This is a genomic window from Flavobacterium piscis, from assembly GCF_001686925.1.
Lineage (GTDB): Bacteria > Bacteroidota > Bacteroidia > Flavobacteriales > Flavobacteriaceae > Flavobacterium > Flavobacterium piscis.
In genome coordinates, this window is the sequence record NZ_LVEN01000001.1 from 115344 (window position 1) to 230686 (window position 115343).

Genomic DNA, 115343 nt, shown 5'->3' on the forward strand with positions numbered 1-115343 from the left:
TCATCAGAGATGTCGCCAGAAATTAGTACTGCCTTTCGGCCTGCTTTTTCAATATAATCTGCGGTGTCTTTGGCGTCATCATGTTCATCAGCATACGATATTGCCACATCGGCACCTTCTCGCGCAAAGGCTATGGCAACGGCTTTTCCTATGCCGGAGTCTCCGCCGGTTATAAGGGCTTTTCTTCCCTTTAATTTTCCTGATCCTTTGTAAGATTCTTCTCCATGATCGGGTTTCAGTTGCATATCTGCTTCATATCCCGGAGTTTCCTGTCTTCCTTCTTCATAAGGAGGTTGGATGTATTTGGTTATAGGGTTTTGTAAAACAGTATTTTCCATGATTTTATTTTTAGGGTATTAATAAATTATGTACAGAAAGATGAATGCTAATAATGCTTCAGATTCACATTTGATTAAATTCGAAATGATAAACGTTGCCAGTACCTGGCTAATATTTGATCTGTCTACTCATAGCTATTTTATATCACCTGCAAGTGTGGCCTAACCTGAATGGTCACGATATCGCAACGTTTCGGTTGTGAAAGACAAAATAAAACGCTCATGGCGATATCTGCTGCTTTAAGCATTTCCATTTTTTCAATTTGTTCTCTCTGCTGCTCTTTTGGCGCGGGTTGCATGTCGCTGGTGACGGCGCCTGGCTCAATAAGGGATACTTTTATACCAAGTTCGTTTACTTCTTTTCGAAGTGCAGTAGTAAATCCTCTTATTGCCGACTTTGTTGCAACATAAACAGTTCCGGTTTCTTCATGCGTTTCGGCGCTCATTGAACCTATGTTGACAATATGGCCTTTCTTATGGGTTTTCATTCTTGATACCGCTTCTTTAGTGAAAGATATGTATCCCAGGATGTTGGTTTCAAGAATATACTTTATGTTTTCATATTCTTCTTCTTCAATTCCATTAGCAGGTAAAGCGGCATTGTTAATAAGGATATCAATACCTCCAAGCTTATCGTCTATTTCCTGCCAGATCAGTTCAATATCTTCTTTTCTGGTAATATCTGCTGTAATGCCATAGACTTCTCCTTCTGCCTGTGCTTTAATAGCATCAATAGCCTTATCGAAATCGTCCTTATCTCGTCCAAAAATAAAAATATGACCGCCCAGTGAAGCCAGGAGTGCTGCTGTTGCTTTTCCAATTCCGGTTGTACCGCCCGTAATCACAATACGTTTGCGGTCAATATTCTGTCCAAAATAGTTTGATAAATTTTCCATATTATTTAGTGTTTGCAATCAGGTAGATTATTTGTTCTTACTGTTCTATTTTAAGGGTTGACGTTTGCGTATTTTAAAATTTGTACTTTGATGGCATGCTGGTTTTATACTTGTTATTATAGCAGCGCCAATTATAGTCAAGCCCAATATTAAATGTGGCAGGAATACCTTATCCGAAAATCCCAGGAGCCATGGCGATGTTGCCAGAAAAATTCCCGTAACGGTATCCAGCATAAAGTGGATATTTATTGGAATTATTTTTATAATTCCTAATTCATAGTTTGTCAATAAGCTGTACAGCAATGACCAGGTGCCTACAGCATACAGAACTGTATTAGGCATTTTTTCTGATTGAAAATTTAAAAGGTAAGCTGCAGCAATTAAAATGATTCCCACGCTGTAGTCTGTATAAGCATGGTTTTTTGTTTCCATTATTTGCATAAATTCCAAGTTTAATATATCTTATTTACTTTGTGTTTGCTTTTTATCAGAAGAAAACAGCAGCATTAAAATTGCCCCGGTAATCAAAATTCCGGCGGCTGTTTTTACTAAAAATTCTTCTCTGTTGTATTTCCACTCTGATTTTAATCCGATTTCTTTAGGGATGTTTGGAACATGACCTTTAGAAAAATCACTTAATACACCTTCTACCATATCTACTCGGTCAGCAAGTATAAGCGGCAGCCATCGGCCATAGCTGGATTCGCTGTATTTATAAGCGAGTCTTCGAATTACACCGCTTAATCCTGATGGCGGTTTTGATGTTCCGTATACGGCAGTAAGGTTAGGTCTTTCGACTGATTGGAGTATTTCTACCGTTTCATCCTGCTGTGCGGGACGCTCCCAGGTGTAGCCTTTGTGCTCGTCGTTATTTCTTATTTTAATAGGATACGTGGGATCGTTTTTTTCATTAGCGTCAATTCCCCATCCTTTTATTTGGCTGTATTTGCCCAGTCTTTCATTTGTAAAATCTTCCGGGCTTGTTTGATCTGTTATCATACTATTAAATTTTAAAATTAATTATCTCGCTGATGGCGGAACTAAAACCGTTTTAATACAATTATCCAGTTTTGATGAAAATACATGATAGGCTTCAGACACCTCTTCAAGTGGAAACCGATGTGTTATGAGTCCTTTAGGATCCAAAATGCCGGATTGCACATGATCGATGAGCCTAGGAAGCAGTCTTTTTACAGAAGCCTGATTGGCACGAATTGTAATTCCCTTATTCACTACATTTCCTATTGGAATCAGGCTGTCAATAGGACCGTAAACTCCCACAATCGAAACAATTCCACCTTTCTTCACGCCATTAATTGCCCAATGTAATGCCGTTGTAGAACCACCCTGAAGCAGCAATCTTCGGCCGGTAATGGTATTCATAACATTACCTGCAGCTTCGCATCCTACGGCATCAATGCATACATCCGCTCCAAGGGAATCGGTAATGCTTTTCAGGAATACAACCGGATCTCCGATGGAATTAAAATTAAAGGCTTCGCATTGCGCGTACTTTTCTGCAAATTCCAGACGATAATCAATATGGTCTATAATGATGACACGCCCGGCGCCAAAAAGCCACGAACATTTGGCAGCCATAATTCCAATGGGTCCCGCACCAAAAACAACAACTGTATCACCCGGCTGAATACCGCCCATCTCGGCAGCCTGATATCCGGTAGGCACTACATCGGTTAACAGAACAGCGTCATCGGGATCCATCCATTGCGGTATTACAACAGGCCCAACATCGGCATAGGGAACGCGAACATATTCGGCCTGACCGCCATCATATCCACCAGCGGTATGTGAATAACCAAAAATACCGCCAACAGCAGTAGCTTCTGGATTTGATTCATGGCAGTTGCCATAAAGTTCCTGACGGCAAAAAGCACATTTACCACAGGAGATATTGAATGGTACAATGACCCGATCGCCAATCTTCACGTTTTGTACTGCGGATCCCGTTTCGACAATCTCGCCAATAAATTCATGTCCAAAGGTCGATCCGACACGGGTATCGGGAACCAAACCGTGATAAAGATGAAGATCCGAACCGCAAATGCACGAACGCAGGACTCTTACTATAGCATCTTGAGGATGCAGGATTTCCGGAATGGGCTTATCGTAATCTGCGCGGATTCTGTGTGGCCCGCGATAATTCATTGCTAGCATATTTTCTAAATTTTAAATGAAACAAAAGTTTTATTGTGTTTTATGAAATGTTGAGCGCTACAAACAAGGCATTGGAATTTTCTTTGTCCCTGGCCGTTGTAAAAGCGTCATTTATTTTTTCGATTGGAAAACGATGCGTGATCATTTTTTTGGCGTTAAGCTTTCCTTTCGAAAGCAGGTCAAGGCAAATTTGCATTTCGGGATAAATATCCCAATAGGAATAACTGGCACTCGGAATCAATTTTATTTCTCCCATTTGAATGCGATTCCAATCCATCTCTGTAGTTGTTTTTCCTTTGTCAAAGCCGCCAACAATGACCACTTTTCCGCCAATTCTTGTATACGTTGCAGCCTGCGGAAGTGTCATCTCCATTGCGGTACCACCGGCGCATTCAAATGTAATGTCGGCACCAAGCTGATTGGTAAATTCCATTAGTTTTTGGTAGCCGTCTTCTTTTTTTGTGTTTACCGTGACATCAGCACCAAGTTCTTTGGCAAGCTGAAGGGAAGAATCTACGATATCAAAAATAATGACGTCGGCACCGGCTATTTTGGCTAGCTGCAATTGCCCAAGTCCAATAGAACCCGAACCGATAATGGCAACCTTATCGTTGATTTTTAGCCCGCTTAGCTGAACGGCATGCAACCCGACAGAAAAAGTATCCAGTAAAGCAGCTTCTTCATAACTAACATGGTCGGGCAGTTTATAAAATTTTTTGGCAGGTCCGCTGACATATTGGGCAAATGCCTGCGAAACGCTTTCCATTCGAACCTTATAAAGATCCGGGCATAAATTGTATTGTTGAATATTGCACCACGTGCAGCTGTCGTCACCCAATACGGTTTCGATAACAACCCTGTCACCAGGTTTTACATGAGTAACTTCAGGTCCCACACTCACCACTTCACCGGCAAGTTCGTGCCCCATTATTTTACATGCCAGATGGGGATCTTCGACTTTCCAGTGGCGAAGGTCTGTTCCACAAATACCGGCAACCTGTACCTTGGCCAAAACCCAGTCAGGTTTCTGTAATTGAGGGATCTGTACTTCAGCGATGGAAAAGTCTCCTTTTTCAGTCTTTAATGCGGCGGTCATTTTATCATCCATAATTAAAAATATTATTTGTTAGAAATTAATATTGTTAAACAGCTACTAGTTATAATAGGGGTTGAAAATTTAATTCCATAAGAAAACTTACAAAGGCTGTTGATTTTACACATTACAGTCTAAACTTCAAAATTTGACAAGATTTAGCATTACTGATATTTAATTTTAACCATAAGTCAAATTTGCATTTTTAGAAGATCAGCATTTTATATAATATTCTAAAAAACTTACAAAAATATAACATGTTATATTTCAGTGCTATAGGTGTAAATTATATAAATACACTATATAATGATATAAACACAAATTCTAAAAAGAACACACTTTTATATTTCTTAATTACAATATAAACAGCGTATTATGGATAAGGATGATATTAAGATTGATGACTGGTACCGAATTTTATTTGGAGAAGCGCCACCAGAAATTATTGTTGAGGTAGCCATTAGAAGTATTGTTTTATATATGGCATTAATAATTGTCGTCCGACTATTGGGAAAACGGACCAATTCCATATTAACAATAACGGAAAGGGCTGTATTTATTACACTGGGTGCTATTGTTGCAATGCCAATGCACGGACCAACTCACGGAATCGTGATTGGAGTAGTAGTATTGCTGACAATTTTGGTATTGCAACGAAGTCTTACCAGAAGCTTTTTTATAAGCAGAAGTTGGGAGAAGTTAATGCAGGGTCGGCTGGCGATTCTTATAAAAGATTCAGTTATTGACATCGGACAATTAGAAAAGCATTTTATTTCGAGACAGCAGTTATTTGAGCTTTTACGCGAAAAAGAGATAAGACATCTAGGGCAGGTTAAAAGAGCTTATATCGAGGCCTGTGGTACAGTCAGTATCTATAAACATAAAGAGGTAAAGCCTGGTTTATCAATACTTCCTGTAAAAGATATAGATATCATTATAACAAAGGACGAGAACCATAACGCCTGCACGTGGTGTGGAACTGTTGTCGAAAAAGATTATAAAACAGAATGTCCCAAATGCGGACATAATAATTGGGTAAAACCTTCAAAAGAATTTATAAAAGATGGATAAGGACGATATCAAATTAACAGATTGGGGTCGCATTTTTTTAGGAGAAGTGCCACCGGAATTTATTCTTGAAGTCATCATAAGAATATTGTTTATTTATATAATACTCGTTGTATCACTACGACTATTAGGAAGACGTATGGAAGCGATGCTCAGCCGTGGGGAGATGGTCACATTGGTGACCCTGGGCGCATCTGTGGGTGTGGCCATTCATACCCCGGAAAGAGGGCTTTTGCCGTCGGTAACGGTAATCCTTATTATTATTTCACTACAGGCGTTACAGGCTTATATTACTTCCCGAAATTCAAAGGCAGAACGGATTGTCCTGGACCAAATCTCAACATTGGTAGAAAATGGACGTTTGATGATTAGTGAAATGAAAAAAAGCCGCATTACCCACGAGCGTCTTTATGCCGCTTTAAGACTAAAAGGAATCATTAATTTGGGTCTGATTCAGCGTTTATATTTTGAATCTAAAGGGGTTTTCTCCATAGTTACCTATAGCGATGAAAAAGAAAGACCAGGATTATGTCTGTTGCCGGAAACGGATCAGGATTTTAGAAGCGAGATAGCGTATGATGAGAATTTTATTGCTTGTCGAAACTGTGGCAATACGGTTTCCAAACAAAATAATATTTATAAAAAATGTCCTGTTTGTGATGTAAATCAATGGGAAACAGCGGTTAAAAATAATTTATAATTCTTTTTAAAGCTTGTTATAAACTTAAGAACTAAGTTAAAACAAAAAAAAAGAAATCATGAGAATAGACTAATACATCAAATAAAACTGCTTTTTACACTTTGTCTTTTAATAACAATTTAAAAGGTTTTATCTATGAGTAAAGTAGCGGTACAACAGTTTATTAAACAGCGCGAAGGTATATTGATCAATATGGGATCTGTAGACAGCGAGACACCGCTTGCTTATCAAACGAGTTACGCGGCATCCAAAGCGGGCGTGCGAAGCCTGAGTCTTGCATTGAGCCAGGAACTGCGGCTTAATGGTTATAAGAATATTAAGGTTGTTACTATTGAGGCCATGGGCTGTTGATACACCGTGGTGGAGACACGCTGCAAACTACAGCGGTGTAGAACCGAAAATGGCACTCATGGACGGGTCCGATAAAGTAGTAAACGCCGTAGTTCGAAAATCGCTAAGACCTAAAAAAATAGTTCCGGTAGGATAGAAGGCCAAAGGTTCTTCTTTTATGGCAAATGTGTCTCCACGCTTTAACGAATGGTTTACAGCTAATGTTTCCCAAAAGTACCAAATGGAAATGGGGCCGAAGGTTCCTGATACGCAAGGTTCCATTTATCAGCCCATGTCAGAAGGGCGTGGAGTGGATGATAAAGTAGATGAAAGAATGAAAGAGAATAAAGTAAAGAATAAAAAGTAAAGAATAACGATAAAAAGTATTAATTTAAACAAAATATTATGGTACTGGAAAAACAAAACCCAGATCAAGAAGAAGACTTTAAAAAGGAGATTTATTTAGAATCATCATTGACCGAACTGCCTTCGGATCTCTAACCGAATTAGAAAAATACTATCACGAGAACATACAATTGAATTATCCTAATAAACAAGGATTAGCATTAACCCGCAAACAAAAACAGAGCTGAAAGTTCGCGGCTCTGTTTTTTTAGATATTAGTTGATATGTTTATCATGAATAAGTTCTTTCATTGTATTTCGGTAAAAACCAAATTAACAGGAGCACATAATTCAATGATCTTTCCGGTGCTGGTGAGTTTTCCGCTTATTCTATCGCGCTTAAAAACCACTATATTGTTTGTCTCCTCGTGCCCAACCAAAAGAAAATTACCCAAAGGATCAATCGCAAAGTCGCGGGGCTCTTTTCCGCCAGTGTTAATTCGATCTACCAAATCAAGTTGGCCATTTTCACCCCCTTTATAAATTGAAATAGAATTAAGATCACCACGGTGAGAGACATATAGAAAATTTCCGTCAGGAGATATTTTGATGGCTGCAGAACTAGCGCTTCCCTTAAAATTTGCAGGAGTGCTATTTGTTTCGTTCAGGATCTCTAAGCTTCCATTTTTATTATATCGAAGGGTAGTCAAAGTTCCGTCTAATTCATGTAGTACAAATATGAAATTTCCTTTTTCTGAAAAAGCTGCATGTCGTGGACCACTTCCTGATTTAAGGTCGATACTCTCTTTTAATGTCAGGATCTGGTTATTAGCGTGAGGCGAATAATTATAAATAAATACCTTATCCAGTCCTAAATCATTAGCCAAAACAAATTTCTTATCGGGTGAGAAATAAACCATATGCACATGTGCCTTTTCCTGGCGTTCTTTATCAATTCCTTTTCCCTCGTGCTGAATAAGCTGGCGTATTTCAGAAATAGTATTGCCCGTCATTTTCTTAAAAACCGCGATACTGCCTCCACCGTAATTGGCAGCTATAACATTTTGTGCATCATCAATTATATGGCAGGGATCGGCACCTAAGGTTTTATTTTTATTGAGAAATTTAAGTGTATGCTCTTTTGAATTGTAGGCAAAAGCACTGACGGTACTTTGTTTGCCGTCCTCATTTATGGCATACACATATTTATTGTCTTCTGAAACTGTTAAATAACTGGGGTTTATAGTTTTTTCTGTACTGCTGCCGATCAGCTTTAGTTCTCCCGATATGGCATCAAACTCGAAAATATATATTCCGTCACTATCGCAATTTTTGGTATACGTTCCTACCAATAGGTTAAATTTAGTGTGATTTCTAATTAAATTGGTATCCATGGCGTAAATAATTAAATTTCAATAAGAAAGTAAAAATGATGACTCAATTAATACTCCAGTCTGTTTAAAATAAAACCTTCAAGTTCCTTGTCGATAACATTATCCCGATGGGAAGAAGTAAGGATCTTGCTGTAAAACAAGATAGTATTCTCAATAATAAATTCATCCAGATCGTTCAGACATAATACAAACGTAGGCTGCGTGGTCTGCCACATTAGCTTATTTTCCGACGAAATATCTCTAAGCACAACTTCGCAGCTGTCTTTTGATTCCGATTGATCGACACTTGTTATTGTATTAATCGTGAGTTCAAAATCATTATCTACATCATTATAGGAGCCGGTTAAGAAATACGTTATGTTCATACTATTTTTATTGTGTTAAAATGATACTGAAATAGGGGCAACCTCAACAGAATAGTTTTGTATAGGGTCAATCCCTTCTTGAATCGTTATCAGTTGTTCAGCTTTTTAGCGGCACTTTCTGTACTTCCGTCACCTCCTGATTTTTCATTAGAGCCTTTCTCAAATTTATTAGGTTCATAACGCTTTGGGTCAGTTCCTGTTTCATCCGGTTTACAGGGTTTTTCGGTGTTATCTTCAGAATTCATGTAATTTTCGTTATTCTGCTGCTGGCTGTGAAAGGGACATCTTTGAAGTTCTTCTTTAGGGTAATTGTGTAAATTTTCCATTGTTACTGATTTAAATTATAAGATGCTTAAAATTAAGCTTATAGAGTTAACTGTTTTTATATGAAAATGACGAATTCTTATCAAATTTACATTTGACTAATCAAAACAATTAACTTTAGACTTTTTTTTTCATGTATTTTTCAATTACTATTTCCCTTTTTAGTGCTGGAATCTCAATGTTATGTTCTTTAAAAGACTTTTTAATGTTTTCATAAAAATCAGAAACTACAAATCCAAAATCGGCATTTGCTGTCCAGGCAAAGACAGACAAAAGAATCGCTTCTGAAGTCAAATCTTTAATTAATATCAAAGGTTCGGGCTGATCCAGAATTCTTTTGTCTGCTTTTATAAGTTCATGAATTATAGTTTTTACCTGATGCAATTCGCTGTTATGGTTGACACTTAGTGTTATATCAGTTCGGCGTGTCATTTCTTTGGAAAAGTTTCTAACGATACCATTTGATAATGCACCATTTGGAATATAGACAGAATGGTTGTTTGGCGTAATGATTTTAGTACTGAAAATGAATATGGCTGCAACGGTTCCTGATTCGCCCTGCGCTTCGATGTAATCGCCAACACGCAGCGGTTTAAAAAGAATAATGAGCAGCCCGCCGGCGAAGTTTGCCAAAGAGCCCTGGAGCGAAAGTCCAATAGCCAGACCTGCTGCACCAATTGCTGCAACAAATACGGAAGTTTCAACTCCAAGTTTGGTGATGACGCTCACAAAAAGCAATGCCCGAAATGTCCAGATCAGTACATCCATGACAAATTTTAAAAGTGTGTCATCAAACCTTTTCCTGCTGATCAACCGCGTCATTATCACTCTGAAAATTTTAATGATGATTATACCAATAACAAGGGTTAATATGGCGGATAGCAGATTGGGCCAGAATGCCATGGCCGCTGCTTCCGTCCTTTTCCAGTATTCGTTTACTTTTTCCATAAGTAATCAGTCTATTTCCGAAAAATATTCTTATTCTAAAAGAACAGTTATTGCCTTTATTTTATTTCTATTCTTGATTTTGGGGTTGTCAAAAGCGCAGCACCTATCTCAATAATACCAAGAACCAAATGGGGCATGTATACTATTTGGGCAAAACCCAATAACCATGGCGATGCTGCCAGAAAAATGCCTGAAAAGATATCCAGCGCTAAATGCCCTTTCATTGGAATTATTTTTAGAAATCCTAATTCATAATTAGTCAATAAGCTATAGATAATTGCTGTAACACCTACGATATAAAAAACGGTACTTTCCATAGTGTTGACGTTTAAACTGAATAAAGATGGTGAAGCAAGCAGAAAGATTCCCATGATATAATCCATATATCCATGAGTTTTTGTATCAATAATTTTCATTTTTTTTGAATTTTAATTAATAATAGTTTTATAAGTTATTTTACCATGATGTTCTAACCATACTGACGCCTGGGAAGTCCAATTGCCCTCAAAGGCTTAGCAGTTATTTCGCGGAATACCAATTTTTTTTTTTGACTTCAACTTCGATTTTAGACTGCCAATTCTGATAGGTAGGATTCGGCTTCGGAAGCAGAGAATACATTCCAGCCAAATTATTCAGGAACTGTGTTGTGAGCTCATAGGGCATGTCAGCTTTTTCCGCCAGTCAGTTTTTGGCATTGTAAATTTATGAGACATTATGTGTGATGATTGATTAGGTGCTGTAAACGCCTTACTGAAATTAGTTTATATTGGTCCGTTTTTAAAAACGCGGAACGAGTTTCGCATTGAAATCCATCCGAAAAGGAGCAGTAGAATTCCAAAAAGAAGAAATCCGTAATTCCAAAGCTCTTTGTTAGCTGTGATTTCTTTAACATTATGTATTTCGAGAATCTGATGATTAATAATTCCCTCTGCTAAATTAAAAATTCCCCAGCCTGCCAGTATACCTCCTGTCAGGAGATTTCCAGAAGTATTAATATTGATTTTTCGCATCAGTTTCCAAAGCAAATAAATTCCGATGATTGTAGAAAGTAAAGTGAAAAGATGAAAAATACCGTCCCAAAACATATTCACGCTTTTTTGCAGTACGGTCATAGGCGGGAATTTATTGGAGAACATTTCGTGCCATTGCAAAATCTGGTGCAGGATAATTCCGTCCGTAAATCCACCAATACCTATTCCTAAAACTATAGATGCAGAACCAAGTGGTATACAGGCAATTTTAGGATCAGTTATATCTGAACCTGAATTCAGTTTATAATTTCTGAGAGAAAGATATATTAGAATTATTATAATAAGAGCCAAAACTATGAAGGCCGAAAATAGTACGAAAATGTTAGTATAAACGCTCTCCCTTATAGCTTGCTGCAATTCTTTACTGCAGCTAGTACAGCAATAAGCATTAGAACTGCAAAAGAACAATACAATGACCAGTATTTTATTCAGACACAGTGCAATTTTATAATTTCTTATACTATTAAAAAGATTTATGATGGAGAGAAATGGCCCTGACAAAATTAAAAATGATTTCTTTTCTTTCATAAGATTCTATTTTTATGTGCGATAGATTAATGTTTTTTAATATGTTGCATTTTTTTTAAAGATTTGAATTTACTTTTGAACTGGTCATCAAGCATGCCGCAATTTCAAATAGACCTAATATCAGATCAGAAAGATAAATAGGATCTGAAAGCCTAAAATCCATGGAGAAGCAACAAGAAAAAGACCAGATAATACATACAGAAATAAATCGATTTTAATTGGGCTCTTAAACCTATTTCAAATTGTTTTATTATGTCCTCCGTTTTTAATATTTTTATTTACTCATTTTTTTTTTGAAATTTTTGATTTTAAAAATTGCACACTAAATCCCTGTTCATTTCTAATTTACAAAGCCAAATATGATTCTATCTCATCATTAGATCAAACAGATCCAAGCTTGATACCGTGTACCCTCTGATAGTGATACAGCATTCGTCATTTGTGGAATTTAAAACTACTAACCCTCTTTTTTCTAAAAAAAGCAATACATCTAAAACTTCTGGTTGGTTTTTGATGTTTTCATGTAATTCTTTGTCAGAAAAACCAATTTTGTTGTAAAAAGCAGGAAGAGCAATTTCAGTTAATTCTTCCAATGTGAAATCCCGTGTATAATCTTCAGCAAGAATTTGAAGTATGGCCTTTTTTAAATCAAAATTTATATTATGCATAGTTATAATTATTATTACAAGGAGTGAATATGTAAATTAAAATCAAATTTGCATATTTGAAGAATTCAAATTTTATATAATCTTCGAAAAAAATTACAAAATACAAATCAAGATTATAATTATCTGATGACAAAATGGGTATCATCACTTGAAATGTCGTTGGGAATTATTCTAAGCTCAGTAATTCTGATGAGATGAGGATTACCGCAAAAAATTATCGCTCAGGACAAGGTAGTTATGATTGTTGGGGATGACATACAATTTGCCAAAACGCTGCTGGATGTCACCCGTAAAACGGGTGCCTGTCGGTAATCTGCGTGAGGGGCATATAATGTCTTCACATAAAGTGAAGTAAAGAAACACTTAAAAACGCTATCCATCCTAAACAAACCGTTTGCTTTTGAAAGCTGACGGAAATTTTAAGCGACTGCAGTATGGTTTTCCCTTTGGAGCAATTTTTCTGTTTTGGAATCCAGTAGTTGCTTCAGAAATTTAGACTGTCCATTCAAATTTATTTTACAAAATTTTAATCTGTATTTACAAAATTTCTTTCCCAGGAAGTCCTTGTCTGATTAATATAAGGCTAAGGCCTTTTCTCTTTTTTATCTACAAATGGGCTATAAGGTTTTAATTAATCGGGTATTCAAAATTGCTACCACTACCTGATTCGGATGATATTTTCAGTTTTACTATTATTTTTTAGCAGCTTTTCCCGCTATACGTTTCAATCTTTGCAGCGAACCACGCTGTAAAGCATTTCCAATGCACACGAGCGAAGCGAACTGGTGAAGCAATTGGGGCTAGGCTGTCGCGCCCCGTTTGATATTTGTAGCATTACATATTTAATTCCAATTGTTGTGTATTTTCAAGAAGCGGATTTGGTATAGTTATTTTTCAGATCTGATTCTCCTTTTAAGCCTTTTTGAGATTTTGCCCTAATAGTAGTATCTTAGCCATGTAGTAAGAAATTCCCACTAATGGAGCCCCAGCAGTATATCAGACTCTCAGCACTTAATGACATGATCCATGACACGATTAGTGCGCGTTTTGAAGCACAACTTTTTTGGGTATTGGCCGATATCACCAATCATTCCTATAAAGCAGATAAAAAGATCCATTATTTTGAGCTGGTGGAGAAAGCGCAGAATGGCAATGCAATCACAGCCAAAATGATGGGCAAATCATGGGGAGGTGGGGCTATTCGTATTGAGGAGTTTGAAAAAAATACGGGACAGGCTTTTACCAACAACCTGCATGTATTGGTACAGGTAAGCGTTGATTATCATCCCTTGTACGGCTTGTCAGCGAGCGTTTTGGATATTGACAGCAATTTTATGCTGGGAATACTCGAGCAGCAACGAAATGCTACCCTTGATCGTCTGGTGAGAGAAAATGATTATATCCAAAAAGTAGGCGATGAGTACTCCACTTATAACAGCAGGCTGCAGCTTGGGGCGGTAATTCAGAAAGTGGCTGTAATTTCTTCGAGCAGCTCGGCTGGGAATGAGGATTTCCGCCATACGATGCAGCATAATAATTTTGGGTATGTTTTCCGGATTGATGATTATTATACGGTGGTACAGGGAGATAACAATGCCAAACTATTCTTGAATAAACTCATCGAAATCTATACTACCGGAATTGCGTACGATGCTGTTGTCATTAACAGGGGCGGAGGCTCACAGTCTGACTTTTTGATCTTTGACAATTATAATATCGCAAGGGCAGTGGCCAAGTTTCCCATTCCGATTATCACCGGGATCGGGCACCAGAAAAATGTCAGTATAGCGGACCTGATGGCCCATACCCATACCAAAACACCCACCAAGGCGGCTGAGTTTATCATTGCCCATAACCGAAGTTTTGAACTTGGGATACTCGCGCTCCAGCAAAATATCGTGATCAAATCACAGCAGCTTTTTCATGTCCATTACAAAGAATTAAGCGAGCTCAAAAACGCCATTTCCCGTAGCGCAATGGAACTTATACAGCTGCACGGTGAGGAGCTGACGCGAACCAATCATCGAATTACAAGCTGTTCAAGGGAAGTTTTGTACGGGCACCAAAAGAAACTAATCCTTACCGCACATCAACTGGCGCAAAGTCCGAGAATGCTGTTTCAGCAGCAAAAAAATGATTTAGGGAATATAAAAAACAGTATACAGAATGCAGCAGGTGACTATCTTCGCCATGAGAAGCTTGCTTTGGAATACCAAAAGAAAAGTATCGGGATGATGTCCCCGCAAAATATACTACGCAAAGGGTACGCAATTGTGAAGGCTGGTGAAAAAATTATCAGCAGCGCCGATCATATAGAGGCTGGTGACGAGATAGAAGTGATACTGAAGGACGTAAAACTAAAAAGCATTGTTAAAGAAAAAATACAATATGATGGAAGAGAAACTGACCTATGAGGCGGCAAAGTCCGAGCTGACAGCCATTTCAAAACAAATAGAAAGCGAAGAAATATCAGTGGACCAGCTGGCTGCAAAAGTCAAAAGGGCATCAGAGCTTATTGAGTTCTGCCAGGCCAGGCTTAAAAGCACAGAAGCGGAAGTGAATAAAATCATCAGCAGGATGGAGCATCCCGAAAACTAATCAATGACGGTATCAATTTATTTTATGGAATCTTCAGTTGGAATCCGGTAAATAATTTTATTTTTGATACCAGACGGTATCAATGTTATTTAAATTAATCGCAATGGAAAAGGGGCTGAAACTGAAGGTTCGAAAGCAGCTTGACGGCAAACAGCAGTCAAATATTATTAAATTAAAAGGAAGCCTGATCTCAAAGGGCTACACCCAGATCATACACATTTCGGACCAGGACGAGGAGTTTCATATCAATTCTTTTGATATTGAGAGCGGAACGGCCGGCGAGGTGCAGGAATTTATTGCTGCCTTTATAGCCAGGGAGCAGCTTGAGGACAGTATATCTGTTTTTAAGTAAGGGCGGGAACTGAATTTAATTAGCCTGTAAAAAGCATTACAAAAAAAGCAATGACCAAGCACTGCATATCCTCCGAAATTGGTAGTATAGCAGTATTGAATTTTGGCGGCAGTGAGGATAAGGGTAATATCTGATCCTCTCTGAAATTTAAATATTTTCTGCTGCCTGTCTCAAAGGCAGGGTGACTATAAATTCTGCCCCGTTATTCTTCTCTCCCATGGCCGATATGGTGCCATTGTGCCTGTTGGCTATTTTTCTGCAAAGTGCAAGTCCAAGGCCGTTTCCTTCATACTGGTCTTTGGAATTTAACCTTTCAAAGGCCGTAAAAATTCTCTCGGCAAATGCAGGATCTAGTCCTATTCCATTATCCTTAATGGTGATCTGTACGGCTTCTGCGCCGTTTAGGCTGGTTCGAACACAGGTAATGACAACACGGGGAGGCTCCTCTGTTTTGGAGAATTTAAGCGCGTTTTGTATCAGGTTGTAAAAAAGCTGGGTGATGAGAATGGGAGCCCCTTCTATTTCAGGTAGCTTGCAGGCATTCAGTATGGCGCCTTTCTCTTTTATGATCAGTTCCAGATCTGTTTTTATATCCTCAATGACTTCCCCGAGATCTACACGCTCTATGGGCTGACGGGTCTTGTCTATAGTGGAATAACTCAGGATGCCCTCTATAATGTTATCCATCCTTACCGCCGACTGGTCTATTTTAGTGAGGTGTTTTTTGAAGTTCTCATTAGACTCGCTCTCTTTTTCATTTCTCAATAGTGTGTTGAAAATTTTAATCTTTCTCACAGGTTCGCGCAGGTCATGGCTCACCACGCCCGCAAAATGCAGCAGATCATCATTGGACCTTTTGAGTTCCTCCGTATTTTGGTCAACCTGCCTTTTGAGCTCCTGCTCAAACTCCCGCTGTTCGGTTATGTCCTGAATAATTCCGATAATCGCCGTTGGCGTGCCGTTTTCGTCCTTGATGATCCTGCCGTTAATTTTAGTCCAGCGGATTGATTGGTCCTCTTTTATAATCCTGCTCTCATAGCATATTTTTCCTGTAACTAGGGCTTGCTCATGTGCTTTTTCTCGAAAGGGCAGATCCTCGGGATGCAGTTTTGCAAGCAGATCTTCATTTGATATTTCCCCGTCAATGCCCAGAATAGAGTTGAAGTTCCTACAGGTTTTCACCTTTTTTGTGGCAAGGTCTATTTCATAGGTGCCCAGGCCTGAGGAGTCAATGGCAATGCGGAGCCTTTCCTGGGCACTTTGCACCTGGAGTTTGGCCATATGGATTTCAGTTACATCGGCCCCTGTATTCATGATCGCATAAATATTCCCCTGCTCATCAAGCAGGGGAATAAAGCTATAGTTGAAATAATGTGTCTGTAAAACCCCGTTGATAAGAAGATCGACCCTTTTGTTTTTGGCATGGAACGGTATACCGGTTTTTAGGGCGCCTAGCGCCTGGTCAAAAATCTGCTGGTTTTGAATTTCGGGAAGCACCTCGAGGTAGTTTTTTCCCACTACCTGATCCCCTTTGCCCCAGGTACTGATCATGGCGGTATTGGCCAGTTCTATTTTAAGTTTGTCACCTGTGTATACAGCAATGGGTAGCGGGGTGTTGTCCACTATGTCTTTTAAGAGCCTCATATTTCGGTACATGGCAATGTGTTTTTGGTTTGCTTTTGCTAAGCTATTGTTTTTTAGTAAATATAATTATAGTACTTCAGACCAGTATTATAGAATTGAGATGTCTAAAAATATTTGCTTTTCTTTATTATCCGGCCCACTTAGGTCTTTTCTGATCGGATGTAGAATTGCTGGTAAAAATAAATTGGCTTTTTTCATGTTCACCTCATTTAATAATGATTCAAATTTTTAAAAGGCTATTTTTGGCTGGATGCCCCTTCATGCTAATTTATGAAAACTAAAATAATTTGTTTATCTTTTTGACGGAAAAATTAAACAATATTTAAATTTTAACAATATGGAGCCTTTATCATTGTATTAGTTGTAAATAAACAATAAAATAATTTAATTTTAATAATTAAAATCATACTTATTGGTTTGTGGCAAACATATGATCTGATACATCGATAACAGCCGGGATCCTGTTAGCATTTTACATGCCAAGGTACTTAGACTTCCGTGTACTCAATTTTAGCTTTGGCACAATAGCTGTTTCTAAATACTCTGCGCAGCTTGTTTAAGGGGAAGGGAAACTATAAATTCGGCGCCGTTTCCTTTTTTTCCTTTAGCTGTTATAATTCCATTGTGCCTGTCAACTATCTTTTGGCAGAGTGCCAGGCCGATGCCGTTTCCCTCGTATTCATTCTTGGAATGAAGCCTTTCAAAAGCACCAAATATTTTCTGTGCATAAATCGGATCAAGTCCTATACCATTATCCTTAAAGGAAATTTCAACAGAATCAACCGAATCGATATTCTTTAGAACCGCAGTAATTATAACCCGTGGAGGCTGGTCTGCTTTTGTGAATTTCAGAGCATTTTGGATAAGATTATAAAACAGCTGCTGAATCAGGATAGGGGCACCCTCGAGCTCGGGAAGATCGTTTATAATCAGGATGGCCCCTTTTTCTTTTATGATAAGCTCCAGATCTGTTTTGATGTTCTCCAACAGGTCGTTTAGAAAAATATTTTCAACGGGCTGTGTGCTTTTGTCTATAGTAGAGTAGGCAAGGAGCCCTTCAATGATGCACTGCATCCGATTGGCAGAATGGGCAATTTTGTTTAAGTGCATAACAGAGCGGTCTGGCAACTGGCCTGCAGTGTCATTTTTTAGGAAGTCATTGAAGATTTTGATTTTCCTGACCGGCTCCTGAAGGTCATGGCTCACTACATTGGCAAAATGCAGCAGGTCATCGTTTGATCTTCGAAGTTCGGTGGTGCTTTCCTGGATCTTTCTTTTCAGTGCCGCCTCAGATTCTTTTTGGTCCTGTATATCCTGAACAACCCCTAAGATTGTTAATGGGGTACCTTTTTCATCTTTTATGATTTTTCCAAAAACCTTAACCCATTTCCAGGAGCTGTTTTTTTGCAAAATTCTGGCTTCGTAGCAGACCACTCCGTTTTCAAGGGCATCTTTGCGGGCTTTTTCCAGAAGGCTGCGATCGTCCGGATGCAGTTTTGCTATAAGGGCATCGATGGTAATTTCAGAGTCGGCGGCCCAGAGCTTTTTAAAATTATCAGAGGTTGTGATCTTGTTTTTTACAAGGTCGATTTCATAGGTACCCATACCGCAGGCTTCGATGGCCATGCCCAGCATTTCGCCGGAATTTATTATCTGGCTATTTGCCTCATGCAGTTTGGTTGCTTCCGTGCAGGTATGTACCACGCCGTAAGCTACTCCTTTTTCATTGCGAAGGGCAGTAAAGCTATAATTAAAAAAAAGCGGTGTTGATACTCCCTTTATAAGAATATTAATTTTTTGGTCATAGGCCTTAAAAGGTATTCCTGTTTTCATTACCCGCAGGATTTCCTGGCTGATCGAATCCTGCCCGGGCTCAGGGGCAATATCAGCGAATTTTTCGACGATCACCTGACCGTCCTTATTCCATAAATTCCTCATGGCTGCATTAGCAAAGGAAACAACTAAATCCTCAGTAGTGTAAACTGCGGTGGGCACCGGCGTTTGCAGTGATATTTCCTGTAGAAAATTTAAGTTATGCTGCACAATTGTTAGTCTTTATGGTTTACGCTAAGGTAGGGTGCCTGCTAAAGAGTGGTGTTATACAATTTAATGTCGTTGGTTGTAGAACTCCAACCTAGTCAACATTATGAGCGCTATATTCTGCGCATGTAAATAAAAAAACACATACTTTTAATATTACTGCTTTTTTGAAATTTTTATTATGCATTTATATAGTACTTTTGGCAATTGTAAACACCGCCTACTATGACAAGCCCTAAAAATTCTGCCGTAACTTCTGCTGGCCTGGAAGAAAAAGAGCCACTGAAAATTATACTGGCCGAGGATGATAAGGATGACCAGGAATTATTTATGGAAGCCCTTGATGCCACCAATGTCCCTTCTGAGGTAACAACTGTAGAAAACGGGCAGGAATTGTTAAACGCCCTGAAAGATCCCGACGAGCCAAATCCTGATATTGTTTTCATTGATATCAATATGCCAGTTAAAGGAGGCAAGGAGGCGCTGGCTGAAATAAAGAGTGATAACGAACTTAAGGATATCCCGGCCGTTATGCTCTCCACGTCGAACCATCCCCGTGATATTGAAGAGACTTTTAACAAAGGGGCAAACCTCTATGTACAGAAACCAAGTTCTTTTAACGGCTTTATTCTGGTTCTGAAAAAAGTATTCGTACTGCACTGGACAAAAGCTCTGCTGGATCCGGTAAAAAATATCTTTTTTGTTTCTGAAAAGAATATATCCCATAAGGATTAAATAAAATTCAATCAGGGTGCCTTTGAGATGCCCGATTATAGTATTGTAAAATAAAAATCTCAATTTCAGTGCCTTTTCCTTTTAAAGGCTATCTTTGAGCAATTAAATACATTAAAATGCAAGAAGGTACAGTAAAATTTTTCAATGAAGAAAAAGGATTCGGATTCATAACTCCAAGTAATGGAGGAAACGAAGTTTTTGTTCATGTTTCAGGTCTATCGGAAAACATTCGTGAAAACGATGAAGTACGATATGACATTGAAGAAGGCCGCAGAGGTCCAAACGCAGTAAACGTAGTGATAGCATAATATACTATAACGGTTAACTTATAAAAGGCATCTGCTCAGCAGATGCCTTTTTTGTTTTATGTAATGTAAGTTTGCTTTTACCATAAAAATAGTAAATTCTTTTCAAGATCTTGGATATCATTGTAGTCTTTAACTGTTAAATATCCGAGAGTTTCGAAGGGTCGGTGGCCTCGGTGATGCTTTTTCCCTCAGAATTGTTTTTTTTGTCCAAAGCATCATCCAGGTAATCCTTCTGGTAGTCATTCAGGCGGCCGGCTTCTCCGGTACCTTCTCCGGGCTGCATGCTTCCCGAACTGCTGTAGGCACTGTTGGCATTTTCATTAGTGGTTTGCTGATCTTCTTCGGATGTGTTTTTATTCGTTTCCATGATTTTCAGTTTTATCGGTTTTCTCTTTATGATTTTCCAGCAGCTCACGGGCCTGTTTGAGTCCGGTAGCTATGGCAATTCCTTCTTCTGCACCGTCCTGAAGCAGGGCATTGGCGATCTCGACAGCCTTTTCGCGGAGTTCTGCGGGCTGGTTTTTATAGGATGGGGATAATCCCCATGAGACCCAGGCATGATATTAATTATTTTCTGCTAGCTAATCCCTGACATCATCCACTCTGGTACCTGCGGCCCTCACGGCTGTTTTTAATGTTTCCTGTGGCACATTAAACTTTTCAGACCAATACTGCACCTCATAAGATTCGTTTATATTGATCTGCGAATCATCTGCTTTTCCGGTTTTCGTTTTATCATCCATGATTTTTAAATTTAATAGTTTACCCAAAGTTACTTTATGAGCTCCCCAATCCTGTTATATTATAAATTAGGATTTTTACACGATTGCTATCACTTCCAGTAGTTTAAGGAGCTCACATCCTTTTGAAAAAAAGTTATTGATGTTACTTTTCTTTTACCTGTCGAAAGGTAAGGTTGATCCTTGGCAGCACTTCCCTGGCTGTTTTTGGTACCTGATGTTCCCAATAGGTATTGGTGTGTCCTGCCATAAGCAGGAATGTACCGTGATGCAGGGGTATTTCAATCTGTGGGATGTGCTTTAGAAATTTATGGCGAAGACGGAACAGTCTTGTTTCTCCAAAGGTTACCGAGGCGATGTTCATGTCCTTGTTGGTACTGGTGGTTTTATCGCTGTGCCATCCAACCCCGTCACTGCCGTCCCTGTAGAGGTTGAGCAGCACGGCATTGAACTGGATATTGGTATGCTGCTGCACACGCTCCCTAATCCGGAGCAGTTCTGAGGGCCAGTGCGGATTTGCCTTACGCTCGGGCCTTCTTGACTCCCCGTACCATGTGATCATTCTTGGAGCCGTAACCACTTTGTCGTACATGGGCATTTCATATTCCCTCCACTGGGAATTATGGTATAAAAAATTATAGTAGTAATCGGACTCTTCCTTGCTGAAAAAATTATCAATCAGCATCAGATCCGCATCAGGGACGTCAAAGGTTCTTTTTCCGCCATTGCCTGATGAAAAAATTTCAGTGTCATCAAATAGCATCATCTTTTCCGGAATTTAATTTATACTCATTTTATTATCTTTATTGTCACCTTTCATCCTTTAGTCTGCAGGCAGAGCTTCATGGTCATATGTATGGGCATGGCCGGGCGAAACCCGAAACGCGGGCTTCATAAAAGCACGATGCTACAGTACCCCTTTCCGCCTCCAATGATCAGCGGTATCTCGTTGAGTTCCGAATTGGTCAGTCTTTCGCAGGACACGAAAAACGTATTCATATCGATGTGCACAACCGCCCTTTCCATAGTCATCTCTTTTATACAAAAACAAAATTATTACAGATTGTAACAAAAATTAAAAGGCAGTATGTTCTAATTTGTAACAAATTTACAGGATCAGATTTTTCGTATAGTCAAACAGCCTGTAAACAGGCGAAATTTTGCTCAAAAGGGTTACATCAAAAAATGTTAAAAGTTATTTTTTTAATGTGTTTTTTCTTAATTTGAATTATCTTTACACCCCAAAATCGAATTTGAATATCATTTTGAAGTTTTAATAATTGCACAGGCATTAGCTTTTGAAACCGTCTATCCGAATCAGTTTTTATTTATCCTTTTATGTAAATTTTAGTAAAATGGCGTTTGAAACACACAATTCTAAGAGATTTATTTATCTGGCCGATGATGACAGCGATGACAGGGAGTTTTTTGCTGATGCGGTTCTTGAGATTGATCCCGATGCTGTTTTAAAACAAGCCCCTGACGGCATGCATTTAATGGATGACCTTCTTTCCCTTTCAGGTGCTGAGCTTCCCCAGTTTATTTTTCTTGATATCAATATGCCCGGCAAATCAGGACTGGAATGCCTGGCGGAGATTAGAAGCAATAAGGGGGTGCCGAAAGACGTGAACATTGTGATGCTTTCCACCAGCAGTGATCCGGAGAATATCCGCAGGGCATCAGAGCTTGGCGCTACATTCTATGCGGTAAAGCCCAGCTGTTTTGATAGGCTCAAATCTTTGCTGGAAGAAGTTTTGAGCATGGATCTTGTTGGGGCGGCAGGTGAAGGAAATAAAAAGTTTCTTTTGGTTTAGTTTTGGGCTGTATTAGAGACTTTTATAAACTTGCCCTTATTGAAAAAAACATTTAAATTAGCGGGGATGCGGGCAGGATCATTATGTTTCTGCATATCGAAATTCAGCCAATAACTGTTTTTGATCATCTGAATCTTTCTATTGCTTCGAGAAATTTGGTACTATCTTTTAGGAGCTTTTTCTCGTTATCCGTTCTAATCTTTTGTGCCGAACCCCGGCACAAAAGGATTTCCACTGCACACGAGCGAAGCGAACTGGCGAAGCAATCGGGCTGGGGCTGCCTAGTTACAATTTGTTTTTATGATGACTGCTCAGGTAAAAATATTTTTCAGAGGCCGTGGGAGGTCAGGCTATTTTACTTTTATGATATTTGAGGAGCCACTCTTCCATTCTGAGCAATAGGGCAACTTCTTTGTAATTTCCCGTTGGATCTTCCAAGCCGTTTATACTCCTTGTGATATGGAATTTTTTGGTTTTAAATTCACAGGTAAATTTTGGAAATTCGTTATGGGAAACGATCCAGTTGCCTGTGGAGTGTTCATTTATCTTAAATTTTTTCATTGCGGTGAAGGGTGAATTATTTACAGTCTTAAAACTTACCGCTGACCCCAAAAGATGATCAGCAGGATTATCGCTATTAGAATCGCAATCGGTATAACGGAGACAATAATTAAGCCGCAGTTCAAGGACAATTTTGTTTGGATGCCAAAAGGAACTGATCCGGGCTGTAAATCGTCCGGCGCAGCACCCAAAGTGCTTCAGTATAAAAAAATGATTTAGGGAGTATAAAAAAAGCAGAATAAAAAAATGGTGCAAGTGAATATCTTCGTCACCAGAAACTTACTTGGAATACCACGATAAAAATGTCCGGCTGATGTTACCACATACCATAGTGGAGTAGGTTCGATTGCGAGAGCTGGCTAAGGAAATTACCGGACTAACGGCGATTGCTACAACATCTCGTTCGGAAACGATCGACTGGTGCGAACAACAAGGCGCTGATTTTGTTGTAGATGAGAAAGATTTAGTGACCTCAATCCGTGAAGCAGGATTGGAATTGTTCATTTTATAGTAGATTTTGTGGCTACCAATGTCTATTGGGATACGAAGTATCAGAAAACTGGCATACTTACTGATTAGGGATTGACTGTATTTTCAAGACTAGGCTATTACTATAGCAAGATTTCTGAAGCCTACTATCAGAAAAGATATTGTTTTATGTTCAAACAGATTGTGATTTGTAGCGATTAAGTATTTTCAAATTAAATGAAAAACCCGTCAGATACCCTAAGTAATTGACGGGCCCATCTTAGCATGTACGCTTATAATTATTTTGTAAAAACTATCTTGCAGTTAAATTTAGAGAAATTGTTTGCATATTTCCACTCCCATCATAGCGCTCTGCCCAAATCTCAATATACTCATCTTTTTTTAATTGTACAGTTCCGACAATTGGTAGTGCTAAAATACCGGCTGTTGTTAAAAAACCAGTAGTACCTTTACCGTATACTTTTGTTTCAGTGAGTACAGTACCGTTTCTTGCGATGTAAAGAATCACAGTCAAATCGGTATTACCTTGATACGAAACCGAAGCTGTTACCTGAAAATATCTTGTTTTGTTACCTCTGTAAGTAATTTTATTGTCTCCATCTTTTGTGAAACGAAACAGACTATTGGAAGTAGTGGTACCCATTATTTTTCTTCTCGTTCCAGACCCCGTACCAGTAGAAAAAGTAGTTGTCACTCCAGTACCAACCGCCGCATCGAGATTAATATCACCCGTGGCTTCACTATCAGCTTCACGAGAAAGACCTGGCGCATCAACTGTCCAAGCATTATTAAAAAGGTATCCCGGATAAGTTGATGACGCTGCGTAACCTTTAACATATCCTGAAGTCGCAGTTGTTGTTCCCGAAAAAACAGTGCCAAATAAAATACCGGTTCCTACAGCAAGATTACTATCGCTCACATCTAATGCAACATCGGCTCCGTTAACAGTGCTAAAACCACTGTTCTTTTGTATTAACCCGAAGCTGGAGGAAAATGTTTCAAAAGTTCCATTATTAGTATTTAACCAGGCTTGGTTGCTTAGAAGCAAATTACCAATATTAGAATAGGTTATTCCGTTGGAATTATTTAAGAACTGAATAATATTACCAAAGTATAAACCCAAACCTGAAATACTCCCCACATTTGTAGTCATTCCATCAATAATTGTATTTTGAACCAAAAGAGAAGTATTTGTTGCTATTCCCGGACCAGTAATATCAAAAGCTTTCGTTCCTTTTAAAGTAACATTTCTAATGCCACCTCCTGTATTGCCCTGAAAAACAACGCCGCTGGAAGAAAGGATATCTTCATTTACATCTTCCCCGGAAACATAAGCATTATTTAAATTAATTGGGAACGCTAATGCAATAGTGCCATTTATTTCATAGTACGTATTTGTAGTTAATAAATAACTAGATCCTCCTCCGGCAGTTAACTCTGGTGCTAAATCTGTTACTGATTTTATCAGTTTATAATTACTTCTCACTACAGCACTCTCACTTGCAAGCTTTATCCAGGCTGTAGTTGCAACATTATAGAAGTAAAAGGATTTTTCGGTTGTGTCAAAAACCAATAGACTTTCGGCAGGACTTGCTATTGCAATTCGCTGCACACTTGTCATACGCGGTGCAAGCATCCCTTGAGTTGTAGAAGAAATATCTAAAACAGAACTTGCATTTGGCGATACAGTCCCAATACCAACTTGAGCATTTCCAATAATTGTTATAAAAAAGAAAAATACCAATAGTATGATTCTATTATTTTGTTGAGTAGATGTTATTGTCATAGTTCGTATTGATTGAAGATTTTTAAATAATATGTAAGAGTTTGATAAAATTCTTAATTGCCAGAATTTGAAATAATGATTTTTTGAGTGATTTTTGCATTCTCAGCCGTTAAGAATGTTGCGATGTACACTCCGGCACTCAAACCTGAAGTTGAAAAACTAAAGTCCTGTTCAGCGCCTAGATTATTCTTTGATATTACGGCTCTTCCAAGAAGATCATAAAGCACAAATGATTTCATAATTTCATTATTTGGATTTGTTACTTTTAAAACCTGGTTTTTATTGTCATGGCTAATAAAAAATATAGTTTTTATAACATCATTTGTTCCAAGTGTTCCATTAGTAAAGCTTATTTTAAATCGTTCTGCATATTTTCCAGGGTCAACTGACACTTCATATGCATTATTTTTTATGTTATGATATGACTGATCAACAGAATCATAAATATAAATAGGCTGCGAATCATCAAAATCTACAATTTCAGGTAGATAAAATTTAAAGGTTGTACTTGTAGCTGCTTTTACCGACAGGGGAACTTTTTTTGATAAATCATAATTAATACCCTGAATAACATAATCTGCATTTTCAATCAAGAAAGAAATATCATTTGGCAAGTCTTCATCCATATTTTTAGCATCAATACCTCTGTCTATACCATCGGTCGCTGTGGGAACAAATGCGAAAGCAAGCTGTCTTGTAAACTCATTATTTATTATAATGTTCAGCTTAAAATATGGAATAAAAGGAGGAGGAGGAGGTGGGCCCTCGTATATATTTGTTGCTGTTTTGGCACTTAAATTTTTTGCGGGTTTTTCAAATTGTGATAAAATATTTTGCTCTTTGAAAAACACACGATGGGCATTTTTAAATGTCACAGTCCCATTTGAAGCCCCATTTATCAGGAACCCCTGACCAATTGGAAGGTATTTTCGCAGCAGAACTGCACTTGTTCCTGTTGGAGGATTATTGTTGACAGTTCCATCGCTGTTGTAGGATTTAAATGTGGCAGGGGTGTAAAGACCATCTGAGGCTAAGTCCAGTGGTGCATAGGCAGCATAACCTCCTCTATAAGCAGAGAGGTAATGAGAGTTTACATTTTTATCCTGTTGCCAAAAATAAGCAATACCAGTTGCCGCATTATTTGCCGGGTCTAGTAGAAAAGCATTTAAGTGTATTGCTGACGGGTAGGGATTTCCTGTAAGGGTTGCTGCATTATTAGAACCAACCGTTACAGTAATATTTCCGTCATTGGGTTTTCCTCTAAAATCATATCTTTGAGCTCCCGTGCCAGGATTATTTACAATTCCGGTTCCTTCCGGATCTGCAGCGTCAGAACCGCTCGTTCCTTTCATTGTAAACCCTTCACCTGGAGCGATCACTGTAGAGGCTCCAACTTGTAGCCACTGCGAATAATTATTGGCATTGGTTAGTTTATAAATCCAATGGGATGCTATACTTAATGGATTGGCAATGCCATTATAACTCCCGATGGGAAGTATAGTTGCACCTGTGGAAGCGATTGCACTGGTGGGCTGATATAAAAATGTGATTCCAAAATTGTTGTTACTGGCAGATGATGCAGTACTGCCAACAGGAGAACACCAATAGTTATAATCGAAATTGTCTGAGGTTCCTTCTTGATAAACAGATAGGGTTCCAGTTCCAGTATTTGCAGAAATGCCGGTTGTTCCCTGAACCAACTGAGAATTGTTTCTTAAATAAAGATTGGAATTAGTAGCCAAATTTATATTCTTACCTACATAGAGTACCTGGTTCTTCACATATACCGGTGTATTGGCACCTACATGTATTTGAGAAAACATTTGAAAAGAAAACAGAATAGAAAGGAATAGTAAAGTTTTTTTCATATTTCTTTTAGTTGAATTATTTAAGTGCAGATTGTTTTATATTTAAAATGTAGACCTACTTCTTTTTGAATATTGTATAACTCCCAAATGCGACAGCAGCTATAAATAGTATAAAAATCATGGAATCAATAGGCACTGCCACTGGATCGTCAGGTAACCCGGGGGGAGGAGGATTTCCTGATCGTGCCACCATTGAGATAAGATAAATGAAACCAAAAAATAGTTTTTTCATTATTGTAGATATGTTTTGGTAAAAGCGATAAAGCGATTTGAGGGCTTGTGTAAGGCATTGTTTTCAGTAGCTTGCGAGGCAAATTAAGAGAAATACCTTTCAAGATAAAAAGCAGAAGTAATAACTGATACTTATTGGGTATAACCGTCTATCAAAAAAAAGGCTCCTTATCGTTAATGTTGAGATGCAATGCATGGCTATAATACAGTTTAGCCTAAAAAGAATCGAGGTTTAAAAGAGCGTGTAAGTCGGCCGATAATTAAAAAAATAATATAAAGAGGGATCTAGGACATTTTAAATCAAAATCGCGCTTAATTTTAATGACGAATTCTAAGATGGAGTTGTTGAGCGAAAAAAAGTTAGCGGAGAAAGAACGTAACTTTTTTTAGTTATCAGTTGCCGCAGATCACTGAATCGATGCGACCAGCCACATGAAAAAATAGGATAGTTAGGAGTTCAACATCGTAAAAGAGAGATTTATAACTGCTTTAAAAAATGAAATAAAATCATTTTTACTCTTTTTCAGAACTAAAAAATATTTCAAATAAAGATAAGAGTCACTACAAATGACTATCAGGATATATAAATTTGGATAATTTAATTATTGAAATAATAATAATAATAAATACCACCTACACGATTCGGTCAAGGAATTCTTTGGTAATTGGTTTAACATGAAAGGAAACGACATTTTTATTGCTGGTTGATCGGGCTATATCTTCATTATCAATTGTCGATGAAATAATATAAGCTTTACAATATTTTTTTAATGTATCTGAAAGCATATCATACGATTCCAGAAATTCAAATCCGGACATTAAGGGCATGTAGATATCCACAAATATTATCTGAGGCAATTGTGAAATATTGTCCTGATTCGCCTGTAAATATTTTATAGCGTCTGTTGGATCAGTATAGTGTAGCACATTTTTCCCAAAATTATTTTTAGTAATCATACGTGATATAATGTATAAATCTACCGGGTTATCATCAATGATCATAACTGTTTCAAATTTTGGGTATGGATCTTTTAACATGGTTTCAAATTTTTTAATATGATATTAAATGTAGTTCCGCTGCCTTTTTCTGATTGTACTTTAATAGAGCCCTGCAATATTTCTATGGCATCTTTTACAATATATAATCCAATACCTGAACCATCATAGCCAGAAAGACGGAAAAACATCTCAAATATTTTTTGATGATATTCCGGATCAATCCCAATGCCGTTATCCGTTATGCTCAAATGAAGATTTTCATAATCAGTATATCCCAATATTTTTACAAATCTATTAGATTCTTCTTTTTTATGGTATTTTATTGCATTTGAAAGAAGATTTTTTAAAATAGTATTAAAGCGCAATTTGTCTGTATAAAACGGTTGTTGTTCCTTAACATCCATTTCAAAATGAATTCCTCTGGCCTTTGTCATGCTTTGAAGCGAATCAACTACATCAAGCACAATTTCTTTTGGCGAAATCTGTTCAACCTCTAGTCCTGTACGGTTGTTACGCGAATAGCTTAAAATATTTTTAATAAATTCATCCAGACGATTGATATTGTTTCGTATCAATTCAACATGTTTAAGAGTATCAGTTTCCTGACTTTCTGATTCGATAAAAGAAAGAAGACCCAGAATAGAAGTTAATGGAGATCGTAAATCGTGAGATACACTGTATACAAATAGATCCAGTTCTGAGTTGGTTTTAATAAGCTCTCTGTTTCTTTTTTCCAGATTAATTTCAGCTTTTGTACGATCTGTTATGTCATTAGAGAGAATTAATCTCGCAGGATTTCCTTCATAAGTAATGTCATGCGCAATTATTTCGACTGTTATAATGCTTCCATCTTTTTTTAAATGCTTCCATTTTCCCCTATTGTAATTTGATTGGTTAATCTGTGAACGGTCGCTTGATTTAATGAAATGAATTTTTTCATCGTTTGATCGTATGTCCAGAGCAGTCATTGCAAGAAATTCTTCACGGCTATATCCATATTGCAAAACGGCCATTTTATTTACATCGAGAAATATAAAACTATCTAAATCGATAACCCACATTGGCATCGGATTGTTGTCAAAAAGATATCTGTATTTTTTTTCGCTTTTCTTCAGTTTTTTTTGTGCTAATCTCATTTCTGTAATATCAGCAAGTACAATAACTGCTCCGGTTATTTCGCCCTCATTATTGTGAAACGGAACAGGGTATGGCAAGACAGTACGTTTATCTCCATTGGGGCGTTCAATAATTATTTCCTTATCAAGGATTGGATCACCTTCTTTTAGTGCTGTAGCCATCGAACATAAATTAAGAGGCACCTGTTTTTTATCATTATTATAAATATTCCATGAATTATACCATAGATCTTTTCCTAGTTCAGGCTCTCTTCCCCATAACTCAGCGGCAGCTTTATTATAGAGTGCTATTCGTCCTTCACCATCACAGGAGTAGGTGGCAACCGGTAATTTCTGGATTAGGTCCCTGTACATTTTTTCACTTCCTTCGATTTTTTTTCGAGATAAAACCTGCTCTGTTACATCGTTTCCAAAAAAAAGGATACCGTCAATATTATTATTCGCATCCTTGTGTGCCTGATAAATGAAATTCAAATAAACTTCTTTTTGTTTCCCGTTGCCATCACGATCAAATTGTATTAACATTTCATTTGCTGAAAAGGTTTCTCCTGTATTATAGACATGATCTAAAATTTCAAAAATTCCTTGTGGTTCAAGTTCTGGTAAAACCTCTTTTACGGTCTTGCCTATGATATCTCTTTTATCGATTAATTTTAAATAAAGTTCGTTTGCTAACTCGTATACGTGGCCAGGACCCTTTAAAATCCCCATACATGAAGGTGCTTGCGAATATAAATTGTAAAATCGCAGTCTCTCAATTTCAAATGCTTTTTCTATGTGTTTTTTCTCCGTAATATTCCTGCCTATACAATAACATAATTTTTTAGCATCATCCCATACCGCTGACCATTGTAAATAAACAATATCTCCATTTTTGTGAATAAACTTTTTTTCAAATATTGGTACGTTGGATCCGTTTCTAAAATCAAATTCTTCATTTATCGAATTGCCAGCACCCTCATTACATATGAAATCACTGTATTTTCGGCCTAATAACTCTTCGAGTTGATATCCTAAGATACGTTCGGAAGCCTTATTTACCCAGACAAACTTTCCTTCTATATCACAAGAGCAAATCAGATCCATAGAAAAATCTAAGATTTTACCAAGGTCGATTAAAGGCTCCTGAAAATGATTAGTGATACTTTCATGAGTAGTAATATCATTGCTATCTTCTATCTTTTTAATTTCCATTATGGTGACTGTTCATTGAGATATGGTTACTTCACTTAAACAATAGCTTGTTTTTTAGCCTTTAAGTTTTATAAATTTGTTAAAATCATCCTGACGCCTCTTGGCAACTGGTAAAATTACTCCATTGGAAAGCTCACAGAAATAGCCATCCTTTTTTGAAATTTTAACGATGTGGCGCAGATTGATAATATAAGAATGGTGGATTCGGAAAAAATAATTGTTGTCCACAATATTACTATATTCTCCTAGATTTCTGCTTGACATTATTCTATTTCCGTTCGAAAGTATAAAAACAGTATATTTTCCATCTGCCTTGCAAAAAATAATTTCAGCCATGGGTATTAATTCTATTTTTTCTAAAGATGCTATGGCCACATAATCATTTGTTTGGTTTACGGTGTTTATAATATTAATATTATTAATTTTTTGATTCTGATAAGAGCGTTCCATCTCCCTTGTTTTGATTACCTTATAAACCGCTATAATTATGGCATTGAAATCGATTGGTTTCAATAGAAAATCAATTGCATTATGTTTAAAAGCTTTTATAGCGTAATCCTTTTGTGAGGATATAAATACTAGTTTTGGAATGCTAAAGTCCAATTGTTCGAGCATTTCAAAAAAAAGATTATTTTCAAGTTTAATATCCAAAAAAATAACGTCAGGTTTTTTTGATTTTAGTATCAAAGCTCCATCCTTTATACCATTAGCATTGCCGATTATTTTCATAATCATAGAGTTATCTTCTTCAAATTTTTTTAAAATTAAAAGAGTCTCTTTTTCTTCGGAGATGATTATAGCATTAATAGCAGTCATGGATGTTATTTATTCAAAAGATAATTTAATTCAAAAAAAAATAAACTAATTTGTTGATTTGTATGGCTTTACCGTATGAATTTCCTCAGATATTTGAAAATGTAATTTACAGATATACTAACTTAAACTCTGAAAATTTAGTATAGTCTTTAATGAAAAGTAATAAATGCGCTTATAGTCAGAACAACTGGACAATATAACGGTGTGCGCGTAAGTGCATGTACTTAATGATTAATAATATATTAAACATTTCTGAAATTAGATAGGGGTCTGCTGAGTAAGTATACTTAGACTAATTCTTTTACTAAAATTATTGGGTAATAATCCATCGACTATTTACATAAAAATTAACGTAAGCTAACTATTTGATTACGTGATGTGTTTTAATCTCAAATGTGTTTCAATATAAATTTATGATATTGAAGATTATCTGTTTTATATCATTTACAGTAATTTTTACAGATTTTCTATATCCAATACTTTATAAAATACATTCTAAGAACAGAAGACATTGAGACATCTTCAAACCTACAGAGTAGGAGTTAAAACTGTAATTGATATTGGAAAAGAAAAAATTGAATAACCGATTTTCGTCAGTATTTGATTTTTATATCTTGAATCTTTTAAGATTTATTTGATCGTTTATAACAATACTTTTTTTTGTTAGTTCCTTATATGGAAACGTTTATTATTAAAGTATCCTGTTAAGAGCACTGATGATCTTTCTTCTCTGCTAACTTATTCTTCTCATCAGGATGAAGTGAAATATAATAGATTTTGTTTCAAAAATCCTAAATCTGTTTAAATTAGACTGATTGTAAATAGATAAATTCTCAAATGTATTGATTAGTGGTTTTTTAAATAAAAAATGATGGCAATTGTCTTCAATTGGCGCCATTTGGCTTGTTTGTGACCCATAAAGGACAAATTACGCACCATTTTATGGAGGATTTGAAGAGATTGGCTTACTGGAAGTAGAGGTTGTCTTTCTATGTCTTTAGTATTTTGGTTTGGATGTACCGTTGGGGATCGATGTTTATTTTTGTCTAATTATTGATAATCATATTTCCATTTGTAGAGAAAGGCAAAAGTAAATTGTTATTAAAATATAATTGGCGAACAAGGCAAAACTGTAAACTATAAAGTAGGGGTATTAAAAAAAGATTTGTTTTTGTTGTGGCAGCTTATTTTTCTCGACAGTGCTTATGAATTGGAATAGCACTTAAAAATTGCTTGGTGAAAACAGGTACTTTGATCGCATTGTAATCCTCTGACAAAGCCTTAATTATATCTTCATAGATCATTTCGCTAGGAAAATAAAAAAAGGGTATTATAAATTCTTCTAAATATACAATTTATAAATTATTTACTTAATTATGGTTGCAAATTATAATTTGCAACCATTTTAGTTATTTAATGTTAATGGTCTGAACAGCAATAGTTTTAATTTCGAGTAAAATTAGTATTACTTAAGAACTTAAATTATAAGCCATGAAACAGCCCTTATCCCATAGAAGAGTAAAACAGACTTTACTTCTGTTTTTTATCCTTTTAAATTTTAACGTTTTTGCACAGGAAGAACCTGAAAAATCAGGATCTAGTGCCCAGGAACTGGCAGATAAACTGGCCAATCCAGTAGCCAGTTTAATTAGTGTTCCGCTGCAGAATAATTTAACATACGGAATTGGTCCTTATAACGGTTCAAAATACCAAATCAATATCCAGCCTGTTATTCCTTTTAAATTAAGCGATAATTTAAACCTGATTACACGTTATATCCTGCCGGTTGTAGACCAGCAGGATGTTACCGGCGAAAACAAACATGAATTTGGTTTAAGTGATGCTACGGTAACCGCTTTTTTTGCTCCTAAAACAAAAGGAATTATTCTAGGATTTGGTCCGGCTTTTTTAATTCCGACTGCCACCGATAAATTTTTAGGAACAGAAAAATTTGGTATTGGGCCCAGTGTCCTTGTGATGCATCAAGGAAAAGGACTGTCCGTAGGATTCCTGGCCAATCAGATATGGTCTGTGGCCGGAAATGAAGATCGTGCGGATTTTAATCAATTTTATACGCAGATCTTTTTAACGCACAGTTATAAAAGCGGGGCAAGCTTGGGAATCACATCAGAGATAACGCAAAACTGGGAGGGCAATACAACTCTTATTACCGTTAGCCCAAATGTAGGGGCGATCACAAAACTAGGTGGACAGACCATGCAATTTGCCGTTATGCCTTTAATACCAGTTGTTGGTCATTCAAACATAAGACCAGATTGGGGACTTAGGGCTGTTGTCTCTTTTATATTTCCTCAATAATTTCTTCATTACATAAAAAACTAAAAGATTAAAGTCCTTAAAAGGATTTTTGATGAATGAATAGTAAAATTTGATACCTATTTAAATTTAAGCAAAATGAAAAAAATATTTATTACAATTTTTGTGGTTTTTATAGCAGCTGGATGCAAGAAAGAAAACACTACATCAACTGCTGCTGCTGCTTCTGAAAATACTGAAACTCCATCTGATCAGGATATCATTGACGCATATACTTATCTGTACGGAAGATATCTGGTCATCCAACAGGAAAACCATGATATTAATGTAGAGAAGGTAGGGTATAATAAAATCAAATACAACCCGCTTGGCTCTGCGCAATTTGTAAATCCAAATCTGGATGTTGCTTATCTGGAGGCCTGGATCGCTGTTGATAAGGATCATGCTGTTATTTTGAATGTTCCTAAAATTGAAGGACGTTACTATACTGCGCAATTACTCGATGGCTGGGGTGAAGTTATAACCAATATTAATGAAAGAAATTTTCCGAAAACTCCTTCGGGAAAATTTGCTTTGGTTTTAAAAGGTTCAAATCCCACAATTCCTTCAGATGCAGTAAAAGTAGAACTGCCATCGGAAAAAGCAAAAATGCTGGCCAGGGTAGAGTTAAAAGGAACTTCATCCACCGCCAAAAAACTTCAGGAGCAATTTACTTTTACGGTTCCCGATGGAATCAAAATTGCGCCTCCGGTTACTATTCCTAATTTTACTCCAAAAGCGCCCATTGGCGGGGAAATTTTTAATAAGATAGAGGAGGTTCTCAATTCTTCTCCCGATCCGATGCCAAAAGCCAAAGAATACCAGGCAAAAGTGATTGCGGTTGGCCAGTATGCAAAAACCGATGATAAAGCAAAAGCACATATTGACCAGATTGTTAAAACAAAAGCCATTCCTGCATTTTTAGAAGGGGCAAAAGGCTTTGGTACACAAAAAGGAGGATGGTCCGTTTCCTATGCCGCTGGTAATTTTGGCGATGATATCATGGCCAGGGATATTATCAATTATGGCGGATTATGGGCCAACCGAGTTGAAGAGGCCATTTATTTTGTTGGGCTTACAGATTCTAAAAAAGAATTATTAAGCGGAGACAAAGTATATGAGATTAAATTTCCCAAAGAAGATATTCCGGATTTAATGGTCAATGCTTTTTGGTCTGTAACCTTATACAGCGTGCCGGATTACAAGGTGGTTGACAATAAGCTGAAACGATATAATTTAAATAATGTTTCGGGATTAAAGAAAAATGCCGATAGCTCTTTGAGTATCTGGCTGGGTTCTTCTCTGCCTAAAGGCGCCATACAAAGCAATTGGCTGCCGACTCCGGCCGGAAAAGGTTTTGCACTGACCATGCGTATGTATGTTTCTAAAAAACCGGTGCTGGACGGCAAATGGTTTCCGGCTCCAATTGAAGAAATTAAATAATTCAAAATTAATTTAATTGATCGGTAAGAGACAGGATAAGATTTTGAATTATAGATGTTAAGCTTATTAATAAACTAAGATTTCCTAAAAAAGGAAATATATTAAATTAAAAAAAGATGAAAAATAATATCAGATTATTTGTATTATCTGCCTTTGTTACGACCTGTTGTTTTTCCCAGGATCTGCCAAAACCTACACCTGAATTCAAGGGAAAAATAGAAACCACATATAAAACATCAACACCTGATTTTCCTCAGCCGGTAACCCGCCACAGGGAGCACCAAATGTACTTCTCATACTTATTGATGATCTTGGCTTTGGAGGAACAGAACCTTTTGGAGGTCTTATCCCAACCCCTAATATAGACCGTCTGGCTAAGAAAGGATTGTTATATAATCGTTTTCATACCACAGCCTTGTGCTCACCAACCAGAGCGGCATTATTAACGGGAAGAAATCACCATCAAAGCGGGAATGCAGGAATAACAGAGGGCTCTACAGGATATCCCGGATATGACAGCTTCTGGGGCCAGGAAAATGCCGCAATTCCTGAAGTTCTGAAAGGCAATGGATATAATACTGCCGCTTTTGGAAAATGGCACAATACCCCGGACTGGGAAACAAGTCCACTGGGGCCTTTTGACAGATGGCCGACGGGAAAAGGCTTTGAGCGATTTTATGGGTTTATCGGTGGGGAAACCAATCAATACTATCCTCAATTGTATCAAAATATTCAGCCGATTGAAAAGGGAATCACCCAGGATCCCAGCTATCTGCTGACCCCTGATATTACCAATGAGGCAATTGCATGGCTGGGCAACCAGAATTCGCTTTCTCCTGATAAGCCATGGTTCCTTTATTTTGCGCCTGGCGCCATGCACTCCCCGCATCATGCTCCCAAAGAATACATTGACCGTTTTAAGGGGAAATTTGACATGGGATGGGATAAATTCAGGGATGAAGTATATGCCAATCAGATCAAAAAAGGAATTATACCGGCAAATACTAAACTAACGCCACGGCCTGCCGAGATGCCGGCGTGGGAATCCTTAAGTGCTGCTGATAAAAAAGTGTATGCCCGCCAAATGGAAGTGTTCGCCGGATTCCTGGCACATCTGGATGAAAATATCGGCCGTCTTTTGGATGCGGTGGAAAATAGTCCCAGTGCGGATAATACCATGGTAATTGCAATTTTGGGAGACAACGGTTGTTCCCCGGAAGGCGGACTAAAGGGAACCATTAACAATATGGCAACCCAGAATGGTTTTCCTGATGATATGACCACCATGTTAAAAGCAAATGAAGAGGTAGGCGGACCTGAACATGAAAATAATTTTTCTGCCTGCTGGGCATGGGCAGTTGACACACCTTTTCAATGGACAAAAGAAGTTGCCAGTCATTTTGGCGGAACCCGAAACGGAATGATTATCTCATGGCCAAATAAGTTTAAAGGAAATGCCGAGATCCGTTCACAGTTTTACCATGTAGTGGATATTGCGCCGACCATTTATGATGCATCGGGCATTAAAATGCCGCAGACGGTACAGGGGAGCAAGCAGATACCGCTTGCAGGAACAAGCATCGTGCCGACGTTTTCTAATGCCAAAGCCCCTGAAACCCATATTACCCAGTATTTTGAGATTTTCGGAAACAGGGCCATTTACAATAAGGGATGGATAGCCACGGCCAGACATGGTCTGCCATGGGTGCTGGTGGGAAAAAAGGGAGATTTTGAAAATGATAAATGGGAGCTGTATAATATAGAAAATGATTTTTCACAGGCCAATGACCTGGCAGCCCAAAACCCTGAAAAATTAAAAGAGCTGCAAAAGCTTTTTGATGTGCAGGCCAAAGAAAATCAGGTATATCCCCTTGATGACCGTTTTGCAGAAAGAGCCGTGGTTCCTGACAGGCCGAGCGTAACAAAAGGGAAGACCGATTTTACTTATTATGCAGGTGCAGTGCGTATCCCTGAAGGTTCGGCCCCCAATGTTAAGGCTAAATCACACACCATTACGGCCGATATTGAAATATCCGATATCAATAAAACCCAGGGTGTCCTTGTAGCGGCAGGAGGAAGCGGTGGTTATTCCTTCTTTATAAAAGACGGGTACCTGATGTATGAGAATAATTTCTTCTCCAAAGAAAGGGATGTTCTCAAATCAAGCGAAAAACTGCCAAAAGGAAAAGTAAAAGTAGCTTTCGAATACGTACATACCGGCAAAAAATATGGGGAAGGAGGCAATGCCAAACTTTTCATTAACGGAAAAGAAGCTGCCAGGGGTGTTTTCGCGCATGTGCCGCCTGCCCGCTATAGTGCTACAGAAACATTCGATATTGGAGAAGATTCCGGTGAACCCGCTTCAACGCAGTACAAGGATAACTTTGCCTTTAATGGAAAAATAGAAGCAGTAAAGTTCAAATTATTGCCCGGAGCAGCAGTTAAGGAAGTAGAAGCTAAGACAAAAGAACAAAAGAAAAAAGCACAAAAGGCTGTAGAATAATTTGCTGAGCAGCTTTTGGGAATTCCTGACAAACTACAGTGAAAAATGAATGCTGAGATTTTGAGAACTAATTGCCTATTGAATTAAAAACCCATACTATGAGAAATAAATGCTTTATAATCCTTGTAATTACTTCCTTAATTATAAATTTTGGATGCGAAAAAAAGACCGCAGTTAATACAACAGCATCAACAACCGTTTCTCCATCAGGGACTGAGATTAAGATGGATGGCGAACTGCCTTCAAAAGAATCCATTGCGGCCTTGTTTGACGAGATGGATTTTCAGCAGGCCACGCAATGTTATTTATGGGGACTGCCAATTGTGGCTTTCGCAGAGTGGCAGCAGAATCATTATAAAACTTTTAATGCTTCGAGCAATGACCTGGTTTTTTATAACACCTATAATGATCGATTGGGAATTCTGACCGGTAATGCTACAACTCCTTATATCATGTCCTTTATTGATCTGGCGGCAAACGGGCCAACGGTTATCGAAATGCCGGCAGGGCATACCGCTGGCGGACTCGGTGATTTCTGGCAGCGCGAGCAGGCCGTTATTGGAGAAATGGGGCCCGATAAGGGAAAAGGAGGCAAATATATTTTGGTGCCGCCAACAATGAAAGATTTCAAACCTGCAGGATATTTTATAGTTCCCTGTAATACCGTGAATATGTTTTTTGGATTCAGGGCTTTGGATCCTGATCCAAAAGTCACTGAAACGCTGGTAAAACAGGTAAAAATTTACCCCTATGATAAGCGTGCCAATCCTGTGCCGACAAAAGTCGTAAGTCCGCCAACGGGTAAAAAATGGTACGGAATCCAGCCGACCGGAATTGCCTATTGGGAAAGGCTTCATGCTATTTTGCAGGAAGAGCCCGTAGAAGAGCGTGATCGTTTTTTTATGGCCTGGCTCAGAAATCTCGGGATAGAAAAAGGAAAACCGTTTAATCCGGACGAGCGCCAAAAGAAAATTTTAATTGCCGCGGCCGAAAAAGGACAGCAGATGGCAATGGCAAATTCGTTCAATAAACGTTTTGAAAACGTTAAGCACTGGCCGGACAAAAAATGGGATTATGTGATGATTATCAAAGATCCCTCGCAGCATGCCGAAAATTATGATGAGTTTTTCGAAAGGACTTCTTATTTCTATGAAGCCGTTACCTATTCAAAAGCCATGATTACCAAAATCCCAAATGTGGGCCAGGCTTATTTAGGTTCCTATTACGACAACAATGGAAACTGGCTGGACGGAGGGAAGAATTATACGCTGAATGTTCCTGCCAATCCGCCGGCGGTTAATTTCTGGTCCATAACCATTTATGATTCGGCAACACGCTGTTTGATAGATAATGCTCAAAAAAATGCTGATTTATCTTCCCGCAAGGATCTGGTAAAAAATGCTGATGGATCTGTTGACCTGTACTTTGGTCCAAAAGCCCCAGCCGGAAAAGAGAAGAACTGGGTGCAGACCCTGCCTGGGAAACACTGGTTTACTTATATGCGTTTTTACGGACCCACTTCTGCCTATTTTGACAAAAGCTGGAAAATGGATGATATTAAAGAGTCGAAATAGACCTTATAATGGGAGTCATTAATGAAAGCTGGAATTTGGTAATTTATAATTCCGGCTTTCAACATGCTCTTTATATAATGCACATTGCAAATGGTAAATGTGCAGACTCAAAACAATCAGGGCAGTAATAAACTATAAGGCGAGAGGTTTTTTGACATAGCAAAATGTTTAAGGAGCATCACTTTTAAACTTGTATGAAACCCTTAAAAACCATATTGTTTTCTATTGGACAATTATATTGCTTAAAGCTGTTAAATAACTTTTAAAAATTGAAACCGGGGCTCCCTAACGCGAACTAACATAAATCGTATTAGTAAAAATTATGACCTTTAAAATACCATCGAAACAAAGACAGTTCTATTTAGTTCAAATAGAAAGGGTTTTAGCTGCTAAAAAACTTTTCCTGAAACAGGATTTTAGCATGCCGGAACTTGCAGAGGAAACAGGCATTCCGCTTCACATTATTTCATACACAATTAATTCAGAGCTTAATGTTCGTTTTAACGATTTTATAAATTTGAAGAGGATTGAATATTTCAAGCAAAACAGTAAAGGCCCATTATGGAAAGATCTGACAGTTAAGGAAATGGCTGAGAATTCCGGCTTTAAATGCAGGACAACCTTTTACAGGGCATTTATTAAACATTTGCAGCTAACTCCTGCGCAATATATAGAATCATACAGAAAAAGCCTGACGTAGTGAGGAAGGTACAAACCGTTATTATAATGGTGTGCCATGGATAAATTTATGTAAAAAATACTTGAATTTGCATGCGAAAAAGTATATATTTAAACTTAATTTTTAGCAACTTTTAAGTAATATGTGCTCTATGAATCTGCTTATATATATCTTTTAGGTTTAAAAAAGAAATTTATTGCAGCATAAAAAGTAACCCTATTATTTCTTAGGGGCTCTTCCTGCTATACGCTGCAATCTTTTGTGCCGAACACAGGTACAAAAGGATTTCCACTTCACACGAGCGAAGCGAACTGGCGAAGCAATCGGGGCTAGGTCTGCTGAGGAGCCCGGCTCTTTAGACGAATAAAAATAAGTGAGATTATAAAAAAATGGCGACACTTGTCTTCAATTGGCGCCATTTGGCTTGTTTGTGACCCATAAAGGACAAATTACGCACTATTTTATGGAGGATTTGAAGAGGTTGGCTTACTGGAAGTAGAGTCTGTATTTGGATGTCTTGAGTGTTTTGGTTTGGATGTCGCGTTGGGAATTGATGTAAATTTGTATAAAATTTTTAATTTGGCCTGATTGCACGTTTAATTTTTTTAAATCTGTTCGATTCTGCCACAAAACCAATAATGTAGACAATTGAGATAATAATTCATCTGATTGCCAAATTTTTGGAGCAAAAAGTATCAACTACATCAAATGTCTGATATGGTATGTTCTAATTTTTAAGTATTATTTCTTTTTCTCAGTTTTCTTTTTTGTTAGTTTTTTCTTTTGAAAAAAATCGCTTAAAGCTTTTTCTTCAGCTAATGTTAGAGAACTTAGTCCACCAATACTGTCTATATCTAAATCTAATTTTTTAGTTTTCATAATTATTTATTTTGAAAATATTTATTGATTAATTTCAAGGCTGATTTTGTTTCAATTATCATAATTCTACCACCGAAATGGAATGCTCCAAGTATTTTTTCAAAACGATCGACTAATTGCGATTTTGAAAGAAAAGAAACATTTCCATCGTTACCGCGCTGAAAAGATAATTTACAAGCATAAGCAAACCGCCTTAATTTTTTGTGGCAAAAAAGGTATCCCTTCCAAACAGCTTGCGCCACCATTTTGCCACAAACTCAAAAGTAGTAAATCAAATAAGAACTATCAGTTTTGAAAATAAAGTTTATTGATAAGTTTTGTACCGGAAAAAAGAGTCAATTATGTTATGGAAATTGAATTTAAGAAGTTGGCTGAGTTTAAGCGATGTTAAGGTTTTATTATTCCCACTATTACCGAAATTATCGTCTGGTATTGCTTAGTTGGAATGCAATCTTCAAAAAATCACTTTCGTGCTTATCATTTTTCAATTCGAACCAGATTGATTAATAACAAGCCTTTAATGTCATTTGTAAACAAATATGTTTATATTTGCATTATGAAAAGGGAATATGATAAATATAAGGGAATTCATCCAGGGGCAGTACTGCAACGCGAGCTTGATAAACGAAATCTGGCACAGCGTCCCTTTGCACAATCTCTGTTTGAGCATCCCCAGACTATCAATTCTATTATAAAAGGGAAAAGAGATCTCAATACTGCCTTAGCACTTAAAATAGAAAGTGCCCTTGGACTTGAAGAGGGTTCGCTTTTGGTGCTTCAAACGTATTACGACATAAAAAAAGAGAAGCAAAAAACATTGCAGGGTAATCATCCCGAGATAAGCAGGCTTAGAAAGAGTCTTTTTTGGGATACCAATATCAATACGATTAACTGGGAAAGTCAGTCTAAGGCTGTTATCAGAAGGGTTTTTGAGCGTGGAAATATCAGTGAAAAAAAAGAAATCATCCGATTTTATGGCCCTGATAGAATTAAGCCCGTGATCAGAGAAGCGGCTGGAAAAACCTATGTTAAAGCCAAAAGATCATGATGCACTGGAAAACAGTAAATCCATTGCTGAGAGAGAGTCTTCTGCAGCTTATGCAGGCGGATGAATTTAAAGTTTTTCGTCTGGTTGGTGGAACAGCGCTGAGTCTTCAAATCGGACATAGGTTGTCTGTTGATATTGATCTTTTTACAGATGAAGATTATGGAAGCATAGATTTTGATATACTTGAGAACTATTTGATGGCAAATTTTCCTTATACAGATAAAGGTTTTGGGGGTATTACAGGTATGGGTAAATCTTATCTTATTGGTACAGATAAAGATAATACTGTGAAGCTGGATGTTTACTACAGTAATGAGAAGTTTATTGAGGACGCCATTGTAATGGATGGAGTGCGTATGGCAAGTGTAAAGGAAATTATAGCCATGAAGGTAGATGTCGTTTTAAGGGGAGGCCGTAAAAAAGATTTTTGGGACCTGCATGATCTTTTACCTAAGTACGATATAAAAAAAATGCTGAGCCTTCACAAACAGAGAAGTGAGTATACTCATGATGAAGAAAAAATCCTGCAAAACTTTATTGATTTTACTTCTGCTGATGATGATTTTGACCCTGTCTGTCTTAAAGGCAAATATTGGGAATTTATAAAGGAAGACATTCAGGCCGCAGTAAAGAGAAGTTAAAACAAGAACAGAGAAAATATTCTGGTAAAGACAATGGTTTGCTAAAAAGAAAAAGCCTTTAGATAGTACTCTTTAAAAGCTTTTGACTTTAAAAGTTTTTTTGAAACTAGCATAGCCCTCTGATCCAGAACCTGTCTTTTGAGATCAATGGCAGCAGTCTTTGGCAGACTGCCTCAAAAAAAGGTGCACCTATAGGTCCACTCAGAAAATTGTTGAGACAACACAGTAGCGGGAACGGGACTGGAACCTGTTGACAAAAAAAAGACTAAAATAAACAGCGTAATAGGATTAATATAACCTGCAGCATTCCTGAATTGCAGCAGTGCCGCAAAAATTTCAATAGGGGTAATGCTATACGCTGGTCTTTTTCTATTGCTTTGAAGAATTGCGTTAAAGGATTCAGCTGGTCCATTACTCTTGTTATTTAGATTTTTATTCCACTGTCATAAAAATGAATTTTAATGATTGTTTTTTAGTTTGTGTTTTTTTTCTGAAACGGCGCGAGTACGGCTCTTTTTGGCCGGTTTTGTGCTGGCAGTAAGCTCGCTAGGGAATATAACAATACTATAGTGAATCTCTTATTGGTGCACCAATAGGCTGAATCAGTTGTTTTACTTTTCCTGATGCTGTTTTACTATAGCCTAGAATCAGCTGATTTGCTTTTAGCCTGGATTGATCCCGTATCAGGAACTGCCGGGGGAATCTGGTTTGAAATCATCATGGTTGATTGTGCATACTATTATTTTTTTGGAGCTTTTTCCCGCTGTACGCTGCAAACGAAGTTCACTGAACTCCAATAAAATAAAAGTATAGTGAAGTAATCTTTTGTGCCGAACACCGGCACAAAAGATTACTTCACTGCCATCGGGGCTAGGGCTCAAAGAGCCCTGTTTTGTTTTGGAGAACTGCATATTGGAACCCAATTGAAAAAAACAAATAAGGTGTTCGGCTGCAGAAGCAGAAAATCAATAAAGAACCAAAACACAGGGACCTGTCTTGCAATAAAATAGGATTAGAAAATTTGTAATTTATTTACTTAAATAAAAGGTAATAGCTGTGAATCAGTTATCTTACTTTTTCTGCGACTATTTTGACTATTGTTGAAATCAGCTGCAGTTTCGAACCTTAAGTTTACAGCTCCCATTAATGCAGTATTTTTATTTTTAAAATTCTACTGCGCCATGATTTTGCCACAAAACTTAGAATGGTGAAATATCTTTAAAAAACGCCTTAATTTTTTGTGGCAAAAAAGGTATCCATTCCATTGAAAATGCGCCACGGATGCGCCACAAAGTTTTTGGGTGTTTTTATAAATATGAAAAATGGTATAAAAGAAAAACCCTTCAAATCTTTGGATTTGGAGGGTTTACCGGCTTTTTTAACCTCTTTTGAGAAACTTTGAGATATTGTTTTTTCTTTGTTTTCGCGTCTTCGCGCAGAAACAGACTCCGATAAAATATTGATAAGATAAATAAGAGTTAAAGATCTTTAACCTATATTTATCTCGATAAATCTACCATAGTTTGAAAAAGAATATTATACATAATTCGCTGACGCAATTTTCCTGTATTGAGATATTCAGGTTGGAAGAATTACGTACTGGTGAATTCGATTATTATCAGCGGTTTGATTTTCATCTGCTGCTATGGAATACGGAAACAGATGGAAATATTACTTTTAATATTGACTTTAATGATTTTGAGACGGCTGGCTCTCAAGCAGTCGTCATTTATCCCTATCAGAATATTAAAATTGATCTTACGGATAAAAAAGGATATTTATTTTTAATCCACAATGATGTATTCTTTGGGATAAATCAGAAGATCGGCTCAGATTACCTGAATGGTTTTTTTATCAATCAGTTGGTATCACTTAGCGGTAAGAAAGCCATAACAATGAGAACCCTTGTTGATTTACTTTTAGAAGAGTATAACAGCGGCAATAGGACTTTAATGATGGAAAGCTATATGTTTTCGATCTTATTTCATGTGTCAACTCTTTTTGATGAAAGTCCAGCGATACTGGAATATTTGGACTATCCTGTTTTCGGCAAACTGATGAGTCTTATAGAAACGCATTTTATTACAGAAAAAGGAGCCGCTTTTTATGTCAAAAACTTAAATATTTCAGCTAAAAAACTCAATAAAATCTGCGAAAGTATTACTAACAAGAAGATAAAGTACCTGATTCAGGACCGTATCATTTTGGAAATCCGAAAGGAATTGTATCTCGGCAAAAAAACGGTAAAAGAAATAGCATATGATCTGGGATTTACCGAACCTTCTTATCTGACTCGTTTTACAAAAAAACATACAGGTCTAACTCCCAAAGAGTTTCCCAAGCAGTAAAGTCCTTTTTTTTAGCCGGAAAGTGTAATTCTGCCACTTCTCAATTACTCTACATTTGTACGGTAAAGTAATAGAAATGGAAACTGCATATCAATTAAAGGAATCATAGTTTCACATTTAATAATTTTTGAAAATATGAAAAAAAAATCTTTAGTTGCCTATTTAAAAGAAAAGCGTGTACTTTTTATAGTGATTGGCATTGCCCTTATTTCAGGGACAATAATTTTAGCCTTCGCTTGTACAGCAGGACTTGTTGGCGGACGCATTACCACCGAAACATTTCTACAGGACACACCCAAAACATATCCGGCCGGTTACCGTCGGGCTCACGGAAAGGGAATCTGTTTTGAAGGAACTTTCCATGCCTCTGGTAAAGCTGTTCCATATTCTGTTGCAAGGGTTTTTGCGCAACAAAACGTTCCGGTTGTAGGGCGTTTCTCATTGGGCAGCCCCGATCCTTATGCGCCTGATAATTCCACCCGAACAGTAAGTATGGCTGCGATGATGACTGCTGATGACGGAGAACAATGGCGAATGAAGCTGAATAACGAACCCTATTTTGCTACCCACACTCCGGAAGGTTTCTTAGAACAAGTAGAAGCTTACAAGCCTGTCCCGAAGACCGGTGCTCCTGATCCAGCCAAGGTAGCTCCTTTCTTAAAAAAATATCCAGAGGCTCAGAAATATGTACAGTGGGATGCAACTGCACCATGGACCCGCAGTTTCGCAGGAGCGCAATACAATGTCATCAATTCGTTCATTTTGATTGATGCCAAGGGCAGAAATCAGGCGGTACGCTGGTCTATGCGTCCACATGCACCATTCACTTCATGGAGTGTCAGTCAGCGTAAAGAGGCTAGCCACGACTTCCTGTTTGAAGATTTGAAGAAGCGTCTTGGAAAAGGGCCGCTATACTGGGATCTCGTGCTGACTTTGGCCGAACCAGGCGATCCGGTAAATGACCCTTCACAGGTTTGGCCGGAAAACCGCAAACAGATCGTGGCCGGCACCTTGGAAGTATCCCATGTTTTTGACCAGACGAAGGGTGGATGCAGGGATGTAAATTTCGATCCCACTCGTGTCCCAAAGGGAATTACGCTTTCGGATGATCCGGTTCTGGCAGCCCGGGCTGGCATTTATTCCCATTCGCACAGCGATCGGGTACGCGAGATCGGTTATGGTAAGGCTACGGATGCAGTAGGGAAACCTCAAAAAGAAACAGTACGAAATAAGTAACCATGGCTAAAAATAAAAATATACCTTCGGCTCCGCCAACTCATTTCAATGTAACTGCCCGTATATTGCACTGGCTGATGGCATCGATGATACTTACCATGATCTTCGTCGGGTTGGGAATGATGACATCTCTAACGTGGAGACCGTGGCTGCTAGACCTCCATATCCCATTAGGTACAGCTATATTGTTGCTGGTGATCATCCGTTTGATAAACAGGTTAAGCTTTTCTGTACCAAAAATGCCTGCAAGCGTGTCTGGCTTTCAGTCAAAAGCGGCGGCAGGACTCCATTGGCTCCTGTATGGTATGATGGTGGCTTTGCCACTAACAGGATGGGCACAATTGTCTGCAGGAGGGTTTTTGATAAAGATCCTTCCTGGTGTCAATCTTCCCCCAGTACTTCCGGAGAATCCATTTTTATTTGCGTTGATGCATGATGCGCACAAAGTGATGGCTTGGACATTTTTCTTGATGATCATAGGGCACCTTTCCGCAGCATTGTTACATGCCTGGGTATATCGAGACGGGCTTTTTTCGAGTATTACGTGGACAAGAAAAACAATTACTAGATATGAAAATCTCTTGCCAGATGAATATATCAATACCATTGATAATGAATGACTTATAGGTATGAAGGAAGAGAAGTTCATAGTTAGTGGAGCTAAAAATTGTTGAATGTGTGATGTATTTGTAATAGTGGCAAAATAATCCTTTCTATTTATAAATTGAGCAGGACACTTAGAAAACTTTTTTGGTAAGCTTATGAGATGAAGTGATTGATATCTATAATGTTTAAGAATCAATTCGGTGGGGAGCAGAGTAATTCCGATCCCTGCTTCTACTGAATTAATAATTCCTTCAAGGGTATCAATTTCAATATTTTTATAAGAATCGATTTTCTTAAAAGAAGATTGGTCATTTGGGCTGGGTAGAGCACAATTTTTAACAGGTGAGCTTTAAATCATTCTCTATTATATAATCGTTAAGATCTATACAAAATTCTGGATTTGAACTTCTATGTTTTATCATGAAAAATTTAAGTTATATTATTAAATTGACACATCATTTGCAATTGGAAATTCATCAGCAAAATCTTAATGTAACCATAAAAAATTTTAAGTGTACACACAATTAGAAAAATATCTTAAAACAAAGATTGAAATTGACGATAAGACACTTTCGTTTATCTGTTCATATTTCACAATTAAAAAGACCAAAAGGAACGAATTTCTGTTGAAAGAAAAGGAAATTTGCAAACATTTCTATTTTGTTAATAAAGGCTGCATACGACTTTTCAATATTAACAAGGACGGAGAAGAAGGCACGAGATATTTTCATTTTGAGGATTCTTTTGGAACCGCATTGCCAAGTCTTATCAATCAAAAACCATCCTATGAATTTATGCAGACTATTGAACCTTCGGAGTTGCTGGTCATCAACCGTGAAGATTACTTTCATTTGGTTGACACAGTTCCGCAGTTCGCTTTCATTTACAGACAAATTTTAGAATTGGCTTATCTGAAGTCACAGGAACGTATATACTGTTTTCAAAGTTTAGAAGCCATAGAAAAAGTCCGTTGGGTTATGACAAATCAATCAAGATGGTTGACAAGACTTTCAAATAAAATGGTTGCCTCTTATTTGGGCCTTACCCCTCAAACATTAAGCAGATTAAAATCAAAGCTGTGAAAATGTGAACATAGGACAATGTTTACAAAAAAAACTCCGGTCATCTTTGCGCTTTATCAAACAATAAAAAAGTTCAATATGATTTTAGTAACCACGCCGACAGGCAACACAGGCTCAATGATTCTGCGACAATTAGTAGAACAAGGGCAAAGGGTCAGAATTTTTGTCAGAAATCCCGAAAAAATATCAGCTGATATTTTAGAAAAAGTAGAAGTTGCCACGGGATCACTGCTGAATGAATCTGAATTTACAGAAGCATTAGAAGGATGCGACACGCTTTATTTTTGTGTGCCTCAGAGCAACACACAAGAAGACGTAAATGTCTATTATGAAACCTTCGCCAACGTGGCTTCAAATGCAATTAAAAATGCCGGTACACGAAGAGTTGTTTATTTGTCAAGCGGTGGGAAGGAAAGCAATTTGCAGGCAGGTCTTGTAACAGCACTCCACAAAGGTGAAGATATAATCAATCAGTCAGGTGCATCAGTCAGGGCATTGCGCTGTCCTGTATTTTACGAAAGCATTTTGTATCAAACCGCTTCATTAAAAGAAACGGGAATGTTCTTTTTGCCCATTGACGGAAATTACAAAATGGCACAAGTCGCGGTAAAAGACATTGCGACGAAAGCTGTGGAATTTCTGATTGATAAAACCTGGACAGGTGTGGAAGGATACTCGATTCAGGGTCCGGAAAATATCAGCTATAACGACATTGCAATTCAACTGAGTGAATTGACAGGCAAACCGATCCGTTTTCAGCAGGTTTCAAATGAAGACTATATTAAAACACTGTTGGGACAACACCAGACATCGGAAGCATTTGCATTCTCTTTAACTGAAATGCTGACGGCGATTGGTAATGGCCTGTATGATGCTGAGCCGAGAACAGATGATACTACGACAACAATTAAGGACTGGATGATTGAAAATGTAGTTGATAAAATAAAATAAGGCTGAACAAAGAAGAAACCTGCAAATGGCATTGTTAACTTAACTTTACATTTATCCTCTTTTGAATATTTTATTTATTTTGGTAATGTATCAGATGTGTTGGTAGTTAATTATTGCATATGACATTTACAGAAAATCAGCTATTTATATTAATATCGCTTAAAAATTAAAACAGCCTTTGGGCTGTTTTTTTATTTTATAATGCCTTAAATCGAAAAAAATGGAGTCAAACCAGACTAGGTGTTTCAGATGCGTTGGTGATATTCGAAGGTTCTGTCGCATCTGGGAAAAACTTTTATCTTTAGAATTTTAAACCGATCAAAAGATGAATACTAAAGGTCATTGTTATCCAAAATAGATAATTCTTCAGACAGTATACTTTAAGCTTAGGTTTACTGGTTTTGTCGCATCTGGTAATAACTTTTATCTTAGAATTTTAAACCGATCAAAAGATGAATACTAGTCATTGTTATCCAAAACACATAATTCTTCAGGCAGTATATTTCAAGCTAAGATTTACGATTAGTTACCGTGATGTTGAAGAACTAATGAAGATTAGAGGAGTCATTGTGGATCATGCCACGATTCAGCGTTGGGTTTATAAGTTTGCACCTTTGCTTGAGGCAGAGATGAAGAAGAGAAAGGCAGAGTGGGGGCGAGCTGCAGATTGGATGAGACCTATATCAAAGTAAAGGGTATTTGGTGTTATTTATATCGAGCGGCAGATAAATTGGCAATACAGTTGACTTTCTTTTGACCAGAAAAAGACAAAGAATGAGTGCTCAGTCATTTCTAATTAAAGCAATTGCTAATAATTACCGGCCAAGAGTAATAAACATTGATAAAAGCGGTTCTAATACCGCAGCGATCAAAGTTTATAATAAACGTTCATTCTCAAAGATTAAAATCCGGCAGTGTAAATATCGCAACAATATTGTAGAACAGGATCATCGTTTTATAAAGTGGCGTATACAAAACGGGTTAGGTTTTAAAAGTTTTGAATCGGCCATACGAACATTGAGCGGAATTGAAGTTGTGCATATGCTGAGAAAGAATCAAATGGTTAGACCAGGGATAACTATGTTTAAATCATTTTGTAAATTGGCAGTTTAGGTTTTAAATCATTTAAAAACTTATATTTTATTCTGACAGATGCGACATAACCTTTAAATATATATTACAGAGATTCGAAAACAAAATTATACTTTTGTAGCTTAAAGAACAAAAGATTTTATAACACCAGGAAATAATAAATTGAAAAAGTGTTACCATTAATAAGTTTCGAACAATAGTCAAATTTTCATGATAAAAATAAAGTACGCTCATACCAACATTATAACGAAGGATTGGAAGAAACTTGCAAAATTCTATGAAATCGTATTTAATTGCATACCAGTTCCACCTATACGAACCTATCAAGGAGAGTGGCTTGACAAAGGCACCGGTGTTGTAAATGCTCATTTACAAGGGATGCAATTACGTTTACCCGGCTATGGCGATAATGGACCAACACTCGAGATCTATCAGTATTCAAAAATGATAAATGCTGAAAGACACATAGCTAATCAAAAAGGATTTGGACATATTGCATTCCAGGTAGAGGACATTGCCGGACTTTTAGCATTAGCATTATCGAATGGAGCATCGAAGATTGGAGAGCTAAGCGAACATCATTTTGATAATATGGGTGTGTTTAAGTTTATTTATATCTCGGATCCTGACGGAAATATAGTAGAACTCCTAAACTGGAGTTGATATTGATTTAGCAAGCGTGGAGATTGACACCGAACTCTTTTTGGTTTAAATTCTTAAGTCATCATCCAATTTAAATCGGATGATTATGCGAGAGATTTCGAGCTATAATTTCAATAAAATGGTTTAAGAATAGGCATTTTATTATAAAACATTCTATGCCTGAATTCCTGAAATATCTTGTAGCCGAGACACTCAAAAAGTCAGCAGAGCTGCCTGAAAATCCTAATGGGACACTAGCAGCGGCTCCGGAAGCCATCCCTCAGGGAACCGGTCTAAAACTCTCTAAATATTTAGCAAAACAGTGGCATAATATGACCAGTTATAGCTATAACTTGATGGTGCACCGGGAGCGGTTCCAAAGTAAGCATATGACCAGCATATGTTAGTTAAGCTTGTTTTGAATGATAATTGCTTGATGAGCAAGAAAATCTCTACTACGAATGGCAAATACAGAAGCCTTTGTTTTTTTTTCAGTGAAATATTGACAGACTTCTTCGTGTGTTATCTCTATATTTGGATAAAAGTCTGAGGCTTTAAGTATAAAAATATACCCTATAAATAAAAATGAACATAAATACAATCCAACATCACAGCTATGAAAAAGGACTTCCTCAAGAAGGAAATTTTATACTTGGACAAAAACACGGAGACAATATATTTGTATATCAGGCATTCAATGATAAAATTGCGGACTATGCGATAGAAAATCAAAAATTTGGAGGACAAGAGTACAGCTTTGACAGAATGACTTGGATAAAACCAAACTTTTTGTGGATGATGTATAGGAGTGATTGGGCGAACAAAGACAGCAACCAAAGTCGAATTTTAGCTATTGAAATGACTTTTGAAGGTTTTCAAGAGCTTCTTGCCGAAGGCATTTTAACAAGCTATAATGAAGCCTACGGCGATGAATCTGCATGGAAAGAAAAACTAAATACTAGCAACGTAAGAATTCAGTGGGATCCTGACCATAATAGTAAAGGAGACAAGTTAAAACGCAGGGCTGTTCAAATAGGAATTAAAAATGAAGCTTTAAAAAAGTTTAATAGCAAATTTATAAAATCAATTCAAGACATTACTGCTTTTGTAAAAGAACAAAAAGAAAAAATTGACAGCGGAAAAGGTTGGTATTATGTGATTAACGAATCTATAATTGAAGTCAACGGTGATTTAAAAAAGAAATTTTCTATGCCTGAAGTATTTCGAACATCATTTGTTGAAGAAATAATTTTAGAATTTGAGAATACAAAAGAAATCAGTCAAACAAATTTTGAAAAGCTGCTAGTTGATAACGATCAACCAGAAAGAGATGAATTTGTTGGTTATGTAAAAAATTACATTAATGCAGAATTGTCAAGGTATCTTTTGAAAGCTGCTATTCTTTACAGAAGAGATGAGGAATTGGGTGTGTTTGACTGTATGTGCGAAGACCTTCTGATGCTTAGTTACTTTGCCAGTAAGAATAAGAATATAATTGATCTTCACTTGATTTTGGAAGCTAAATTAGTAGATTTTGACACTTGGTGCGGATTTGATGGTGAAATGATTTTTTATCCTTTGGGACATCAACAAACAAAAGAATACATCGCAAGCTATAAAGATTTTTTAGTAGAAAATATTCCAGGATTTGCCCCTCAAACGGCTGACTATTTCATTGAATCTTTTGACGAAGAATATTTGTATAAACAAATCCAGAGCAGAGCTTTTTGGTATTTTTGATCATATAATACGTAGCTTTAGGCTTATAAAAACAGGAAAGCCATGCAAAAATTACGATTTAAAAAAGAAATAAATGTATCAGCTTCAGCTCAAAAAGTAGGTGAAACGATGCTGGGCTTAAAGGATAAAGCCACTTACGAATATTAGGTTGCAACGTTTGACCCTACACCTACTTATGAAGGAAGGTGAGAAAAAGGAAGTAAAAATCCTTTTTGTTGGAACAGGTGAAAACGGTAAAAAGGCGGCATGATCTGGGAAATTACAGAACAATGAAAGAGCCCTCTAAACGTGCTTTATCTCAACACTCTTCCGCTGGCTTTTCACTTTTGGCTTCCTGCGCCATGCGTCTTACTATGACGTAAAACTCTTTTAAATGCCACCACGCTGGGCACGTCTCCAGGTCTCCTTTATAATGGTATATAGTGAGAAAACAGCTTTTAAGGAAAAGCCGGGAATCTGTGATTTTAGCCCATGGCTTTAACTCCACTTCCGCAGGCGGGGGAGTGGCTTCAAAATAGCGTTTTATTTCATCGGGGGTCATGGGGCAAAATTAGGTAAAAAGTTCAGGCCTGTCAAGGGGCGAGGGGTTTTGTTGGCTTAAAATTTAAGTTGTCTTCTCTGCTTTTGTTCCAACTATGCTGGCAGTCATTAAATTACTATGCCGAATTTATTTTTACCTTTTAGAATCAGTTTGAGCCCCCTTTAAAGGGTCATTCTCTATAAAGTACTTTTCTATGTCCTTCCCGGTTATGTCTTTGGGGTCACTGTCGGGTTCCTTTTAAGGGTCTCCGGGTCATAAGGGCTTGCTGTTTTTGGCTGCACTTTTTGGGTCTTTGATTTGGTTTTGAGAAGTATTGTGGTCCTTGTCGTAAATTTGCGGCGTATCTGAATGTGTTATTTTATTTGCTGATCACTGAGTTTTAGCTTGTTATTTTTTAGGAGCTTTTTCCTGCTATAGGTTGCAAACGAAGTTCACTGAACTCCAATAAAATAAAAGTATAGTGAAGTAATCTTTTGCGCCGAACCACTACACAAAAGGATTTCCTTTGCACACGAGCGAAGCGAACTGGCGAAGCAATCGGAGATAGGGTAGGACCATTCTAATTTTTTGCTGCAATCCAAAGTATAGAAGCCTGTCAGTTTAATTTTTAATTCATAAATTGCCAATAAGACAATAGCCCACCTCCTTTATAATAGCTGTAGGCAATATATTTAATTTTTAGCTTATATTTTTGGAGTGTAAATAAGTGCTCCTGTTTCATCAATGTAGGTGTATTTGCCATTATATTTGACGTTGGCAATTCCATCTCTGAAATCATCTGCATAATCAAATTGGGCTTTGATAGCTATTTGTCCTGTTTTGTCAAGATAACCGTATTTATCACCATTCTTAATACGTGCAAAGCCGGCACAAAAATCCCGTGCAAATTCATATTGAGGATCGACAATTATTTTTCCTGTTTTATCAATGTAGCCCTGTTTTTTATTCACTATGATTCTGGCTAGCCCGTCATTAAATGGAAATGCAGAATCAAATGTGGGGCTTATAACTATTTCGCCGGTTTTGTTGATGTAGCCAAATTTACCGTTAATACTAACAGGGGCTATTCCTTCTTTAAAGTCATGCGCAATCCCAAATTGAGCACTGATTACTAATTCTCCTGTTTTATTGATATAACCTGATTTACCGTTAAGGATCACCACGGCAAGTCCTTCACTAAACTTATCTGCATAGTCAAATTGAGCTTTGATAACTATTTGTCCTGTTTGATCAATATAGCCATATTTGTCGTCATATTTAACACATGCAAGTCCTTCCTGAAAATCATTGGCCCAAGTAAATTGTGGTTTAATGACTATTTTTCCTGCTTTGTTAACGAAGCCAAATTTTTCCTTTATACTAATTAATCCAAGTCCTTCGCTAAACTTATCTGCATAATCAAATTGAGGCATGATGGCAGTTTTTCCTGAAAGATCTATATAACCGAATTTGCCGGCGGTATTTTTAATAACTGCAAATTCTTCGTTAAAATAGGTGGCTATATAGAATTGGGGCTTTATTACAATTTTTCCTTTTTTGTCAATAAAACCGAATATACCATTAACAGTAATTGGATAATGTTCATTGTTGACTTTTTTGTTCTGTGCTGCGCTTTGTCCGTAGCTAAGTACAGTTACAATTAGTACTGAGGTTAATATTAAATTTTTCATAGTAAATTTAAGGAGTTGCTTGTAAAATTTTATTTTTAATGTATTTTATCTGGTAAGGTCTAAAGGAATTTTTATAGCTTACAACTATTTTTTAACAAATCATAAAAGTTAACATCTGTTAGCGATTATATCTAATTTTCTATTTCTTTTCTTCATCAAATCCTTCTTCCCATAATCCAAACTTCACCATGTTGCCTTGAAATTTTTCCAATTCTTTTTCCTTAACTGACCTTTCCCATTCCTCATCATTCATCGCTTTTTTATTAAATGAGGGCAGTTTTTCTGATTCAGAATATTTTTTAGTTTCAATTTTTTTATTGATTCTTACTTTTTGTTCAGAAGTTAGTTTAACGGCAATTTGTTTCCACAAATCCGATATTTGATTTTTAATAACCATCTCAGATAATAGTTCAATTTCCTGATCATTTAAGTTTCTGGGAAATTCATCTGCATTAAAGTCTTTCATAAATAATTATTGCATTTTTCAACTTTCAGTTCCAGTTATAGGATTTTTTCATGCCGTTAAATTACCGATTAGCCTAAAAGCAAAAATTGTTAGTACCAGTCCAAAAAATAATCCCATACATATTGGCAAATAAATCTGGCTGTTGATTTTATTGATCAGGCAGGATCTTTTTGGATTGTTTTTATCGTAATAGACCGTCACTTTTCTTCCTGTTTGGATTTCTTTTTCTTTTTCAGTCTCAATGAATTGATTGCTTTTTAAAAATATTTCATCGATTTTCGGAAATTGATCCAGACTTTTATATTCTTTTTCAAACAGATAATCACTGGCGTAGGTTTGATTTGATTCATATTCCACGTCGTCTACAACATAGTTATATGTCTTTTTTAACCTAAAGCGGTAATCCTCAGAAAATGACATGTATTTTATTTCAGCGTTTTTAACCTCTCCAATACAATATTTCCATCTTGTACTTTCTTCCATTCTGTGCAGCCCGATAATTCCGGAAATAAACAGCCAGTATGAATAATATAGAAATAGGGGTAATAAAACACATATAAAAACAGTTGGAATCACGCCATACTCCCAATTTTCAAAATTCATCTTTTCATTTCTTTTTCGTTATCAATATCGCCAGCCAATTTACAACAGTCTTAAAATGGCACAAGTAGGATCTTTATTTACTTTGCTTTGTGCAGTTAGCAAGTTTTTTAAGCGAATATAACAATATTCTACTAAATCTTTTAGTTGTGCGACAATAGCTGTGCATCAGTAATTTTACATGTATCAAGTCTGGTACATTAAAATTTTCGCTGGGAGGGTTTATAATTATGGAGTGCTCCGTGACCTGTCTCATCCCTTATGCTTTCATCTTCCTAAAGCTCCTCACGGCCAGGTTTACCTTTTTCTAATTCCTTCCTTACAGAATCATCCTTTTGGGGCGCTATGGTCTCAAAGGGATCATTTTCATCCTCATTGCTCTTTGGGTATCCATATCAGTTTCAAACCCCTCCCATGGGTCATTTTCTATAAGGTCCTTTTCGATGTCCTTCCCGGTTATGTCTTTGGGGTTCCTTATAATGGTTCTGCGGGTCATAGGGGCTTGCTGTTTTTGGCTGCGGTTTTTGGGTCTTTGATTTGGTTTTGAGAATTACGGTCTTCATGATCGTAATTTTGCTGTGTATAATGGTTTGCATTTATAAAATAGCGATCAGATCATCCCCAGGTACGTGCACGATTGAATACAATTTACGATGCTGATCACTGGGTTTTTAGGTTTGATATTTCCTTGGGAGCTTTTCCCCGCTATTCGTTGCAATCTTTTGTGCCGGACCCCGGCACAAAAGGATTTCTACTGCACACGAGCGAAGCGGACTGGCGAAGCAATCGGGGCTAGGATTCGGTCTGGTGAAGGAGATTGTTGTTTTATTTAAAAAATACGCTTTACTATTATACAAAACATTCTTATTGGTTATAGCCTTTTTAATGCATTTTTTGTTGTTTCATTTTATAATATGAAACCTTTTTTTTTAAAATTAAGTTGGCCCTTTTTGTAAATTTACAATTACCCTAAAAAGAAATATTTTTTCAGATACTATCCTTTACCCAGTACCCAGGCTCACATATTTCTTTTTCTAGTTTTGATATGTTTAGTTAAGAAAAGTAGTTTTAAATGTTATACTTTTAATCTAACTTTAATAATCGTAAATTATGGATCAGGATAATATATTAGATAAGTTAAAAAAAGCAAAGCAAGAACTTATTTTTAATCACGAAGAATTGGAAAGATGTACTAAGGATCTTAAAACTGCTAATGTAAATTTGAACATTGTTGAAACAGAAAAAGAGTTGAACATGGAAGAATTTAACAGTGGTTTAGAGCAGATGATGTTTGCAGTTTCTCACAAGGTTAGAAAGTCGGTTGCCAATATCCTGGGGCTTTCAAAATTGTTGTGTGAAGATGTAAATCTTGAAAATAATGAATTGAGAGAAATTTTAAGTTTGATTATTCAATCTGCTGAATCCCTGAATGCTTCGACAGAAGAATTATCGAACTTTATTTGTTTAAAGAGACGGACTGATATGTGAATGATGGCTTGCCCAACAGAGTACCCGGGTCATCAAAAAAATATATTGGAAACACTCAATTAAAACACTTTGATTAATAGTTACAGGGCTTGAATCTGCGATTTAGCGATACTATTAACTATTTTAGTATGCTAAGTTCAAGGTTTTTCTATTTAAATAATTGATGGGCATTAAATGATAAACATAGCTGTTTCTTCTATCATAATTAATTGTTTTTCAGGAGCTTTTCCCGCTATTTGCCCAACTAACGGAGGGGCCGAAGTTTTTGTTCATGCTTCAGTTCTGTCAGAAACATCGCTTAAAACGATGCAGTAAGATATGACATCTGGGAAGGCCGCAGGGTTCCAAACGCAGTAAATGCAGCTGCAGCATAATTATACTTCACAGTTAACTTATAAAGGCATCTCTAACCAGGTGCCTTTATTATTTATATTGGATATCTGGAGATTCGAACCTAAACTTCTTTGGCCTTGAATTAGCTGGTTTTTCATTCTGAAAATACTGATATGCCGCGATTCTGCCACAAAACTTAATTTAAGGTTTTACACCTAAATAAAAGTGCTATTAAGTGCGAAGGACTCGAACCAATGTTCTTCGATAATGATCTTGGAGTGCTGCTGTAAAACTTAGTTGATTGGTTGTTTTTTCTTTTCTGTTATTTCTTTTAGATTTTTTCTTTAGATTTTGGTCGATGATAGGGGTGATGGATGGAAAGCAAGAATAAAATAGTATCAAATTTTTCAATATTGTCGCTTGATTGCAGGTTTTAAGACATTTGGACAATAAACTATAAGTGTAAATAATTTATACTAAAAGTGTAATTTATTATCTTTGTAAGGATGAATAAAAATCTCTATATAATTGCAGGCTGTAATGGTGCTGGCAAGACTACTGCTTCATTTACAATACTTCCGGAAATACTAAATTGTAAGGAGTTTGTAAATGCGGACGAAATTGCTAAAGGACTTTCGCCTTTCCAGCCTGAAAAGGCTGCCTTTGAATCGGGAAGAATTATGCTCCACAGAATCAATGAATTAATGGCAAATGATGAAGTCTTCGCCTTTGAAACGACTTTGGCCACAAAAAGTTATAAAGCGAAAGTGATTTCGGCTCAGGAAAAAGGATATAAAGTGGTTCTTTTATTTTTTTGGCTCGATAGTGTTGACCTGGCAATTGAAAGGGTCAAGACCAGGGTTCAGGAAGGAGGACACAATATTGAAACCGATGTTATTAAACGCAGATATAAAAACGGAATAACTAATTTGTTTGCTATATATTTGCCTATAGTTAATGAGGCATTGATTTTTGACAATACAGCTGTAAAAGCTGAATTGATAGCACAAAAAACTTTAGGCAATGATATTGAAGTTATAAATGAAATCAAGTTCGATAAACTCACAAAGAACCAATTATGAGAGAATACAAATCAACAACGACACCAACTCAGAAGAAGATTATAGAGGCAATGGATAAAGTTTCTGAAAAATTAATTGAGTTTAAAAAGAAAAATAACAGCGATCTGGTTGTTATGCAGGATGGCAAGATTGTAAGGATAAAGGCCAGTTCTTTATAAAAAGTATAGCTCTAAGCATCGACAGCTCTCAGAAATGAGGGCTGTTTTATCTTTCTATCTTTAGTAACTTAGTGTTTTTTCTTTTTCGTATCTAAAGTTTCGAACCTAAATTCGTCAGGCTTTGATATAGCTGATTTTTCATTTTTCCAAATTCCGATGTGCCACGATTCTGCCACAAAACTTAGACGGGTGAAATATCTTTAAAAAACACCTAAACTTTTTGTGGCAAAAAAAATAGCTACTCGTGAGATAAAGAACCCAGGTTTCTCATAAAAACAGCTTTGCTGTCTTTTACTGGGAATTTTAGTAAACTCTTAAAGAGTGAAATAAATGGTTCTTCTTTAATTTCTATTTCTCTTTGGAAGATAATTGATATAACCGTATTCATTTAGGTCCCTGATACATCCATGGTAGGTAACAGGGCCGCTTATTTTAGCTTTATTCCGATTGATTCTCGCTTTTAGTTTCCTTTGTACCTCGTCTTACAATCATATAGAACTCTTTTAAATGCCACCAGGCAGGGCACATCTCAAGGTCTCCTTTATAATGGTGTATAGTAAGGAAACAGCTTTTAAGGAAAAGCCGGGAATCTGTGATTTTAGCCCATGGCTTTAACTCCACTTCCTGCGGCGGGGGAGTGGCTTCAAAATAGCGTTTTATTTCATCGGGGGTCATGGGGCAAAAATAGGTAAAAAGTTCAGGTTTGTCAAGGGGTGAGAGGGTTTTGTTGGCTTAAAAATTAAGTTGTCTTCTCTGCTTTTGTTCCAACTATACTGGCAGTCATTAAATTATCGTGCCGATTTTATTTTTAGTTTTTAGAATGAGTTTCAAACCCCTTTGAAGAGTCATTCTCTATAAAGTACTTTTCTATGTCCTTCCCGGTTATGTCTTTGGGGCCGCTTTGGGGTTCCTTATAGGGGTTTTGCGGGTCATAGGGGCTGGGTGTTTTTGGCTGCGGCTTTTGGGTCTTTGATTTGGTTTTGGGAATTACGGTCTTCATGATCGTAATTTTTGGTTGGATGGGAAGTTGTAATTTTATTTTTTGAATTAAATTACTACTGTCGATTTTTTAAAAGACTCAGTTTTTAAATTTAATATTATTTTTTAGGAGCTATTCCCGCTATACGTTTCAAACTTTTGTACCGAACCCCGGCAAAAGGATTTCCACTGCACACGAGTGAAGCGAACTGGCGAAGCAATCGGGGCTAAGAGTTGAATCCGTTTTTTATGATTTGGTTTAAGTTTTTAATAATAATTTCATAAGCCGTTGACAAAACTTTTATCTTTAATCCTTTCCTTTTTTATAATTTCCTGAACGAAATTATTTTGACCAGCCTTTGGCAAATGTTATCGATGCTTTTTTAAATATGTTAAAATAAATTTTACTGCTACAAATACAGAATTTCTTCAGATTTCATGTTGAACTTTGCCTTATAATTAATCTTTAAGATAAAAACCTATCACCTTAATTTAATCTGTTTCTATGAGGAAAAACTACGTTTATTTTTTATTCATAAAGCGTAATTAGTAATATCTAATCTTTTCTAACATGTTAAAAACCTTCCTCTTATTCCTTATTGGTATGACTTCGATTTGTGCACAAAACACAATAAGTGATACAATTACGGTACAAGATACTGTAACCAATTTAAAATTCAATTACAAACAATTAATCATTCCCGGGGTTCTTTTGGGATATGGATTTATTGGTCTTGAAAGTGATCAGCTTAAGAGCTACAATGCCGAAATTAAGAAAGAAGTAAATGAGGATATAGATCATAAAGTCTCTATTGATGATTTTTCCCAGTGGGCGCCTGCAGCTTCTGTTTACGCGCTTAATGCTTTTGGCGTAAAAGGGAAAAATAACCTAAAAGACCGCTCTATTATTTTGGCCAGTTCTTATTTGATGATGAGCGCTTCGGTATTTGCCCTTAAGAATATCACAAAAGTGGAAAGACCCGACGGATCCTCCAATAACTCCTTTCCTTCAGGGCACACGGCTACTGCTTTTGCGGGAGCCGAATTTATGTATCAGGAATACAAGGACCAATCCATTTGGTACGGAATTGCAGCATATGCAGTAGCAACAGGAACGGGACTTTTTAGAATGTATAATGACAGGCACTGGCTTACAGATGTTGTTGCGGGAGCAGGTATAGGAATATTAAGTACAAAAGCGGCGTATTGGATATATCCTTATCTGCAGCATAAGGTCTTTAAATCCTCAAAAGAAAATAAAACCACATCGATGCTTATGCCTTTTTATAACGGAAAAGAACTGGGATGCAGTTTTGTAAGGCAATTTTAAAGCAGTATATAATGTAGGGATCATAAAATTAATTCCATATAGATAGACAGATTAAAGTAAGTCTCTCTATGGAATTTATGTTTTTATAAATGAACAAGAACCTGCAAAGCGCCCGGAAGTATGCTTACTTTTATTTCATTTGTTTTTAAATTATACTGTTCTCCGTCAATTTGGGCATCAATGAAGATTTTGGAAGGCATTTCGATTTGAATATCTTTTACTAAACAGTGTTTTGCCTTTTCAAATTTTTCGATCGTGTTTCGAAGCACATGATAACCCAGCATAATTTTTTCAAAAAAGGACAATTTTGTAATAATAACCATATCGAGTAAGCCGTCATGAAGACTTGCTTTAGGGGTCAGGCTCATGTTATAACCCATTTCGTTTGAGTTGGATATGAATAACATCAAAGGATCTGTTTCCAGAATCTGATCGTTAAAACGTACAATGGTTTTTTGCGGTTTAAATTCTAAGCTGGAAGACAATGCAGCCTTGATATAAGCGGGAAGTGTTCTTTTTCCTGCTCTTTCATATTTCTTGATAATCATGGCATCAATACCGATACCCATATTGCTGAAAAAGTATTTGTGATTCAGCTGTCCCACATCCATCGCTGCTGCATTTCCTTTTTTTATAATAGCAATTGCCCTGTCAAAATTTCTGGGAATGTTTAGGTTAGAGGCGAGTCCGTTACCTGAACCTACAGGAACAATTCCTAACTTAATTGAAGTTCCCACAAGGCAGGAAGCTACTTCGTTGATGGTTCCGTCTCCGCCGCAAGCAATGATATAATCGGGATTTCGAGTAATAGCCGCTTTTGTGAGTGCTATGGCATGCTTTTTTTGGTTGGTATAATCAACTTGAATTTTATATTCCTCTTTAGAAAATTGATTCAAAAGATAGGAAGCAGACAAATTATGTTTTCCACTTCCCGATATAGGATTGATTATAAAATGAATGTAAATCATTATTTTAAAAGTTTATTGGTAAAAAGAAAATCGGCAGTCTGGTACCACGAAATTGTTTCTTCTAAAAAAGACTCGTCGATAGTAAGAGCTTTAAGATTATTGTCTTTTTTGTTCCATGAGTAAAAGGCCTGCTTTTTCTGGTCTGATAAAATCATTACTTTTTCCTTTTTCATCAAAACCAGTTTGCGATAAGTTCCCATAAGAGCACGTTGTTCAAAACGGTTATCCAAAACATTTTTTCCAAAAAAATCAGATTCATAATTCCAGTGAAACAAAGAAAAAAGGGTAGGCCAAAGGTCAATTTGCGAACACTGTTTGGCTATTTTTTGATTCTGATTTTCAGGGAAATTCACAATGAAGGCCGGAATATGGTAATTGGCAACATCTATTTCATCCTTTCCGGCGCTGCTGGCGCAATGGTCAGCAATGATTACAAAAACAGTATTCTTGAACCAGGATTTTGTTTTGGCTTTTTTGAATAATTCTTTCAAGGCAAAATCGGTGTATTTTACAGCTCCCTCGCGGCTTGTTCCCGATGGAATATCAATTTTTCCCGAGGGATAAGTAAAAGGCCTGTGATTGGATGTTGTCATTACAAAATTGAAAAATGGCTTTCCGGCTTTATATTGTAAATCTGCCACTTTTAGCATTTTATTGAAAATGTCCTCGTCACAAATTCCCCATGCATTTTCAAACGTTACTTCGCTATCATTGATATTATTTCGGATCGTTTTAATTTCATCGCTTAAAACACTTCCACGCCCACGATCATATATTGTAAAACCGTTTCCGCCAAAATAGGCATTCATATTATCAAAGTAGCCGTCTCCTCCATAGAAAAAATTACAATCGTATTCTCGGGTTTTAAACACATTAGAAACCGTATAAAGATTTTGATTATTAGGTCTTTTAACGATGCTCTGGCCCGGAGTGGGAGGAATGCACAAAGTAACAGCTTCCATGCCTCTGACCGTTCTTGTTCCAGTGGCATATAAATCCTCAAAGAAGATACTTTTTTGGGCAAGGCTGTCCAGAAACGGAGTTATGTTTTCTTTGTTTCCGAACTCCATAAGAAAACTTCCGCTAAGGCTTTCGACCAAAATAAAAATAACATTTTTGTTTTTAAGGGAAGCGGCACTGTCTGTTATTTTTCTGTGAATGGAAGAACCACTTTTAAAATAAACAGCATTATCAGCTGCCAGTTTTTTTCTTATAACACCAAAAGCTTTGTCGTTATCAATTGAAGTATAGAAGTCCACATATTTCATCTGGTTATTCCTAAAAGCAGCAAAAAAGGAATAAATTCCTGATTTTGAAATTTCAGAATTATAGCGGTTGGAAGACCATTCCGCCTGATTATTGGTAATAAAGAAGCTAAAAAACAGAGCGACAATTATGGCTGAAGACAAAACCGAAAGTCTGGTTTTTAAAGTTGCTTTTGAAGTAAAAGTCGTTGTAAAGGCTCCTCTTTGATAAAAAAGAAACAGAAATGCTGCACTTAACAATAAAACGCCGCCAATTAGCAAAGGAAGCGGATACGACTGTTTGATATTGGCTACAACTTCATGTGTATAGATAAGATAATCAACGGCTATAAAATTAAATCGGGTTTTAAATTCATCCCAAAATGTCAATTCGGCAAAAAAAGTAAAGACAAGAACAAACACCGTGAGTGATGTGAAAAAATAAACAAGGACTTTATCTAAAATAGAGCCAATCCATTTATTGGGCATTAGGCTATAATAAAATATGCTGCAGAGTGAAATGAAAACAACAGTGCCAAAATCAAAAAACAAACCTGTAAAGAATGTTCTTAAAAGAGTAATTAAATCCCACGAAACTTCATCATATTGCCATATGAAAAAGGAAATTCTCAGCAACTGTGAAAGCATTAAAAACCAGATAATGAAATGAAACAGCAGTGAATACCTGCCGTATTTTGGGGATAATTTATTCATGTTTTTATACTATTAAAAGGCAAATTTTATAACCCAATTCTGAATTTATTTTGAATTTTGGTTTTTATTGGGAAATCAGAATTTATAACTGTAGCCAAAGCGAACTACCTGTGTCTCATAATAATCCCTGCTGGTGTAGCGGAAACCCTCACCCTGAATTTCTTTTTTGATGACCAGCGTATTGAAGATGTCGGTGGCATTTAAAAATACTTCGCCTTTTCCTTTCTGCACCATCTTTTTTACACCGAGATCTGTAGAAAAGCGGGAGCCGATTTTCCCTTGTGGAATAATATCGGGTGCCAGGTAAACCATTGAAACCTGTCCGGTAAGAGTTTTGCTCAAATGAAAAGTATTGTTCCATTTTACATTTCCCGAAGTTGCTTCCCGCAGACTTGCGCTGTAAGTTGACGCAACGGGATATAAATTGGTTACCGTAAAAGCGTCAATGGTATTTTTATATAAATTACCATTCAGATTAAAAGAATACCAGGAATTGACTTCTTTGGCAAAGACAAGCTCAATGCCAAAAGAAGAACTTTCCATAGCATTTTGGAACACATTATAAATGATTGGGCTGCCGGGAACCGTTGTTGCAATTCGGGTAATGGTACCGTTTACCACCCTGTAATAAAGTGAACCTAAAAAATAGCCCTTCTTAAAATCGGTTTTATACCCCACTTCAAAGGCAGTTGTGTACTGGGGACGAAGGGCAGGATTTCCTACTTTAATAATTTCAGCATCATCGTATTTTGGAAAAATACGAATATCGACTTCGTTGGGCCTGTCAACGCGGCGGTTGTAAAAAGCGGTAAATTTATTTTGATCATCTATTTTGTAGGCAAGCTTAACACTCGGAAAAGGTTCTGTATAATTGTAACCGTCACTTTTATAAGTAGGATGGTTGGGATTGACCTCATACTTTAGCTGTACATATTCATAACGCAGTCCCAGCTCCGCTTCAATTTTTTCTGTTTCATAAATATAGTTTCCATAAACAGCAGGTATGATTTCTTTATAAGTGGCCCAACCACCTGCATTGGCATCGATAGGGGAGTTTTCGCCAGGGAAAAACTGCATATTGGTTGGGATTTCCCGATTTCTAAATTTAATTCCCGTTTCAAAACGACCGTATTTTAAAGGCTGGACATAATCCAAATTCAGATCGATTACCTTTTCATCTGACAATAACTTAAAAGCATCTTTTCCCGCAGAGGCCGGCAGAATATTATCAAAGAAATATTTTTCATCTTCCTGATGGTACGTGTAATTAATTCCCGCATTTAATTTTCGTCCAGCTTGTCTAAATTTATGCTGGTAAGAAGCGCTCGCCATCACAGTTGTCTTAAGCTCATCTTCGAGAAATTGCCACAAACGTAAACGCTGAGAATAATCGGAATTAAAAAAAGGCTCGTCTCCGTGATCGATAATTTTTTCGCTTCCAAATAATCCGGAAAATGAAAAAGTATTCTGGTCGTTATAATTCCAGTCGATTCCGGTTTTAATAGTGGTAAAATGCGTGTCGCGATTTCGCTTGGTTTGCTGGTTGATTATCGTTCCGTCATCATAGGTTCTGGTTACAAACTCATTTTTGTTCAGGGTTTCGGTATACAGATAATCAGCTTGTAAATAAGTGTTTACTTTATTTTTTCTGTAATTTAAAGACAGGCTCGGATTGATTTTAGGGGTCATGTGATATTGATCCCTGATAGTGGGAAGATTTGCCTTGCGCTGCCATAATGCGCCATAACCCGAACTGATTGCTATTTTACCATTCAGGCCATCCTGCTTATTTTTTTTATAAATGATATTGATGATTCCGGCATTTCCGTTTGCGTCATATTTAGAAGAGGGATTATTGATGATTTCAATTTTCTCGATGGCTGAAGCTGGAATATTATCCAGTCCCGACTGGTTTCCAAATCCTGTGAGCGCGGTTTGTTTGCCGTCAATTAAAATGGTTACTTTATCATTTCCCCTTAACTGCACTTTTCCATTCTGAACCGTAACCCCCGGGAGGCTCTGCATGGACTGCAGAACTGAGCCTCCGCTTTGGGCAATATTATCAGCGACTGCAAACACTTTTTTATCCATTGTTACAGGATTTTTTTGCGTGTCTGAACTCACAATGACCTCAGATAAAGTGTTGATGTCTTCTTCCATTTCTGTAGCTCCAAGATCCAGATAATCAGAAAGGCTTCCAACAAATACAGGTTGAGATTTTGTTTTAAAACCAATTGAAGTTAACTCCAGCGTATAATTTCCTGAATTGACTCCTGTTATAGTAAAGCGCCCGTCTTCGGTGCTAACAGTCCCGAAGAAAATTTTAGGATCTTTTGAAGATTTTAAAATAACGTTGGCGTAAGGTATCGCAACTTTGGATTTACTATCGGTAATAATTCCCGAAAGAATTACAGTTTTTTTCTGGGCAGATAATTGCATTACGGCTATCAGCAGAAAAGAGAAGAGCAGTAGTGTTTTTGATTTCATTTGTACTATTTAAAAAAAGAATAGTACAAAGCTCATAGGTGATTCTGTAGGAAGTTTGAATTTTCTAAAAAATCACCTCAAAAGTATGCAGATTTTCAGTAAAAGAATAACGGATTTCCCACCGGTTAATTTCGCAGATTTTTTTGATAATAGCCAGTCCCAGCCCATTTCCCTGAGACGACGGATTTACTTTTGAAAAACGGTTAAAGATGCTCTGCGCTCCCAAAGGTGTTTCCTGACCGGTATTGACAAATTTGAGGGAATTGTTTTCTATGATAATATCAATTACGCCATTTTTTATATTGTGGCGAATGGCATTTAGAAATAAATTATTCAGCAGCACTTCTGTCAGTGCCGTATTTCCTTTTGTTCTTAGAATATTTTTAAAATGCGTATTGATTTTTACATTTTTGGCTTGTGCCTGTTCAATAAAGAAATCAAGATTTTTATCAATATATTCATTTAAAATAATGGCTTCCTGTTCCAGATAAATTTCATTATCAATTTTAGAGAGTAACAGCAGGTTTTTATTGAGTCTGCTGAGTCTAGAGACATCTTTGTTCAAAGATCCCACTAATTCGGATTGTTCGCGGGTTAAGTCCAATTGCTGGAGCGTGTCAATTTTAGTCTGAAATAAAGCTAAAGGTGTTTGAAGTTCATGAGCTGCATTTTCTACAAATTCTCTCTGGCTTTTATAAATAACAGTGTTTTTTTCTATTAAGCGCTCCAGGCTTTTATTAAGCCTGTCAAATTCATCAATATCTGTTGCAATAAATTCAGGCGAATTGTTTTTATCAATTTCAAACTCCTCAATCTGGCCCAGTGTATTGTAAAAAGGCTTCCAGATTTGTGCAGCCGATTTTTTGGATATCCAGATAATCCCTGTCAGCAGGATAATGATGATAAAAAGAAACATGAAAGCAACGCTGATCACCATTCCTTCCATTTCTACCAGATTGCGCTTTTCGATATAAGTATACTTTTTTCCGTTTATTTCTACCGGGGCATAAAGTATGCGAAAAGGCTCTTTTTCATTGGCCATGGCCTCAAAAATCATCTCACCGACGATGGAATCTTTTCTCACGCCCATATCGGGCACAATAGTAACATTATGATTGTATTTGTTCCATGCCGCAATATCAGCAGCTTTATAATTGCTATGGCTTTCCTTTACAAAAGCCCCTTTATGAAAAAGCAGTACTTCATCTGTTTCATAAATATAGAGCCATTGGCAGGTATAATAAAATACCGGTGCCGCTATTAAAAGTATAACAACAGCATAAATAAGAAAACTGTTGGTGGTTTTAAGAAGTAGTTTTTTATTGCTCATTTTCCCATTTGTATCCCAGCCCGTACACCGTTTTTATATAATCGCCGCTGCCGGCGTGCGTTAGTTTCTTTTTAAGATTTTTAATATGGGCATATATAAAATCGTGATTATCGAGCATATCGGCCATATCACCGGATAAATGCTCTGCAATTGCCGATTTTGATAATACTTTATTCTCGTTGCCAATTAAAAACAAAAGTAAATCTAATTCTTTTTTGGTAAGATCCAGTTTTATATCATTTACAGCTACTGTTTTGGAGAAAATATCGACCGCAATTTCATTAAAAATAACACTATTGCTTCCCTTAAAATTTTTACGGCGAATGAGCGCCTGCATGCGGACTAAAAGTTCAGCGAGATGAAAAGGCTTGGTCAGGTAATCATCGGCACCAAGATTAAATCCCTCCAGACGCGTTTCCAGGTTTTCTTTGGCTGAGATAATAATTACCCCTTCGGTTTTATTTTTGGCTTTTAGCTCTTTTAAGATATCAAAACCGTCACCATCAGGCAGCATAAGATCCAATAAGATACAATCATAATCATAACTGTCTATTTTGGTGAGTGCCAAATTATAGTTTTCGGCAGTTTCGCATTGAATGCCGTTTGTTTTAAAGTAGTCTTTGATGCTTTGCGCAATTTCGCGCTCATCTTCAATAATCAAAATTTTCATGCTGCAATTTACAAATGAATTCTGAAGAAAAACTGAATAAAAGGACTCTTTATTGAAATTAAATCATCCTAAAATGTTTTAAAATAGCAGATTGTAAAATTCTTACCATCATATGACGGGGATATAAAAGATGTCGATTTATTTTGTTCACCATGAAATAATTTCCTTGTAATATAGGGATTCATCCAGTAGGCAATTTTGGTACTCAGAATTCCAATTCCGGCACCTGCAGCTACATCTGTAAGCCAGTGCCTGTTGTTGTACATTCGAAATATGCCAGTACCTGCAGCCACCGCATAACCCGCCACGCCGTACCATATAGATTTGTCTTTATATTCCTGATATAAAAATTCAGCGCCTGCAAAAGCGATAGCGGTATGACCAGAAGGAAATGAATTATTGGAAGATCCATCGGGCCGCTCTACATTGGTAATTGATTTCAAGGCAAAAACAGAACCGACAGTTATAATTGTTGAAGTTGCCAAAATTACAGAGCGGTCGCGCATATTATTTTTTCCCTTGACCCCAAACGCATTAAGCGCATAAACAGAAACGGCAGGAACATATCTTGAAAAATCATCTATTGTAACTTTTTTATCAATGTCTTCTGTAAATTCGTCGCGTATCTGAAAATTGAAACTTTTTATCTGCCCGCTTTCAGCTCCCCAAAAACCATATCCTATCAAAACACCTGGAATGATAAGCTGTTTGTAATTGAAGGTGATGTTTTTAACCGTGTCATTTACTATAGAATCCTTTGGAACAGTATTTTGCCCTATGGTAAAGCACGCAAAAAGTAAGGAAACAACTGAGAAAATAAATTTTTCCATCATTTTTTTTAGTATATATCTTTAATAAAGTTACTACAATTTTAGATTATAAATATTCACTCCCGATGATGCTATAAAAAAACATTAGTGGTAACGATTTTTTTATAGCATCAAATCCAGATGCATTAAAATTTTCTCTGGGTAGGTTAATTATTTGCACCACCACCGGTGTGATCCCTTGCACGTTCATCTTCCTGAAGCTACTTATGGCCAAGCTGCCCGATTTCGAATTCCTTCTTTACTGGATTATCCTTTTGGGGCGCTTTGGTCTCAAAGGAATCATTTTGAGCCTCATTGCTCTTTTGGGTATCCATATCGGTTTGAGACTCCTTTGAAGGGGCATTCCCTGTAAGGTCCTTTTCTATGTCCTTGCCCGTTATGTCTTTGGGACCGCTTTGGGGTTCCTTATAAGGGTTCTGCGGGTCATAGGGGCTGGGTATTTTTGGCTTTGGTTTTTGGGTCTTTGATCGGGTTTTGGGAATTACGGTGGTCCTTGTGGTAATTTCTGGTTGTATGGTAATTTTTTGTTTTATTTTTTTATTTAGAATATTGCTGTTGTTTTTTTTTTTTTGTTTTAATATTTTTTTGGAGCTTTTTCCCGCTATCCGTTGCAATCTTTTGTGCCTCCCGAAGCCTCGGGACCGGCACAAAAGGATTTTCACTTTTATCGGGGCTAGGGCTGCTGGAGAGCCCGGCTCTTTAGACTAATAAAATAAGCGAGATTATAAAAAAAATGGCTCCAATTGTCTTCAATTGACGCCATTTGGCTTGTTTGTGAGAGGAACAGGACAAAATTCTATAAAATTTATGGACGATTTGACAAGATTGTCATACTACGTGTAGCGTGTGTCTTTTTTTGGCTTTATGAATTTATTTTGGATGTCTTGTTGGGGATTGATGGAAAGTTACGGAATAATTTATTTGATGTAAAAAACTTCCATAACTTATTATGGAAAATTTGAAGGCAATACACTCGTTTTTAAAGAGGAGATTAATAGGTAACACTTTAATAGTTTTTATTTATTTTTTGCAATTCAGTTGGGGAGTAACCAAACTGTTTTTTGAACGCAAAGGAAAAATGAGACAAATTTTCAAATCCTGTCTCATAATAAATTTCAACAGGATTTTTGTTTTTTTCTGTAAGCTTATAATGTGCAAATTCCAATCTTTTTTTGGTTAGCCATCGTTGTGGTGTACTATTGAAAGCCTTATGAAAATCCCGTTTAAAAGTGGTCAGACTTCGGCCTGTTAAATAGCCAAACTTTTCCAAAGGCATATTAAACATAAAGTTCTTCTCCATAAAAGCAATTAAATCAATCTTTTCAGGTTCGTCAAAGTTTGCCAGTATAGCGTCAATATCCTGGTCAATAGTTCGAAGTATTGAAATGGCTTCTGTAATTTTCAACGAAGCGATATTTTCCGGAAAATTGTCCTGCATTTCAAAATACGGAATCAGCGAAGCTAAGCAGCTTTCCAATAATGGATGTCTATGAAAACTGAAAATTTTTGGTAAGGCAGTTTTTAGTTTTGCATTTTGGTGATCATAAAATTCACGAAGCCTTTTAGCCGTTAAATGCATCGCAACTGCTTTGTGGGGCAATCCATCTTTTGTAATATTAATGATTGTCGCCAATTGATTTCTGGGAATTAAAAAAGTACTGCCCGGGCCAAATACAAAACTTTCATCTGCCTGGATAATTTTGGTTTCACCAGAAATTAACCACACAAGCAGATGATCATTAAAAGCGGCTTCCGTTTTAAATAACTTACCACTGTAATTGGAAAGTTTGATGTCCGGGTTTATGTAATTTACCTGATAATCCATAATTGCTTGTGTGCTATAAAGATACAAATATTAACTTAGATCGAAATTTATTCCGGTCATCTCCTCGCTTAATTTCCATAAACGTTTTGCATTTTTTTCATCTAATGAATATGGTTTAATACCTCCAATAATTTTTTCATTTGAATTTAAAGAAGCTATATCTGCATTTTCACAATAAACTCCGCCAATATCCTTGAGCAGTTCGCTTGTGGCAGCCCAAATTGTTGTGGCTGCGCCTTGTGGAATTGTTTTTAATGAGGCTGCAACTTCAGGCAATATGTTTCCTTCAGCATCACTGTAACCTAGTTTTTGGAACAAGTCAATTGGTGCTTCTCGCGCTAATTCAGTTTCTGCGACAGCGCCCGGGCATAATGAATAGCTTCGCACATTAGAGGCTTTCGCTCGTGTGTCCAATTCCAGTGAGAAAAGATTAACCGCAGTTTTTGACTGTCCGTATCCCTGTAAAGTTTCATACTCTCTATTTAGAAAATTAGGATCCTTAAAATCAAAATCAGAAAATTGATGCCCTCCCGAAGAAACATTTACCACTCTTGCGCCATTTGCTTTTTTTAGGGCAGGCCATAATCTTGCCGTGAGCTGAAACAGCGCCAGATAATTGGTTGCCAACTGCGATTCATAGCCCCTTTTATCCCTGCGCAGCGGCACCCACATGATACCTGCATTGTTAATGAGTAAATGAAGCGGTCTTCCTGAAAGCAAAAACTTTTCAGCAAAAGCATCAATAGAATCGGGATTCATTAAATCCATTTTTTCTATTATTACATTGGCAATTCCGTCGAGATTTCTTTTCGCTTTCTCTACATCTCTGGCTGGCACAATAACCATTGCGCCTGCTGCTGCAAGTGTTTTAACGGTTTCCAGGCCGATGCCTGTATTTCCGCCCGTTACAATGGCAATTTTTCCTGTAAGATCAATTCCGTTTATAACTTCTTTTGAGGTAGATTTAGCATCAAATCCGGAAGCTTTAGCTTTCTGCAATTTCCCTTGAAAATTATTCTGTTCCATTTTTTAAAATTTTAATTGTTTAGCAGGACAAAATTAGATGATACAGGAAGCAGTGACTTTGTTTAAACGTCTTATTATTCTTTGTTTAAAAGTCCGAATTAAAAAAGTGCTGGTCAATGTGTTTAATATTACTACATTTATAGCATTAACTATTTCAAACTGATTTTGTATCAGTTTTATGATGTTTATAGACAATGAAAAAAGCAAAATCAACCCAAGATATAAGTACTGGTGCAGAGACTTCTCAAAATGAGCTTTTCCACAATGAAGGAGCCATCTTATTAGAATTAGGGAAAGACATTACAAGAGTCAGAGAAAAAAAAGATTTGATTTTTTTATTGTCTAAACGAATAAAAAGTCTTTATTACTTTACTCATACAGTATTGACATTGATTGATGATAGAGATAAAACCTACAAAGGGTTTTTATTAGATACTGCTGCTGATGAGATATTGGAAAAAGAGGCATATGCCAAATTGCAAAAAAAGCATTTTACGCTTAATGAACCTTTTATAAAAGCAGTTCTTGATGCTGAAAATCCCATTTCTTTTTTACTTGAAGAAGTTAAAGATAATCCTAAAAGTCCTTCCTTTTTACAGGTGAGTTATGAAGGCGGTATTAGGGAAATTTTAATGGCAACTCTATGGATTGAAGATAAGCCACTTGGTTTTATTCATGTTTATTCAAATAGAACTGATAGTTTTACTACAGAGTTTCGAAATATTATTAAAGGTATTGCGCCACAGCTTTCCATTGCTGTTTCTAATATTATTAAAAATGAAGAACTGCAGAAAAAAGAGCAGGAAAAATCATTCCTGCTTGATTTTAGTAATGATATTTCAGAAGTTAGAAACAAACAAGATCTGTCGCTTGCAGTTCGGAGGGCATTAAAAGGAATCAATCCGTTGCGTGGTTATGTGATTCGAAAATTAAATGATGACGGAAATTCGTTGAGTACTTACATATACGATGAAAGTATTACCACAAATGAAGATCCTTTTTTACAAGAATTGCTCGAACAAAAATTTCCTATCGATGATGGTTTACAAAACAGAGTTCTTGATAGTTATATCCCGTTATTATTTAATGTAGATATCGAAATAGATCGTGGCATAACAGCGCCATATCTTTTCTTTTGGAAAAATTTGGGGTTTAAAAGAATGGTAGGGATTGCGCTTCGAAATGGAGACAGTATATTAGGCATGTTGTGGCTTGCTATCGAAGAAATTAATATTTCGTTATTACAGGGAATTTGTTCGCAAATTTCTACTGCCATGTCAAATATTATAGCCAATGAATTATTAGAAAACAAAAATAACGAGCAATCCGTTTTACTGCATTTTAGTAACGAAATTGCAGGAGTTCGAACCAAAGAAGATTTACAGCTTGCGATAATAAATGTACTGCGAGACCTTTTGAGTACTAAATTGGCTATGTTGAATGTTTTTGATAATGACGGAATAGGTTTGAGCCCTTATATGTTTGACAAAACACTTTTTGAAAAAGCAGAAATAGATTTTGATAAAATGACGGCAATAAAACTCGATATACATGAGCCTTATACAGCTCAGGTAATAAAAAGTGGCAGTCCGGTTGTTTTTAATGTTGAAGAGGAATTACGGCTAACTAATTCAGGTTTTGCACAACTCTGGAAGAAAGTTGGTTTTGAAAATGCTTATGGAGCATTACTCAAAGTTGGAAATTCAAATGTTGCGACCATGTGGCTTTTGGCAGATAAACTGGACCCTTCGGTATTAAAAGGAATTTGTTCCCAAATTTCAGTTGCAATTGCTAATATTCAGGCTAATGAAAAACTTCTGTTGTACAAACAACAGCTGGAACATGAAAATGTTTATTTGAAAGAACAAATCAAAAACATATATAATTTTAGCGAGATTATAGGAAGCGGTAAACAAATGCAGAAGGTATATCACTTAATGTCTCTGGTAGCTGAATCTAATTCGACGGTTTTAATTCTTGGAGAGACAGGAACCGGAAAAGAATTAATTGCCCGGGCCATTCATAATGCATCCCAAAGAAAGGATAAATTGATGATTAAAGTGAACTGTGCTGCAATGCCGGCAAATTTAATTGAGAGCGAATTATTCGGACATGAAAAGGGAGCTTTCACCGGAGCAACAGAAAGAAGATTAGGTAAGTTTGAACTGGCCAATAACAGTACTTTATTTTTAGATGAAATTGGAGAAATGCCATTGGAAGCTCAGGTAAAATTACTGCGTGTCATTCAGGAACGCGAATTAGAACGTGTAGGAGGAAAGGATACCATAAAAGTCGATGTCAGAATTATAGCGGCAACCAATCGTAACCTCGAAGAAGAAGCTGAAGGTGGGCGTTTCCGTTCGGATCTGTTTTACAGATTAAATGTTTTTCCTATTTATCTACCCTCACTTCGCGAAAGGATGGAAGATGTAGAAGCACTCGCTAATTTTTTTGTAGCCAAATACAATAAATATAATGGCAAAAATATAAACTGTATTGCGCCAAAAGCAATGCAGCAATTGCATAGTTATTTATGGCCTGGAAATGTGCGGGAACTGGAACATCTTATAGAGAGAAGCGTTCTTATGACTACAGATTCTGTTTTGCGCGAAGTATATCTTCCTAAAAAAACAGATAAAAATGATGCCGAAGAAAATATCTTCAATAAATCATTAGAAGAAATGGAGCGTTTGTTTATTATTAATGCACTAAAAAGATGCAACGGCAAAATTTCAGGAGCCGGAGGTGCTGCTGAAGTTTTGAACATCCCGGGAAATACACTTCATTCGAAAATGAAAAAACTTCTCATTACCAAATCAGAATACTTTTAAATACCTAACCATCCTAAAATAATGCCCATTACAACTAAGTAATGGGCATTATTATTTTAAGTACAAAACTTATATGATATCAAATTTAATTTTTCACTATATACAGTGAAAGTTAAAATGATTTCCCTTTGTAAAGGGAAGTTTTAAATCTGAATACATGTATAAGTTATTGATTTATAATGTCTTAACTGAATGGCACGTAAATTGGCTATTACTAAATGAAAATGAAAATCATTTATAACAATTTAAAACAGACATCATGAAAATTTTAGTAATTGGCGGAACAGGATTAATTGGATCAAAAGTAGTAAACAAATTACGTGATCAGGGACACAACGTAATATCAGCAGCACCTTCTACAGGTATTAACACCATTACAGGTGAAGGACTTGCAGAAGCAGTCACTAATACAGATATCGTAATTGATCTGGCAAATTCTCCATCATTTGCAGATAAAGAAGTTTTGGAATTTTTTGAAACTTCGGGCAGAAATCTTTTGGCAGCAGAAATTAATGCAGGCGTCAAACATCATATTGCACTTTCGGTAGTAGGAACAGATCGTTTGCAGCAAAGCGGTTATTTTAGAGCAAAACAAGCTCAGGAAAATTTAATCAAAAAAGCAGGAGTTCCTTTTACTATTATTCACTCTACACAATTTATGGAATTTCTTGGCGGAATTGTTGCCTCTGCACATGAAGGCGGAAGTGTTACTATTTCTCCGGCAAAAATTCAGCCAATCGCTTCAGAAGATGTTGCTTCAATGGTAGTTGATCTTGCACTTGGAAATCCATCCAACGGAATTGTTGAAATTGGAGGCCCGGAACGTTTTAAACTTTCAGAACTTTTACAGACTTATTTAACAAAAACCAGTGATCCTCTTCAGGTCATTTCAGATGAGAAAGCTTTATATTTTGGAGCACCTCTTGAAGAACTTACGCTAGTTCCGGCATCTACAGCGCAATTGGGCAGCATCACTTTTGAACAGTGGTTTCCTAACCGTCCACAAAGAGCATAATCAAATTAAATTATAAATGGCTTCGATGCCCGTTGAAACGAAGATGACGGGTAGGCAGTTTGTCGAGGCGGTTGTAATGGGCATGCACTTTCCACCCGTTCGTGCATATTAAAATCCCTACGTCAGCGTAATTATTTGCGAAAATCTGATCAGCAACACGACAACTCAATGGGCAGCGGTGCAATTTTAACCTCTTAAATCAAATATTATGAACAAGTTAGTTTTATCAACAGTAATCACCCTCGAAGTACAGGGAGATGAGCAATTTTTTGCCAGAAAAGCAAGATCAAAAGACTTTGACGGACTGATGGATCCCATCATAGGTTTTGATCATTTTGAATTGAAACATGATATTTTCGGACCACATCCACACGCAGGAATGTCGGCTATAAGCTACGTTTTTGAAAATTCTGCGCCGTATCACAGTATCGATTCTCTTGGTAATAATGTTGTCATAACTCCGGGCAGTTTACTTTGGACCTACGCCGGAAAAGGTGTAGTGCATTCTGAATTTCCTGTTCCTGACGGCGCTACTGTTGAAGGCTTACAATTGTTCGTCAATATTCCGGCAGCAAAAAAACAGCAAGCCCCTAAAAGTGTTTTTATAGACCAGTCTCAAATACCTGAAATAATAGAAGAGGGCGTTCGTGTAAGAGTCGTTTGTGGTAAAAGCGGAGATGTAATTAATAAAATTGAGACTCCTGAGGAACTTACCATGCTGCATGTTTTTTTAGAAGCAGGAAAAGAGTTTTCTCACGTTCTTCCTGCGCAGTGGTCAGGAACCATAATTGTTATTGAAGGTTATTTTGACTTTATAACCAATCAGGCCACCACCGAACTTGAAGAAGGTATGGTAATCTCAGCAGCGCATTCTGATTATGATGAGTCTTTAAAATTTATCGCCATAACCAATTGTCAATTTATCCTGATTTCCGCAAAGCCTTTAAATGAAACCTTATTCTCAAAAGGAGCAATGGTTATGGATTCCCAAGAAGCACTATCAAATGCCCTTGAAAATTATAAAAACGGCAAAATGGGGTTTATTGAAGGCGAATCCAGAAAAGTGATTCAGCCAATTGCCTAAACAGACTTCAGAAAATAAAAAAATTATTAATATTAAAATAAGTGGATTATGAGACTTGTTAATATTTTGCAATTACTGGGTTTGTCAAAACAAGCCGGTTACAGCAGTAAATCAGAAAGTGAATTTGATTTACATCACCATGATTTAGACGACGGAAGCGAATTACTGGATGAAACGCTCCATATGAAAGAGCAACCTTTTGAGGATCGCGAAGAGGACGATTACGCTTCTATATTTTAAAAATAAACAAACAATTATTTATAAATCTTAAATACAATTATTATGCAAGAATTTTTAGTAGTGATCCACAGAGATCTAACAAGCGAAAAACCAGTACCAACTCCGCAGCAAATGAAAGAAGCCATCAAACCTTATCAGGATTGGATTGCAGGAATTGCAGCTCAGGATAAATTAGTTGCGCCGCCAAAACGTTGGGATTTAGACGGAAGAGTGATTAAACATACCAAAATGGGAAATCATATTACCGAAGGGCCTTATGGTCACGGAAAAGAATCAATTGGAGGTTTATTCCTGATTAGATCCAATGACTATGACGAAGCGGTAAAAATCGCAGAAGCCTGTCCAATTATTCAGTACGGAGCTATTGTAGAGGTTCGTATGTCAATTCCGGTGGCATAGACAAAATTAAATAGGCATGTCTGGAAAAGTAAGGCATGCTTATTTTTTATCAATTAAATACAACCATTAAATCAAAAAATCATGAGTTCAAGATTAATTATAGGAAAAACATTTCCTGAAGGTTTTAAGGTATTAACCGAATTAGATAGAGCAATTAAAGAATCTGGTCTGGATAAATGGTATCAGGAGCTGATTAAAATTAGCGCTTCCCATTTAAACGGCTGTGCATTTTGCCTGGATAAACATACGTACGATGCCCTTGAATTAGGAATCGATGCCAGAAAAATTACTTTGGTAGGAGTTTGGAGAGAAGCTGAAAATCATTTCTCAGAAAAAGAACAGCTTATTTTACAAGTTACGGAAGCTATTACATTGATACATGAAAAGGGGCTTTCAGAGGAATTGTACTCAAAATGTATAGCTTTATTTGGAGATAATGATACCGTAAAAATAATCATGGCCGCAACCGTGATCAATACCTGGAACCGAATTGGAGTTGGTTTTAAGATGCAGCCCAAATTCTAATAGTAAATCCTATTTTATTATTCAATTTAATATTAAAAAATGTACACAGGAAAATCATACAAACTATTAGAATTTATTGTCTGGACAAGAAAAAGCATTTACCTGTTAATTATAATGAGCTTAATTCCAACCGTTTTATATCAAATTCTAGAACTAAAATGGCTTGGTATTTCCTGGACAGTTGTAGCGTTACTAGGAACTGCGACGGCATTTATTGTTGGTTTTAAAAATACGCAAACCTACAACCGAACCCTCGAAGCGCATCAGACATGGACTTCAATTTTAAGCACAAGCCGATCTTGGGGAATTATGAGCAGGGACTTTTTGAATGATTCTGAGAAAGCAAAATTACTTGTTTACAGACATATTGCCTGGCTCACCGCTTTGCGTTATGAAATGCGCTCGTTTCGCGTGTGGGAAACAACCCGAAGAAAACACAATACAGAATACCAACAATATTATGTAATCCCCGAAAATGAAATTAGTCTTCAGGAAGAGTTGTCTAAATTTCTTTCTGAAGATGAATTGCAATACATTGTAAAAACAAAAAATAAAGCGACTCAAATTATGGCGTTGCAAAGTAAAACATTGAAAGAGTTATATAATAACCAGGAAATTGTAGTGCTTCAGTTTGTTGATTTTCAAAGGACAATAAAAGATTTTTACACACAACAGGGCAGAAGCGAGCAACTAAAAGATTCTCCTTATCCCAGACAATATGCCATTATTAATACGTTGCTGGTTCGCTTGTTTTGTTTTTTGCTTCCATTCGGATTATTAAAGGAATTTGATAAACTCAATGAAAGTATTGGCGGAATAATGCGCGGAAATATGGTTTGGCTTGTCATTCCGTTTAGTGTTATTATTTCCTGGATGTATACATCTTTAGGACAAGTGGGTGAGAGTACAGAAAACCCTTTTGAAGGAAATGCCAATGATGTTCCGATTTCTAAAATATGCAAAGTAGCAGAAATTGACCTTAGGGAAATTTTGGGAGAAATTAATTTGCCTGAAACTCCTCAGCCACAGCATAATATTATTTTATAAAGAATTTTATTTACCAATCTTCAGCATAAAATCAATGCTGTTATTATTGCTTTACAAACAGCAATAATGTTATAAACTATCTAAATCATGGAAAAGCACAACGACCCTTTGCAGGAAATTCAATTTCCTGCCAGCAATTTTTATGGCCAATTTTTAACGCAGCAAGATCTTGATGCAGAATATGATGTTGAAAAAGCAGTTTCTAATTTCCCCGACTATATCAAGAAGTATGTTACTGACAGTCAGCAAGCGCGTAGGGTTTTAAAAGACAGATTCGTAATAGCTTATGGACCAACATTAATGGAAAGACTGACGGTTTATCCAGCCAAAGATACCGGAGCGCCTGTTTTAATTTTTATCCATGGAGGTTATTGGAAAATCGGACTTGGAGATGATTACGATTTTGTAGCTATGGGGATAGCTAAAGCTAATTTTACAGTGGTAATTGTCAATTATGATCTTGCGCCAAAAGTAACTATTCCGGAAATGGTAAGGCAGATACGATCTTCTATCGCATGGACAAGCCAGAATATTTTGCAATTTAATGGAGATCCAAAGCAAATCTTTGTCGCAGGGCATTCTGCCGGAGGACATCTTGCTGCCATGTCGGCCATTACAAACTGGTCAGATTATGGATTGCGCGAAAATACGATTAAAGGGATATTGGTGGTCAGCGGTCTTTTTGATTTAGAACCTGTTTCTCACACTTTTGTTCAGCCTGCAATTCGCATTACAGCAGATCAAATTCTTTCTTCGAGTCCTATTAGATTAATTGTCCCGAGTAAAATTCCGCTAATTGTCGCTTGGGGAGATCAGGAAACGGAAGCTTTTAAAAGACAGTCATCCAATTATCTGCAAGCCTGGCTAAATAAAGGAAATAATGGAACTGCACTTGTGTTACCCAAAAATCATTTTAGTATTCTAAAAGAGTTTGCATCAGAAGGTTTACTGACCAAAGCAATAATTACGCTTTCTGAAAATCAGAAAGCAATAGCATAAAGAGATAAAATTTTAATATTTAAAAAATATACTAATGAAAAATTCATGGCCTATACTTTCCTATGAAAAAGGAAAACCCACGTATGAAACCCTTCAATTGTGGACACAGATTTTAGGAAAAATTAAACTGGCAATACTACCATGGGCAAATCATTCCTGGAATTGTACGCTTCATATTACTCCACTGGGATTAACTACACAAAACATTCCTTATAGCAATAAAGATTTTCAGATTGATCTTGATCTTGTTTCGCATCAATTGCGCATTGTAACCAGTTTGGGAGAAATTCAGGATTTTTATTTGCATAATTTAAATGTAGGCGATTTTTATAAGCTTATTTTTGAAAAGCTCAATGAGCTTGAAATAAAAATCGAGATCCTGACTACACCTTCTGAAATTGAAAACCCAATTGCTTTTGAGCTTGATACGGTTCATAAAACTTATGAAGTTGGACAGGCAGTGAACTTCCATAAAGCTTTGTGTGGTATTCAGGATGTATTTATGATCTTTAGAAGGGATTTTATTGGTAAAAGCAGTCCAATACATTTTTTTTGGGGAGGTTTTGATCTTTCCCTGGCATTTTTCTCAGGGGAAAAAGCTCCAAAACATCCGGGCAAAATGCCAGGAATGCCAGACTGGGTATTGCAGGATACCTTCAGCCATGAAGTAAGTGACTTTGGCTTTATAACTGGCAACGAAGCATATCCTGAAGCTGCTTTTTATTGTTATCTATATCCTGAACCAAAGAATTATAAACAAGGAAAAGTAATGCCTGCTGAAGCATTTTATAATGAAGCTTTAGGACAATTTATTTTACCGTATTCTGCAGTTCAAAGTTCTGATAATCCTGAAGAAAAGTTACTGGAATTTTTAAGAAGTACTTACGCTATTGGCGCAATACTAGCCAATTGGAAATCTGATTTATGGGAAGAAAACAGAAATTTTAAGAATGAAATTTCTATCATAATATAATTCAAAAGAGCTTCCAAGAAGCTCTTTTTTGTAAATTAAAATATAATTTTTGAATCCTCAATCTTGCATTATAATCAAATCAGATTTCAAAAAGACTATGCCTGCCAAATCCCCAAAAAAAATCTAGCAGTTCTTTTTTTTGATCTGTATTTATTTTCTCGGGCATCGACTTGAATGTTTGATTTTCTGTATATTTTAGAATGGTTTCTCCCAACGGGATCCCATCGGTATGGTGTTTTATCATCATATTGGCAAAATCCTTGTCTGTTGAGCCGGTTGTTTCAGGCATTTCCATCATTGACATCATATTGTCCATCATCGCTTTGCCTATCTTCTCGAAGCTGTTCATTGCCCAGCTGTCCAATTTCGAATTCCTTCCTTACTGGATTCTCCTTGCCGGGCGCTATGGTCTCAAAGGAATCATTTTCAGCCTCATTGTTCTCTTGGGTATCCATATCCGTTTGGGACCCCTCCCGTGGGTCATTCTCTATAAGGTCCTTTGCTATGTCCTTCACCCTTATGTCTTTGGGGCCGCTTTGGGGTTCCTTATAAGGGTTCTGCGGGTCATAGGGGCTTGCTGTTTTTGGCAGTGCTTTTTGGGCCTTTGATTTGGTTTTGGGAATTACGGTGGTCCTTGTGGTAATTTTTGGTTGTATGGTAATTTTTTGTTTTATCTTTTTAATTAGATTATTGCTGTTGTTTTTTTAAAGGGGTGCCCGGGGGCAGGTTGGGCGGTATATTTTTTTAGGTTTAATATTTTTTTTGGAGCTTTTTCCCGCTATACGTTTCACCCGAGCGCTAGCGAACTGGCGAAGCAATCTTTTGCGCCGAACCCCGGCACAAAAGGATTTCCACTGCTATCGGGGCTAGGGCTGCTGAGGAGCCCGGCTCTTTAGACTAATAAAAATAAGTGAGATTATAAAAAAATGGCTCCAATTGTCTTCAATTGGTGTCATTTGGCTTGTTTGTGACAGGAAAACCACAAATTTCTATAAATTTTATGAACGATTTGAAGAGATTGGCTTACTACATGTAGTGTGTGGTTTGGATGTCCTGTTGGGGATTGATGCCGATTTAACTAATAATTACTATAAATCTCGTATTGGCTTAGCTATTGAAAAATGTAATTTTTATTCAAAAAATTTAGTCGGAGAAAGAGGTCCCGCTTGCCTTATATTGACCCAGTATTTACTGGTATTTTTAGCATTATTTTAAATTTGGTACACCCATAGGTACACTTAAAATTCAACTCTCATAACTGGCTGTAAAAATAAAAAAGTAGTCTAAAATTTAAATGATTATATTTTTATTTTAATAAAAAATTTTAGTTGCGAGAATGTTAGATTTTTTTTAAATATACTCGAACTTATATAACATATTAAAAATGTTAATTAAATGATCTACGGTAATCAAGCGGTGATAGCTTCAGCTTATTTTTGAAAAGTTTATTAAAGGATTGAGGGTGTTCAAAACCAAGGCTGTATGCAATTTCTGCAATGGTCAGATTTGTTGAACTCAATTGGTTCTTTGCCCTTTCAATTATTTTATTATGAATGTGCTGCTGTGTTGTTTGTCCAGTTAAGGATTTAAGCATGTCAGAAAGATATCTTGGCGAGACTTTTAAATGATTTGCAACCTGCTGTACATCTGGTATTCCATCTTTAAAATCTGCATTATGATCAAAAATGGATGATAAATAGTTCTCCAACTGCACAATCAGGTCATTGTATACTATCTTTCTGGTGATAAACTGCCTGTTATAAAAACGGTTACTGTAGTTAAGTAATTGCTCAATGTGTGTTACTAAGACATCTTGGCTGAAGTGATCAATATTGGTATCTAGCTCAATAGCAATAGCATCAAATATTGAAAAAATAACTTTCTTTTCTTTATCAGATAAGTAAAGAGCTTCTGCGACGGAATAGGAGAAAAAACCATATTTTATAATAGTATTCCCCAGTGGATAGTTCCTTATAAAATCAGGATGAAAAAGTAACGTATAGCCGCTATAATCTTTTTCTTCGTCAGCTGCAGCTATTAATTGGTTTGGTGAAGTGAAGGAAAGGCCACCCTCCTCAAAATCGTAATGGCCCTGTCCATATCTTAATTTGCCGGAAAAATGTTTTTTAAATGATATTTTATAAAAATTAAGCATGTAACCTTTGCCAATTTCAGCAGTATCAATCTTGATATCTTTGTAATCAACGAGTGCCACCATAGGATGCAATGGTTTAGGAAGGCCTAAAGCATTAAGCATTAACGATATGCTTTGGAAATGATGAGGCTTATGGTTCTCTTTTTTCATTGTAGTAGTGAAGTATAAATTCGATCAGGTGTACGTGTAAAGTTATTAAATTAAATAATTTGCTAATCATTGGTTAGGCAAACTAATTTTGCTCATAAATATTTTCTCTGTCATATTCTATTGTAAAGTGAGCTATATCCTAAATGTACTAAACAGTTGTGATAATCATCGGTGATTTTTTATCAGCACCCATAAGTGGTTCATGGGTGCTTGGTTTTTTTATATTTTATAGATTTGAGTAATTTCTTTTCGATGCGCTTCAAAACCGATCTTTTCACGCTTTTCTGACAAGGCAATTGCATCTTTTCCGGCAGCATATTTCTGTTGATCTTTTTCATCAGTTGCTGCCTCGTATATGACTGAAGCGATTTCTTCAGGCTCAGAGAAATGAATCAGGCTGCCGTCCTGAAAACCTTCCATCATTTTATTCCACAAAGCATCATAGGCGGAATGCTGTTCTAATACCAGTGCAGTACTTCCAAAATTTGTCTTTATGCCTCCCGGAGCTACAGTTTTAAATTTTATTCCAAAAGAGTTAAGGTCGTAGTTCATCGACTCTGACCATCCTTCAAGTGCATATTTTGTTGCAGTGTATACAGATGCAAAAGGGCTGGCAGCAATGGCAACTGCTGAGGTAACAGTTATAAATAGTCCCTGCTTCTTGCTTTCCCTGAAATAGGTAACAAAAGGATGTGCTACACGAAGAACACCAGTAAGGTTGGTATCTATTTGTGTGTCTATTTGTTCTGCAGAGTATGCTTCAAATGGTCCGGTTAATCCATAGCCGGCATTATTTAGCACTACATCGATGTCTCCTAGTTCAATGGCTGCTTTTATTGTTTTTTGCACCTGCGAAGGTTGCGTAAGGTCTAGAGCCAATAGTGTTACATTCTCAAGTGTGTTTAGTTCGGTTTCTTTTTCAGGATTTCGCATTGTAGCGATGACTTTCCAGCCATTGGATTGAAATAATTTTGCAGCAGCTTTGCCCAGTCCTCCTGATGCTCCGGTAATAAAAATTGTTTTCATGATAAATTTGCTTTTAAATTGAATTATTATACACTGCAAATATCCGACGATACCTTATGGTGCATGTATCCATTATGGGTGATCTTGTAGCCGGAATTACAAAAAATAAAATAAAATGTTAATTTAAAACAATCGTTTCAGAATTTAATTTACATTTGCAAAATAATTTGAAAAGGCCATGGCGAGAAATGTTGAATTTAGTGAAGAGATAGCGATCAAGAGAGCAATGGAAGTTTTTTGGAAGAAAGGATATCTTGGAGCATCGATGCGTGATTTAACGGATGCTATGCAGATTAATAGCAGCAGTCTATACAATACTATTGGTGATAAGCGTGAGCTTTTTGTTAGATGTATTGGAAGCTATGTGCAAAGCAGCAAAGAGAAAACACTATCGAATGCCAAGAAAAATAAGTCTCCGTTGCAAACGATTATCAACTTTATTAATGATACAGTTGACACTATTGCAAGTAATAACAGCTGTCTGGCGATACAAACAACTTTTGAATTAGCGTCAACAGATGCTGAAGTGAAAGCCATACTTAAGGATGGTGATGATTTTGCCCATCGTTTTTTATTGGAGCTCGTACAAGAGGCAATTGATAAAAATGAAATAAGTGCAGATACGGAAGCTGAGACCATGACAGACTTTCTCATTAATGCATTTACCGGATGGCACGAATCCTACATACTTCATCAGGACCCAGTTAGAATTAAAAAAATGGCAAATTTTTTAATTGTCCAGCTATTAAAATAATTTTTTTTCTTTAATTTTAAAACAATCACTTTAGAATTAAAAACATAAATAGTACTTTAAAGATAATCATTTAAGGCAAAAAAGCCAGCCTTTATTTTGAAACAATCAATTCAGAATTTTGATTACTATATGGAATGACAGTCTTAATATATTCATTAATTAATATTCAATAAAACAAAAATAAGATGAACAAAAAATTAAATTTTCAGGAAACTATAAAAAGGTCACAAAATATCAGGAAACTATATCATAAGCTTGAAGACCTGCATCATGGAAGCAAATGGAGTGTAGAAGAGGATGCACTGGCATTTCTTACAGATGCGGGGTTAGTTGGAAGACTCACTATGTCTCAGCAGCAGCGCTGGCCGGCAGGAGATGCCACCATACCGGAATTAGAGCATAAGCTTGGAGAATGTATGTGGTGGTTAGTAATCCTGGCTGAGCGCATGGACATTGATATTGAACAAGCTGTCGAAAAATTTCTAACAAAAACCGAAGGTCTACTTGGCGCGTAAAAAACACAACTAATTAATTTAAATAAAAATAAAGATGACAAAGATAAAAAAAGAAGTTTCAAGATTATTAATTTATGGAGCAGCAGGTTATACCGGCAGATTAATTACACAGGAAGCCGTTAAAAGAGGATTGCAATTTGAAATTGCCGGCAGGGACGAAAAAGAACTGATAGAATTGGCTAAAGAGCTAAATGTGGGGTATCATGTTTTTTCAGTAGATGACCAAAAAGGCTGGGAAAGCAGTTTATCTGGGAAAGCTTCACTGCTGAATGTTGCAGGTCCGTTTAGTGCAACTGCAGAACAGGCAATGAATGCCTGTATTGAGAATAAAGTCCATTATATTGATATTTCTGCAGAGATTGATATTTATAGACTCGCAGAAAGTAAGGACCAAGCTGCAAAAGAAGCCGGAATAATGATTATTTCTGGTGCGGGCCTATTTGTTAGCTACGATCCACTGGCTGTACATGCCGCTAGTCTGGTTAATAATCCGGTAAGGCTGCGTGCGGCTTTCAAATACTCAGGTGGTTTTACACCCGGATCTATAGCAAGCAGCGCAAATATTGTCAATGCAGGTCTATTAGTGAGAAAAGATGGGAATCTTATTAAATTAACTCAGGCAGAATCTGCATCCTTTGATTTCGGGAATGGACCCGAAGACTGCATGCTGACGCCTCTGGGTGGAACTGTATTATCTTATAAATCTACAGGAATCAAAAATATAGAAGAATATTTTCAAATGGCTCTTCCGAAAGATCTTCCAAGCAGTGAGGCGCTTAAGATAGAGGATGCAGAATTACATAAGACTCAATATGAAGAAAAAAGTATTATCGTAGTGGAGGTACTTGATGCAGATGGCAGTATTGCAATTTCAAAGATAGAAATGCAGGCGGGTTATGCGCCAACTGTTTTTTCTGCTGTTGAAGTAGCCGTCCGAACACTTGATGGATTCACCAAGACCGGGTTTCAGTCTCCAGGTTCGGTATACGGGGAAAAGCTGCTAAATGCGCTGCCTAACGTAATTATTACCGATATGGTGAATAACTGTTCTTCAATTCTTGACACGGCCCAGCTTATCTAAATAGAAGTTAGTAATTATTAATAATTCATTACGCTGGATAAAGTGGAAACTCAAAAAAAAATAAAATACTCAATTCTCGAACTTGCTTTTATTGTGAGCGGTTCGACCATTTCGGATACCTTTAATAATAGTGTAGAACTTGCACAGCAGGCCGAAAGCATGGGCTACAGCCGATTCTGGCTTGCAGAACATCATAATACGATTACCATTGCAAGTTCCGCTACCTCAACCCTGATAGGGCACATAGCAGGAAAAACGCAAACTATCCGAGTTGGTTCCGGAGGGATAATGCTGCCGAATCATTCCCCTTTGATTGTTGCCGAACAATTTGGAACTTTAGGGATTTTGTATCCTAATCGGATTGATTTAGGTCTTGGAAGGGCTCCGGGTACCGACCAGGCCACAGCTAATGCTATTCGATCAGACCGAAGAGGGGCAGCTAACAATTTCTCAGGTGAAGTTAAGCAGTTACAAAACTACTTTTCCAATAATAATGAAAATAAAATGGTGCGCGCTATAGTGGCCGAAGGTGTTGATGTTCCGCTTTATATTTTGGGATCCAGTACAGATAGTGCTCATCTGGCTGCAAAAATGGGATTACCGTATGTTTTTGCCAGTCATTTTTCACCTGCGCAATTATTTGAAGCTCTTGATATTTACAGAAGAGAGTTTCAGCCATCTCCTTATTTGGACAAACCCTATGTCATTGCAGGAGTAAATATTGTAGTGGCGGAAACAGATGCGAAGGCAGCTGAAAATTTCACTTCACACCTTCGTTTTTTTGTTGGTGTGATAACAGGGAAAACAGAGCCATTACAGCCACCTACACCAATGAGCGATGAGCTAAGGATGTTGAGGGAGCATCCTAAGGTCATGGATATGCTTAAGTATTCATTTGTTGGAAGCAGGCAGATTGTTGCGGATCAAATTAAATTTTTTATATCAGAGACTGGTGTCGATGAAATAATGGCTGTCTCTAACATCCATGAACATAAAGACAGGATTACATCATACAGCATTATATCGGATATTTTTAAAGAAATGAACCGGACTTAGTACTAAATACGTTTTTTTGACTACAACATTCGAGAAAATGGATAATCTCAACAATAAACTACTTGTCATCTTTGCAGTGTTAACGCACTGGATAAAAACAAAAAATAAAAGATAAGTATGATACAGAGATTTAAGGGTAAGGTTGGTGTAGTTACAGGCGGTGCAACAGGAATAGGATTAGCGGCAGCCAAGGCATTGGTACAAGAGGGAGCTTATGTATTTATTACCGGCAGGAGACAGGAACTTTTGGATCAGGCAGTAAATGAAATTCAAACTAATATTACCGCTGTCAAGGCAGATTCGGGAAAAAAAGAGGACATTGAAAAGCTCTTCAATATTGTAAAGCAAGAGAAGGGCTGCATAGATATACTTCTTTGCAATGCAGGTACGGGAGGATTTGGTTATCCCATTGGGGATATTACCGAGCAGCATTATAATACTGTTTTTGATACCAATATTAAAGGATCCATACTTACGGTTCAGGGAGCCCTTCCACTAATGAATGAAGGTAGTTCGATTGTTCTCACAGGTAGTATCTCTTCGGTAAAAACCTACGAAACAATGAGTGTGTACTGTGCCAGCAAGGCAGCTCTCAGCACCTTGGCACGTACTTGGGCATTGGAATTAAAAACAAGAAAAATTAGGGTAAATGTTGTAAGCCCTGGCCCGACAGAGACGGCAATGCTAACGGATTTATCCCATGATCTCCAGGCGTCAATAGTCAACGGTATTCCATTAGGTAGGGCTGGCAATACAGAAGATATTACTAATGCAATTCTTTTTATGTGTTCAGCGGAAGCCAGTTTTATTACCGGAACAGAATTATTTGTTGACGGGGGAGCTGTCTTGGTTTAAGTAATCTAAGCTTTGAGGCGGAATTACCAAAAGTCTAAATAAAGCAAATCATAAATAGATACAATTATGGAAAACAAATTAAAGCCGGGAATTAACCATATAGAATTTTGGGTATCAGATTTATCAAAATCTATAAAATTTTATGATGATTTTCTTTCTGTCATTGGCTGGAAACAAATTAGTGATGTTTCTTTTTCAAATGGCTCGTTGGTCATTTATTTTATTGAGAAAAAAAATATTATAAAAACAGAGTCCCTTGGAGTCAGGCACCTATGTTTTCAGGCTACCCAAAAAGAACATGTTGATAAGGTATACAACATATTGGCAGCATCAAATGCAAAATTTATCCGGGGCCCTGTATTGATGCCGTATTCCAGGGAGTACTATACGGTAGATTTTTATGATCCCGATGGGCAGGTTTTAGAAGTAGCGCATACACCCTATTGAATGCAAATAAAAGTATTAGGCTGATGTTTTTGATCATCTTAGTACTGGATAATAAATAACATAAGTAAAATAAAAATAATATGAATAATAAAATATTAATTACAGGGGCTACAGGGAATTTAGGAGGCCTTATAGTAGCGTTATTGCTGCAAAAGACTAAAGCTGAAAATATTGCAGTAATGCTCAGAAATGATAAACATGCAGAAAAATATTCCAACATGGGGGTTGATATACGTATTGGGGATTATGATAATCAAGCGTCAATGACGCAGGCATTTAAAGGTGTTGATAAATTATATTTTATTTCTAGCCCGGATCTGGAGGCTCGTTTAGTTCAGCATAAAAATGTAGTTGAGGCTGCAAAAGAAGCAAAGGTAGGACATATAATCTACACAAGTTTTTCAAGAAAGGATCAATCTGCCGGGCATCCACTTTTCACACTTGCTCAAGGGCATTTAATTACAGAAGAAGCGATAATAGAATCAGCAATACCTTATACAATATTATTGAATAATTATTATATGGAAGTTATTCCTTTGTTTGCGGGAGAAAATATACTTAGCAGCAAAACAATTTATTTTCCGGCATTAGATGGTAAAAGTGGATTTGTTGCCAGAAAAGATATCGCAGAACTTTCAGTAGAAATCCTCGTTACTGAGGGTCATGAAAATAAGTTTTATGAAGTAAGCGGTGAAAAAGCCTATAGCTTTGAAGAGGTTGCAGAACTTATCTCTGTATCCAGCGGAATCAATATTAATTATGTATCACCAATGGAAGAGGATTTTAAAAAGGCGCTGAAAGATTTTGGCGTGCCGGATTATGCAATAGAATTAAGTGTCTTATCGGCAAAGGCCATTGTGGAAGGGGAGTTTGAAAAAACGTCAGATATCTTTCATAATATAATGGGGAAAAAAGCTACTAGTCTTAGTGAATTTATATCCGAAAAATATGGCGTATAGCACACAAAGAGTTTAATTAAAAATTATAAAAGATGGATATAGAAAAAATTATTGACCAATGGATTTTAGCCAGCAATAATTATGATACAGAAAAATATTTGGAATTTTACGATAATGAAGCCGTTCTGGATGATGCATCGGTAGGCAGGAAATTTGTAGGGATAAAGGGTATTCGAAATTATTTTGAAAGTTATTTTATTGGTTATCAAACGCAGACAAAAAAAGTGAATTTAAAAGTTAAAGATGATGCCAATGCCTATTTGGAGGTATTGTTTCTAGGTGATTTTCCTGAGGGGGAGATTGGCGGATTTTTTGATTTTAAGTTTGAGAATGGCAAAATTATATTCATTTCAGCAGATTTACTCTAGTATAATTATCCTAAATTCTAAAGTAAAATTAATTATAAAGGCAGTCTGTTTATTTAGGCTGCCTTTTTTATTCTTATGAATTTCAGGCTGTTAATTATTTAATGTTTTGCTCTTTATAAATAAGTAGTTTCGATAGCTTCAGACGATAATCCGCGACAATTACACAGCAGCATTCTTTCTGAAAGCACTTGGTGTAAGATTCATGTTTTTCTTGAAAAATTTGATAAAATTCGAAAGATCCTCAAATCCAAGTGACCAAGCTATTTCCATAACATTCCACTGGGTATCCTGAAGAAGTATCTTAGCTTCCTTTATTATCCGATCTGCAATTAGCTGTGTTGTAGTTTTATCAGTAACCTGTTTTAAAGAACGGTTAAGGTGGTTTACATGTACAGATAATGCCTCGGAAAATTCTAGAGGATGTCGTAAAATCATTCTATGAGAAGGGCTTAATATTGGAAATTGGCCCTCAAGGAGTTCCTTAAAATACGCCGTAATACGAATTGAACTGTTAGATTCTCTGATTTGCAAATGAGCGACCGGGCGAATTTTCAGCGCATCAAGGATTATTTGCAATACCCTGTTTCTTAACATATCATACTTGTAAATAAAATCAAGTGTTATTTCCTGTTCCATCTCCTTAAACAGCTGTGTGAATGAATTCATTTGAGAAGCAGTTATCTCTGTAAGCGGTGAGACTTCCGGATCGAAAACGGGGTAATTGGTAATATTGATAAACTGGTCAAAAAAGTCGCTTGTAAATATGCACAGATAGCCGGAATGCTGCCTGCCAAATTGTTCGAAGCGGTACACCATATTGGGCCGGGAGAAGAGAATTGCATACTCTTTAAATTCAAGTACTTTATCTGCATAACAAACACGGTTATGACCATGGTGAATACTTATTTTATAGATTCCCTTTGTGTTATAGGGTTGGCAGGTAAAATTTTGTTCATTAGCAGGAACAGGTATTACCTTGAAGAAGCTGGCCTTTTCCTGCTTTATAATTTCACCCTCGTTGTGTGTAATTGGTAAGTCTTGTCTACGCATTGCTAATGTTCTTGAAACGATTGTTTCAAAATTACATAAAAAAAGAGTTCAGTCATAGCGAAAAAGCTAAAACTATACAGCTTGTGCGTAGTTTTAGCTTTAAAATTTGTGTGGTAATATTATACTTTTAGAAAAAGACAACCTTTATCTTAATTTTTTACCATCATGGCTGTTTTTTACAGTGTCGATGTAATGAAAGATAGGGTATTTCTGCCCCTGATAATAATTCGCAGTCTTTTCTTTTAGATGCCGGTAAGCACAGTTGGGTCGCCTGTACGCCAGACGTTGTCGATAATTACGTGCTGGATGACCCAAATATCTCCCTGTCTTGCTAATTGTACGTCATAACGATTTTTCATAAGATAGTGACGCGTGTGATCATTTGCAGGTACGTGCTGCGCTTCCATCAGGGCATCCAGTGTAGCCTTGTCACCGTCAATGCTCACTCTTGGATTGCTTAGAGAATGAGTGGTATCGATTTGGCCCAGAGATCCCATTAAAGCTTCAACGATAGTTTCTCGTCCTTCCAGCACTGGATACTCAAAACCCGCTTTTTTTCCTGCAGGTCGAAAATCAGATACTGCATCTGTTGCAAAGGCAGATAAAAGAAGATCTTTGTTTCGCAAGTCAAGCCCTGCGGCAAATCTGTAGAGTGCCTCAACTACTGCTAGCTTATCTATATTTTCCTGAATTTTTGTAGATTGGATTTCCATTGTATTAAATTTTAAAATTAACTCTGCAAATTTCGGTATTAGCTAATCGAAAGAATGGGCATTTTCAAACCATTAATCTGCAAAATCAAACAATACATTTGTACTAACTTTTGAAATTACTATTGTTAAAAATAGAAAATATAAAAATTGCAAAATAGAGTTATTTTAGACAAGGAAATTCCTTCTTAATTATTGGTGTTTTGTGTTAATTAATGCAGCTTCGAACCTAAATTCTATAAGGCTTGTTTTCTGCGGAATATCCGGTTTTCAAAAATACCATGTGCCATTATTTTGCCAAAAGCTTAGAATGGCGAAGTATCTTTAAAACCGCCCTTAAGCTTTTGTGGCAAAAAAGGTATCCACTCCATTCAGGTCTTGCCAAAAAATCTCCACCCATTCTCTATAAGGTCTTTCTCTATGTCCTTGCCCATTATGTCTTTGGGGCCGCTTTGGGGTTCCTTATAGGGGTTCTGCGGTCGTAGGGGCTGGGTATTTTTGGCTTTGGTTTTTGGGGCTTTGATTTGGTTTTGGGAATTACGGTGGTGCTTTTGGTAATTTTGGGTTGTATGGGGATTTTTTATTTTGTTTTTTGAATTAGATTATTGCTGTTTTTTTTAAAGGGGTGTCTGGGGCAGGTTGGGTGGTATGGGCGTGCTTGTATTTGCACTTTGTTATCAGGCTTGTATGTAATATTATTTTTAGATTTAGTATTATTTTTTTGGAGCTTTTTCCCGCTATACGTTCCAATCTTTTGTGCCGAACACCGGCAAAAAAGGGATTTCCACTGCTATCGGGGCTAGGGTAGACTTAACTTTTTGCAGCAAAAGCGAACGCGGCTCATTTTCTGCTATGATATTTTTTACATTATAAAAATTGGGGATTCAAAACTTTAAGCAATAGAGATATGCTGATTAAGCACAGTGTAGTTGCAATAAAATTTTTATTGGAATGATTTTAATTATTTGTAAATTAGGGTCTAATAAAAAAACAACATGATATGGAATCGCATACACTTGTTTTGTCAACGGCAAAGGTTCTCATACCTGAAGTAACAACAGTTGATTTTGTCACCACCATTATTAATCGAGGATTGTCCCAAGTTGAATATTTCGGGGTGGAGATTGATAACCACTGCGACATTGTCAGCGAGGACATGGAGGCGGTAAGCCGCGAAATCTGCTATATTGATATCCATTTTGATTCCGAGCAGAGCATTGCTTATGATGCCGTGAGTGAAACCGAAGTACACCAGATGGCGCTCGATTTGCTTAAGGAATGCCGCGCGGAGATCAGGACAGATTCGAAAGATATAACAATATACCTATAGCAAAGGGATGCGCGATGGTATGGATTAGCTTTTTTTGCTGCCTGCAATTGAAAATATCGCTGCTTTTAGGTATGGATTTACATTTAATTTAAAATATTTTACAGCATGAATATTGATTACAAGGACACTAATTTTTTTAACACTGATTATATATTTCGAATTCAGACCTTTGAAAAGTACCTGGCCAGTTCAATGGCATCAGAAGAGCATTATGCCAATTATAAGGCCGGACTGATACCTAATATTTTTTACGCACATAACCTGCCGGCAGTTTTAGGTTTGTTCAGAAAGGAGTTCCTTGAGGTTAAGGCTGGAATAGAAAGGTACGAGCAGGATAATAATAATGATTTTCCCATGTTGAAATCCTTTATCAATACCGAGAGAAATTTACGAGCAGTTCTCGACGATGGCCAGCTACAGGATTACACAGCACTTTTGGAGCGTTCATTTGATAATCAGAAAACAGATGCGAATGGCGCAGCAGTAAGCCGATTTTTCCTGGCAACACCGATATTAAATACTTATATATTTCAGGTAGAAAAGGTATTTGGCAAAGGTATTCTGGATTGATTTTAATAATTATTGAAAACTCTTCGGGCAAATATTGTGCTGTTTGGCAATCTCATTATTGATCTACAAGACACCAATTTTCCAGCAATTAAACAATAAACAAGGACTCATGAATCCAGATGACGGTATAGAAAGATTTGCTCTGGCGCAGCAGAATGTTTACCTCCAGGCTTTGAATGAAATCAAAAACGGGAGCAAGCAGAGTCACTGGATGTGGTTTGTCTTTCCCCAAATCAGGGGCCTGGGTTTTACAGACTATAACATATATTATGGAATTAAGGACCTAAAGGAAGCCCAGGAGTTTCTCAATGATCCGTTGCTTGGAAAACGCCTTATTGAAATTTCACAGGCGGTTCTTTCCCAAAAGGGAAAAACAGCCCTTGAAATTTTCGGCAGGCCCGACGACAGGAAACTTAAATCCTGTATGACCCTGTTTGGCCAGGTCCCAAATGCAAATCCTGTTTTCCACAAAGTATTGGACAAATATTATGGGGGATTGAAAGATGAAAAAACTATAGCAATACTGATGTCCCAGGATAATATTAACTGAAATTTTTAACAAATAAGCATCACAATGAAAGCAGGCGGGATCGTATGCAAACTATTAAATTATAAATCAATAAGAGTAAGTTTTACTTTCTCAAGATAATCATCCTGTATTTTGGTGAGTTCAGCGTTAAGTTCCTGCATTTTTGCCCTTACAATTGTATTGCGCTTTTCCTGTTCCATTTTATAGCTTTCAGCTTTTTGTTCAGCAGTTTGTTCAATTTCGATTTGGTTAGAATCTGAGTGCTGGTCATCTGTGCTTGAAATTTCTAATTCTTCACTCTTTTGCTGTTCCCATCTTTGAAATTTCGCCTCAGCATAGGCGTTGTACAGGTATTCATAAAGGATTCCCTCGCATCTGTTGAAGTGTTCCCATGGAATAGGTTCCTCCTCGGTCCTCTCATTGGGATAGGTGTAGAGTATAATTTCCATACGCGAGAATAAATCCAATTTATAATAATCAATAAACTGCTGATTGGTGACTCCTTTAAAATAATCTATTTCTTCCATGGCTATATTTTTTAAACTTGAAATGCGATAAGGTTCCCTTCATAGGGAAATGCAAAACCCTCGATTTTGACGGACTGGTCCAGCCATGCCGATTCATCATTTCTTTTAAGCATTATGGGCATTCGGTATTTATGGTTGTGTACATAGGACATTATTTTATTTGCCTTTGTGGTAACCATTGTATAGGTATTTTTTATTTCGTTTGAAACAGGATCTGTCCACGAGGAATACAACCCTGCGAAGGTGAAGATTTCATCATCCTGTGAGTTGATCTGGTATTTATCCTTGCTTTTTCCTTTTTCATCATTCCAATGCCACTCGTAGTAAGCAGAAGCAATTATGAGACATCGGTTGTGTGTTATATTTTTAAAAGATGCTTTTTCGTCTATGGATTCAATCCGTGCATTGAGTGTGTTTTTTCTAAATTCAATATCTTTTGCCCATGATGGAAGTAGTCCCCATGTATAGTCCGTGGTAATTAAACCGGGTGAGGAATTGAGGATTATTGGGATATTTGGATGCGCGAATCCATTTATAAAATCGGACTGAAGATAAGTTTCCTCGTTATCCACTTCTGCATTAAAACGTCGTTTTACATTTTCAATTGCCGCGGACTGCTGAACATAGTAACACATAATTTTTTGATTATTATATTATAGAAAATACACCTTATTTTAATAATATTAAACTTTTTTCGGGCAGTTTTGTCCATTGCCCTATCATAGATTTGCCACAAAAATTGTAGTGATGAACCGGTATCAATTTGACGTAAGGCGCATTGAAAAACTGCTTTTGGAAAATCAACAAAGGAAAAATAATCTTTATCGGAAAAATACCAATAAACTGTTGGCCTTTTTGATTATTGTAATCTTCATATTTTTCACATTCTATCAAAATTAGTTTATAATTGGGACTTTACATAAATAAAAAATCAAAATTTCATCCGATGGCGCGGCAGTTTAATTTCGTGTTCCTGCGGATAGGGTTTGCGATCCGTACTGCTGATGTCCTGTTTAATCTGGTTCTGCGTGACAAACCTTTTGTCTGAATCCATATATCTCGGATCAGGAACAAATGGCATTTTGGCCATTTTGCTTATCGTTATAGTTGGAAAATGATAATCAATTTCTACAGTTCCCAAAAGCAGGTAACATCCGCCTCCCAGAAAAGGATACTGGACAAGACTGTCAGGAAAATGCGCCGTGTCAAAATAGGCACCTTCAACATCAATCCATGTTCCGAAATACATATTTCCTCTTTTTGTCGGCACCTGTTTTGTGGAAATTAAATAGGCAAGCATCCTTACCTGCTTTTTGTAATGCTTCAAAAGATCTTTAACCAGTACGTCACCACGATGCCGGGTCTGCAAAAGATCAAAAACAGTACAGGAAACCGGAAAATTCAGAAGTTCAATCTCATCAAAGGCATCTTCAAAAACAGAGCGTTCCAAAACGGGGAGCTTAAATTCCTTTGCAGGTTCCTGAAGCAGCATCAAACCACGATTGGCGGGCTTGAAATTATTTAACAGCAAACTTACTAGTACCAAAAGCTGATTTTTGGTTTGACCAGTAAAGCGGAAGGCACCTATGAAAATCAAAACTTTAATGTTCTCGATTCCCATTGGTATCCTGTTTATGAAATCTTCCAAAGAGACGTATTCTCCGTTTTTGTTGCGCTCAAGGGAAATAAACTGTGCAAGTTTAGAATCAATGTTTAATAGATGCATAAATCCCAGATAGATATCACTGCCATACAGTGCCGTTTCATATTCGCTTTTATTTACGCAAGGGTTATGAATGACTGCGCCGGCCATTCTTGCCTCGTGGATGTAAATCTCTGTCCTGTAAAATCCTCCCTGATTATTTATAACTGCTACCATAAATTCAATAGGGTAGTGCACTTTTAAATAAAGGCTCTGATAGCTTTCCACTGCATATGAGGCGGAGTGAGCCTTGCAGAATGAGTATCCGGCAAAAGATTCGATCTGGCGGTAAATTTCCTGACTAAGCGCCTCGGGATGCCCTTTTGTAGCGCAGGAAATAAAGAAATCATCTTTCACTTTTTGCAGCGCTGCCTTGGATCTTCCTTTTCCGGACATTGCCCTGCGCAGGATATCTCCGTCAGCGGCAGATAGCCCGCCGTAGTGAAGTGCAATTTTAATGACATCTTCCTGGTAAACCATAATGCCGTATGTTTCCCCAAGCTGCTCTTGGAAAACCGGATGAAAATATTCAAATTTCGAAGGGTTATTGTGCCGGAAAATATATTCTTTCATCATACCGGATTGTGCAACTCCGGGTCGTATTATCGACGATGCTGCCACAAGGGTTTTATAATTATCGCATTTCAAACGTCGCAGAAGGCCGCGCATAGCCGGGCTTTCAATATAAAAGCATCCAATTGTCTTTCCTTCGGCCAGAAATTTGTTGGCTGACTGCTCGTTTTTTGATAATGAGGTGTCCCGAATATTGATTCGCAATCCCCTGTTTTTCTCGATAAGTTTAACTGTATCGTCAATATGGCCAATCCCTCTTTGGCTCAGGATGTCAAATTTTTCAAAGCCGATATCTTCTGCCGTATGCATATCAAAAAGCACGATCGGAAAACCCTTTGGGGGCATTTCCAGTGGCGTATAATTGGTGAGTGGCTCCTCGGAAATCAAAATACCGCAGGAGTGCATACTTCTCATATTGGGGTATTTTTCGAGCATCATCCCGTATTGCTGTACCAATTTTACAATTTCATTGGTCTGGTGCATTTTCATTGGGTTTTTGGCCAGCAGGTCCAATTCATCCTTTGGCAGCCCGAATACTTTTCCAACTTCTCGGAAAATTGAACGGTATTTGAATTCGACATTTGTACCACAAAATGCCACATGCTCATATCCATAGCGGTCAAAGATGTATTTTAGGATTACATCACGCTCTTTCCAAGACCAGTCAATATCGAAATCAGGCGGGCTTTTGCGGTTTTCATTCAGGAAACGCTCGAAATACAGATCAAGCTCCAAAGGGCAGATATCTGTTATACCAAGGCAGTAGGCGATAATGCTGTTGGCACCGCTTCCTCGCCCGATATGCAAAAATCCCCGGCTGTTGCTATAGCGGATGATATCCCAGGTGATCAGAAAATATCCGCTGAAATCAAGATCGTTGATTACTTTGAGCTCTTTTTCAACCCTGGCTTTTGCTGCCTTGTTTTGCGGACCGTATCTCCAAATGAGACCCTCATGGGCAAGTGTAGTGAGTAAATTTATATCGCCTTTCTTGTCTTTGGTATAATACTTTTTATTCCTTGGCGTCTGGAATTCATAACTAAAGTTGCAGTGCTGAATTATTTTTTCTGTGTTTTCAATAATGTGGGGATAGTCTTTGTACCATTCAGTTAGCTGATCGGGAGGTACCATTAGATCGCTTTTTTTACAAAAATCATCCTGAGTCAGTTTTGATAAAAGCTCATTGAGGTCCACAGCTCTCAGTATCCTGTGCAGGTTGTACTCTCTTTTAGTTCGGAAAACCACTGGCTGTAATACAACCATTTTTTGCTGCCTGTCTTTCCAATTGGATAACACCAATTTTTGCAGCTGGTCCGGACGAATGCCGATATATTCATTTTCTTTTAGAATGGATGGAGCATTTTCTAAAGGATAAATGATGAAAACATGCTCAAAATCAGGGGCAAATTGCCCCAAAACAATATTGTGAAAGTTATGCTGTGTTAGAAAATAGTTCATTTCGGCAAGCCCCTGTGCATTTTTGGCCAGTGCAATATAACGAAGCTGGTGCTGCGAGCGGAATTCCATACCTACAAGGGGTTTTATCCCTACTGCAAGGCAGAGTTTTATAAACTCATAAATTCCGGTAACGGTATTGATATCGGTAAGGGCCATAGCCTTAACACCAAAAGATGATGCCTGCCGTACCAGCTCTTCAACCGGAATAGTGCCATAACGGAGGGAGTGAAAGGAATGGCAGTTAAGATACATGGGATTATGATTTACGTTTTAAAATTTCATTTTTATTGTTGGGCTTAAACGAAGCACCCGCGCAGCGCATTACCGCGTCAAATCCATAGCGGTTTTTCATCCTGTCCATGGCCTGATAGAGTGCCAGCATTTCTTCGGTATCCTGAAAAATATCTATTTGGTAGGTTCCCCGTACCAGTCCGCTAAAGCGCACCCCGATAAGGCGCAGTCTCATTCGTCGCTGATATAATTTTTCAAACAAATCCGTTACAGTTTTGGTCAGTATATGATCGGCCGAGGTGTAGGCAACCCTGCATTGTTTGGTTTCGGTATCAAAGTTGGCATATCGGATCTTGACTGTTACAGTAGAAGTCAGCCATTCTTCCGAGCGCAGCTGGTAAGCTAGTTTCTCCACCATTCCCTGCAGCAGCCTGTTTAATTTTGCCACATCAATTGTATCCTGGGAAAAGATATGTTCGGTGGATATTGACTTTCTCTCTGTATAGGGTTCCACGGGATTATTATCAATACCATTGGCCTTTTTCCAGAGTTCTGTTCCGTTTTTTCCTATCATCTGCTGAAGGGGTTCCACCGGCATTTCTGACAAGGTTTTGATGGTCCTGATCCCGATGCGCGAGAGCAGCTGGAAGGTCTTTTCGCCTACCATTGGGATTTTCTGAATAGAAAGTGGATTTAAAAATGACTGTACCTGATGCTCGGGTATCTCAAGGTTCTGTTTCTGTTTTCCTTCACCGGTGCCGATTTTGGAAACGGTCTTATTGACCGAAAGGGCAAAGGTTAGTGGAAGGCCGGTTTGCTGGGTGATCCGTTGTGCGAGTTCATTAGTCCATTTATAGCTTCCGTAGAATTTATCCATTCCGGTAATGTCAAGGTAAAATTCGTCAATGCTTGCTTTTTCAACTACGGGGGCTTTCTCCTGAATAATTTCGGTGATGTCGTGTGAAAGCCTTGAGTATAATTCCATATCACCTTTCATGATCTTGGCCTGCGGACATAGCTTCATGGCCATATGAATGGGCATGGCGGAACGCACGCCAAAACGACGTGCTTCATAAGAACAAGAAGCCACTACGCCTCTTTCGCCTCCTCCTATAATCAATGGAATGCCGTTTAGCTCAGAATTGGTAAGCCTTTCGCATGAAACGAAAAACGTATTCATATCTATGTGTACAATTGCCCTTGCCATAATCTTTTCTTTTATATAGATCAAAATTAGTATAGATCGGAACAATTTGTAAAATCAATTATGTTATAAATGATAACAAAATTAAAAATATCTTATTTTATGGGGGATTTCAAAATAGGAAAAAGTGGACTTTTTGCTCTTTATTCAGAATTTACGGCGGATTGAATTTCGGAAAAATAACACAGAAACGATTTGTAAAAATTTATATAATGGATTCGAAAAGCAATCTTATCCAGAAGAGAAAATTAGAATAAAATTATATCAATTGCCTAAATATATGCCTGAACCGCCCCATAAGAGGCGGCAGCGAAATAATATAACCGTATAAAAAGTAAAAATTAAGAGCAAGGAAATGAAATAGTGAACTTCAAATAAAAAGAAATTTTGAGCTTATTCGGATTGATTTTCACTTTTGGATTCCTGTGAAGTTCGTCTAACAAGTAAGTAAAAATCTTTCAGGTGCCACCACGCGGGGCACATATCAAGGCTTCCTTTATAATTGTTTATAGTGGAGTAGCAGCTCTTTAGAAAAACCTGTGAATTGGTGATTTTTGCCCAGGGCTTCCAGTCCACTTCCTGGGGCGGTGGGGTGGTTTCAAAATAGCGTTTTATCTCTTCTGGGGTCATAGGGCAAAATTAGTTAAAAATCGCTGATCTGTCAAGGTCTGAAGGGTTATGTTGGCTTAAAATTTAAATTGTTTTCTCTGCTTTTGTTCCAACTATACTGGCAGTCATTAAATTACTATGCCGAATTTATTTTTAGTTTTTGCAATCAGTTTGAGACCCCTCTGAAGAGTCATTCTCTATAAGGTACTTTTCTATGTCCTTGCCCGTTATGTCTTTGGGGCCGCTTTGGGGTTCCTTATAAGGGTTCTGCGGGTCATAGGGGCTGGGTGTTTTTGGCTGCGTGTTTTGGGGCTTTGGTTTGGTTTTGGGAATTACGGTGGTGCTTGTGGTAATTTTTGGTTGTATCTGAATATGTCATATTGTTTGATGAGTAAGGAGTTTTAGCTTAATATTATTTTTTAGGAGCTTTTTCCCGCTATCCGTTGCAAACGAAGTTCACTGCACTCCAATAAAATAAAAGTACAGTGAAGTAATCTTTTGTGCCGAACCCCGGCACAAAAGGATTTCACTGCACGCGAGCGAAGCGAACTGGAGAAGCAATCGGGGCTAGGGCTGCTGAGGAGCCCGGCTCTTTAGATTAATAAAAATAAGTGAGATTATAAAAAAATGGCTCCAATTGCCTTCAATTGGCGCCATTTGGCTTGTTTGTGACCTCGACGGGACAAATTTCTATAAATTTTCTGGACGATTTGAAGGGATTCAATTTGACTAACTCGCTTACTATAAAATTTGTAATGAAACAATAAAATTGGACGATATGTATTTAACTCAATGCTAAGGTTTGGAAATACAAAAAAAAATAGATGTAGAAATGGAAGTAGTTAAAGGAAAAAATAGATGGAATCTTTTTGCTCTTCATCATCAGAATCAGAATAGTGATTAATAAACTTATCTGGAAATCCATATATAAATTTAATTATCTGAAAATATTAGATCATTAATTAACAAAAAAATAGAATAATTAGTGTATTATAGTTATTTATTAGAAATAAGATGATTCTTATAAAATAATTGTAAATATTCAGGTTTAATTAATTTTTTTGTCATAGACTTGTAATAGTTTTATTATAAATTATAAATTAAATTACTTATGAAAAAAAACAGTTTTCAATCAAAGCTTTTAACGTTACTAATAATGGTATCATTCATTGTATCTTGCAATTCTGATGACAATAGTTCAGAAAATTACAGTTCAGAAAAGAACGATATAACAGCTGCAGAAGCGAAAAACTTTTTAGATGCATTTACTGCTGCAAAATCAGAAAACAAACAGAATATAGTTAAAGATTTTTCTAAAAAAAATAGAATGGATATTAACGAATCAAATGCTTTAAATCAAATGGTTTTGAATACTTACACTCCTGCGGAGCTGGCCTCAATTATTCCAGTTTATGGAGGAAAAACAGGAATTTTACCTACTTGGGATATACCTGGGACTCTAATTAGAAGAACCGTGGAATGGAATGTTGTAGAAAATACTATGGGACTTTGGCGTGTAAAATCTTATGAAGATATTACATATAGTCTGGATGAAGTTCGCCAGGCTCTACATGTTGGAACAAGATTTGAAGGACTAACCGGTGGATTGATATCTTGGGAAGAATTTGTTCAAAATGCAAGTATTCAAACCACAGGAATGAATAGGCAAGTCCTTTCTATTGTTCGAGGGACGATTCATATTACTGGATTTTGGGATTCTCCTGTGGATAATTATTGTGTATTTTCAATTTATTAATAGATAATAATGTTAAATAAAATCTCAATCTTGCTTTTATTAATCAGTGTTAGTTCTTCATGTTCACAAAATTCAAATGAATTATCTGGTTACATCCGGCTAGAAAGCGAAATTTCATCTGATGTCGTAACAGAAACATTTTTACCCCCTCATGTTTTAATTATTAATGAAAAAGGAAATGTTTTAGAATTTAATGAAAAACTAAATAATTCAAGTGGAAAATATAATGTTTCAGATACATTAAACGTTTTTTTTATTAACACAAAGAAAGGTCTTTATTCCGCGTATAAAAAATTGGATGAAAATGAGAAACCGTATTTAACTGAAAATGTAGCCAATAAAAAAGAGGGAGCTAGTTTTTTTTCAAATAAAGTTGATTTTTTCACTGATGTCCAAAATATTAAAGTTAAGGATACAATTATAAACAATACAAAATATAAATTTGTATCTGGTTCTAAAAAAACAGATAATACAGAACAAATATATGAAGCTTTTATAACATCTAACCCCAGGAATTTTCCTGTTCAGATCAGCAAAATTTTATCAGCTTTGACAGATGGAGGTTTTGTTGAGAAAATCCGAATAATTGACAAGTCAAATAATAGAATTATTAGTTTTAATTGCATTTTTGAAAAGAAAGAGCTACCTGAAAGAATTAAAAAAATAATGAAAGTGTGGAGTGAAAATTAATAAGTAGTTTTATCTTAGAAATGAACACTGTTTCAAAAAGGATGATCAATATTTAATATTGTTCATCCTTTTTTTGTTGTTTATTCGCGAAGCAACTATTGTCTTCTGATTTCTATTTCTCTTTGGAAGATAATTTATATAACCGTAATCATTCAGGTCCCTGATACATCTATGGCAGGTAACAGGGCCGCTTATTTCAGCAGTCTTCATAATTTCATGCCTTTATGCTTTAATAGGATTGATATAACCTGCAGCAGTTCTGAATTGTAGTAATGCCGCAAAAATGCCAATAGGGGTAATCGTGGCGGGCTGTCCTTTATCAGATGTAAAGCGGACAGGGGCGGTTTTTTTTTACAGCATAAGGATCTGTGTTTATAGAACAAAGGTCAGGTGATCAGGGGGTATATTATTTTAGGTTTGATATTATTTTTTAGGAGCTTTTTCCCGCTATTCGTTCTAATCTTTTGCGCCGAACCCCGGCACTAAAGGATTTCCACTTCTATCGGGGCTAAATTGAGCAGGGCGATAAACCGATATTAGCTGGCGTTTATTTTTTCAATTTGTTCAATTTTCTTGCTGTCATCTTTATATTTATTTTTCAAGAAATCAATTAGTTCGAAAAAGTCTTCCGGCTCATATTGTTCTTTTTGAAGTCTTAAGTAAACTATTCTAAATTCAAAATTTTTCTCTGTTAGTTCGTCTAGCCAACTGGGCTCAATAATCCCAATCAGTCTAAAGTCAATGTCAAATCCTTGTCGGTAAAAAAAGTATGCATTGTCATAGCTTTTGTCTTTTTGTACTAAATACTCAGCAAATATAATATTTAAAAGTCCGTTTTTAGGGTATCTATCAACCAGTTCTTTCCAAAATCCAAACTCCTCGTCAAATTCAAATCCGCAATAATAACCGTCAGCGTAAGGACCTCTGACTCCCTTGTTAAGTACTCTTACCGTTTCATTTTCAATACTTGTTACTTCTTTGAGTAATTCAAGGATTCGGGTAAGTTTGTGCTCTTCGATTAAAGACCGCCTTACTTGTTTTGAAATTTCAAGTTGTAAGTCTTTTTCAGGTAAAGATTTTAAATAATATTCTGTACTCATTGTCTGTTTTCTTAAATGCCAGCTAACTAACTTATACCCGCCACAAAATGGCATCTATAAACCTAATTGGGGTTGACTTTGTGCTGTAGATTGGCTATTTTTAAAGCGAATGTAACAATAATATTCTTAATCTTTTTAGCTCTGCAGCGATAGCTGCTACTTAGTAATTTTAGCCCGCAGCTTCTAGGATACTTCTTAGGTCCCGGGAGTCAGCTTTTGGAATTTACACCCGGGCTGTCTGCATTCTTCCTGACTGCTATCCATCCAGAGTATCCCAATTTCTTCCTTTCTGGTTTTAATCAAAGACTCTGTATGCTTTTGCTTTATTTCAGGAGCAAAGGTAGTAGTTGTCCTTGAGCAAAAGCAAGGCCGGGCCTTTCAGGTCTTGCTGAAAAATCTCCATCTATGCGGTGATCCTCAGCCTTTCTGATACAGGTGCAGCGGGGATGTAAATACCGTTTAATTCCATCACAAAGTTCGGGCACAGCGCGGCGGGGCGCTGCATAAAATTCCCCCATAAATGCAGGACATCCGTCCTGCTTTATTGCGTTGCTTTCTGCGCTTGCTTGCTTCTGCCCGCGGGCGGTGCTAAAATTAATCTTAAATATTTAGCATCATGAAAACTGCAGCAAACAACAATTGGAAAGTCGTTTCAGAAATTGATCTGATTTATAAAACAAAAGTAAAAAGTTCCCAAAGACCTCTTATTACATCCTCCAGATGTGCCTATTCACTTTTGAAAGACTGCTGGGATCCGGGAAAGATTGAATTTCTGGAGCAGTTCAAAGTGCTGCTGCTTAACCAGTCCAATAGGGTACTGGGTATTTATGAAGCTTCTTCAGGAGGCATCTCAGGCACTATTGTTGACATCAGACTCCTGTTTGCCGCTGCACTCAAAGCCAGTGCTGTGGGCATCATCGTCAGCCACAATCATCCCTCTGGCAAGACAAGTCCTTCAGAAGCTGATAAAAGCATCACCAGAAAGATTAAACAGGCAGGGGAACTGCTGGACATTAAGCTGCTGGATCATGTGATTGTCAGTTCAGAAAACTATTATTCTTTTGCAGATGAAGGCGCTTTATAGCGCCTTTTTTCTTTTTTTCTTTTTCTGTAGGCCTGGGGTCTGCTGTTCTGTAAGGCAGAGGCTGGAATGCTGGAAAAGAGTCGCAGGTATCTGTAAGCTTTTAGCTGTTTATTGTGGTAACCTTCAACCTGATGCCTTCAACCTGATACGAAATAAAAAACACCGCCGGCACTTCATGCTGACGGTGTGTTTTTTTGGTTTTTTACTGTTTCTTGCCCGCACCCAGTCCGGCAAGTTTTTCATTGAGTTCGTTAAGACCGGCCCTTGCCAGACAATCAGCAGAAAGCTGTTTTAATTCAGCAATATTTTCCTCGCCGCTGCGCTGCAGCAGCACCGATGGGCTGCTTTGATTTTCAATTAGTCCGCGCTCAATCACATGGTGGAGCAGCAGCACATTTTTTCGTGAAATCTTCAGATCAATTTTCACCGTTTCATTCATGCCCGGGATACTCAGTATGGTATCAAAAACCTGGGCAGCATCATTTTCTGTCAGCATAGTTCACACGTTTTTAAATTAATAATTGGATCATTCAAAGATAGGCAGAAGCCCTGAAAACACCCCGTTCAAAATATGGACCTGATAGGATGGATTGGCCAGCCTTTTATAATTTCGTTGTCAGCAGCAGCATTAAAGTGGCTTTAATAATAATTGTTAGTCAGTTGCTGTAAGACTGCCCCGTTCCTGCAGTCGGCCAGATGTCCGTTTGTTAAACAAACGAATCTGGCTGCCCCGGCTCGGAACTCGCGGGCAGTGCAACCGGAAGGAAAAGAGTTAAAAAAAAGCAAAGTGAAAAAAGAAACGGGAAAGATGATGGGGAAGAAGATGGGAAAGGAAGTGGTAAACAGAACGCGCATTGCGGCGGTGCGCTTTACCGCTGCTGAGTATGCGGCATTGGAGAGACGATTCAAAGCGACGGCCTGCAGGCAGATGAGTGAATACCTCAGGAACTGCCTTTTAAACAAGCCGGTAACGGTCAAGCATCGGGATGCCTCACTTGACGAATTCATGCTCGAGTATATCCGCCTGAGAAAGGAGCTCACTGCCCTTGGAAATAACTTTAACCAGAGCGTTAAAAAACTGCATAGTCTGCAGCAGATCCCCGAATTCAGGCAGTGGATTTTGAGCACCGCAGCACAGCGTGAAAGACTGCTGTCCCAGGTGGAGGAGATCCGGAAAATGACATGGAAAATTACCCGGAAATGGTTGCAGTCATAAATACGGGACATTCGGTGCGGAGTATTTTGAGCTACAACGAAAATAAGGTCAAAGAAGGTACTGCGGAGTGTATCGGGGAAGGCAATTATCCGGCTTCGGCAGCAGAGCTGAATCAGGCTATGAAACTCGGCAGGCTGCTGCATCAGAATGCGCTGAACGGCAATGTAAAAAGAAACAGCGTGCACATCTCTTTAAACTTTCATCCCTCTGAGAATTATTCCACCGAAAAGCTCCTGCGCATAGCTGCTGCCTATATGGAAAAGATAGGTTTCGGGGAGCAGCCTTATCTGGTTTACCGCCATGATGATGCGGGACATCCGCACATCCATCTGGTCTCCATAAAAGTCCGGGAAGACGGTTCGCGGATCGACATGCAGAATATCGGGAAAAACCAGTCTGAAAAAGCCAGAAAAGAAATTGAAAAAGAATTCCGTCTGGTGCCGGCACAGGGCAGGGGAAAGGAAGAGATTCCATTGGTAAAACCTGCGTGGTCGGGCAGGGTTTTATACGGCAGGGCCGAGTCTAAAAAAGCCATGTCAGGGGTACTCAATGCAGTGCTTTTACATTATAAATACGGCTCGCTTTCAGAGCTCAATGCCGTGCTGCAGCTCTACAATATCAGGGCCGACAGGGGGAGTGAAGATTCGAGGATTTATAAGACCGGCGGGCTGGTGTACCGTATCCTGGACAAGGACGGGAAACCCGCAGGGGTTCCGATCAAGGCAAGTGATTTTGCGATGAAACCCACGCTTGCTTTTTTAGAGCGCCGATATGCACTAAATAGCAACGAAAAGATATTTGAAAAGAACAGGATAAGAAGCGCGGTGGACGGTGCTTTGCTGCGGCGGGACATGGATCTGGAGAAGCTGGTTTCCCTGCTGCGTAAAGAAGGCATGGACGTGTTGCTGCGAAAAAGTGCCGGGGGACAGCTTTACGGAATTACCTATGTGGATCACGTCTCGAAATGTGTTCTGAACGGCAGTGCGCTGGGGAAAAAGTACAGCGCCAAAGGCATGCTCGAACGCTGCGGTAGTACCGCCAAAGCAGCAGCGGTTTCAGGGGATGGAATAGTCCCGCATACGGCTTCTAAAGAGCCGAAAGAAAGTGCTTTGGAAAGCGCTTCAGATGGTGTTTCGGTGAAAGTGCTTGAGGAACTTTTCAAACCGGAAGTGCAGGGAGATTATGTCGCGGGAAGATTTAAGGCAAGGCGCAGGAAAAGAAGAAGGAGAGGAACCGCAGACAGGAATTAGTTTTAGAAATAAGGAATTAAAAATTTAGCGCTATGCAGACAGGGGAAAACGAACAGGCACTGAGAAAAATACTCGATATGACAAGGCTCATCAGCATTCTTTTGCTGCTGGGGCACTTTTACTATTATTGTTATGAAGCTTTTAAAGTATGGAATCTTACGGGTGCGCTGGGAGACAAAATTCTGGGGTCGGTTTACAGGACCGGACTCTTTGGGAGTTTTTACATTTCCAAGTTTGCGGCGCTCGGATTGCTTTTGATTTCACTGCTCGGGGCGAAGGGCAAAAAGGATGAAAAACTGCAGTGTAAGACTGCCGTTTACCGGATGGTTTTGGGACTGCTGCTGTATTTTTTAAGCGGATTGTTGCTGTTGTTGGCTGCTGCTGTGGAGTATACAGCAGCTGTTTATATGCTGGCGGCGTCGGCAGGCTTTCTGCTGGTACTTTCAGGCGGGACGCTGCTCTCGCGGCTGATACGCAGCAGGCTGTCTGCCGTAGATATTTTCAACAGTGAAAATGAGACCTTTCCCCAGGAAGAACGCCTGCTGGAAAATGAGTATTCCATCAACCTGCCGGCACAGTATTATTTAAAAAACAAACTGCGCAATAGCTGGATCAATATCATCAATCCGTTTCGCGGGCTTCTGGTTTTGGGCACCCCGGGATCGGGTAAATCCTACTTTGTCATCCGGCATGTCATTACCCAGCACATTGCCAAAGGCTTCAGCATGTTTGTGTATGATTTTAAATACGATGACCTTTCCAGAATTGTCTACAATACCTTTGAAAAATACAAGCAGGTATATGCCGTTGAGCCCAAGTGTTACTTTATTAATTTTGATACCATCATGCACCGCTGCAATCCGCTGGATCCCCAGAGCATGGAAGACATCACCGATGCTTCGGAGTCCGCCAGAACCATACTGATGGGACTCAACCGCGAATGGATCAAGCGCCAGGGTGACTTTTTTGTGGAGTCGCCGATCAATTTTTTATCGGCTGTCATCTGGTATCTCAGACGCTACAAGGACGGGGAATTCTGTACCCTGCCGCATGTCATCGAGCTCATGCAGGCCGACTATGACAGTCTCTTTACGCTGCTTCGCACCGATAAGGAAATCGAGGTGCTTATCAACCCTTTTATCAATGCCTATCTCAACGATGCGATGGAGCAGCTGGAAGGACAAATAGCTTCTGCCAAGGTAGCAATGGCCAGGCTTTCCTCCCCGCAATTGTATTACGTGCTCTCGGGAAATGATTTTACCCTGGATATCAATAATCCCCTGGAGCCCAAGATTATCTGCATGGGAAACAACCCGCAGAAAATACAGATTTACGGGGCGGTATTATCGCTGTATGTGAACCGGCTGGTGAAACTGGTCAACAAAAAAGGAAAGCTCAAATCGAGCCTTATTTTTGATGAATTCCCTACTATTTATCTCAATAATATGGACAGCCTGATTGCCACGGCAAGAAGCAATAAGGTAAGCACCTGCCTGGGGGTGCAGGACTTCAGCCAGCTGCGCAAAGATTACGGACGCGAGCAGGCCGATGTCATTATGAACATCACCGGAAATATTATCTCGGGACAGGTGACAGGGGATACAGCCAAACAGCTCTCGGAACGTTTTGGCAAAATCATGCAGGACCGCGAGAGTATTTCCATTAACAGCTCCGATACGTCCATCAGCCGGTCCCGGCAACTGGAAGCCGCCGTGCCGCCTTCGAAGATTTCTTCACTGAGCTCGGGAGAATTTGTCGGTATGACAGCCGATGATCCGCAGTGCAGGATCCGTCTGAAGACCTTCCACTGCGAAATTGTAAATGATCATGAGGCGCTGCGGAAAGAGGAAGAAAACTATAAGGAAATACCGCTGGTGAGAAAACTCGATCATGCCATGATCCAGCAGAATTTCAGCCAGATCAGGCGCGATGTGCAGGATATTATCTATAGCGAGATGCAGCGACTGCTGCAGGATCCGGCGCTGTCTTATCTGATTGTGAAGAAGTGATGTTTGCTTTTGTTTGGGTGTTTGGATTACGGCAGCACAGAACAGATGTAGGGAAGTTCTTTTTTTCTTAGTTAATTGGTTAATTGGTTTTAGACTGTTTTTATTTTTTTTCAGAGTGTTTTATTTTGATTTTGGCCGGTGATGGGAAGGCTGGGTGGAGTGATTGGTTGATTTGAACGGAATAATTAATTAGTCGTCGTTTGATTTTGTATGATTTAATGAGATTTGCAGGATAGAGGTTAGAGTTTTGTTCGGTTGCTTATCAGAAAGAGGATACTTCAATCATGTTTACAGAAATTATAAATCAAAGTCCGAATGGTGGTGTATGAAATAAAAATCCTATTTTTGAAAATCAATAAATACTGACATTTGTCAGACATAGCACACCAATTTGGGGTGGATAAGTCTTACGCGGTCAGACATATATGCAAGTTATGTGCCATTATCCAAAAAAAAATAGAAAACATAATGAATCAAAGAGAATTTACATCGTTAGGATTTATTATAGGATTGACTATTTTGCTTCTAAATGATTTTTATTTAAAAAATCTTTATGGAAATTGGTTCACAGGTAAATTATCTGATTTTGCAGGATTATTTATTTTCCCAATGTTTTGGACAATATTATTTCCCCGTTTTAAAAATAAAATATATTTCACAACACTCATTGTCTTCATTTATTGGAAATCAGAATTTAGCAATTCAATTATTGAATTCATTAATAATTCTAATTATTTAAAAATTCAAAGAGTTGTTGATTTATCTGACTTAATAGCATTGACAATTTTGCCAATTTCTTATTTATATAATCAAAAACACGAAAAATTTTATATTCAAATTAAACCTGTTTTTATTGTAGGTTTAGCTTCATTCGCTTTTATGGCAACGAGTTACAGTACGGATATTAATTATATAAAAAACTATTCCTTCAACTATTCTGTTGAAACTTTAAAAAATAGAATATACTATTTAAAAGGAATCTCAAATCATTATGAAGAACAAAAAGAAGATTATATAACGGATTCTTCGGGGAAATATAAAATTCATAAATTTAATCTTGACACAATTTCATCAACAGAAGTTCCAATTAATAATTTTGTTAAGGACACGATGGATTTGTTTATTTACGAAGATTTTTGTTTTAAAGGTTATAGCGCAAAAATTATAATAAGCGGAAATTCTAAAAAATCAAAATTGCAACTTTTGAGTTTTCATCATTCTTGTCCGAAAGATGAAAAGACTTTGACTAAATGGAATAATGATGAAGAAATATTGTCCGAATCTTTTGAAAAGAATATAATTAAACAATTGAATATTAAATAACGGCACATAACAGCCACTACAACGGATTTGGGCATTTGGCTTAATGGAAAGATGGTTTTGTATTTAGAATGATTTGGCGAATCCGAAAATAGGGCTTAATTTAACCCCAAACCCGCTGTAGTGCCAAGACGTTGTGGTGCATAGTAAAGAACCAAAATACTAACCAATGGAAATACTAATAGTATTATTAGGTATAATTACAGCATTAATAATTTTATATTTTGGATTAGCATTTATTTTAATTCAAATCCGCAGACCAAAATTCAACAATAAAGGCTATACGAAACTTGAAAAAAGACTTTTGGATATTTTTACATCTATGTTTGATCCTAATTTAGCTGACAAAATCAAGATGCAAATTGAATACTTCGAAAATAAACGTAAATGGAGGAAGTATTGGGAGAAGAGTATGTCAATAGACCTATATGGAGATAAAAAAATGTCGCCTAACTTAAAATACCCAAGACGAGATGAAAGTAAAATTGCAACGATTAGATTTAAAGTAAACGAAGAAAAATACAGCATTGAGTTTAATAGTTATGACGGTAGGATTTGGGGATGGAAAATAAGACCTAATCCCAAGGGAATTCAAAAAACAGACAATATTGAAGTAATTAGCAAAAAGATTTACAATGATCTAAATGAGAAAGTTGTAATTAGTATTGAAAAAACAGAATTCAAGACAATTCCAAATTTTGATGGCGTGATTGGAGAAGTTTCAAAAGTGAAACCAATTAAAACTGCATTTAATCCGTTAATTCCACAGCAAATTGAGATATTTAAGCGGAAAATTGACACGGTACTTCCAAATGGTTATATAAAAATCATTGAGCAGACTGAGGGCTTGGAATTTGATGATTTTCGAATTTCAGGAATTTCTGAAATGCAGAGAACCGGATTAGATGATGGAGATTATTTTCATTTAGTTGAATTTGACGATGGAATAATTGCCGTAAAAGAAAATGATAAAAATGGAGAACTTTATTTTTGCCATTTTTCGGGTGGATTGACTGATAAATTAGGAACAGATTTCGACAAAATATTAAAAGAACGAACTACATAACTACGCACCACAACAGCCACTACAACGGATTTGGGCATTAGGCTTAATGGAAAGATGGTTTTGTATTTGGGATGATTTACTTCGTCTGTTGGCTATCGCTCGGGTGGCTAATCCGAAAATAGGCTTAATTAAGAGATTTAATCAGTAAACATTGCTTCCCGAAATAGTCAGCACATGAGGTGTTCGTATTGACGGACAGCAATGGCCGTCATTTTCTGCGTACTCTAATAGTTCAACATGAATATGACCGTTGGTGATTTTATCAAATTGAAACAAAGTTTCAGGCTCATATCCTGCTATAACCTTAACATCATAGCCGCTGTTTTGGTACAGAGTCAAACCCTGTCCTACAATAGCGTTTCCACCGTCCTTAGGAACCAGGCTGAAATAAACGGCAACATCTTCAATGCCGTCACCGGTAAAGTCCCCTGTGTAGGACTGCTGAAGATCAAATTCCGCATCGTGGGAGGTTAAGATTTTAGGCAGGTATTTTCTGAACTGCTTCTCTGCAAGCCTAACGGCATCATTTGTTGTTATTTTAGGTCTGTCTGCCTGCATTTCTTTAAGAGAAAGTTCTTTCTCTTTCAGCAGCAGTTCTTTCTCCTTAAGTTCCAGTTCTTTTTCTTTATTTGAATTGTTGCAGCCTGCCAGGACTACAGATAGAAGTAGGGTTAGACTGAATTTGATTTTTAGGTTCATGGTATGAAATGGTTAATTTCCGTTAGGTTTTGGTTAATAGCAGTGGACTTGTATTTAAGCATGTTTGGAACTAAATTAAGGCATTATTTGGTTTTAGCAACCTTTCATATATAAAAAAATCAATATTCATTAATCCGGCTGACGTGGTATGGTTCTTTGTTTGTTTGTTTGTTTGTTTGTTTGTTTGTTTGTTTGTTTGTTTGTTTGTTTGTTTGTTTGTTTCTTTCTGAGTTAGTTAGTTTTTCTTTTTTTCTCAGAATGTTTTAATTTTGATTTTGGCCGGTGAATGGGAGGATGGTTGGAGTGATCAGTTGATTTGAATGGGAGGATTATTTAATCGTAGTTTGATTTCTTAAGATTTAATAAGATTTGCCAGATGCGGGTTATAGTTCTGTTCCCGCTCATTATAGTTCCAAGAGCACAGAAACTTATAGTAATGTTAGTACGAAAAGTATTAAGTAAATAAAAAGCACGTATAGTGATTTATGAAATAAAAATCCTATTTTTGAAAATATATAACACTGACATTTGTCAGACTTAGCAACCCATTTTAGGGTAGATAAGTCGGACATCGTCAGACATATAAACGAGTTAGGGGACATACAACCAAAAAAACTAAAATTCAGATATGACAATTGATCAACAGAATAACGTATTAATACAAATTGAGAATTTACGGAAAATAGATTTAGATAAAAAAATCGCAGAAATTTATCCAGAACAAACAGAAATTGGCAACATCCAAATTTCAAAAATGACAGTTTCTGAATTTTTAAATTTGACTAAAAGGTTATTAAATCAAATTGCTTCTGAATTAAAAAGTGAAAATCGCTTAATTTTGCCATTTACCATTTCTACACCCGAACTTGGTCAATTTAATTTAGATCAAACTGTAAATGAACTTAATTCACAAATTAGTAATAAACAATTAACTAGTGCTGAAAATTCATTAATGAAATTAGCCCAATATTCATTACAAAATGGATTCTATGATAAAGCAAAATATAAAATTCATCCGATTGACAGTTTAAAATTAGAAAAACAAAAAGAAAATCTTGATATAATTGCAGCAAATTATGAACAATTGAGAATTAAATATGAAAATTTGATACGTGAATTAGAAATTACAAAATCAACTTTAAATGACTTTTATTCTCAAAAACAAACTGAATTACAACAAATAACGAATAATTTAGATACAACTAATTCTCACAACACTCAAATCCAGAATTTACTTACTCAATCTTCTCAATCACAAACAAAAGTACTCACACTTTCAGAACAAGCTGAAAAAGAAAAAAATAAAATTGATTTATTAAAAACTGAAATTGATAAAACCTACTTAGAATTAAAAAACAACTCAAATTCTTTAATTTCTGAACTCGAAGATTCAGACAAAAATTTCAAAACAAAATTTACAATTTTTACAGAAAAATTGAATTTCATTGAAGGTAAAACAAAATATTTTGACGAAAGAAATGAATATTTAAACAATCTAATAGGAAGAGAAGTTGGCGCATCATTATTTGAAACTTTTAAACAACGAAAAGTAGAATTAAATTCTCCTCTAAACTTTTGGAAATGGAGTGTTGCATTTATGTCTATCTTAACGTTCGTAATAATTTTATCAATATTTACAAACTTTTTTGGTTTATTCGGTGCAATAAGCACAGAATTACATTGGGAAAATATTCTTGTAAATACTTTAAAATCTTCACCATTTTTCTTCCTATTATATTATACAATTGCTCAATATAATAAAGAACGAAATTTTCAAGAAGAATATGCATTTAAATCTGCTTCAGCATTAACAATAAAAGCTTATGCAGATATTATTAATGATTTAGAGAAAAAAGACGACTTAATATTAAAAGCTGTCTATGGTTTATATCGCAGTCCGATTTATAGTAAATTAAAATCAACAAAAGAGGTGAATTCTGCCTTAGATATGATCGGCGAAATCGTAAATAAAGGAACAGAAATATTTACAAAAAAATAAGTACGATCGCCCCAACACACGCTACAAGCAATTTGGGCATTTGGCTTAATTTGAAATTGGTTTTGTATTTGGAAGATTTGGCAAATCCAAAGAATGGTCTTAATTTAGGCCCAAACTGCTTATAGCGCGGGAACGTTACTGGAGACTTG

At 37.1% G+C, this 115343-nt stretch carries 112 protein-coding genes and 3 pseudogenes (1 of these 115 only partly in view); 60 read left to right on the forward strand and 55 right to left on the reverse strand.

The features are described from left to right. From FLP_RS00570 to FLP_RS00595, 6 genes are all read right to left on the reverse strand, one after another. On the reverse strand, positions 1-338 hold the start of the coding sequence (locus FLP_RS00570) for an SDR family oxidoreductase (protein WP_065447558.1). 547 nt of this gene lie to the left of the window's left edge; 338 of the gene's 885 nt are visible here — the first part of the coding sequence; its start codon is at positions 336-338; its stop codon lies beyond the left edge, outside the window. Positions 339-478: 140 nt separating this feature from the next. Continuing rightward, a complete protein-coding gene (locus tag FLP_RS00575) occupies positions 479-1252 on the reverse strand; it encodes an SDR family oxidoreductase (RefSeq protein ID WP_244894292.1) in 774 nt (257 codons plus the stop codon). Positions 1253-1279: 27 nt separating this feature from the next. Continuing rightward, complete coding sequence (locus tag FLP_RS00580; protein ID WP_243397572.1) at positions 1280-1666, reverse strand: SPW repeat domain-containing protein; 387 nt, start codon at positions 1664-1666, stop codon at positions 1280-1282. 30 nt (positions 1667-1696) lie between these two features. Next, positions 1697-2233: a hypothetical protein gene (locus FLP_RS00585; protein ID WP_065447561.1), complete on the reverse strand. Its 537-nt coding sequence runs from the start codon at positions 2231-2233 to the stop codon at positions 1697-1699. Between the two features lie 21 nt (positions 2234-2254). Then, on the reverse strand, positions 2255-3409 hold the full coding sequence (locus FLP_RS00590) for a zinc-dependent alcohol dehydrogenase (RefSeq protein WP_065447562.1): 1155 nt from the start codon (positions 3407-3409) through the stop codon (positions 2255-2257). A gap of 40 nt (positions 3410-3449) precedes the next feature. After that, complete coding sequence (locus FLP_RS00595; protein WP_065447563.1) at positions 3450-4517, reverse strand: zinc-dependent alcohol dehydrogenase; 1068 nt, start codon at positions 4515-4517, stop codon at positions 3450-3452. Positions 4518-4877: 360 nt separating this feature from the next. On the opposite strand from FLP_RS00595, the gene FLP_RS00600 reads away from it, so the two are divergent. From FLP_RS00600 to FLP_RS25815, 4 genes are all read left to right on the forward strand, one after another. After that, entirely contained in the window at positions 4878-5573 is a 696-nt protein-coding gene (locus tag FLP_RS00600) for a YetF domain-containing protein (RefSeq protein ID WP_065447564.1), read from the forward strand. Then, on the forward strand, positions 5566-6270 hold the full coding sequence (locus FLP_RS00605; protein ID WP_065447565.1) for a DUF421 domain-containing protein: 705 nt from the start codon (positions 5566-5568) through the stop codon (positions 6268-6270). The genes FLP_RS00600 and FLP_RS00605 overlap by 8 nt, the downstream gene beginning before the upstream one ends. 135 nt (positions 6271-6405) lie before the next feature. Then, the gene (locus FLP_RS00610) at positions 6406-6621 is read left to right on the forward strand and encodes an SDR family NAD(P)-dependent oxidoreductase (RefSeq protein ID WP_065447566.1); all 216 of its coding nucleotides are present in this window, start codon (positions 6406-6408) and stop codon (positions 6619-6621) included. Positions 6622-6841: 220 nt separating this feature from the next. Next, the gene (locus FLP_RS25815; RefSeq protein WP_262496251.1) at positions 6842-6967 is read left to right on the forward strand and encodes a hypothetical protein; all 126 of its coding nucleotides are present in this window, start codon (positions 6842-6844) and stop codon (positions 6965-6967) included. 285 nt (positions 6968-7252) lie between these two features. Here FLP_RS25815 and FLP_RS00620 read toward each other — a convergent pair whose 3' ends face one another. The 8 genes and pseudogenes from FLP_RS00620 to FLP_RS00650 form a co-directional block, all read right to left on the reverse strand. Continuing rightward, the gene (locus tag FLP_RS00620; protein WP_065447568.1) at positions 7253-8338 is read right to left on the reverse strand and encodes a lactonase family protein; all 1086 of its coding nucleotides are present in this window, start codon (positions 8336-8338) and stop codon (positions 7253-7255) included. A gap of 47 nt (positions 8339-8385) precedes the next feature. Beyond that, entirely contained in the window at positions 8386-8703 is a 318-nt protein-coding gene (locus tag FLP_RS00625) for a hypothetical protein (RefSeq protein ID WP_065447569.1), read from the reverse strand. An 89-nt stretch (positions 8704-8792) separates the two neighbouring features. Further along, positions 8793-9029, reverse strand: coding sequence for a hypothetical protein (locus FLP_RS00630; protein ID WP_065447570.1), 237 nt, complete (start codon positions 9027-9029; stop codon positions 8793-8795). Positions 9030-9144: 115 nt separating this feature from the next. Further along, on the reverse strand, positions 9145-9795 hold the full coding sequence (locus FLP_RS00635; RefSeq protein WP_243397573.1) for a mechanosensitive ion channel family protein: 651 nt from the start codon (positions 9793-9795) through the stop codon (positions 9145-9147). A 27-nt stretch (positions 9796-9822) separates the two neighbouring features. Next, a pseudogene (locus FLP_RS25820) lies at positions 9823-9975 on the reverse strand (mechanosensitive ion channel family protein); the annotation flags it as partial. A gap of 56 nt (positions 9976-10031) precedes the next feature. Beyond that, positions 10032-10358, reverse strand: a complete 327-nt coding sequence (locus FLP_RS00640) for an SPW repeat domain-containing protein (protein WP_244894293.1) — start codon at positions 10356-10358, stop codon at positions 10032-10034. Between the two features lie 378 nt (positions 10359-10736). Then, on the reverse strand, positions 10737-11534 hold the full coding sequence (locus FLP_RS25040; RefSeq protein ID WP_083195758.1) for a DUF2243 domain-containing protein: 798 nt from the start codon (positions 11532-11534) through the stop codon (positions 10737-10739). 365 nt (positions 11535-11899) lie between these two features. Then, the gene (locus tag FLP_RS00650) at positions 11900-12202 is read right to left on the reverse strand and encodes a hypothetical protein (RefSeq protein ID WP_065447573.1); all 303 of its coding nucleotides are present in this window, start codon (positions 12200-12202) and stop codon (positions 11900-11902) included. Between the two features lie 977 nt (positions 12203-13179). On the opposite strand from FLP_RS00650, the gene xseA reads away from it, so the two are divergent. The 3 genes from xseA (at position 13180) to FLP_RS00660 (ending at position 15152) form a co-directional block, all read left to right on the forward strand. After that, entirely contained in the window at positions 13180-14616 is a 1437-nt protein-coding gene (gene xseA, locus FLP_RS00655; protein WP_065447574.1) for an exodeoxyribonuclease VII large subunit, read from the forward strand. After that, positions 14591-14800, forward strand: a complete 210-nt coding sequence (xseB, locus tag FLP_RS25045) for an exodeoxyribonuclease VII small subunit (protein ID WP_317044560.1) — start codon at positions 14591-14593, stop codon at positions 14798-14800. The genes xseA and xseB overlap by 26 nt, the downstream gene beginning before the upstream one ends. Positions 14801-14903: 103 nt before the next feature. Continuing rightward, positions 14904-15152 (forward strand): hypothetical protein, encoded by a 249-nt coding sequence (locus tag FLP_RS00660; RefSeq protein WP_065447686.1) that lies wholly within the window; start codon positions 14904-14906, stop codon positions 15150-15152. A gap of 147 nt (positions 15153-15299) precedes the next feature. On the opposite strand, the gene FLP_RS00665 is transcribed toward FLP_RS00660, so the two are convergent. Together FLP_RS00665 and FLP_RS00670 are read right to left on the reverse strand one after the other, a co-directional pair. Further along, a complete protein-coding gene (locus FLP_RS00665; RefSeq protein ID WP_065447575.1) occupies positions 15300-16808 on the reverse strand; it encodes a PAS domain-containing sensor histidine kinase in 1509 nt (502 codons plus the stop codon). Between the two features lie 522 nt (positions 16809-17330). Continuing rightward, entirely contained in the window at positions 17331-18839 is a 1509-nt protein-coding gene (locus tag FLP_RS00670; protein ID WP_065447576.1) for a PAS domain-containing sensor histidine kinase, read from the reverse strand. A gap of 222 nt (positions 18840-19061) precedes the next feature. Between FLP_RS00670 and FLP_RS00675 the strand changes: the two genes are divergently transcribed. After that, entirely contained in the window at positions 19062-19571 is a 510-nt protein-coding gene (locus FLP_RS00675) for a response regulator (protein ID WP_065447577.1), read from the forward strand. 116 nt (positions 19572-19687) lie between these two features. After that, positions 19688-19879, forward strand: a complete 192-nt coding sequence (locus FLP_RS00680; protein WP_056191739.1) for a cold-shock protein — start codon at positions 19688-19690, stop codon at positions 19877-19879. Positions 19880-20015: 136 nt separating this feature from the next. On the opposite strand, the gene FLP_RS00685 is transcribed toward FLP_RS00680, so the two are convergent. The 4 genes from FLP_RS00685 to FLP_RS25700 form a co-directional block, all read right to left on the reverse strand. Then, positions 20016-20294 (reverse strand): hypothetical protein, encoded by a 279-nt coding sequence (locus FLP_RS00685; protein ID WP_123921629.1) that lies wholly within the window; start codon positions 20292-20294, stop codon positions 20016-20018. 166 nt (positions 20295-20460) lie between these two features. Continuing rightward, entirely contained in the window at positions 20461-20622 is a 162-nt protein-coding gene (locus tag FLP_RS00690; RefSeq protein ID WP_083195759.1) for a DUF3606 domain-containing protein, read from the reverse strand. Positions 20623-20764: 142 nt separating this feature from the next. After that, positions 20765-21385, reverse strand: a complete 621-nt coding sequence (locus FLP_RS00695; protein WP_065447579.1) for an alpha-ketoglutarate-dependent dioxygenase AlkB family protein — start codon at positions 21383-21385, stop codon at positions 20765-20767. A 125-nt stretch (positions 21386-21510) separates the two neighbouring features. Then, the gene (locus FLP_RS25700; protein ID WP_317044561.1) at positions 21511-21651 is read right to left on the reverse strand and encodes a Y-family DNA polymerase; all 141 of its coding nucleotides are present in this window, start codon (positions 21649-21651) and stop codon (positions 21511-21513) included. A 323-nt stretch (positions 21652-21974) separates the two neighbouring features. On the opposite strand from FLP_RS25700, the gene FLP_RS00700 reads away from it, so the two are divergent. After that, positions 21975-22433, forward strand: coding sequence for a response regulator (locus FLP_RS00700; protein ID WP_065447580.1), 459 nt, complete (start codon positions 21975-21977; stop codon positions 22431-22433). Between the two features lie 907 nt (positions 22434-23340). After that, complete coding sequence (locus tag FLP_RS25055; RefSeq protein WP_243397574.1) at positions 23341-23505, forward strand: hypothetical protein; 165 nt, start codon at positions 23341-23343, stop codon at positions 23503-23505. Positions 23506-23775: 270 nt separating this feature from the next. On the opposite strand, the gene FLP_RS00710 is transcribed toward FLP_RS25055, so the two are convergent. From FLP_RS00710 to FLP_RS00730, 5 genes are all read right to left on the reverse strand, one after another. Next, positions 23776-25269, reverse strand: coding sequence for a hypothetical protein (locus FLP_RS00710; protein WP_065447582.1), 1494 nt, complete (start codon positions 25267-25269; stop codon positions 23776-23778). Between the two features lie 53 nt (positions 25270-25322). Continuing rightward, positions 25323-27137, reverse strand: coding sequence for a T9SS type A sorting domain-containing protein (locus FLP_RS00715; protein ID WP_065447583.1), 1815 nt, complete (start codon positions 27135-27137; stop codon positions 25323-25325). A gap of 864 nt (positions 27138-28001) precedes the next feature. After that, the gene (locus tag FLP_RS00720; RefSeq protein ID WP_065447584.1) at positions 28002-28406 is read right to left on the reverse strand and encodes a response regulator; all 405 of its coding nucleotides are present in this window, start codon (positions 28404-28406) and stop codon (positions 28002-28004) included. Then, positions 28400-30697, reverse strand: coding sequence for a PAS domain S-box protein (locus tag FLP_RS00725; RefSeq protein WP_065447585.1), 2298 nt, complete (start codon positions 30695-30697; stop codon positions 28400-28402). The genes FLP_RS00720 and FLP_RS00725 overlap by 7 nt, the downstream gene beginning before the upstream one ends. A gap of 54 nt (positions 30698-30751) precedes the next feature. Then, on the reverse strand, positions 30752-31513 hold the full coding sequence (locus FLP_RS00730) for a LytR/AlgR family response regulator transcription factor (protein ID WP_065447586.1): 762 nt from the start codon (positions 31511-31513) through the stop codon (positions 30752-30754). A 1491-nt stretch (positions 31514-33004) separates the two neighbouring features. Between FLP_RS00730 and FLP_RS00735 the strand changes: the two genes are divergently transcribed. The 5 genes and pseudogenes from FLP_RS00735 to FLP_RS00755 all read left to right on the forward strand — a co-directional run bounded on the left by FLP_RS00735 (position 33005) and on the right by FLP_RS00755 (position 40049). Next, complete coding sequence (locus FLP_RS00735) at positions 33005-33832, forward strand: hypothetical protein (RefSeq protein ID WP_065447587.1); 828 nt, start codon at positions 33005-33007, stop codon at positions 33830-33832. A gap of 96 nt (positions 33833-33928) precedes the next feature. Continuing rightward, positions 33929-35272, forward strand: coding sequence for a DUF1214 domain-containing protein (locus FLP_RS00740; protein WP_083195760.1), 1344 nt, complete (start codon positions 33929-33931; stop codon positions 35270-35272). 292 nt (positions 35273-35564) lie between these two features. Beyond that, positions 35565-37775: pseudogene (locus FLP_RS00745) on the forward strand (sulfatase-like hydrolase/transferase); the annotation flags it as partial. A gap of 98 nt (positions 37776-37873) precedes the next feature. Further along, on the forward strand, positions 37874-39349 hold the full coding sequence (locus tag FLP_RS00750; protein ID WP_083195761.1) for a DUF1254 domain-containing protein: 1476 nt from the start codon (positions 37874-37876) through the stop codon (positions 39347-39349). A gap of 322 nt (positions 39350-39671) precedes the next feature. Continuing rightward, a complete protein-coding gene (locus FLP_RS00755; RefSeq protein ID WP_065447589.1) occupies positions 39672-40049 on the forward strand; it encodes a helix-turn-helix domain-containing protein in 378 nt (125 codons plus the stop codon). A gap of 720 nt (positions 40050-40769) precedes the next feature. Here FLP_RS00755 and FLP_RS25385 read toward each other — a convergent pair. Together FLP_RS25385 and FLP_RS00760 are read right to left on the reverse strand one after the other, a co-directional pair. Continuing rightward, positions 40770-40907, reverse strand: coding sequence for a hypothetical protein (locus tag FLP_RS25385; RefSeq protein ID WP_165606631.1), 138 nt, complete (start codon positions 40905-40907; stop codon positions 40770-40772). Positions 40908-40909: 2 nt separating this feature from the next. Next, positions 40910-41152 carry a hypothetical protein gene (locus FLP_RS00760; RefSeq protein ID WP_065447590.1) on the reverse strand — a complete coding sequence of 81 codons (243 nt, stop codon included), beginning with the start codon at positions 41150-41152 and terminating at the stop codon, positions 40910-40912. A 311-nt stretch (positions 41153-41463) separates the two neighbouring features. On the opposite strand from FLP_RS00760, the gene FLP_RS00765 reads away from it, so the two are divergent. The 10 genes and pseudogenes from FLP_RS00765 to FLP_RS00820 all read left to right on the forward strand — a co-directional run bounded on the left by FLP_RS00765 (position 41464) and on the right by FLP_RS00820 (position 52293). Next, positions 41464-41955 (forward strand): helix-turn-helix transcriptional regulator, encoded by a 492-nt coding sequence (locus FLP_RS00765; protein ID WP_065447591.1) that lies wholly within the window; start codon positions 41464-41466, stop codon positions 41953-41955. After that, positions 41952-42596 (forward strand): nucleotidyl transferase AbiEii/AbiGii toxin family protein, encoded by a 645-nt coding sequence (locus FLP_RS00770; protein ID WP_065447592.1) that lies wholly within the window; start codon positions 41952-41954, stop codon positions 42594-42596. The genes FLP_RS00765 and FLP_RS00770 overlap by 4 nt, the downstream gene beginning before the upstream one ends. Positions 42597-44119: 1523 nt before the next feature. Then, a complete protein-coding gene (locus tag FLP_RS00775) occupies positions 44120-44944 on the forward strand; it encodes a helix-turn-helix domain-containing protein (RefSeq protein WP_123921630.1) in 825 nt (274 codons plus the stop codon). Positions 44945-45079: 135 nt separating this feature from the next. Continuing rightward, positions 45080-46180 carry a catalase family peroxidase gene (locus FLP_RS00780; protein ID WP_065447594.1) on the forward strand — a complete coding sequence of 367 codons (1101 nt, stop codon included), beginning with the start codon at positions 45080-45082 and terminating at the stop codon, positions 46178-46180. A 2-nt stretch (positions 46181-46182) separates the two neighbouring features. Next, complete coding sequence (locus tag FLP_RS00785) at positions 46183-46800, forward strand: cytochrome b (RefSeq protein ID WP_065447595.1); 618 nt, start codon at positions 46183-46185, stop codon at positions 46798-46800. Between the two features lie 498 nt (positions 46801-47298). After that, positions 47299-47868, forward strand: coding sequence for a Crp/Fnr family transcriptional regulator (locus tag FLP_RS00790; protein ID WP_065447596.1), 570 nt, complete (start codon positions 47299-47301; stop codon positions 47866-47868). Positions 47869-47946: 78 nt separating this feature from the next. Beyond that, complete coding sequence (locus tag FLP_RS00795) at positions 47947-48819, forward strand: NmrA family NAD(P)-binding protein (protein ID WP_065447597.1); 873 nt, start codon at positions 47947-47949, stop codon at positions 48817-48819. Positions 48820-49271: 452 nt separating this feature from the next. Continuing rightward, positions 49272-49932: pseudogene (locus FLP_RS00800) on the forward strand (IS6 family transposase). Between the two features lie 189 nt (positions 49933-50121). Then, a complete protein-coding gene (locus tag FLP_RS00805; RefSeq protein ID WP_207797830.1) occupies positions 50122-50574 on the forward strand; it encodes a VOC family protein in 453 nt (150 codons plus the stop codon). A 564-nt stretch (positions 50575-51138) separates the two neighbouring features. Further along, positions 51139-52293 (forward strand): DUF4291 domain-containing protein, encoded by a 1155-nt coding sequence (locus FLP_RS00820; protein ID WP_065447600.1) that lies wholly within the window; start codon positions 51139-51141, stop codon positions 52291-52293. A 298-nt stretch (positions 52294-52591) separates the two neighbouring features. On the opposite strand, the gene FLP_RS25890 is transcribed toward FLP_RS00820, so the two are convergent. From FLP_RS25890 to FLP_RS00840, 4 genes are all read right to left on the reverse strand, one after another. Continuing rightward, positions 52592-52834: a DUF6965 family protein gene (locus FLP_RS25890; protein ID WP_065447601.1), complete on the reverse strand. Its 243-nt coding sequence runs from the start codon at positions 52832-52834 to the stop codon at positions 52592-52594. Positions 52835-53517: 683 nt separating this feature from the next. Continuing rightward, the gene (locus FLP_RS00830; RefSeq protein WP_065447602.1) at positions 53518-54504 is read right to left on the reverse strand and encodes a WG repeat-containing protein; all 987 of its coding nucleotides are present in this window, start codon (positions 54502-54504) and stop codon (positions 53518-53520) included. A gap of 139 nt (positions 54505-54643) precedes the next feature. Continuing rightward, positions 54644-54970, reverse strand: coding sequence for a hypothetical protein (locus FLP_RS00835; RefSeq protein ID WP_065447603.1), 327 nt, complete (start codon positions 54968-54970; stop codon positions 54644-54646). A gap of 48 nt (positions 54971-55018) precedes the next feature. Then, the gene (locus tag FLP_RS00840; RefSeq protein ID WP_083195763.1) at positions 55019-55573 is read right to left on the reverse strand and encodes a DUF3592 domain-containing protein; all 555 of its coding nucleotides are present in this window, start codon (positions 55571-55573) and stop codon (positions 55019-55021) included. Between the two features lie 1107 nt (positions 55574-56680). Here FLP_RS00840 and FLP_RS00850 point away from each other — a divergent pair. The 3 genes from FLP_RS00850 to FLP_RS25390 all read left to right on the forward strand — a co-directional run bounded on the left by FLP_RS00850 (position 56681) and on the right by FLP_RS25390 (position 58631). Next, positions 56681-57058 carry a histidine kinase gene (locus tag FLP_RS00850; RefSeq protein ID WP_065447606.1) on the forward strand — a complete coding sequence of 126 codons (378 nt, stop codon included), beginning with the start codon at positions 56681-56683 and terminating at the stop codon, positions 57056-57058. A gap of 839 nt (positions 57059-57897) precedes the next feature. Next, complete coding sequence (locus FLP_RS00855; protein ID WP_065447607.1) at positions 57898-58473, forward strand: ATPase; 576 nt, start codon at positions 57898-57900, stop codon at positions 58471-58473. Next, positions 58470-58631: a hypothetical protein gene (locus tag FLP_RS25390; protein ID WP_165571362.1), complete on the forward strand. Its 162-nt coding sequence runs from the start codon at positions 58470-58472 to the stop codon at positions 58629-58631. The genes FLP_RS00855 and FLP_RS25390 overlap by 4 nt, the downstream gene beginning before the upstream one ends. Positions 58632-59069: 438 nt before the next feature. Here FLP_RS25390 and FLP_RS25895 read toward each other — a convergent pair whose 3' ends face one another. Beyond that, positions 59070-59306: a DUF6965 family protein gene (locus FLP_RS25895; RefSeq protein WP_065447608.1), complete on the reverse strand. Its 237-nt coding sequence runs from the start codon at positions 59304-59306 to the stop codon at positions 59070-59072. Between the two features lie 133 nt (positions 59307-59439). Continuing rightward, positions 59440-59631 (reverse strand): hypothetical protein, encoded by a 192-nt coding sequence (locus FLP_RS25220; RefSeq protein WP_123921631.1) that lies wholly within the window; start codon positions 59629-59631, stop codon positions 59440-59442. A gap of 549 nt (positions 59632-60180) precedes the next feature. Here FLP_RS25220 and FLP_RS00865 point away from each other — a divergent pair. Next, the gene (locus FLP_RS00865) at positions 60181-60939 is read left to right on the forward strand and encodes a phosphatase PAP2 family protein (protein WP_065447609.1); all 759 of its coding nucleotides are present in this window, start codon (positions 60181-60183) and stop codon (positions 60937-60939) included. 83 nt (positions 60940-61022) lie between these two features. Here the strand turns inward: FLP_RS00865 and FLP_RS00870 are convergent, their stop codons facing one another. The 9 genes from FLP_RS00870 to FLP_RS00910 form a co-directional block, all read right to left on the reverse strand. Continuing rightward, the gene (locus FLP_RS00870; RefSeq protein ID WP_065447610.1) at positions 61023-61907 is read right to left on the reverse strand and encodes a diacylglycerol/lipid kinase family protein; all 885 of its coding nucleotides are present in this window, start codon (positions 61905-61907) and stop codon (positions 61023-61025) included. Next, entirely contained in the window at positions 61907-63865 is a 1959-nt protein-coding gene (locus FLP_RS00875; protein ID WP_065447611.1) for an LTA synthase family protein, read from the reverse strand. The genes FLP_RS00870 and FLP_RS00875 overlap by 1 nt, the downstream gene beginning before the upstream one ends. A gap of 75 nt (positions 63866-63940) precedes the next feature. Next, the gene (locus FLP_RS00880) at positions 63941-66352 is read right to left on the reverse strand and encodes a TonB-dependent receptor (RefSeq protein ID WP_065447612.1); all 2412 of its coding nucleotides are present in this window, start codon (positions 66350-66352) and stop codon (positions 63941-63943) included. A gap of 64 nt (positions 66353-66416) precedes the next feature. Next, on the reverse strand, positions 66417-67682 hold the full coding sequence (locus tag FLP_RS00885; protein ID WP_065447613.1) for a sensor histidine kinase: 1266 nt from the start codon (positions 67680-67682) through the stop codon (positions 66417-66419). Continuing rightward, complete coding sequence (locus FLP_RS00890) at positions 67672-68352, reverse strand: response regulator transcription factor (RefSeq protein ID WP_065447614.1); 681 nt, start codon at positions 68350-68352, stop codon at positions 67672-67674. Before FLP_RS00890 ends, FLP_RS00885 begins: the two co-directional genes overlap by 11 nt. Before the next feature lie 68 nt (positions 68353-68420). After that, on the reverse strand, positions 68421-69182 hold the full coding sequence (locus FLP_RS00895) for a phosphatase PAP2 family protein (protein WP_065447615.1): 762 nt from the start codon (positions 69180-69182) through the stop codon (positions 68421-68423). A gap of 200 nt (positions 69183-69382) precedes the next feature. Beyond that, positions 69383-69796, reverse strand: a complete 414-nt coding sequence (locus FLP_RS00900) for a hypothetical protein (protein ID WP_065447616.1) — start codon at positions 69794-69796, stop codon at positions 69383-69385. 392 nt (positions 69797-70188) lie between these two features. Beyond that, on the reverse strand, positions 70189-71007 hold the full coding sequence (locus FLP_RS00905) for a helix-turn-helix domain-containing protein (RefSeq protein ID WP_065447617.1): 819 nt from the start codon (positions 71005-71007) through the stop codon (positions 70189-70191). A 30-nt stretch (positions 71008-71037) separates the two neighbouring features. After that, positions 71038-72033: an SDR family NAD(P)-dependent oxidoreductase gene (locus FLP_RS00910; protein ID WP_065447618.1), complete on the reverse strand. Its 996-nt coding sequence runs from the start codon at positions 72031-72033 to the stop codon at positions 71038-71040. Positions 72034-72227: 194 nt separating this feature from the next. Between FLP_RS00910 and FLP_RS25705 the strand changes: the two genes are divergently transcribed. The 9 genes from FLP_RS25705 to FLP_RS00955 all read left to right on the forward strand — a co-directional run bounded on the left by FLP_RS25705 (position 72228) and on the right by FLP_RS00955 (position 81146). Next, positions 72228-74864 carry a sigma-54-dependent Fis family transcriptional regulator gene (locus FLP_RS25705; RefSeq protein ID WP_243397546.1) on the forward strand — a complete coding sequence of 879 codons (2637 nt, stop codon included), beginning with the start codon at positions 72228-72230 and terminating at the stop codon, positions 74862-74864. A 259-nt stretch (positions 74865-75123) separates the two neighbouring features. Next, positions 75124-75879 (forward strand): SDR family oxidoreductase, encoded by a 756-nt coding sequence (locus FLP_RS00920; protein ID WP_065447619.1) that lies wholly within the window; start codon positions 75124-75126, stop codon positions 75877-75879. Between the two features lie 208 nt (positions 75880-76087). Beyond that, the gene (locus FLP_RS00925; protein WP_083195765.1) at positions 76088-76963 is read left to right on the forward strand and encodes a pirin family protein; all 876 of its coding nucleotides are present in this window, start codon (positions 76088-76090) and stop codon (positions 76961-76963) included. A gap of 48 nt (positions 76964-77011) precedes the next feature. Continuing rightward, the gene (locus tag FLP_RS00930) at positions 77012-77203 is read left to right on the forward strand and encodes a hypothetical protein (protein WP_065447620.1); all 192 of its coding nucleotides are present in this window, start codon (positions 77012-77014) and stop codon (positions 77201-77203) included. Positions 77204-77245: 42 nt separating this feature from the next. Beyond that, positions 77246-77602, forward strand: a complete 357-nt coding sequence (locus tag FLP_RS00935; RefSeq protein ID WP_065447621.1) for a YciI family protein — start codon at positions 77246-77248, stop codon at positions 77600-77602. A gap of 81 nt (positions 77603-77683) precedes the next feature. Next, complete coding sequence (locus FLP_RS00940; protein ID WP_065447622.1) at positions 77684-78127, forward strand: carboxymuconolactone decarboxylase family protein; 444 nt, start codon at positions 77684-77686, stop codon at positions 78125-78127. A 39-nt stretch (positions 78128-78166) separates the two neighbouring features. Continuing rightward, positions 78167-79174: a bestrophin family protein gene (locus tag FLP_RS00945; RefSeq protein ID WP_065447623.1), complete on the forward strand. Its 1008-nt coding sequence runs from the start codon at positions 78167-78169 to the stop codon at positions 79172-79174. Positions 79175-79261: 87 nt separating this feature from the next. Further along, positions 79262-80173 (forward strand): alpha/beta hydrolase, encoded by a 912-nt coding sequence (locus FLP_RS00950; protein WP_065447624.1) that lies wholly within the window; start codon positions 79262-79264, stop codon positions 80171-80173. A gap of 34 nt (positions 80174-80207) precedes the next feature. After that, a complete protein-coding gene (locus FLP_RS00955) occupies positions 80208-81146 on the forward strand; it encodes a DUF5996 family protein (RefSeq protein ID WP_065447625.1) in 939 nt (312 codons plus the stop codon). A 79-nt stretch (positions 81147-81225) separates the two neighbouring features. Here FLP_RS00955 and FLP_RS00960 read toward each other — a convergent pair whose 3' ends face one another. After that, positions 81226-81495 (reverse strand): DUF305 domain-containing protein, encoded by a 270-nt coding sequence (locus tag FLP_RS00960; protein WP_083195766.1) that lies wholly within the window; start codon positions 81493-81495, stop codon positions 81226-81228. Between the two features lie 587 nt (positions 81496-82082). Here FLP_RS00960 and FLP_RS25225 point away from each other — a divergent pair. Continuing rightward, positions 82083-82361, forward strand: coding sequence for a hypothetical protein (locus tag FLP_RS25225; RefSeq protein ID WP_123921632.1), 279 nt, complete (start codon positions 82083-82085; stop codon positions 82359-82361). Positions 82362-82533: 172 nt separating this feature from the next. Here the strand turns inward: FLP_RS25225 and FLP_RS00970 are convergent, their stop codons facing one another. After that, complete coding sequence (locus FLP_RS00970; RefSeq protein ID WP_065447628.1) at positions 82534-83451, reverse strand: helix-turn-helix domain-containing protein; 918 nt, start codon at positions 83449-83451, stop codon at positions 82534-82536. A 219-nt stretch (positions 83452-83670) separates the two neighbouring features. Next, positions 83671-84477, reverse strand: coding sequence for an SDR family oxidoreductase (locus FLP_RS00975; RefSeq protein ID WP_065447629.1), 807 nt, complete (start codon positions 84475-84477; stop codon positions 83671-83673). A gap of 178 nt (positions 84478-84655) precedes the next feature. On the opposite strand from FLP_RS00975, the gene FLP_RS00980 reads away from it, so the two are divergent. The 8 genes from FLP_RS00980 to FLP_RS01015 all read left to right on the forward strand — a co-directional run bounded on the left by FLP_RS00980 (position 84656) and on the right by FLP_RS01015 (position 90512). Beyond that, on the forward strand, positions 84656-85231 hold the full coding sequence (locus FLP_RS00980) for a TetR/AcrR family transcriptional regulator (RefSeq protein WP_065447630.1): 576 nt from the start codon (positions 84656-84658) through the stop codon (positions 85229-85231). 185 nt (positions 85232-85416) lie between these two features. Further along, positions 85417-85746, forward strand: a complete 330-nt coding sequence (locus FLP_RS00985; RefSeq protein ID WP_065447631.1) for a MazG-like protein — start codon at positions 85417-85419, stop codon at positions 85744-85746. Positions 85747-85780: 34 nt separating this feature from the next. Then, the gene (locus tag FLP_RS00990) at positions 85781-86827 is read left to right on the forward strand and encodes a saccharopine dehydrogenase family protein (protein WP_065447632.1); all 1047 of its coding nucleotides are present in this window, start codon (positions 85781-85783) and stop codon (positions 86825-86827) included. A gap of 42 nt (positions 86828-86869) precedes the next feature. Beyond that, complete coding sequence (locus FLP_RS00995) at positions 86870-87883, forward strand: LLM class flavin-dependent oxidoreductase (protein WP_065447633.1); 1014 nt, start codon at positions 86870-86872, stop codon at positions 87881-87883. A 117-nt stretch (positions 87884-88000) separates the two neighbouring features. Next, a complete protein-coding gene (locus FLP_RS01000) occupies positions 88001-88738 on the forward strand; it encodes an SDR family NAD(P)-dependent oxidoreductase (protein ID WP_065447634.1) in 738 nt (245 codons plus the stop codon). Positions 88739-88804: 66 nt separating this feature from the next. After that, on the forward strand, positions 88805-89185 hold the full coding sequence (locus FLP_RS01005; protein WP_065447635.1) for a VOC family protein: 381 nt from the start codon (positions 88805-88807) through the stop codon (positions 89183-89185). Between the two features lie 80 nt (positions 89186-89265). After that, a complete protein-coding gene (locus FLP_RS01010; protein ID WP_065447636.1) occupies positions 89266-90144 on the forward strand; it encodes an SDR family oxidoreductase in 879 nt (292 codons plus the stop codon). A 32-nt stretch (positions 90145-90176) separates the two neighbouring features. Beyond that, complete coding sequence (locus FLP_RS01015) at positions 90177-90512, forward strand: nuclear transport factor 2 family protein (RefSeq protein ID WP_065447637.1); 336 nt, start codon at positions 90177-90179, stop codon at positions 90510-90512. A 159-nt stretch (positions 90513-90671) separates the two neighbouring features. Here the strand turns inward: FLP_RS01015 and FLP_RS01020 are convergent, their stop codons facing one another. Together FLP_RS01020 and FLP_RS01025 are read right to left on the reverse strand one after the other, a co-directional pair. Further along, positions 90672-91562, reverse strand: coding sequence for a helix-turn-helix domain-containing protein (locus FLP_RS01020; RefSeq protein WP_065447638.1), 891 nt, complete (start codon positions 91560-91562; stop codon positions 90672-90674). Positions 91563-91804: 242 nt separating this feature from the next. Beyond that, positions 91805-92275: a nuclear transport factor 2 family protein gene (locus FLP_RS01025; RefSeq protein WP_083195767.1), complete on the reverse strand. Its 471-nt coding sequence runs from the start codon at positions 92273-92275 to the stop codon at positions 91805-91807. 997 nt (positions 92276-93272) lie between these two features. Between FLP_RS01025 and FLP_RS01030 the strand changes: the two genes are divergently transcribed. The 3 genes from FLP_RS01030 to FLP_RS01040 all read left to right on the forward strand — a co-directional run bounded on the left by FLP_RS01030 (position 93273) and on the right by FLP_RS01040 (position 94722). Then, entirely contained in the window at positions 93273-93602 is a 330-nt protein-coding gene (locus tag FLP_RS01030) for a hypothetical protein (protein WP_065447639.1), read from the forward strand. Positions 93603-93794: 192 nt separating this feature from the next. Next, positions 93795-94172, forward strand: coding sequence for a hypothetical protein (locus FLP_RS01035; RefSeq protein WP_123921633.1), 378 nt, complete (start codon positions 93795-93797; stop codon positions 94170-94172). A gap of 109 nt (positions 94173-94281) precedes the next feature. After that, positions 94282-94722, forward strand: a complete 441-nt coding sequence (locus tag FLP_RS01040; protein ID WP_065447641.1) for a DUF1810 domain-containing protein — start codon at positions 94282-94284, stop codon at positions 94720-94722. 59 nt (positions 94723-94781) lie between these two features. Here FLP_RS01040 and FLP_RS01045 read toward each other — a convergent pair whose 3' ends face one another. From FLP_RS01045 to FLP_RS25900, 5 genes are all read right to left on the reverse strand, one after another. After that, positions 94782-95228: a hypothetical protein gene (locus FLP_RS01045; protein WP_065447642.1), complete on the reverse strand. Its 447-nt coding sequence runs from the start codon at positions 95226-95228 to the stop codon at positions 94782-94784. 11 nt (positions 95229-95239) lie between these two features. After that, the gene (locus FLP_RS01050) at positions 95240-95863 is read right to left on the reverse strand and encodes an SOS response-associated peptidase (protein WP_065447643.1); all 624 of its coding nucleotides are present in this window, start codon (positions 95861-95863) and stop codon (positions 95240-95242) included. Between the two features lie 296 nt (positions 95864-96159). Next, positions 96160-99213: a DNA polymerase III subunit alpha gene (locus FLP_RS01060; RefSeq protein ID WP_065447645.1), complete on the reverse strand. Its 3054-nt coding sequence runs from the start codon at positions 99211-99213 to the stop codon at positions 96160-96162. 4 nt (positions 99214-99217) lie between these two features. Then, positions 99218-100399, reverse strand: coding sequence for a DNA polymerase IV (gene dinB / locus FLP_RS01065; RefSeq protein ID WP_065447646.1), 1182 nt, complete (start codon positions 100397-100399; stop codon positions 99218-99220). A gap of 390 nt (positions 100400-100789) precedes the next feature. Next, positions 100790-101026: a DUF6965 family protein gene (locus FLP_RS25900; RefSeq protein ID WP_065447647.1), complete on the reverse strand. Its 237-nt coding sequence runs from the start codon at positions 101024-101026 to the stop codon at positions 100790-100792. Positions 101027-102116: 1090 nt separating this feature from the next. Between FLP_RS25900 and FLP_RS01075 the strand changes: the two genes are divergently transcribed. Further along, a complete protein-coding gene (locus FLP_RS01075) occupies positions 102117-102761 on the forward strand; it encodes a hypothetical protein (RefSeq protein ID WP_123921634.1) in 645 nt (214 codons plus the stop codon). Between the two features lie 9 nt (positions 102762-102770). Beyond that, the gene (locus FLP_RS01080; RefSeq protein ID WP_065447649.1) at positions 102771-103451 is read left to right on the forward strand and encodes a hypothetical protein; all 681 of its coding nucleotides are present in this window, start codon (positions 102771-102773) and stop codon (positions 103449-103451) included. 536 nt (positions 103452-103987) lie between these two features. On the opposite strand, the gene FLP_RS01085 is transcribed toward FLP_RS01080, so the two are convergent. After that, positions 103988-104551 carry a hypothetical protein gene (locus tag FLP_RS01085; protein ID WP_065447650.1) on the reverse strand — a complete coding sequence of 188 codons (564 nt, stop codon included), beginning with the start codon at positions 104549-104551 and terminating at the stop codon, positions 103988-103990. 616 nt (positions 104552-105167) lie between these two features. Here FLP_RS01085 and FLP_RS01090 point away from each other — a divergent pair. Further along, positions 105168-105635: a JAB domain-containing protein gene (locus tag FLP_RS01090; RefSeq protein WP_065447651.1), complete on the forward strand. Its 468-nt coding sequence runs from the start codon at positions 105168-105170 to the stop codon at positions 105633-105635. Positions 105636-105837: 202 nt separating this feature from the next. On the opposite strand, the gene FLP_RS01095 is transcribed toward FLP_RS01090, so the two are convergent. Next, the gene (locus tag FLP_RS01095; RefSeq protein ID WP_065447652.1) at positions 105838-106131 is read right to left on the reverse strand and encodes a hypothetical protein; all 294 of its coding nucleotides are present in this window, start codon (positions 106129-106131) and stop codon (positions 105838-105840) included. Positions 106132-106422: 291 nt separating this feature from the next. On the opposite strand from FLP_RS01095, the gene FLP_RS01100 reads away from it, so the two are divergent. The 5 genes from FLP_RS01100 to FLP_RS01120 all read left to right on the forward strand — a co-directional run bounded on the left by FLP_RS01100 (position 106423) and on the right by FLP_RS01120 (position 112496). Further along, on the forward strand, positions 106423-106851 hold the full coding sequence (locus FLP_RS01100) for a plasmid mobilization protein (protein WP_243397547.1): 429 nt from the start codon (positions 106423-106425) through the stop codon (positions 106849-106851). After that, positions 106818-108101: a relaxase/mobilization nuclease domain-containing protein gene (locus FLP_RS01105; protein WP_243397548.1), complete on the forward strand. Its 1284-nt coding sequence runs from the start codon at positions 106818-106820 to the stop codon at positions 108099-108101. Before FLP_RS01100 ends, FLP_RS01105 begins: the two co-directional genes overlap by 34 nt. Positions 108102-108133: 32 nt before the next feature. Beyond that, positions 108134-110110: a conjugal transfer protein MobC gene (gene mobC / locus FLP_RS01110; RefSeq protein WP_065447653.1), complete on the forward strand. Its 1977-nt coding sequence runs from the start codon at positions 108134-108136 to the stop codon at positions 110108-110110. Positions 110111-110578: 468 nt separating this feature from the next. Then, positions 110579-111433 carry a hypothetical protein gene (locus FLP_RS01115; protein ID WP_065447654.1) on the forward strand — a complete coding sequence of 285 codons (855 nt, stop codon included), beginning with the start codon at positions 110579-110581 and terminating at the stop codon, positions 111431-111433. 166 nt (positions 111434-111599) lie between these two features. Continuing rightward, entirely contained in the window at positions 111600-112496 is an 897-nt protein-coding gene (locus FLP_RS01120) for a hypothetical protein (RefSeq protein ID WP_065447655.1), read from the forward strand. A 141-nt stretch (positions 112497-112637) separates the two neighbouring features. Here FLP_RS01120 and FLP_RS01125 read toward each other — a convergent pair whose 3' ends face one another. Then, a complete protein-coding gene (locus tag FLP_RS01125; protein WP_065447656.1) occupies positions 112638-113195 on the reverse strand; it encodes a hypothetical protein in 558 nt (185 codons plus the stop codon). A 628-nt stretch (positions 113196-113823) separates the two neighbouring features. Between FLP_RS01125 and FLP_RS01130 the strand changes: the two genes are divergently transcribed. Beyond that, a complete protein-coding gene (locus FLP_RS01130) occupies positions 113824-115194 on the forward strand; it encodes a kinetochore Spc7 family protein (RefSeq protein ID WP_065447657.1) in 1371 nt (456 codons plus the stop codon). The last annotated feature ends 149 nt before the right edge of the window (positions 115195-115343 follow it).

Bases quoted from the DNA above. Each gene is read 5' to 3' on its own strand.
- xseA (WP_065447574.1), top strand. From the start codon at position 13,180: ATGGAGCCCCAGCAGTATATCAGACTCTCAGCACTTAATGACATGATC.
- FLP_RS00620 (WP_065447568.1), bottom strand. From the start codon at position 8,338: ATGGATACCAATTTAATTAGAAATCACACTAAATTTAACCTATTGGTA.
- FLP_RS01115 (WP_065447654.1), top strand. From the start codon at position 110,579: ATGAATCAAAGAGAATTTACATCGTTAGGATTTATTATAGGATTGACT.
- FLP_RS01125 (WP_065447656.1), bottom strand. From the start codon at position 113,195: ATGAACCTAAAAATCAAATTCAGTCTAACCCTACTTCTATCTGTAGTC.
- FLP_RS01085 (WP_065447650.1), bottom strand. From the start codon at position 104,551: ATGAGTACAGAATATTATTTAAAATCTTTACCTGAAAAAGACTTACAA.
- FLP_RS00710 (WP_065447582.1), bottom strand. From the start codon at position 25,269: ATGACAATAACATCTACTCAACAAAATAATAGAATCATACTATTGGTA.
- FLP_RS00820 (WP_065447600.1), top strand. From the start codon at position 51,139: ATGAACATAAATACAATCCAACATCACAGCTATGAAAAAGGACTTCCT.
- FLP_RS00590 (WP_065447562.1), bottom strand. From the start codon at position 3,409: ATGCTAGCAATGAATTATCGCGGGCCACACAGAATCCGCGCAGATTAC.
- FLP_RS00595 (WP_065447563.1), bottom strand. From the start codon at position 4,517: ATGGATGATAAAATGACCGCCGCATTAAAGACTGAAAAAGGAGACTTT.
- FLP_RS25815 (WP_262496251.1), top strand. From the start codon at position 6,842: ATGGAAATGGGGCCGAAGGTTCCTGATACGCAAGGTTCCATTTATCAG.
- FLP_RS01080 (WP_065447649.1), top strand. From the start codon at position 102,771: ATGTTAAATAAAATCTCAATCTTGCTTTTATTAATCAGTGTTAGTTCT.
- FLP_RS00750 (WP_083195761.1), top strand. From the start codon at position 37,874: ATGAGAAATAAATGCTTTATAATCCTTGTAATTACTTCCTTAATTATA.
- FLP_RS00660 (WP_065447686.1), top strand. From the start codon at position 14,904: ATGGAAAAGGGGCTGAAACTGAAGGTTCGAAAGCAGCTTGACGGCAAA.
- FLP_RS00940 (WP_065447622.1), top strand. From the start codon at position 77,684: ATGAGTTCAAGATTAATTATAGGAAAAACATTTCCTGAAGGTTTTAAG.
- FLP_RS00990 (WP_065447632.1), top strand. From the start codon at position 85,781: ATGACAAAGATAAAAAAAGAAGTTTCAAGATTATTAATTTATGGAGCA.
- FLP_RS25700 (WP_317044561.1), bottom strand. From the start codon at position 21,651: ATGACTATGGAAAGGGCGGTTGTGCACATCGATATGAATACGTTTTTC.
- FLP_RS00725 (WP_065447585.1), bottom strand. From the start codon at position 30,697: ATGGAAATTAAAAAGATAGAAGATAGCAATGATATTACTACTCATGAA.
- dinB (WP_065447646.1), bottom strand. From the start codon at position 100,399: ATGGCAAGGGCAATTGTACACATAGATATGAATACGTTTTTCGTTTCA.
- FLP_RS00855 (WP_065447607.1), top strand. From the start codon at position 57,898: ATGAATAAAAATCTCTATATAATTGCAGGCTGTAATGGTGCTGGCAAG.
- FLP_RS01020 (WP_065447638.1), bottom strand. From the start codon at position 91,562: ATGCGTAGACAAGACTTACCAATTACACACAACGAGGGTGAAATTATA.
- FLP_RS00905 (WP_065447617.1), bottom strand. From the start codon at position 71,007: ATGGATTATCAGGTAAATTACATAAACCCGGACATCAAACTTTCCAAT.
- FLP_RS00650 (WP_065447573.1), bottom strand. From the start codon at position 12,202: ATGCATAATATAAATTTTGATTTAAAAAAGGCCATACTTCAAATTCTT.
- FLP_RS00770 (WP_065447592.1), top strand. From the start codon at position 41,952: ATGATGCACTGGAAAACAGTAAATCCATTGCTGAGAGAGAGTCTTCTG.
- FLP_RS00890 (WP_065447614.1), bottom strand. From the start codon at position 68,352: ATGAAAATTTTGATTATTGAAGATGAGCGCGAAATTGCGCAAAGCATC.
- FLP_RS00625 (WP_065447569.1), bottom strand. From the start codon at position 8,703: ATGAACATAACGTATTTCTTAACCGGCTCCTATAATGATGTAGATAAT.
- FLP_RS00735 (WP_065447587.1), top strand. From the start codon at position 33,005: ATGAAACAGCCCTTATCCCATAGAAGAGTAAAACAGACTTTACTTCTG.
- FLP_RS00870 (WP_065447610.1), bottom strand. From the start codon at position 61,907: ATGATTTACATTCATTTTATAATCAATCCTATATCGGGAAGTGGAAAA.
- FLP_RS00785 (WP_065447595.1), top strand. From the start codon at position 46,183: ATGGCTAAAAATAAAAATATACCTTCGGCTCCGCCAACTCATTTCAAT.
- FLP_RS00690 (WP_083195759.1), bottom strand. From the start codon at position 20,622: ATGGATGATAAAACGAAAACCGGAAAAGCAGATGATTCGCAGATCAAT.
- FLP_RS01120 (WP_065447655.1), top strand. From the start codon at position 111,600: ATGGAAATACTAATAGTATTATTAGGTATAATTACAGCATTAATAATT.
- FLP_RS00930 (WP_065447620.1), top strand. From the start codon at position 77,012: ATGAGACTTGTTAATATTTTGCAATTACTGGGTTTGTCAAAACAAGCC.
- FLP_RS00985 (WP_065447631.1), top strand. From the start codon at position 85,417: ATGAACAAAAAATTAAATTTTCAGGAAACTATAAAAAGGTCACAAAAT.
- FLP_RS00805 (WP_207797830.1), top strand. From the start codon at position 50,122: ATGATAAAAATAAAGTACGCTCATACCAACATTATAACGAAGGATTGG.
- FLP_RS00895 (WP_065447615.1), bottom strand. From the start codon at position 69,182: ATGGAAAAATTTATTTTCTCAGTTGTTTCCTTACTTTTTGCGTGCTTT.
- FLP_RS25385 (WP_165606631.1), bottom strand. From the start codon at position 40,907: ATGAAAACTAAAAAATTAGATTTAGATATAGACAGTATTGGTGGACTA.
- FLP_RS00630 (WP_065447570.1), bottom strand. From the start codon at position 9,029: ATGGAAAATTTACACAATTACCCTAAAGAAGAACTTCAAAGATGTCCC.
- FLP_RS00605 (WP_065447565.1), top strand. From the start codon at position 5,566: ATGGATAAGGACGATATCAAATTAACAGATTGGGGTCGCATTTTTTTA.
- FLP_RS01005 (WP_065447635.1), top strand. From the start codon at position 88,805: ATGGAAAACAAATTAAAGCCGGGAATTAACCATATAGAATTTTGGGTA.
- FLP_RS01015 (WP_065447637.1), top strand. From the start codon at position 90,177: ATGGATATAGAAAAAATTATTGACCAATGGATTTTAGCCAGCAATAAT.
- FLP_RS00910 (WP_065447618.1), bottom strand. From the start codon at position 72,033: ATGGAACAGAATAATTTTCAAGGGAAATTGCAGAAAGCTAAAGCTTCC.
- FLP_RS01010 (WP_065447636.1), top strand. From the start codon at position 89,266: ATGAATAATAAAATATTAATTACAGGGGCTACAGGGAATTTAGGAGGC.
- FLP_RS00865 (WP_065447609.1), top strand. From the start codon at position 60,181: ATGTTAAAAACCTTCCTCTTATTCCTTATTGGTATGACTTCGATTTGT.
- FLP_RS00980 (WP_065447630.1), top strand. From the start codon at position 84,656: ATGGCGAGAAATGTTGAATTTAGTGAAGAGATAGCGATCAAGAGAGCA.
- FLP_RS00935 (WP_065447621.1), top strand. From the start codon at position 77,246: ATGCAAGAATTTTTAGTAGTGATCCACAGAGATCTAACAAGCGAAAAA.
- FLP_RS00665 (WP_065447575.1), bottom strand. From the start codon at position 16,808: ATGTACCGAAATATGAGGCTCTTAAAAGACATAGTGGACAACACCCCG.
- FLP_RS01130 (WP_065447657.1), top strand. From the start codon at position 113,824: ATGACAATTGATCAACAGAATAACGTATTAATACAAATTGAGAATTTA.
- FLP_RS00875 (WP_065447611.1), bottom strand. From the start codon at position 63,865: ATGAATAAATTATCCCCAAAATACGGCAGGTATTCACTGCTGTTTCAT.
- FLP_RS25900 (WP_065447647.1), bottom strand. From the start codon at position 101,026: ATGACCCCAGAAGAGATAAAACGCTATTTTGAAACCACCCCACCGCCC.
- FLP_RS00945 (WP_065447623.1), top strand. From the start codon at position 78,167: ATGTACACAGGAAAATCATACAAACTATTAGAATTTATTGTCTGGACA.
- FLP_RS00640 (WP_244894293.1), bottom strand. From the start codon at position 10,358: ATGGATTATATCATGGGAATCTTTCTGCTTGCTTCACCATCTTTATTC.
- FLP_RS01045 (WP_065447642.1), bottom strand. From the start codon at position 95,228: ATGGAAGAAATAGATTATTTTAAAGGAGTCACCAATCAGCAGTTTATT.
- FLP_RS00600 (WP_065447564.1), top strand. From the start codon at position 4,878: ATGGATAAGGATGATATTAAGATTGATGACTGGTACCGAATTTTATTT.
- FLP_RS01000 (WP_065447634.1), top strand. From the start codon at position 88,001: ATGATACAGAGATTTAAGGGTAAGGTTGGTGTAGTTACAGGCGGTGCA.
- FLP_RS00960 (WP_083195766.1), bottom strand. From the start codon at position 81,495: ATGAACAGCTTCGAGAAGATAGGCAAAGCGATGATGGACAATATGATG.
- FLP_RS00740 (WP_083195760.1), top strand. From the start codon at position 33,929: ATGAAAAAAATATTTATTACAATTTTTGTGGTTTTTATAGCAGCTGGA.
- FLP_RS00880 (WP_065447612.1), bottom strand. From the start codon at position 66,352: ATGAAATCAAAAACACTACTGCTCTTCTCTTTTCTGCTGATAGCCGTA.
- FLP_RS25890 (WP_065447601.1), bottom strand. From the start codon at position 52,834: ATGACCCCCGATGAAATAAAACGCTATTTTGAAGCCACTCCCCCGCCT.
- FLP_RS00730 (WP_065447586.1), bottom strand. From the start codon at position 31,513: ATGACTGCTATTAATGCTATAATCATCTCCGAAGAAAAAGAGACTCTT.
- FLP_RS00610 (WP_065447566.1), top strand. From the start codon at position 6,406: ATGAGTAAAGTAGCGGTACAACAGTTTATTAAACAGCGCGAAGGTATA.
- FLP_RS00885 (WP_065447613.1), bottom strand. From the start codon at position 67,682: ATGAGCAATAAAAAACTACTTCTTAAAACCACCAACAGTTTTCTTATT.
- FLP_RS00970 (WP_065447628.1), bottom strand. From the start codon at position 83,451: ATGAAAAAAGAGAACCATAAGCCTCATCATTTCCAAAGCATATCGTTA.
- FLP_RS00765 (WP_065447591.1), top strand. From the start codon at position 41,464: ATGAAAAGGGAATATGATAAATATAAGGGAATTCATCCAGGGGCAGTA.
- FLP_RS01030 (WP_065447639.1), top strand. From the start codon at position 93,273: ATGGAATCGCATACACTTGTTTTGTCAACGGCAAAGGTTCTCATACCT.
- FLP_RS00695 (WP_065447579.1), bottom strand. From the start codon at position 21,385: ATGATGCTATTTGATGACACTGAAATTTTTTCATCAGGCAATGGCGGA.
- mobC (WP_065447653.1), top strand. From the start codon at position 108,134: ATGCAGACAGGGGAAAACGAACAGGCACTGAGAAAAATACTCGATATG.
- FLP_RS01050 (WP_065447643.1), bottom strand. From the start codon at position 95,863: ATGTGTTACTATGTTCAGCAGTCCGCGGCAATTGAAAATGTAAAACGA.
- FLP_RS00680 (WP_056191739.1), top strand. From the start codon at position 19,688: ATGCAAGAAGGTACAGTAAAATTTTTCAATGAAGAAAAAGGATTCGGA.
- FLP_RS00760 (WP_065447590.1), bottom strand. From the start codon at position 41,152: ATGGTGGCGCAAGCTGTTTGGAAGGGATACCTTTTTTGCCACAAAAAA.
- FLP_RS00835 (WP_065447603.1), bottom strand. From the start codon at position 54,970: ATGAAAGACTTTAATGCAGATGAATTTCCCAGAAACTTAAATGATCAG.
- FLP_RS25390 (WP_165571362.1), top strand. From the start codon at position 58,470: ATGAGAGAATACAAATCAACAACGACACCAACTCAGAAGAAGATTATA.
- FLP_RS00715 (WP_065447583.1), bottom strand. From the start codon at position 27,137: ATGAAAAAAACTTTACTATTCCTTTCTATTCTGTTTTCTTTTCAAATG.
- FLP_RS01075 (WP_123921634.1), top strand. From the start codon at position 102,117: ATGAAAAAAAACAGTTTTCAATCAAAGCTTTTAACGTTACTAATAATG.
- FLP_RS01090 (WP_065447651.1), top strand. From the start codon at position 105,168: ATGAAAACTGCAGCAAACAACAATTGGAAAGTCGTTTCAGAAATTGAT.
- FLP_RS01105 (WP_243397548.1), top strand. From the start codon at position 106,818: ATGGAAAATTACCCGGAAATGGTTGCAGTCATAAATACGGGACATTCG.
- FLP_RS25220 (WP_123921631.1), bottom strand. From the start codon at position 59,631: ATGAAGACCGTAATTCCCAAAACCAAATCAAAGACCCAAAAGCCGCAG.
- FLP_RS25705 (WP_243397546.1), top strand. From the start codon at position 72,228: ATGAAAAAAGCAAAATCAACCCAAGATATAAGTACTGGTGCAGAGACT.
- FLP_RS00780 (WP_065447594.1), top strand. From the start codon at position 45,080: ATGAAAAAAAAATCTTTAGTTGCCTATTTAAAAGAAAAGCGTGTACTT.
- FLP_RS00675 (WP_065447577.1), top strand. From the start codon at position 19,062: ATGACAAGCCCTAAAAATTCTGCCGTAACTTCTGCTGGCCTGGAAGAA.
- FLP_RS00755 (WP_065447589.1), top strand. From the start codon at position 39,672: ATGACCTTTAAAATACCATCGAAACAAAGACAGTTCTATTTAGTTCAA.
- FLP_RS01095 (WP_065447652.1), bottom strand. From the start codon at position 106,131: ATGCTGACAGAAAATGATGCTGCCCAGGTTTTTGATACCATACTGAGT.
- FLP_RS01040 (WP_065447641.1), top strand. From the start codon at position 94,282: ATGAATCCAGATGACGGTATAGAAAGATTTGCTCTGGCGCAGCAGAAT.
- FLP_RS25895 (WP_065447608.1), bottom strand. From the start codon at position 59,306: ATGACCCCCGATGAAATAAAACGCTATTTTGAAGCCACTCCCCCGCCG.
- FLP_RS00635 (WP_243397573.1), bottom strand. From the start codon at position 9,795: ATGGATGTACTGATCTGGACATTTCGGGCATTGCTTTTTGTGAGCGTC.
- FLP_RS00580 (WP_243397572.1), bottom strand. From the start codon at position 1,666: ATGGAAACAAAAAACCATGCTTATACAGACTACAGCGTGGGAATCATT.
- FLP_RS00975 (WP_065447629.1), bottom strand. From the start codon at position 84,477: ATGAAAACAATTTTTATTACCGGAGCATCAGGAGGACTGGGCAAAGCT.
- FLP_RS00830 (WP_065447602.1), bottom strand. From the start codon at position 54,504: ATGAAAAATTTAATATTAACCTCAGTACTAATTGTAACTGTACTTAGC.
- FLP_RS00850 (WP_065447606.1), top strand. From the start codon at position 56,681: ATGGATCAGGATAATATATTAGATAAGTTAAAAAAAGCAAAGCAAGAA.
- xseB (WP_317044560.1), top strand. From the start codon at position 14,591: ATGATGGAAGAGAAACTGACCTATGAGGCGGCAAAGTCCGAGCTGACA.
- FLP_RS00950 (WP_065447624.1), top strand. From the start codon at position 79,262: ATGGAAAAGCACAACGACCCTTTGCAGGAAATTCAATTTCCTGCCAGC.
- FLP_RS00955 (WP_065447625.1), top strand. From the start codon at position 80,208: ATGAAAAATTCATGGCCTATACTTTCCTATGAAAAAGGAAAACCCACG.
- FLP_RS00795 (WP_065447597.1), top strand. From the start codon at position 47,947: ATGATTTTAGTAACCACGCCGACAGGCAACACAGGCTCAATGATTCTG.
- FLP_RS01035 (WP_123921633.1), top strand. From the start codon at position 93,795: ATGGCATCAGAAGAGCATTATGCCAATTATAAGGCCGGACTGATACCT.
- FLP_RS00700 (WP_065447580.1), top strand. From the start codon at position 21,975: ATGGCGTTTGAAACACACAATTCTAAGAGATTTATTTATCTGGCCGAT.
- FLP_RS00840 (WP_083195763.1), bottom strand. From the start codon at position 55,573: ATGAATTTTGAAAATTGGGAGTATGGCGTGATTCCAACTGTTTTTATA.
- FLP_RS00925 (WP_083195765.1), top strand. From the start codon at position 76,088: ATGAACAAGTTAGTTTTATCAACAGTAATCACCCTCGAAGTACAGGGA.
- FLP_RS00585 (WP_065447561.1), bottom strand. From the start codon at position 2,233: ATGATAACAGATCAAACAAGCCCGGAAGATTTTACAAATGAAAGACTG.
- FLP_RS25040 (WP_083195758.1), bottom strand. From the start codon at position 11,534: ATGAAAGAAAAGAAATCATTTTTAATTTTGTCAGGGCCATTTCTCTCC.
- FLP_RS00920 (WP_065447619.1), top strand. From the start codon at position 75,124: ATGAAAATTTTAGTAATTGGCGGAACAGGATTAATTGGATCAAAAGTA.
- FLP_RS01060 (WP_065447645.1), bottom strand. From the start codon at position 99,213: ATGTATCTTAACTGCCATTCCTTTCACTCCCTCCGTTATGGCACTATT.
- FLP_RS00720 (WP_065447584.1), bottom strand. From the start codon at position 28,406: ATGTTAAAAGATCCATACCCAAAATTTGAAACAGTTATGATCATTGAT.
- FLP_RS01025 (WP_083195767.1), bottom strand. From the start codon at position 92,275: ATGGAAATCCAATCTACAAAAATTCAGGAAAATATAGATAAGCTAGCA.